This is a genomic window from Chitinophaga solisilvae (genome assembly GCF_009928525.1).
Classification (GTDB): domain Bacteria; phylum Bacteroidota; class Bacteroidia; order Chitinophagales; family Chitinophagaceae; genus Chitinophaga; species Chitinophaga solisilvae.
In genome coordinates this window covers 403700-519042 of record NZ_JAABOK010000002.1, presented here as the reverse complement: position 1 = coordinate 519042, position 115343 = coordinate 403700, and the positions used below count along the sequence as shown (strand labels likewise).

General features: G+C 48.8%; 90 protein-coding genes and 1 tRNA gene (2 of these 91 running past the window's edge). 37 read left to right on the top strand and 54 right to left on the bottom strand.

All coding sequences use genetic code 11. The features are described 5' to 3' along the window. Positions 1-3666: the 5' portion of a hypothetical protein gene (locus GWG06_RS04880; RefSeq protein WP_160711686.1), read on the bottom strand. The gene continues 138 nt to the left of window position 1, outside the view; the window shows 3666 of its 3804 coding nt (coding positions 1-3666); the start codon lies at positions 3664-3666; its stop codon lies off the left edge, out of view. Between the two features lie 686 nt (positions 3667-4352). Between GWG06_RS04880 and GWG06_RS04875 the strand changes: the two genes are divergently transcribed. After that, positions 4353-4435: transfer RNA gene (locus GWG06_RS04875), tRNA-Tyr, on the top strand. Positions 4436-4951: 516 nt separating this feature from the next. Here the strand turns inward: GWG06_RS04875 and GWG06_RS04870 are convergent. Beyond that, positions 4952-5998 carry a Fic family protein gene (locus tag GWG06_RS04870; RefSeq protein WP_160711684.1) on the bottom strand — a complete coding sequence of 349 codons (1047 nt, stop codon included), beginning with the start codon at positions 5996-5998 and terminating at the stop codon, positions 4952-4954. A gap of 216 nt (positions 5999-6214) precedes the next feature. Here GWG06_RS04870 and GWG06_RS04865 point away from each other — a divergent pair, with 216 nt between their 5' ends. Together GWG06_RS04865 and GWG06_RS04860 are read left to right on the top strand one after the other, a co-directional pair. Next, the gene (locus GWG06_RS04865) at positions 6215-8944 is read left to right on the top strand and encodes a T9SS type A sorting domain-containing protein (RefSeq protein ID WP_160711682.1); all 2730 of its coding nucleotides are present in this window, start codon (positions 6215-6217) and stop codon (positions 8942-8944) included. A gap of 487 nt (positions 8945-9431) precedes the next feature. After that, positions 9432-10703, top strand: coding sequence for an EndoS/ChiA family endoglycosidase (locus GWG06_RS04860; protein WP_160711680.1), 1272 nt, complete (start codon positions 9432-9434; stop codon positions 10701-10703). 71 nt (positions 10704-10774) lie between these two features. On the opposite strand, the gene GWG06_RS04855 is transcribed toward GWG06_RS04860, so the two are convergent. The 3 genes from GWG06_RS04855 to GWG06_RS04845 all read right to left on the bottom strand — a co-directional run bounded on the left by GWG06_RS04855 (position 10775) and on the right by GWG06_RS04845 (position 11559). Beyond that, the gene (locus GWG06_RS04855; RefSeq protein WP_127034123.1) at positions 10775-10957 is read right to left on the bottom strand and encodes a class I lanthipeptide; all 183 of its coding nucleotides are present in this window, start codon (positions 10955-10957) and stop codon (positions 10775-10777) included. Positions 10958-11165: 208 nt separating this feature from the next. Beyond that, positions 11166-11336 carry a class I lanthipeptide gene (locus tag GWG06_RS04850; protein ID WP_158631300.1) on the bottom strand — a complete coding sequence of 57 codons (171 nt, stop codon included), beginning with the start codon at positions 11334-11336 and terminating at the stop codon, positions 11166-11168. 4 nt (positions 11337-11340) lie between these two features. Further along, the gene (locus tag GWG06_RS04845) at positions 11341-11559 is read right to left on the bottom strand and encodes a class I lanthipeptide (protein ID WP_160711678.1); all 219 of its coding nucleotides are present in this window, start codon (positions 11557-11559) and stop codon (positions 11341-11343) included. Positions 11560-12127: 568 nt separating this feature from the next. On the opposite strand from GWG06_RS04845, the gene GWG06_RS30670 reads away from it, so the two are divergent. Then, complete coding sequence (locus GWG06_RS30670; RefSeq protein ID WP_262888672.1) at positions 12128-12250, top strand: hypothetical protein; 123 nt, start codon at positions 12128-12130, stop codon at positions 12248-12250. 3 nt (positions 12251-12253) lie between these two features. Here the strand turns inward: GWG06_RS30670 and GWG06_RS04840 are convergent, their stop codons facing one another. Both GWG06_RS04840 and GWG06_RS04835 read right to left on the bottom strand, forming a co-directional pair. Beyond that, positions 12254-12934 carry a LytR/AlgR family response regulator transcription factor gene (locus GWG06_RS04840; RefSeq protein WP_160711676.1) on the bottom strand — a complete coding sequence of 227 codons (681 nt, stop codon included), beginning with the start codon at positions 12932-12934 and terminating at the stop codon, positions 12254-12256. Next, positions 12927-13964 (bottom strand): sensor histidine kinase, encoded by a 1038-nt coding sequence (locus tag GWG06_RS04835; protein ID WP_160711674.1) that lies wholly within the window; start codon positions 13962-13964, stop codon positions 12927-12929. Before GWG06_RS04835 ends, GWG06_RS04840 begins: the two co-directional genes overlap by 8 nt. 197 nt (positions 13965-14161) lie before the next feature. On the opposite strand from GWG06_RS04835, the gene GWG06_RS04830 reads away from it, so the two are divergent. Continuing rightward, positions 14162-14824, top strand: a complete 663-nt coding sequence (locus tag GWG06_RS04830) for a DUF4395 domain-containing protein (RefSeq protein WP_160711672.1) — start codon at positions 14162-14164, stop codon at positions 14822-14824. A 2-nt stretch (positions 14825-14826) separates the two neighbouring features. After that, positions 14827-16326: an aminotransferase class V-fold PLP-dependent enzyme gene (locus tag GWG06_RS04825; protein ID WP_160711670.1), complete on the top strand. Its 1500-nt coding sequence runs from the start codon at positions 14827-14829 to the stop codon at positions 16324-16326. 53 nt (positions 16327-16379) lie between these two features. On the opposite strand, the gene GWG06_RS04820 is transcribed toward GWG06_RS04825, so the two are convergent. Continuing rightward, on the bottom strand, positions 16380-17141 hold the full coding sequence (locus GWG06_RS04820; RefSeq protein ID WP_160711668.1) for a hypothetical protein: 762 nt from the start codon (positions 17139-17141) through the stop codon (positions 16380-16382). Positions 17142-17424: 283 nt separating this feature from the next. Continuing rightward, the gene (locus tag GWG06_RS04815) at positions 17425-17715 is read right to left on the bottom strand and encodes a hypothetical protein (RefSeq protein ID WP_160711666.1); all 291 of its coding nucleotides are present in this window, start codon (positions 17713-17715) and stop codon (positions 17425-17427) included. Between the two features lie 82 nt (positions 17716-17797). Here GWG06_RS04815 and GWG06_RS04810 point away from each other — a divergent pair, with 82 nt between their 5' ends. Further along, entirely contained in the window at positions 17798-18700 is a 903-nt protein-coding gene (locus GWG06_RS04810; protein WP_160711664.1) for an archaemetzincin, read from the top strand. Between the two features lie 118 nt (positions 18701-18818). Here GWG06_RS04810 and GWG06_RS04805 read toward each other — a convergent pair whose 3' ends face one another. After that, positions 18819-18974 (bottom strand): hypothetical protein, encoded by a 156-nt coding sequence (locus tag GWG06_RS04805; protein ID WP_160711662.1) that lies wholly within the window; start codon positions 18972-18974, stop codon positions 18819-18821. Positions 18975-19222: 248 nt separating this feature from the next. Between GWG06_RS04805 and GWG06_RS04800 the strand changes: the two genes are divergently transcribed. From GWG06_RS04800 to GWG06_RS04790, 3 genes are read left to right on the top strand one after another with little or no spacing between them, the layout of a single operon-like run. Further along, positions 19223-19756, top strand: a complete 534-nt coding sequence (locus GWG06_RS04800) for a carboxymuconolactone decarboxylase family protein (protein WP_160711660.1) — start codon at positions 19223-19225, stop codon at positions 19754-19756. Between the two features lie 7 nt (positions 19757-19763). Continuing rightward, positions 19764-20570: an SDR family oxidoreductase gene (locus tag GWG06_RS04795; protein ID WP_160711658.1), complete on the top strand. Its 807-nt coding sequence runs from the start codon at positions 19764-19766 to the stop codon at positions 20568-20570. Position 20571: 1 nt separating this feature from the next. Continuing rightward, on the top strand, positions 20572-21759 hold the full coding sequence (locus GWG06_RS04790; RefSeq protein ID WP_160711656.1) for a dicarboxylate/amino acid:cation symporter: 1188 nt from the start codon (positions 20572-20574) through the stop codon (positions 21757-21759). Between the two features lie 73 nt (positions 21760-21832). Here GWG06_RS04790 and GWG06_RS04785 read toward each other — a convergent pair whose 3' ends face one another. Both GWG06_RS04785 and GWG06_RS04780 read right to left on the bottom strand, forming a co-directional pair. Further along, entirely contained in the window at positions 21833-23182 is a 1350-nt protein-coding gene (locus GWG06_RS04785; RefSeq protein WP_160711654.1) for a DNA/RNA non-specific endonuclease, read from the bottom strand. Between the two features lie 41 nt (positions 23183-23223). After that, on the bottom strand, positions 23224-23610 hold the full coding sequence (locus GWG06_RS04780) for a nuclease A inhibitor family protein (protein ID WP_158631651.1): 387 nt from the start codon (positions 23608-23610) through the stop codon (positions 23224-23226). 187 nt (positions 23611-23797) lie between these two features. Between GWG06_RS04780 and GWG06_RS04775 the strand changes: the two genes are divergently transcribed. The 4 genes from GWG06_RS04775 (at position 23798) to GWG06_RS04760 (ending at position 25980) form a co-directional block, all read left to right on the top strand. After that, positions 23798-24175 (top strand): winged helix-turn-helix transcriptional regulator, encoded by a 378-nt coding sequence (locus tag GWG06_RS04775; RefSeq protein ID WP_160711652.1) that lies wholly within the window; start codon positions 23798-23800, stop codon positions 24173-24175. Positions 24176-24239: 64 nt separating this feature from the next. Next, positions 24240-24875 carry a DUF2306 domain-containing protein gene (locus tag GWG06_RS04770; RefSeq protein ID WP_127043893.1) on the top strand — a complete coding sequence of 212 codons (636 nt, stop codon included), beginning with the start codon at positions 24240-24242 and terminating at the stop codon, positions 24873-24875. 41 nt (positions 24876-24916) lie between these two features. Then, entirely contained in the window at positions 24917-25384 is a 468-nt protein-coding gene (locus tag GWG06_RS04765; RefSeq protein ID WP_160711650.1) for a hypothetical protein, read from the top strand. Between the two features lie 206 nt (positions 25385-25590). Beyond that, entirely contained in the window at positions 25591-25980 is a 390-nt protein-coding gene (locus GWG06_RS04760; protein ID WP_160711648.1) for a hypothetical protein, read from the top strand. 117 nt (positions 25981-26097) lie between these two features. Here the strand turns inward: GWG06_RS04760 and GWG06_RS04755 are convergent, their stop codons facing one another. After that, a complete protein-coding gene (locus GWG06_RS04755; RefSeq protein ID WP_160711646.1) occupies positions 26098-26706 on the bottom strand; it encodes a TetR/AcrR family transcriptional regulator in 609 nt (202 codons plus the stop codon). Between the two features lie 94 nt (positions 26707-26800). Between GWG06_RS04755 and GWG06_RS04750 the strand changes: the two genes are divergently transcribed. Then, entirely contained in the window at positions 26801-27007 is a 207-nt protein-coding gene (locus tag GWG06_RS04750; protein WP_127043897.1) for a hypothetical protein, read from the top strand. Continuing rightward, on the top strand, positions 27007-27384 hold the full coding sequence (locus GWG06_RS04745; protein ID WP_160711644.1) for a hypothetical protein: 378 nt from the start codon (positions 27007-27009) through the stop codon (positions 27382-27384). The genes GWG06_RS04750 and GWG06_RS04745 overlap by 1 nt, the downstream gene beginning before the upstream one ends. Here the strand turns inward: GWG06_RS04745 and GWG06_RS04740 are convergent. After that, on the bottom strand, positions 27374-28144 hold the full coding sequence (locus GWG06_RS04740) for a leucine-rich repeat domain-containing protein (protein ID WP_160711642.1): 771 nt from the start codon (positions 28142-28144) through the stop codon (positions 27374-27376). The two genes, GWG06_RS04745 and GWG06_RS04740, sit on opposite strands and share 11 nt — an antisense overlap. Before the next feature lie 5 nt (positions 28145-28149). Beyond that, positions 28150-28764: a hypothetical protein gene (locus GWG06_RS04735; protein ID WP_127043900.1), complete on the bottom strand. Its 615-nt coding sequence runs from the start codon at positions 28762-28764 to the stop codon at positions 28150-28152. Between the two features lie 383 nt (positions 28765-29147). Between GWG06_RS04735 and GWG06_RS04730 the strand changes: the two genes are divergently transcribed. Together GWG06_RS04730 and GWG06_RS04725 are read left to right on the top strand one after the other, a co-directional pair. Continuing rightward, complete coding sequence (locus GWG06_RS04730) at positions 29148-29573, top strand: SRPBCC family protein (RefSeq protein WP_127040837.1); 426 nt, start codon at positions 29148-29150, stop codon at positions 29571-29573. Between the two features lie 132 nt (positions 29574-29705). Continuing rightward, entirely contained in the window at positions 29706-32099 is a 2394-nt protein-coding gene (locus GWG06_RS04725) for an ABC transporter permease (RefSeq protein WP_160711640.1), read from the top strand. Between the two features lie 215 nt (positions 32100-32314). On the opposite strand, the gene GWG06_RS04720 is transcribed toward GWG06_RS04725, so the two are convergent. Then, positions 32315-34774, bottom strand: coding sequence for a pre-peptidase C-terminal domain-containing protein (locus GWG06_RS04720; protein WP_160711638.1), 2460 nt, complete (start codon positions 34772-34774; stop codon positions 32315-32317). Positions 34775-35122: 348 nt separating this feature from the next. Here GWG06_RS04720 and GWG06_RS04715 point away from each other — a divergent pair, with 348 nt between their 5' ends. Then, positions 35123-36352 (top strand): alpha/beta fold hydrolase, encoded by a 1230-nt coding sequence (locus tag GWG06_RS04715; protein WP_160711636.1) that lies wholly within the window; start codon positions 35123-35125, stop codon positions 36350-36352. Here the strand turns inward: GWG06_RS04715 and GWG06_RS04710 are convergent. Next, on the bottom strand, positions 36349-36624 hold the full coding sequence (locus tag GWG06_RS04710) for a hypothetical protein (protein WP_160711634.1): 276 nt from the start codon (positions 36622-36624) through the stop codon (positions 36349-36351). The two genes, GWG06_RS04715 and GWG06_RS04710, sit on opposite strands and share 4 nt — an antisense overlap. Positions 36625-36771: 147 nt before the next feature. On the opposite strand from GWG06_RS04710, the gene GWG06_RS04705 reads away from it, so the two are divergent. Continuing rightward, entirely contained in the window at positions 36772-36969 is a 198-nt protein-coding gene (locus GWG06_RS04705) for a KTSC domain-containing protein (protein ID WP_160711632.1), read from the top strand. Positions 36970-37089: 120 nt separating this feature from the next. On the opposite strand, the gene GWG06_RS04700 is transcribed toward GWG06_RS04705, so the two are convergent. The 8 genes from GWG06_RS04700 to GWG06_RS04665 all read right to left on the bottom strand — a co-directional run bounded on the left by GWG06_RS04700 (position 37090) and on the right by GWG06_RS04665 (position 51383). Continuing rightward, positions 37090-38649, bottom strand: coding sequence for a SusD/RagB family nutrient-binding outer membrane lipoprotein (locus GWG06_RS04700; protein ID WP_160711630.1), 1560 nt, complete (start codon positions 38647-38649; stop codon positions 37090-37092). Between the two features lie 29 nt (positions 38650-38678). Beyond that, the gene (locus GWG06_RS04695) at positions 38679-42038 is read right to left on the bottom strand and encodes a SusC/RagA family TonB-linked outer membrane protein (protein WP_127040858.1); all 3360 of its coding nucleotides are present in this window, start codon (positions 42036-42038) and stop codon (positions 38679-38681) included. 32 nt (positions 42039-42070) lie between these two features. After that, positions 42071-43030 carry a FecR family protein gene (locus GWG06_RS04690; RefSeq protein ID WP_160711628.1) on the bottom strand — a complete coding sequence of 320 codons (960 nt, stop codon included), beginning with the start codon at positions 43028-43030 and terminating at the stop codon, positions 42071-42073. A gap of 69 nt (positions 43031-43099) precedes the next feature. After that, the gene (locus GWG06_RS04685; RefSeq protein ID WP_160711626.1) at positions 43100-43693 is read right to left on the bottom strand and encodes an RNA polymerase sigma-70 factor; all 594 of its coding nucleotides are present in this window, start codon (positions 43691-43693) and stop codon (positions 43100-43102) included. Positions 43694-43890: 197 nt separating this feature from the next. Beyond that, entirely contained in the window at positions 43891-45714 is a 1824-nt protein-coding gene (locus GWG06_RS04680; RefSeq protein WP_160711624.1) for a SusD/RagB family nutrient-binding outer membrane lipoprotein, read from the bottom strand. A 21-nt stretch (positions 45715-45735) separates the two neighbouring features. After that, positions 45736-49425 carry a SusC/RagA family TonB-linked outer membrane protein gene (locus GWG06_RS04675; protein ID WP_160711622.1) on the bottom strand — a complete coding sequence of 1230 codons (3690 nt, stop codon included), beginning with the start codon at positions 49423-49425 and terminating at the stop codon, positions 45736-45738. 112 nt (positions 49426-49537) lie between these two features. Continuing rightward, positions 49538-50731, bottom strand: coding sequence for a FecR family protein (locus GWG06_RS04670; RefSeq protein ID WP_160711620.1), 1194 nt, complete (start codon positions 50729-50731; stop codon positions 49538-49540). An 88-nt stretch (positions 50732-50819) separates the two neighbouring features. Beyond that, positions 50820-51383 (bottom strand): RNA polymerase sigma-70 factor, encoded by a 564-nt coding sequence (locus tag GWG06_RS04665; RefSeq protein WP_202182944.1) that lies wholly within the window; start codon positions 51381-51383, stop codon positions 50820-50822. Between the two features lie 357 nt (positions 51384-51740). Between GWG06_RS04665 and GWG06_RS04660 the strand changes: the two genes are divergently transcribed. Next, complete coding sequence (locus GWG06_RS04660; protein ID WP_160711618.1) at positions 51741-53063, top strand: DUF2252 domain-containing protein; 1323 nt, start codon at positions 51741-51743, stop codon at positions 53061-53063. A gap of 194 nt (positions 53064-53257) precedes the next feature. Here the strand turns inward: GWG06_RS04660 and GWG06_RS04655 are convergent, their stop codons facing one another. Then, positions 53258-54505 carry a DEAD/DEAH box helicase gene (locus GWG06_RS04655; RefSeq protein ID WP_127044491.1) on the bottom strand — a complete coding sequence of 416 codons (1248 nt, stop codon included), beginning with the start codon at positions 54503-54505 and terminating at the stop codon, positions 53258-53260. A 351-nt stretch (positions 54506-54856) separates the two neighbouring features. After that, on the bottom strand, positions 54857-55252 hold the full coding sequence (locus GWG06_RS04650; RefSeq protein ID WP_160711616.1) for a c-type cytochrome: 396 nt from the start codon (positions 55250-55252) through the stop codon (positions 54857-54859). A gap of 308 nt (positions 55253-55560) precedes the next feature. On the opposite strand from GWG06_RS04650, the gene GWG06_RS04645 reads away from it, so the two are divergent. Next, the gene (locus GWG06_RS04645) at positions 55561-56406 is read left to right on the top strand and encodes a methylated-DNA--[protein]-cysteine S-methyltransferase (protein WP_160711614.1); all 846 of its coding nucleotides are present in this window, start codon (positions 55561-55563) and stop codon (positions 56404-56406) included. Between the two features lie 169 nt (positions 56407-56575). On the opposite strand, the gene GWG06_RS04640 is transcribed toward GWG06_RS04645, so the two are convergent. Both GWG06_RS04640 and GWG06_RS04635 read right to left on the bottom strand, forming a co-directional pair. Beyond that, positions 56576-58027 (bottom strand): RagB/SusD family nutrient uptake outer membrane protein, encoded by a 1452-nt coding sequence (locus GWG06_RS04640; protein WP_160711612.1) that lies wholly within the window; start codon positions 58025-58027, stop codon positions 56576-56578. Between the two features lie 11 nt (positions 58028-58038). Then, positions 58039-61146 (bottom strand): SusC/RagA family TonB-linked outer membrane protein, encoded by a 3108-nt coding sequence (locus GWG06_RS04635; RefSeq protein ID WP_160711610.1) that lies wholly within the window; start codon positions 61144-61146, stop codon positions 58039-58041. A 314-nt stretch (positions 61147-61460) separates the two neighbouring features. Here GWG06_RS04635 and GWG06_RS04630 point away from each other — a divergent pair, with 314 nt between their 5' ends. From GWG06_RS04630 to GWG06_RS04615, 4 genes are all read left to right on the top strand, one after another. Then, a complete protein-coding gene (locus GWG06_RS04630; RefSeq protein WP_160711608.1) occupies positions 61461-61868 on the top strand; it encodes an SRPBCC domain-containing protein in 408 nt (135 codons plus the stop codon). A gap of 308 nt (positions 61869-62176) precedes the next feature. Beyond that, positions 62177-66106: a Pls/PosA family non-ribosomal peptide synthetase gene (locus GWG06_RS04625; RefSeq protein ID WP_160711607.1), complete on the top strand. Its 3930-nt coding sequence runs from the start codon at positions 62177-62179 to the stop codon at positions 66104-66106. Positions 66107-66112: 6 nt separating this feature from the next. Continuing rightward, a complete protein-coding gene (locus GWG06_RS04620; RefSeq protein ID WP_160711606.1) occupies positions 66113-66655 on the top strand; it encodes a GNAT family N-acetyltransferase in 543 nt (180 codons plus the stop codon). Then, a complete protein-coding gene (locus GWG06_RS04615) occupies positions 66652-68166 on the top strand; it encodes a DUF255 domain-containing protein (protein ID WP_160711605.1) in 1515 nt (504 codons plus the stop codon). Before GWG06_RS04620 ends, GWG06_RS04615 begins: the two co-directional genes overlap by 4 nt. A 149-nt stretch (positions 68167-68315) precedes the next feature. Here GWG06_RS04615 and GWG06_RS04610 read toward each other — a convergent pair whose 3' ends face one another. The 6 genes from GWG06_RS04610 to GWG06_RS04585 form a co-directional block, all read right to left on the bottom strand. Then, complete coding sequence (locus GWG06_RS04610; RefSeq protein ID WP_160711604.1) at positions 68316-69509, bottom strand: glycoside hydrolase family 88 protein; 1194 nt, start codon at positions 69507-69509, stop codon at positions 68316-68318. A gap of 21 nt (positions 69510-69530) precedes the next feature. Then, positions 69531-70580 (bottom strand): LacI family DNA-binding transcriptional regulator, encoded by a 1050-nt coding sequence (locus tag GWG06_RS04605; RefSeq protein WP_160711603.1) that lies wholly within the window; start codon positions 70578-70580, stop codon positions 69531-69533. A gap of 29 nt (positions 70581-70609) precedes the next feature. Next, complete coding sequence (locus GWG06_RS04600) at positions 70610-71371, bottom strand: SDR family oxidoreductase (protein WP_127040962.1); 762 nt, start codon at positions 71369-71371, stop codon at positions 70610-70612. A 6-nt stretch (positions 71372-71377) separates the two neighbouring features. Further along, entirely contained in the window at positions 71378-73573 is a 2196-nt protein-coding gene (locus GWG06_RS04595; protein ID WP_160711602.1) for a glycoside hydrolase family 88 protein, read from the bottom strand. Between the two features lie 20 nt (positions 73574-73593). Next, the gene (gene kduI / locus GWG06_RS04590) at positions 73594-74436 is read right to left on the bottom strand and encodes a 5-dehydro-4-deoxy-D-glucuronate isomerase (protein ID WP_160711601.1); all 843 of its coding nucleotides are present in this window, start codon (positions 74434-74436) and stop codon (positions 73594-73596) included. A 103-nt stretch (positions 74437-74539) separates the two neighbouring features. Beyond that, positions 74540-75808, bottom strand: a complete 1269-nt coding sequence (locus GWG06_RS04585; protein WP_202182943.1) for a DUF2264 domain-containing protein — start codon at positions 75806-75808, stop codon at positions 74540-74542. Positions 75809-76234: 426 nt separating this feature from the next. Between GWG06_RS04585 and GWG06_RS04580 the strand changes: the two genes are divergently transcribed. Further along, on the top strand, positions 76235-77881 hold the full coding sequence (locus GWG06_RS04580; RefSeq protein WP_160711600.1) for a UxaA family hydrolase: 1647 nt from the start codon (positions 76235-76237) through the stop codon (positions 77879-77881). Positions 77882-78025: 144 nt separating this feature from the next. On the opposite strand, the gene GWG06_RS04575 is transcribed toward GWG06_RS04580, so the two are convergent. Genes GWG06_RS04575 through GWG06_RS04555 form a run of 5 tightly spaced genes read right to left on the bottom strand, consistent with a single transcriptional unit; the run spans position 78026 to position 83915 of the window. Beyond that, positions 78026-79315 carry an MFS transporter gene (locus tag GWG06_RS04575; protein ID WP_160711598.1) on the bottom strand — a complete coding sequence of 430 codons (1290 nt, stop codon included), beginning with the start codon at positions 79313-79315 and terminating at the stop codon, positions 78026-78028. Between the two features lie 37 nt (positions 79316-79352). Further along, positions 79353-80015 carry a bifunctional 4-hydroxy-2-oxoglutarate aldolase/2-dehydro-3-deoxy-phosphogluconate aldolase gene (eda, locus tag GWG06_RS04570; protein WP_127035193.1) on the bottom strand — a complete coding sequence of 221 codons (663 nt, stop codon included), beginning with the start codon at positions 80013-80015 and terminating at the stop codon, positions 79353-79355. Between the two features lie 2 nt (positions 80016-80017). After that, complete coding sequence (locus GWG06_RS04565; protein ID WP_127035191.1) at positions 80018-81016, bottom strand: sugar kinase; 999 nt, start codon at positions 81014-81016, stop codon at positions 80018-80020. Beyond that, positions 81017-82411 (bottom strand): glucuronate isomerase, encoded by a 1395-nt coding sequence (gene uxaC / locus GWG06_RS04560; RefSeq protein ID WP_160711596.1) that lies wholly within the window; start codon positions 82409-82411, stop codon positions 81017-81019. A 10-nt stretch (positions 82412-82421) separates the two neighbouring features. After that, positions 82422-83915, bottom strand: coding sequence for a tagaturonate reductase (locus GWG06_RS04555; protein WP_160711594.1), 1494 nt, complete (start codon positions 83913-83915; stop codon positions 82422-82424). A 205-nt stretch (positions 83916-84120) separates the two neighbouring features. On the opposite strand from GWG06_RS04555, the gene mnmA reads away from it, so the two are divergent. Continuing rightward, entirely contained in the window at positions 84121-85227 is a 1107-nt protein-coding gene (gene mnmA / locus GWG06_RS04550) for a tRNA 2-thiouridine(34) synthase MnmA (RefSeq protein ID WP_127035185.1), read from the top strand. 77 nt (positions 85228-85304) lie between these two features. Beyond that, positions 85305-85847 carry a GNAT family N-acetyltransferase gene (locus GWG06_RS04545; protein WP_160711593.1) on the top strand — a complete coding sequence of 181 codons (543 nt, stop codon included), beginning with the start codon at positions 85305-85307 and terminating at the stop codon, positions 85845-85847. Positions 85848-85905: 58 nt separating this feature from the next. Here GWG06_RS04545 and GWG06_RS04540 read toward each other — a convergent pair whose 3' ends face one another. The 3 genes from GWG06_RS04540 to GWG06_RS04530 form a co-directional block, all read right to left on the bottom strand. Continuing rightward, complete coding sequence (locus GWG06_RS04540) at positions 85906-87063, bottom strand: RsmB/NOP family class I SAM-dependent RNA methyltransferase (protein ID WP_160711592.1); 1158 nt, start codon at positions 87061-87063, stop codon at positions 85906-85908. Between the two features lie 104 nt (positions 87064-87167). After that, a complete protein-coding gene (odhB, locus tag GWG06_RS04535) occupies positions 87168-88736 on the bottom strand; it encodes a 2-oxoglutarate dehydrogenase complex dihydrolipoyllysine-residue succinyltransferase (protein ID WP_127035178.1) in 1569 nt (522 codons plus the stop codon). 87 nt (positions 88737-88823) lie between these two features. Continuing rightward, entirely contained in the window at positions 88824-91580 is a 2757-nt protein-coding gene (locus tag GWG06_RS04530) for a 2-oxoglutarate dehydrogenase E1 component (protein WP_127035177.1), read from the bottom strand. A gap of 251 nt (positions 91581-91831) precedes the next feature. On the opposite strand from GWG06_RS04530, the gene rpsT reads away from it, so the two are divergent. The 4 genes from rpsT to GWG06_RS04510 all read left to right on the top strand — a co-directional run bounded on the left by rpsT (position 91832) and on the right by GWG06_RS04510 (position 98744). Next, positions 91832-92086: a 30S ribosomal protein S20 gene (gene rpsT, locus GWG06_RS04525; protein ID WP_127035175.1), complete on the top strand. Its 255-nt coding sequence runs from the start codon at positions 91832-91834 to the stop codon at positions 92084-92086. A gap of 90 nt (positions 92087-92176) precedes the next feature. Beyond that, on the top strand, positions 92177-93904 hold the full coding sequence (locus tag GWG06_RS04520; protein ID WP_160711591.1) for a M14 family metallopeptidase: 1728 nt from the start codon (positions 92177-92179) through the stop codon (positions 93902-93904). 248 nt (positions 93905-94152) lie between these two features. Then, positions 94153-98328 (top strand): RHS repeat-associated core domain-containing protein, encoded by a 4176-nt coding sequence (locus GWG06_RS04515; RefSeq protein ID WP_160711590.1) that lies wholly within the window; start codon positions 94153-94155, stop codon positions 98326-98328. 20 nt (positions 98329-98348) lie between these two features. Then, a complete protein-coding gene (locus GWG06_RS04510) occupies positions 98349-98744 on the top strand; it encodes a DUF4240 domain-containing protein (RefSeq protein ID WP_127035169.1) in 396 nt (131 codons plus the stop codon). A 128-nt stretch (positions 98745-98872) separates the two neighbouring features. On the opposite strand, the gene GWG06_RS04505 is transcribed toward GWG06_RS04510, so the two are convergent. From GWG06_RS04505 to GWG06_RS04460, 10 genes are all read right to left on the bottom strand, one after another. Next, a complete protein-coding gene (locus GWG06_RS04505) occupies positions 98873-99889 on the bottom strand; it encodes a beta-ketoacyl synthase chain length factor (RefSeq protein ID WP_160711589.1) in 1017 nt (338 codons plus the stop codon). Positions 99890-99905: 16 nt separating this feature from the next. Beyond that, positions 99906-101120, bottom strand: coding sequence for a beta-ketoacyl-[acyl-carrier-protein] synthase family protein (locus GWG06_RS04500; protein WP_160711588.1), 1215 nt, complete (start codon positions 101118-101120; stop codon positions 99906-99908). A 12-nt stretch (positions 101121-101132) separates the two neighbouring features. Continuing rightward, entirely contained in the window at positions 101133-101390 is a 258-nt protein-coding gene (locus GWG06_RS04495; RefSeq protein WP_127035163.1) for a phosphopantetheine-binding protein, read from the bottom strand. Positions 101391-101485: 95 nt separating this feature from the next. Continuing rightward, entirely contained in the window at positions 101486-102781 is a 1296-nt protein-coding gene (locus tag GWG06_RS04490; RefSeq protein WP_160711587.1) for an ABC transporter permease, read from the bottom strand. 18 nt (positions 102782-102799) lie between these two features. Then, positions 102800-103546 (bottom strand): ABC transporter ATP-binding protein, encoded by a 747-nt coding sequence (locus tag GWG06_RS04485; RefSeq protein ID WP_235938143.1) that lies wholly within the window; start codon positions 103544-103546, stop codon positions 102800-102802. 1 nt (position 103547) lies between these two features. Further along, positions 103548-104552, bottom strand: a complete 1005-nt coding sequence (gene darH / locus GWG06_RS04480) for a BtrH-related acyltransferase DarH (RefSeq protein ID WP_127035159.1) — start codon at positions 104550-104552, stop codon at positions 103548-103550. 109 nt (positions 104553-104661) lie between these two features. After that, the gene (gene DarG, locus GWG06_RS04475) at positions 104662-105060 is read right to left on the bottom strand and encodes a flexirubin biosynthesis protein DarG (protein ID WP_127035157.1); all 399 of its coding nucleotides are present in this window, start codon (positions 105058-105060) and stop codon (positions 104662-104664) included. Positions 105061-105085: 25 nt separating this feature from the next. Continuing rightward, entirely contained in the window at positions 105086-106222 is a 1137-nt protein-coding gene (gene darB, locus GWG06_RS04470) for a dialkylresorcinol biosynthesis protein DarB (RefSeq protein ID WP_127035155.1), read from the bottom strand. A 203-nt stretch (positions 106223-106425) separates the two neighbouring features. Then, positions 106426-107346, bottom strand: a complete 921-nt coding sequence (locus GWG06_RS04465; protein WP_127035153.1) for a dialkylrecorsinol condensing enzyme — start codon at positions 107344-107346, stop codon at positions 106426-106428. 280 nt (positions 107347-107626) lie between these two features. Then, a complete protein-coding gene (locus GWG06_RS04460) occupies positions 107627-108361 on the bottom strand; it encodes a head GIN domain-containing protein (protein ID WP_127035151.1) in 735 nt (244 codons plus the stop codon). Positions 108362-108425: 64 nt separating this feature from the next. Here GWG06_RS04460 and guaA point away from each other — a divergent pair, with 64 nt between their 5' ends. The 4 genes from guaA (at position 108426) to GWG06_RS04440 (ending at position 114260) form a co-directional block, all read left to right on the top strand. Further along, positions 108426-109994, top strand: a complete 1569-nt coding sequence (guaA, locus tag GWG06_RS04455; RefSeq protein WP_262888670.1) for a glutamine-hydrolyzing GMP synthase — start codon at positions 108426-108428, stop codon at positions 109992-109994. 167 nt (positions 109995-110161) lie between these two features. Further along, a complete protein-coding gene (locus GWG06_RS04450) occupies positions 110162-111457 on the top strand; it encodes an ABC transporter substrate-binding protein (RefSeq protein WP_160711586.1) in 1296 nt (431 codons plus the stop codon). Between the two features lie 180 nt (positions 111458-111637). Next, entirely contained in the window at positions 111638-112645 is a 1008-nt protein-coding gene (locus GWG06_RS04445; protein ID WP_160711585.1) for a ligase-associated DNA damage response exonuclease, read from the top strand. 4 nt (positions 112646-112649) lie between these two features. Beyond that, positions 112650-114260 (top strand): ATP-dependent DNA ligase, encoded by a 1611-nt coding sequence (locus tag GWG06_RS04440; RefSeq protein ID WP_160711584.1) that lies wholly within the window; start codon positions 112650-112652, stop codon positions 114258-114260. Here GWG06_RS04440 and GWG06_RS04435 read toward each other — a convergent pair. Then, a protein-coding gene (locus tag GWG06_RS04435; RefSeq protein WP_160711583.1) for an MFS transporter crosses the window boundary here: on the bottom strand, positions 114239-115343 show its 3' portion. The gene runs 287 nt beyond the window's last position; 1105 of the gene's 1392 nt are visible here — the last part of the coding sequence; the start codon falls outside the window, past its right edge; the stop codon is at positions 114239-114241. The genes GWG06_RS04440 and GWG06_RS04435 overlap by 22 nt on opposite strands.

Below are 115343 nucleotides of genomic sequence, written 5' to 3'. Positions count from 1 at the left end.
ACATTCACTGGTTACACCTATCATTGGAGAATAACTAAATGTCCTGATCTGGGCATCTTCCGGATATAATCTCACTTCATCAACAAAACCATTTCCAGCTACAGAAATTTCAGATACTCCACTCACTTTATGTTCAAAATAGGTCCATCCATTTTTACTGCGTACTTTTACCGCGAGTCCCTGCGTTCCGCTAATGCCATAAGGCTGCGTATTCTTAGTCCAGTAAGAAACTACGTACTTTGACGCAGCTGACAAACCGCTTTTGACCATCCCTCCTGATCCAAGATTGTAACATTTATCTCCGGTAGGAGCGGTATTATCATTTACAACGGTTCCAGAAAAAAACCAGTAGCCTCCACCATCCGCCTCAAAAGAAGTATAGGCAATCTGATCACTCGGAGCATTGGTTACAATTGCCACAGGCAGAGTATTATTATAGTCAAATATGTATGACTTTATAATTCCATCTTTACCTAATGTTTGCACCTGATTTCCTTTATCATATTTGACCACCATTTCTTCCTGATATCTGCTATCCTTTGTAATACTATTTCCATTAATGGCTGTTTCTGTAAACGTAGCAGATAGAGATGACAGGTTAAGCATCATTAGTTTTTCAGGCACAACATTCCATGTGGGGTTCAAAGCAAATCCATACTTATTAAAAGCCGATTTTAATATTTTCCCATTTTTATACGTAGTAACCTCCAGTGCTGCATTCTTATACTGTTGCTGCATCTTCAGAATAGGTTTAAGATATACATCTGCATTATTGATACTGTTCTGCAGACAACTACCAAACGCATTACCCGGATCTGTAAAATTTGTTCTACGGCAATTAACGTATCCTACACGCGATTGTGAAAGGCATTTTTGATATTTCAAATATGCATTGGTTCTGCAAAGCGATGTTCCACAAGCACCTAGTTCTGCTACATAGGTATTCTGGCAACTATTATTTGCTGTCGCATAGGCAGACTTACAATCGGCAATAGCATCACATGACGTTCTGAAATCAAAAGCATACTTACTTTTCAGAATGAACTCGTCCCCCGTAGAATTAAGTGTTTTTGAACTGGTTATTTCATGATGTGATGTACTTAGATAATCATTCGTAGTAGTGCTCGACATAGAAATGCCATTTGTCCGATCCGAATTATTTTCTGTAATAATTGTTTGAATCTTTTTTGCCGTGGATAGAGAATAGTTTGTGCCTAAAATAATATTCCCAAATGATGTTTTGTAATAAGCAGCAATAAACGCATAAGTATTTACTACTGGAGTAGAAAATGTGTAGTTATATATCCGTTCATTCAACAACTTTCCATCTTCTCTGAAATGCAGTTCATTTGCCAGCTCACCACGAATATATACATAAGGGAGTGGCGCAGGAGGGAAATTAGGTGCCTGGGCATCGCAACTTGCAGTACTCACTTCCAGGTTTGCCACATTATCGGTAACATATCCATAAGGCAGACCAGTATTATAACGATAAACACTGTATCCATTGCCGGGCTGCCTGATAGTTACCTCACTATATCCTATGTGATACCCTTGAGTAGATGCCATAGGCCTTATGCTACTCGGAGATTTGTAATATGGAAAAACAGTACAGGTAATACAACCCTGTGGGCTACAGCTTTGCTCATATCCTGTGGCTGGATTCCAATACCCAAGATCTCTGATTAGATCATTGCGTAATGTTTGTACATATGTAGGACGCCCGAACAAAATCCCAGAAGAATTATTTCCGGCCTTATAAGTATAGGAAGTAACTTTATCATTTCCCGTGACATGATCATGTGCAGTGATCTTTTTTATGCGCAGCCCTCCTATTATGGTATCTACAACATAGGAACTTGGTACACTTTGCATAACAGAACCGGAAGCACCAACTCCAGTTGTTCCATAGGTTTCTTTTGACAACGTCAGTTGATACGTTCCGCCATAACAGTATACTACTTTCTCTCTTGTACCGTCAGAAGGATTGGTTGAAGAAGCCGTCATTGCTGCCACAGTGATATTATTAGTAATATCCTGTACTGTAAAGCTGGCATTAGATCCACCTGAACTGGTAGACACGGTTATTGTATAAGTACCTGGTTTTAAAGTGATCGTTCGTGTTATAGTTCTTGGATTACTCCCATCATATCCGATATTAAGTGTTGCCAGGTTCGTCCAGATATCTCTGGAATATGAAACATTTGTTCTATGGGCTTCAAATTCGAAATCTGTTGATCCTCCTGTAGGGTATACAATTTTTCTCAGGGCTCCACCTCTCATATCTGGCCAGGTCGCGTCTCTGTTTGCACCAGGTATATTTGTTCCATCTACCTTAATTGCTGGAATCAGGCTTTGATTGTTCCGGCCATTGCTATATCCCCAATGGTCAAAACTAAATGATAGTCTGCGGGGTACTCTCTCTGTATAATAATCAAACTTATAAGGTGGTAAAACAATAGCTGCATTACAGGACTTCTCCTGAATACTGTCAAGTTTTAACTTCTTTCGGTCTGTTTCAATATTCATCGTTCCATCTGGAAGAGTACCGATATTGTCTTCAAAATAATTATAAAAGAATTGCCATTTTTTGCAGAAATTTTTATCATTGGTTATATTGATTGCTCCCAATGTTGTGGCACTTGTATTCATATCATCCGTAAAATCATGCATAGTTCCCCCTAAATCTGCTCTGACAGCTCCGGGTATAAAGTCTATATGACCATTGGGAAATGCAATCTTATCAAGTCTCACTCCATTCTGAAACATTTTTACAAGACTATACTCCTTCTTTGTAGTCTGGTCCTGGCTTGAAATAGGGAATAAAGACCATGTAAAATAGCTATATGTTTCCTGTTGATAGGTTAAATTAATAGCAAACATGCCATCTTCTGATTCTATCTTATTCAAATACCAACTCGAAATAGTAGAACTTGCATTATATCCGTTACCCATATTCATCGGAGCCGTAGTTTCTACCGGATCTACATCATTTGCAGCAGCTGTCGCACCAAAATAATACCTCGTACCATCAGGTGTTGTAATAATAAAGCTGGATATGCTCCCAGAACCTGAGTAGCTATACTCAATTTTCAGGTCCTGTTCTGGTATCAATACGGGAAGACGATCATCAGAAAAGTAAAATTTTCCAGAGTAACCGTTAAAATTATAGAAGAATAAATCAGGTTCGCCATCTTTTTGTCCTGATGCAAAAGCTTGCCAATCTTGCATATCCCCGGAATACAGATAACTGTGATATCCATAATCACTGAAGTATCCATACTGGCTGCCCGCGCTGCTGGTATTTCTTTCATCTGGAGCCCCCATTACAGTCCTGGAAATAACACCTCCTGCGTTAAGCGCCCAGCCTGCCCCTACCCATCCGGCAGGATCGAGGACTTTTAATCCCGAAGAGTGATAGCTAAGGCTAACAGGAAGTTTAAGAGGCCCTGATTCAATTTCATAAATAGGTATATTTATCTGTGGGTTACCAGTATGATTGTTTACCGGAATATCGCCGAACTTACCTAGAGATGCTGCTGTAGGAGACGCAATGGTAACATCTCCGAAAAGACTCCGTTGAGCCTTCGCCGATAAAATATTCAACAACAATAAAACAAGCAACAAGCATTTGTTGCCTGTTGATGAAAATTTATAATGATCCATAAAAGGTTAATATAAATTGGGAAAATAAATGTTCTCACCTGGGATAGCCATCATGATAGGTATAAGACATCACAATAACAATGGTAAAAATTTTCTGGAATAAGTTGAAGTTGCATTTCTCGAAGATTCATACAGGTATAACAAAAGGGATTACGCGCTTTCATAAATATTAATTATTATTAACCTATGTCGGCAAATCGCTAACATCTTTCAATATCATCTCACAATAATAGTAATTTTCTTACTATTAAGATAACTATAGAAAGATTTGAGGACTGCTCTCACTTCCCATAATTAATTGGATTCAAATAAAAGTGCTAGTCACGTCAAAATAGGTAGAATTCTGGATGCTCGTGGCAAGTGCGGGCATCTTCCCGAGGCTGCTCAAATGCCTGACGATCTAAAAATACCTCTTAAAGAGAGGGTACACTACCACTATTTTTTATTGTAGAAGGTATAATGAATCTCAAAGTAGTTGATACTTATCCAAAAAATGCTTTCTTGCCAGACAAAGGATGAAAACCCTCTTCGCAGCCCAATACCTAACCTTTAAAAGTCAGGTTATAATCGTTGATTCTCAATAAGTCTTCAATAAAAAAGTTCGAAACTTGTCCCCTGTAGTCCGCAAAAGACTAAAGGAATAGACCGATGTCTATTCCTTTTTTTTACAACATTTGAAATAGTGAGGGCAGGTTCCAGAGCGGCCAAACGGGGCGGACTGTAAATCCGCTGTCTTTCGACTTCATAGGTTCGAATCCTATCCTGCCCACTTCTTTACGGTTACCCCTATACGTGGCTGATGCCTGCAACTAATTGTTCCCCGCCTTCGCTGATTAATACAGTATTAAACTATCATCAATTGAATTTCCTTTATCATCTTCATAAATGATATACTTTCCGATTATTTTATCTGAAGAATAAAGTATTAAACATATTTCCAGGGTATATCCAGGCGAAAACGGAATTTACTTTTTCGGTTCGAAGATTTGACTTTACTTTTTTCCTACCGTAATCATTGCGGCTATTGATGTGTTCAACACCTTCCGAAGCATGTTTCTCATAGTCCAGATGTTTATCCATCTCTGCTTTGAGCATCTCCTAGATATCCATACGGTACATTTCATGGAAAAGATCGGAGAGCTCTTTACTGGATTTGATTTTACCGTTCTTTAAACGGTTGGCCACATCCGAGAATCTTCTACAGGTAAATGAGTATCGTGAGCATAAGAGGGTGGCTCTCACTGCCTGTACTTAATTGGATTCAAATAGAAGTGGCTCACTCACTTTACCTAGAATACCAAGAGCCACGTCCAGCACCATGTTGTTGTAAATGCTTAGTAGAAACGAGACTTTCCAGGTGTTTTTTTATAGTATTCCTATTGGCTTTTGTTAAAACAACTATTTCACTGATTGTTATACGGCCTCTGGATTTTACCAGTTCAAGTATCTTTATAGATAATTCTGGTAACTGTCCTAAAAGAAGCTTTTCCCGTTCAAGTTTAATTTCCAACCGGGCTTTCTGTTGCTGAAGGGCGTGTAAAAAAAATAATATCCAGGGCATCCAGTCTGGATTTTCAGCTTTTAATGTGCCTTGTGTTCTTCTTAATGCAAGGTAATACCCTTCTTTACTCTGCTCAATAACGGCTTCCAGAGAGCTATATGGCACGTATGCATACCCTGCCCGTAATAGAAGAACTGTTGTTAGAATGCGCGATAATCGCCCATTACCATCCTGGAATGGATGGATAGCAAGAAAAACTACGATAAAAATACATATAATTAAAAGCGGATGAAGCTCCTTCGTTTCAATAGCATTAACTGTCCAGCTAACAAGTTCCTGCATGCGTAATTGTGTATCAAAAGGGCTGGCGGTCTCGAATACAATACCCAGGCTTTTACCATCCTGATCAAAAGCTTCAACGTGATTCGATGATTTTTTGTAATTCCCCCGATGCCAATTGTCTTTGGAACCATGCTTTAATAATTCCCGGTGAAGTTGCTGAATGTAGCCTTCAGTGAGCGGGATATATGTGTAATTCTCAAAAATAAGGTTCATTACATCTGCATATCCCGCGACTTCTTCTTCATCACGAGATGTAAATTGCTTTATAGCTAAGTTCCCAAGGAATTTTTCTACTTGTTGATCGGTTAATTTCGCTCCTTCAATACGAGTTGATGACCCTATGCTTTCAATTGTAGCAACCCGCTTTAATGAAGTGAGATGCTCTGGTGCTAGTTGCCCTAAGGCGCGCCATGCACCTTTAAATTCGTCAATTTCTGAAATCAGGGAGAGCACCTCGGCGGTGATATTTATGGTTGTAGTCTTTATCATATATACCCACAAAATTACCCAATTATACCCAATTCATAAAAATGCAGAAAATCTGATTTAATTACTGTACTTTATAATGATTCCACGGGCACCTTGTTAACGGCAACAGGCAGGCATTCCTGTCTGACAGATATTTTGATAACCCGCCGGCGTGACAGATCGCGACCTTTTAATCCTTCATGCAGATACTTATTCTATGATTAAATTTTAATTACCATGATCCACAAATTCCCCGTTATGCGTGTACTGCTGCCTTTCCTGCTATGGCTGCTGACAACCGCCACAGCTACCGCCCAGATAAACTGGCCTGCCGGTCAGCTACTGCCTTCATTTCCGGCTACGGCCAGCCAGCTGGATTTATTTTACAACAACGGCGCCTCTCTGCCCGCGCAGCAATCCTGGCAATGGGAAGCGGAAGGGCCTTCCCTCAGTCATAAAACAGGCCGCCTGGAAACAGACGGATGGCTATGCCAGGTGGGCATCGATGCCGCCAATCAGCATATGATTTACGGCCCTTATGATAACAGCGTTACAGCCGGATTCAACATCGCTGAATTCAGGATGAAAATTGATAATAACACTGCCAATAACGATGCTGTAGCAGATATAGATGTCCGGGACGCCACTACCGGCGCAACCCTGGCAGCTAAAACAATTACCCGCCAGGAATTCCCGATAGCGTCGGACTACACCAGCTTCAAACTACCCTTCACGATGCCGGCCGATAATCACAACATCGAACTGCGTGTATTCTGGAAGGGAGCCGCTTACATCAAGGTGGACCGGGTAGGCGTTCAACAGGACAATGCCACCGCCGAAACCTATTTATTCAGTTCCCTGAAAGGTATTGTCAACAGTACCCGGCCGCGGCTCTTCTCCTATGAAGGTGATGCCTTTGCAGAAGGCCCCTATACCTGGATGCAGTCTTTAGGTTTAACCTGGACGGAACATACAGACAGATGGGCCCTCATCACGAAATACCGCAGCGAAGTATCCGGTCTGATCGTGTATGACCCCGCCTGTACCGCCACTGTTAACCTCGCAACGATGCTCGCAAAAAACAGGAAAGCACTGATTGCCTCCCCGTCTTTAGTAGCGCGGCTAACGGCCGCTCCCTACAACCTGCCGGTATTGCTGGATCTGCGCGGGCAATATACCAGTAATCTGCAGGTATACCAGGCGTTGTATAATACCTGGTGGCCTGCGCTGGATCACCGCCTGTTAATAGGGTTAAGTCCGGAAGCGCATCAGGGCTCCCTGCGCGAATATGCGACCGCCCTGGGTGCTGCAGTAATATGGCTGGATCCCAGGGTAACAGGTGAAAGTGAACTGCTGAACCGGTTCCTGTCTTCCATGCCGGCCGGGGCTACCTATATGGGCTGGTGGCCGGAAGAAGCCTCCGGCATCACCAGAGCGTCCGGCTATGGAATAGCCACCGTTGCCAGCGATTATGCCACCAATTTAACTGTGCATAGCGGTATGCCCAGAGCCATACACATAAAGCCTGTTCCTCCCAGGCCGCTCCTGAAAAATAAAATTTATGTCGCGTTTATACTAAGCGATGGCGACAACCTCCAGTTTGTGGAACACCTGATGCGCAAGCTGTGGAATAATCCTGACCGCGGGTCAGTGCCAATCGGATGGACCTTATCTCCCGCGATGGTGGACGCTATGCCGGGAGCATTGAACTTTTATCATCAGTCGGCCACCAGTAATGACAACCTCATTTCAGGGCCTTCCGGATACGGTTATGTATATCCGAATTATTTCCCCGATCAGCAGACCTTAAATCAATTTGTTGCCAGAACGGAAGCGTATAACAAAAAGGCAGGATTTAAAATTATCACCATCTGGAACACCATTACCGGCGGCATCAACCAGAACGTCGGGGAGAGTTTTGCCACCTATGCTCCGTCATTACTGGGTCTTACAGCGCAGAATACAGGCGGTCCGCTGAGTATATATCATCAGCAACTGCCGGGGATGCCGCTATCCTGCAACTATTGCACCGGCGAACAGGCCATGAAAGATGCCATCGCCACCGCTTCCGCAGGCTGGAACGGCGCCTCGCCGAGGTTTATCATCATACAGGCGCAACCCTGGCAGGATGTGAAGCCAACCAATTTCAGGAACGTAATGAATTCGCTCGATACCAATCATATCGTGGTACGCCCCGACCACCTGTTTCAGCTGCTGCGTGAAAAAAACGGCCTTCCGCCAGTCAGTACCGGCGACAGCCTGGGAACAGACATAACAGATCAGGGCGGCGTATTACACGCGCAATATGAAACCGGTTCGCCAGCCGGTGAGGAATATACCAACCTGACCGATAACAATCGTAATACCAAATACCTGACATTTAACGCTGCCGCCTGGATACAATACCAGGCATCCTCCGGCCGGACAGTGAAAAGCTATACGATCACTTCCGCCAATGATGCCCCGGAGCGGGATCCCATGACCTGGACACTGGAAGGCACTGCAGACGGCATCAACTGGCATACGCTTGACAGCCGCTCCGGGGAAGATTTCCCCTATCGTTTTCAGACAAGAACCTTCCACATCAGCAACAATACAGCATATACCCATTACCGGTTCAACTTGTCCAACAACAGCGGAACAATCCTGCAGCTGGCAGAAATTGAATTGTTTGGAAAGCCGTCAGCCCCAGGCATGCAGCGTGTACCCGTCAGCGTTATAAACAACAGGCAGCAGCAGACAGCACAGCAGAAAGGTATTTCACTGTACCCCAATCCGGTTGAGAGCAGGCTTTATGTACGCGGATTAAATAGTAGTGCGCAGCTTGAAGTGTATAACAACAACGGGCAGCGTATGAAGTTAACATCAGGAACATTTGTGGATGTAGGAGAGCTGGCGCCGGGTACTTATTTTCTGAATGTCAGGACAGGAGGGATGAGTAAGACTTATCAATTTATTAAGAACTAACATTTTCCGGCAGCTGGAGAAAGGGGTGGATCATGGAAGATATGATCCGCCCCTTTTTAGTTGTTGCATGTATTGGAGCCGGATGTAATACCTGATTGTTGACGGGTTCTTTTTTTCATTGAACAAACTTTTGAATACGCTTTTAACCAAATTTTCATTTATTAAGAATTTAACGTATCTTAATACCATCTGTCGATTCCACTGAAAGAGAGCTGTTACCTTAAAATGATTCCATGAATAATGAAAAAGCCATTGACCCAACGCACAATGCATCACCACTAACAGCTCAGCAACAACCATAAGATTTACTGAAGCCCAGGTAAACCAGGATTGTGAACAAACCGCCGGATGCCTAAGTAAATCGTTTAAGCAAAGGAGTCATCGATAGTATATCCGTTATGCTGCACGCCATGATGCGATGCGGAACTACCTCCCTGTTCCCATGATTTTTCTGCTGGCATTATTGTTCACCATAAAATTCATTACAATGAAAAAATGCGTATCATTCAGATTAATCCCGGCATTGATTATACTGTTATCAGTTATCAGCTGCTCCAAAGAATTAAAACAGGCGGATGTATTACCCCTCCATGAAACTGCTGCCACCACCACTGAATCGCTGGACAGCCTCCTCGCCTACAAAAGCCGTCCCCATGAAATCTATGCCGCCTTTTACCGGCTGGAAGGCCCCTGCTACGGCCCGGCGCCATTCAACACCAACTTTTCCCAGGTACCGGACAGCCTGGACATTCTCATCCTCTTCTGCTTCTCTCCGACCTCACCTGTGGCCGCCCAGGTACCCGCATGGATTAACGCGCTGCATACCAAAGGCACTAAAGTAATCCTTACAGGTGGTCTGGACCTCGCTCCGGGAGCCACACACGATTCGGCCGGTTACGCTATCACCGCCAAACGCATCATGGACAGTGTCGTGAATAAATATGGTTTCGATGGTTACGATATCGACATAGAAAGTAATCCTTCCGGCCAGACACTCACCGATATGGCAGGTGTATATAAAGCGCTCTCCAGCTACCTGGGACCTAAATCAGGCACCGGAAAACTGCTGACTTTCGATACCAACCAGAGCGGTAGCAACAGCCTTTTTCAGAAGGTATATACCATGGTCGACTATGTATGGCTGCAGGCCTACGGACGCGGCGCCAGCACCTTACAATCTACCTGGAATTCCTTCTCTCCCTACATCTCCTCCTCCCGGTTTGTACCCGGATTCTCCTTCTATGAAGAAAGAGGATACCCTTCAAACGTATGGTATGATGTGACCTATCCGGTGAACGGTACCGGACGCGCTTATGACTACGCCCGATGGGAACCCTCCGGCGGTAAAAAAGGCGGCGTGTTCAGCTATGCCATAGACAGAGACGCACCACTCACATCTTCTACTGATAATAACGCCTACGCACCTACGTATATCGTCAGCAAACAGCTGATACAGATCATGAACCCCGCAGGTGGCGGCAGCGGTACCACCGGTGTGGTATTTTACCAGGATGCCGGCTACGGAGGCACTGCCTCCCAGCCCATTGCAAAAGGCAATTATACCTTATCGCAACTACAGGCCAGAGGTGTAGTGAACGACTGGGCCTCCTCCGTGAAAATCCCCGCCGGATGGAAAATCATTATGTACGCGGATGATAATTTCTCCGGCACCTCCTGGACACTCACCGCTGACAACAGCTGGTTCGGCGCTTTATCTCCCAACGCAAATGATAAAATGAGCTCCGTGAAAATCCAGTAACGGCCACTCCTCCGGCAACATAAAAAAACCCCGCCTTATTAAGCGGGGTTCCATTTCATTTATGACGTGAATTACACTGTAATAATCGGGCACATAATGCATATGTCCGGAGAAATATACGATTCGCAGGTTTCCAGCCTTGTAGGCGGAATAGCAGCGCCTCCTTTCAGGAAGGCACGTTGTTGTGGTGTAAGGTCTGCAATGACCAGTTTCTGCATCACCAGCTTTTGTAGGGTTACTTTCTTTTTTTTCATGGTATATATTTAAGTGAATACGTCGGGGGAGCAGGCAATCCGGGGAATACGTGCAAACAGATACAGGCATCAGGCATTTACTTAATACAGATTGGAACAGCATACTGCATGAAACTACAGGCAGATGAATTATCTGCCTGTAGTTTAAACTACCGTTACAAATGTGGCATATTCCTATGCAGCAACATTGCAGTGAACGTGCTACCTATCAGTCAGGGCATTTCAGGCAGCGCGTTGGCGCTACATAAGTTTCACAGGTTTCAAACCTTGTAGTGGTAGCAATACCGCCTATTACCTGCGATTGCTCCAGCTTATTCAGGTCTGCAACTATGAACTTATGCATGACCAGTTTTTTCTTCAGAGACAGTTTCTTCTTCATACGTTTACTTTTCTATAGTGAAATTAGTGGTACAATTAAGCTGCCGGGTATCGGTCGGATCAAAGCAGCAAAGACAGTTATTGGGATTAGGAAGGGTATGCGCCGTCAGATATCTTGTCTGCGGAGCGCCCCCGTTAACGTGATACTGCTGCGCATCCGTCAGGCTGGCAACAATCTCCTTCTGCAGGATCATCTTTTTGTTGAGAATGATTTTCTTTTTCATACGTTGGGTTTTATGTTGGAAAATCCGGGCAGACAGGTATCTGCCCGGCATTACAGGTTAAACGCGCAGCTTCTTCAAAAGAATAGTCAGGTGCTATGAGGGTTGCATAATTATTTTCAGACTACCGGGTTTATACATGCAACTGAAGTTAACAGGGGGCAATAAGTTTACCCGATAAAGTTCATCAATGGCAGGAAAATCTTTACTAACGGTAGGGCAACTGCTGTATTATAGCGGTAACTACAAAAGCAGCAATGCGAAAATACCGCTCTAAGTAGTACTACGTAATTATAAAATTCAGTACCACAATTATTTGGCGGGAATAAAATTCTGCTTAGTTTTGTTTCACAATCAACAGTCAGTACCCCGGCATTCCAGTCAACGAAACAGCAAGGAAGATTTTAAAGCATTACAACGCCTTACAGATGCCTACAAGCAGCTACTGAGCAGTATTGCAGCCTGGTAAGAAGTTAATCTGCTGGTAAGCCCCATACCGGAGAAAGTTATCTTCTTCCGGTTCTGGAGCGAGAAGCAGTATGTAAAAGCCAATGAAGATATTTTTACCATTGTGCCAGACAGCCAGGATAGTGTAGTAGGGAAAGCCGAAATCATTACAGAGAACAGAAGTATCTTCAACCGTATCTTTGAAAAAGTAATGAACAGGATCAACCGCAGACAGGCAGGCGTGTAATATTTACAATTCGTCAATCACATCCTTATACCCTCTTCCGATGGGAATGGATATACCTTTTATCTCCACCGCCTCCGCGGTATAGGCATCAATCTGGTTCACGGACACGATGAAAGAGCGGTGTATACGCTTGAAAATATGTTGCGGCAGCAGTTCTTCTATTTCGTTGGTACTCATTTTAGACAGATACTCACCTTTGGTGGTAACAATCCGGATATATTCACGCTGACTTTCGATATACAGCATATCCGAAAAAAGTATCTTCACCTTCCGTTTCTGCACATTCACAAAAATAAAATCCCTGATCTCTCCGGCGGCGCTCCTGCGATGGTCCGCATATACTTTGTTCACTGCCGTCAGGAATCTTTCCAGCTCAAAGGGTTTCAGCAGGTAGTCGGTAACATTCAGGCTGTAACCTTCTACCGCATACTGATGATAGGCCGTGGTAACAATCACTGATGGCGGATTGGCCAGCGTTTTGAGAAATGCCATCCCCTTCAGCCGTGGCAGATGTATATCCAGGAAGATCAGATCCGTTTCATTGGATAACAGGAATTCAGATGCCAGGATTGCATCTTTAAACACCTGCTGCAGCTCCAGGAACGGTACCGATGCAATGTAATCCTTCAGCACCTTTGCTGCCAGCGGTTCATCTTCTATGACAATACATTTTATTTTAGACATGACTGGCAAGATTTATTCTTAATGAAGCGATGAAGATAAAATCTCCCGGCTGCACCTCCAGACTGTAATCCGTGTATAACAGCTGCAGCTGCCGGCGCAGATTGGACAGCCCTATATTTTCCTTCACGGCATTACCGGCGGCCGGTTCCCCGGTTGAATTCTTTACGGTAAAAAGCAGTATCCTGTTCTTCACCTCCAGGCGGATATCTACAAAGGGCTGGTCCCTGGTTTCCGATACGCCATGCTTGAAAGCATTTTCCACCAACGGAATCAGCAACAGCGGCGGCAGGCCCTGTTTCCTGTCTTCCAGGTCATGATTGAAATTAATACGCAGTGTATCGTCGTAACGCAGCTTCTCCAATGCAATATAGTCGTCGATAATTTTCAGGTCCTGCTCAATAGCGGTATACGGTGAACTGGTTTCGTACAGCATATAACGCAGAATTTTAGACAGGCGTAGAATAGATTCCGGCGCCAGGTCCGACTTATCCCGTGCCAGGGAATAAATATTATTGAGGGTATTGAATAAGAAATGCGGATTGGTCTGCGATTTAAGATAGTTCAACTCTGCCTGCTGACTTTCGATGCGCAGCTGCTGTGCCGATTGCTTCAACTTTATATAGTTGACAATATGCCTGATAACGCCAAAGATCACTACAGACGAGATACTATAGCCGGTCAGCGCACCTATTTTATCCGGTATGGTAGCCGTATGATTCAGCACTGTAAAAATATGCAGCGTTACGCCCAGCTCTCTCCAGCAATAAAAGCCCAGGGAATAAATAAATATGTACAGAAGCAGCACCAGGAAAGAACGGAAGAACCGCTTCCAGCTCAGCGCAGGTAAGCTATGCTCAAACAGCCGGTAGTTGGCGGCTGACAGATAACACACCAGCCAGGCTTCATTAACCGCTCTGGCAGGAAATCCACCCTTGCCTTCTACCACGGCTCCCAGCACATTCAACAGGAAAAATACGGGCACCAGCCACAGGTATAGCTTATACTTTTTTATGCCGGATAATCGCTTCATAAGGATGTTTGGTGAGGTAAATGTCGATAAAATATTTTTCATTTTCAGCGTCATAGCGGTGATTGACGCGATTCTGCCGTTTGTTTACCGGAATCCGTTGTTCGTTGACCCGGCAGTCCGGCAATGAAGCAGCTGTTCTAATCTTGCATTGTCGACAAACCCGAAACCAGATATTTACAACCAATATTCATCAAATCATGAACAAGCTGATACAATTCGGAGAAACCGTAGCAGGATATGAGATCCCGGTCCTCAATGAAAGAGAAATCAGGGCCGCCGCCGGCATCCTGTTTCTGGCCACCTATACCTCCCTGCTCTTTATCCTGTTCAACGGCAATTTTATCCCTGTAAAATATGTGCTCACCTTCTTCCTGCTCGATCTGCTGATACGTGTATGCATCAACCCACGCTTTTCGCCTGCACTGATAGCCGGCAGGCTGATAGTCCGCAACCAGCAGCCGGAATACGTAGGCGCTCCGCAGAAACGCTTTGCCTGGAGCATCGGTATTATCTTATCCGCCACCATGTTCTATTTCTTTATCATTGTGAATGCCTACAGCATTATTACCGGCCTGATATGCCTGGTATGTCTGCTGTTCCTCTTCTTTGAAGCCGCCTTTGGTATCTGCCTGGGTTGCCTGGCTTACCCTTTATTCAACCGCAAAAAGGTACAGCACTGCCCCGGAGAGGTATGCGATACCGCATCCAGGCAGGCCATACAGCGGGTATCCGTTGCGCAGTTAGTCATACTGCTGGCATTTGCTGCGCTGATGTTCCTTGCTTCCCGCGTATTGCATCAGCACTACAGCCAAAGCCCGCATGATCTGTTCAGACCTTCCGTTACCGTAAAACCCAGATAGTCATGTTACCATCAGCCATACGTACGGAGAGCGGACTGGAAAATTACTTCTCCTTCTACAGGCAGCACATTATTGGTCAGCAGCAGCATTTTGAATCGCCCTTTGGTATCAGGCGTATCATTTATGCCGACTGGACAGCGAGCGGCAGGGCTTATCAGCCGATAGAAGATTATCTGCAGCAGGAAATACTGCCGTTCACCGGCAATACCCATACCGCCACCACCGTTACCGGCAGCCTGATGTCTGCCGCCTACGACGAAGCTAAAGCCATTATCAAAAAACATGTGCACGCGCAGGACGACGACATATTACTTTTCTGCGGCAGCGGTATGACCGCTGCTGTCAACAAGCTGCAACGCCTGCTGGGACTACGCAGACAGAACATCGGCAGCATTGACAAAAAACGGCAGCCGGTTGTTTTTGTAACGCACATGGAACACCACAGCAATCATATCAGCTGGCTGGAAACCAATGCCACCGTAGAAATAATAGGTAGCGATGAAAACGGGAATACCGACCTGGCGCACCTGCAGTTTTTACTGGAACAGTACAAACACCGGGAATACAAGATAGCTGCCGTTACCGCCTGCTCCAACGTTACCGGCATCTGCACCCCTTATCATGAAATTGCAACACTCATGCATGCCTGTAACGGCGTATGTTTCGTTGACTTTGCCTGTGCAGCGCCATATACCACTATTAATATGCACCCGGCAGAAGAAGAGGCCCGGCTGGATGCCATTTATTTTTCAGGACATAAATTCCTCGGCGGCCCGGGAACACCCGGCGTGCTGATCTTCAACAAACAGCTTTATCATAACAAGGTGCCGGATCAACCGGGCGGCGGAACAGTCGTGTACACCAACCCCTGGGGCATGCATGTTTACACGGAAGATATTGCACAGCGGGAAGACGGTGGTACGCCGCCATTTATCCAGGGCATCAAGGCAGCCATGTGCATCCGGCTGAAAGAAGAGATGGGTATTGCCCGGATGCAGAAGCGGGAAGAAGAATTGCTGGCGCTTATTTTTCCGGGATTGTCGGCCATCAAACGGGTACATATACTGGAAGCTGCTGTGACAAAGCGGTTGGGCGTCATTTCCTTCATTGTGGAGGGAGTGCATTACAACCTGGTAGTCAGGTTACTCAACGACAGGTTTGGTATCCAGGCAAGAGGAGGCTGTTCCTGTGCGGGCACCTATGGTCATCTGCTACTGCAAGTTGAACAGCCGGCGTCTTATGCGATACTGAACAGCATTCTTGCCGGTGACCTCGCCTGCAAGCCGGGATGGATAAGGTTATCCGTACATCCTACCATGACATCTGCTGAAATTAATTTTATACTGGATGCCATTGACATGACCGTAGCAAACATAGCAATGTGGGCAAAAGATTACGCTTACGATTCCCGTTCCAATGAATACTATTTTACGGGAGAAATCAACCGGGAACTCCACAGGATAGGAGACTGGTTCGATGCGGCACGGTGGACAGCAGGATAAATCCGCAGCAGTTCCAACCGGTGAAGTCCACCATTCCGGAGGGTTTCACCGGTTTATTCATCATGTGATTTATAGCGGGGTTTAACAGTTGTGGCTACGGTCTGCCAGGCAGTGCTGTTATCTGCTACTTCCACCCTGCCGCGTTCATTCACGGGTTTCACGCGGAGTGCGTTGATGATAAAGCTGCTGCCGGCTTCTGCTTCCGCGCCGAAATACACTTTTCCGTCTCCGAAAATATTGCTGGTATCTTCCAGTGATCCTGCAAAAATATTATTCACATACCATTCAATTTTATTCCCTGTTTTTTTTACTGCCAGCTGCGCTTTTTCTACGTGCCCGATGTCCGCGGAGGCTTTAGCCGTAGCGGTAGTTCCGTCGTGCACAATCAGTTGCAGTAGCTGCTGCCGGATACCTATCGCTACAGCCTTCCCTGTCTGCTGCCATCCGTCGCACATATCAGGCAGCTTACCAAAAAAATAGACCAATGCGCTCTTCTCCGATTGTGGTGTGATGGTGGCCACCAGCAGGAAATCGCCCTGTACTTTCAGGTATGGCCCCCGAAGATTATAAGGCAGTTCCTCCTGCTCATCTTCTTCCGGTGCGTTAATCTGCACCCCTTCCGGCTTCACTGCCACCCCCGAAAACCGTTGCCAGCGGCCGCCCTTAATAATATCAATAAATGGAATCCTATCCTCTGCATCCTCACGATAGGCATCCCATAAAATCTTCCTGTTACATCCGAAAGAAACCGCCAGCAGCAACATCCCTGTCAGCAACAGCGATTTCAGGTTTACAATAGAAAACATGCTCAACATACACAGTACAGATTAAATCGCATATAGGTAGATACAAGCTCCATCCGGCGCTCCTACCTTTACAACGAAGAAATCCCCACACCCCTTCCCCCCGGTATATAGTATTAACAGATCCTTAACTGTATTTAAGATTTGGTTATTTAATTATTTGAGATTTGATTGGAGATTTACGGATTTTGGAATTTTGGGATTTTGAGATTTGAAAATGCAGCGAAGGTTTACGCAAATATCTTCGCTGCATTTTCAAATCTCAAAATCCCAAAATTCCAAAATCCGTAAATTCTCAAGCATGCAACTCCTCCGGATCAGGAGAACTATGAAAACGTATGAGGCCAATCATTTTCTGTTCTTCCGGCAATATAACAGCTCTTGCAGACCAGGGGAGATATAGGGGATCCTTTTCCATCTGCCGCAGGTTAAAACGCAGGCTGCTGCTACTTTCCAGCAGATCGTCCGGTATTGTTGCGCCCAGCAGCCGTTCTGCTTCCGCAAAATCACCTGCTATACAGGAAGTCACTACGGCCTTACTCATCAGTCGCAATACCAGCCGGGAGGTTACAATATCATCGGGCATAGAATTTTTTTTATAAATATCTGTTATCTCCCGTAAATACTTACTTTTAAAACAAGACTGATTTTTGCCTATGCCTTCCACTATGCCACTGCCAACTATAATTACAGGTTTTCTGCTGCTTATCCTGATTCCCGGTATTTTCTCCGCCTGCAACAACCGGGAAAAAGATACGTTCATCCGTTCGCAGTCAGCATATTTTAAAGCGGCCGTGAAGCAGGATGTACCACTGGGTCCCCCGCAGGAAGGAGAATGGCTGTTTACACATCAGGAAAAAGGGCAGACATTTGAAGCATATAAAGCGGCTCATCCGGTAAAACCTACCGCGGCACAGGCAGTCATATACCTGCTGCCGGTAGGCGAATTCACTCCGCTGCAGCTGGAGATACTACAGGCGGTAACAGCATACAACACCAGCTTCTTTCAGCTCAGCACCATATTACTGCCATCACTGCCTGATACAGGTGTGCCCGCATCTGCCATGCGGCAGCAGACAGACGGCAACATACAACTGCTGGCTCCTTATCTGCTCGACAGCCTGCTGCGGGGAAAGTTGCCTGACGATGGCATCGCACTGCTGGCTATCAGCGCCAAAGACCTCTATCCCAAAAATAACTGGAACTATGTATTCGGACTCGCATCCTATGTGAACAGGGTAGGAATATCTTCTATCTACAGACTGCAAAACAAACAGCTGGATACCTCCAGCTATCAGCTATGCCTGAGCAGATTAATGAAAATTACCACGCACGAAATCGGGCATATGTTTACGCTTCACCACTGTATTTCTGCGAGATGCGTGATGAACGGCACCAACAGCCTCGCAGAAACTGACCGTACCCCCATCCGCCTGTGCACAACATGCCAGAAGAAACTATGCTGGAACTTTCAGTTCGACAGCAAAAAACGATTGGAACAACTTATTCACTTCTGCCGTCAACACAACCTGGAAGCAGAACGCATGTTGCTACAGGCCGACACCCAATAAAGGCATTTAATTATTTTTTTATTTTATTATTTGAGATTTAAAATGCAGCGGATACTAACGCGAAAATCTCCGCTGCATTTTAAATCTCAAATAATAAAATAAAAAAATAACTAAATGACTAACAGATCGCTGTCGGAGGGCACCCGCAATACGTGTGATCCAGCAGTGTACATGGAGTGGAAGTACCGGTTACTTTAACTTTCTGTCCGGGCTGACTGAGTGTAGCCACTTTAATCAGGGACAAATGCATCTTTTTTGATGTTACTTTTTTCATATGTGGAGTTTTAGGTTATCAGAACAATATTATCATTATCGCGGTTAGTAAGAGAAGTAAGGCTGCGGCCCCGAACATGTATCTAAAATAACATTTACCACTGCCATATGCCTGCAGTAATACCATACTTAACTATGATATAATTGCGGAAGATATAATCGCCGTCTGCCGCAGATATTAAAAGTCTACTAAATTTGTAGATTATTAATTTTCCCGTATATTAGCTGATCACCATTTGAAAAAATCCCATGGCCCTGATTAGCCCCCTGCCCGAAACCCAGGCTCCTGCTGCCGTACAGGCTGCCTTTGACAAACACAGAACGCAATACAATGCGCGTATTACCAATATGAAGGCCACGCTTGCCCACTCGTTGCCGGCCTTTGAAATATATATGGAATGGTACCGCCTGTATGAAGCTATCACAGCGATCCTGGGCGAGCGGCTCGCCTACCTGTATGCCTACAGTATTTCCAGGGGCAGCGGCTGCCCGCTCTGTACTACTTTTTTCCGCAAAATAATTATTGACAACGGCGAACAACCGGAGAACATCCGCTTTACGGAAGAAGAAGAACTGCTGATGGAATTCGGCAGCACCATGGCCCTGCATCAGGGAAAAACAGACCATACCCTGTTCAGCAGGATACGCAGCCGGTATACCGTTCCGCAGATGGTGGAACTCATTGCCTTCGCCGGGCAGATGATTGCTACCAATGTATTTGCCAACGCTACCGAAACAGATATAGACGAATACCTCCAACCCTATCTTCCGTTTAAAAAATAAATACCTTATGGCCAACGACCTTACCGGTAAAACTGCTTTCATCACCGGCGCTGCCCACGGGCAAGGAAAAGCCACCGCGCTTGCCCTGGCGGCAGAAGGTGTACACATTGCCGCCTTCGACATTGCCCGTGCGCTGACCTATCCCGGCTATACGCTGGGCAATGAAGATGAACTGCAGCAACTGCAGCATTCCTGTGAAGCGCTGGGTGTGAAATGCCTCACCTTCACCGGCGACGTACGCGACGATGCCGCCATCAGCCGCGCTGTGAACGAGGTGCACAGCGCCTGGGGACGTATCGACATCCTCTTCAACAATGCCGGCATCTGCGCATATGGCATCACCCATGAAATGCCGGAAGAAGAATGGGACGCCATGATTGATATTAACCTCAAGGGCGCATGGATGGTAGGCCGCCGCATTATTCCGCTGATGATAGCACAACAGTCTGGCGTTATCATCAATAACTCTTCCATCGCCGGATTACGGGGTATGAACCGCCTCAGTCATTATGCCGCTTCCAAGTGGGGACTCACCGGGCTCACCAAATCCTGGGCTATTGAACTGGCGCCCTATAATATCCGCGCTATCTCCATTCACCCTACCGGTGTCAACACCCCGATGAACGACGGCCTGGCGGCGCTGGAAGGCGCTACGCCGCAGGAAATTGCGGAACGCTCTGCCGGCAACCTCATTGACGTGCCCTGGGTGGAAACATCCGATGTAGCCAACGCCGTGGTGTTCCTCGTTTCCGATAAGGCACGCTATGTTACAGGTTCTTCTTTTGTACTGGATGCCGGCCTCTTAACCCGTTGATATGAAAAACTACGCCGGTATATTGTACCTGCTCTGCGGCATTGCAGCAGGAAGCCTGCTGGGGCTGTTCTTTCCGGCCTATGTGCCGTATGTAAAACCGCTGGGTGATATCTTCCTTAACCTGTTGTTTACGGCCGTTGTGCCGCTGGTATTTTTTGCCATCGCTTCGGTCATCGCTCACCTCAGTATCTCCAGGGAAACCGGAAAGCTGATCGGTATCATGAGTCTTGTATTTACTGGCTCTGTGCTGCTGGCAACCGTTTTCACGCTGCTGGCCTGTTACCTCTTCCCCGTAAACCTGACAGTAACGGCCACGGCTATACTGCCTGCCTCCGCTGCTCCGGATGCCGGCGATCAGCTGGTACAGCTGCTGACAGTCAGCGATTTTTATGCGCTGCTCTCACGCAAAAGTATGCTGGCGCTTATGATATTCGCAGGCCTTACCGGCGCTGCGGCCAGGCGGTCAGGCGCTGCAGGAGAGGCATTCCGGGCCTTCCTGCTGGCAGGCAATGCCGTCATGAAAAATGTGATCTATTACATCATGCTGCTGGGACCGGTCGGGCTGGGAGCATATTTTGCCTTCCAGATTACAGCTACCGGCATGCAGGTAATCGGCGTATATGCGCAACTGTTAGTAAATGCCCACTGGATTTCTCTGGCATACTATTTCCTTGGCTTCAGCGCCTATGCATTCCTGGCAGGAGGTATCCCTGCCGTAAAAAGCTACTGGCGGTATAATATCACGCCATCGGTAACAGCGCTGGCCACCTGCAGCAGCATTGCCACCATACCCGCTAACCTGGAAGCTGCGGAAAGGATGCGCGTTCCGCAACGTACAGGCGATGTAGTTATACCGCTGGGAGCAGCGCTGCATAAGGAAGGATCTGCCATTGCCGCTGTTATCAAGGTAGTGGTGGCGCTGGCAATGGTACATCAGACCATCAATGGCTGGCACGATGTGCTGCTTGCAGTCTTCATTGCATTGCTGGTCAGCGTTATTGAAGGCGGCATCCCCAACGGCGGATACATTGGGCAGCTGCTGATCGTTTCTGCCTATCACCTGCCGGCAGAGGTACTGCCTGTTATCATCATCATCGGTACGCTGCTGGACCCTGCAGCCACCTTGCTCAATGCTACCGGCGATACCGCCGCGGCGCTGCTGATTGCCCGGCTCACCCGTTCCCCCTGACATCTTTCACTGCTACCCCATTCAAAAAAAAGCCCCGGATGATATCCGGGGCTTTCAGCTGTGGTGAACGTCCTTACTGATTATCAATTCTTGTCTCCAGGCTATCCTGCAATGACGGCCGTAAGGCGGAAAGCAGGTTGTAACCCGTCGCTGATTCTATACTTCTAACAGTAGTCCTGTATTGGGTCCAGTCGGAATCAATATCGTTGGTATTCGGTGTGTTGACTGCTATCACGCGGGTATTGCCGCTGATCCTGCTGAGGTCATTGCTGCCGGCAGGGATAACCACTATTACTTTCCAGACGTTGGAAGGTACGGTAACATTACCGTTGTTGATGGTATTGGTTACACCGCCCTGGGAGCCGCTACCACCCTGCCCGTAAGAGCCGGCGATGACATATACTTCATTGCCGCTGTTAACAAGGCTGCGGGTATAGTTTTCCAGGTTGGCCCAGGTCCGCTGGTTGTTATTCGGCGCCTGCGGAATCATATTGGTCATGAGAAAAGTGGCGGAATTCGCTTCTGTGGTGGAGGTTCTGTCAGCAGAAGGACAGTTATGGCCGCGGTCAAATCCTGATCCGCTGTAGCTGCTGTTCTGTACCTGATACCATCCGGAGGGCAGGGTATTATCTGCGCGGAAATCGTTGGTACGGGAAATGCTGCCCAGGTCGCTGGATTGAATATGCCAGCTCACCCAGTTGGGCGTACCACGGCTACGGCTGTACGATAATGTGAAATACGTTTTCACCATCAGGTAATTATTTTCTGCGGAAACATTGGCAGCGGCATTGCTGGGATTACCCAGCAGCATGTTGTCGTTATCGCCGGGGTTACCGGGGTTGGTGGTGCCGCCATCGGCGGTGATGCTTACATCATCGATGTTGATTCTGGAAGAACCGCCGGAAGTTTTTCTGATGGAGATGCGCAGGGTGGCGCTGGCGGGGAAGGTGAAAACAGCGCTCTGGAGCGAACCGGAAGTAGTAATGGTATTACCTTGCTGCTGCCAGGTAGCGCCATTGTCTGCCGATGTCCACAGCTGCCAGCTGCTGTTACTGTCGCTGCCATAGGTGCCGTGCTGCACGGTTACGGTGATGGTGCCGGTGGCATTCAGGCTGAAGTTGGTGGTAATACTACCGGTGTTGCGGATACGCACTGATTTGGCGCCGTTCTTCAGATCTGCTGCCAGCGTACCGATCAGCGCTTCGTCCAGTGTCCAGCTACCGCTGGATAAGGTAACTGTACCGGCAGCGTAGGCGGCTTTAGTGCCTGATTCAAAATTTTCCGAGAGCAGTGTGGTCAGCTCTGTTTGCGGACGCGCGACAGGATTGGGTGCTGCAGGATTGATGGGCGCTTCTTTTTTACAGGAAGCGAATAGCAGTCCACCCAGGCATATAACAAGGAGATGCCTGATGAAAGGTTTCATGTTGCAGGATTTAAGGGTTACGGGAATATCGGTCTGATTATCTAAGATTCTATCGCTGTGGTAGTAAGGGCTATGCAGGTGCCGTCTTCCAGATGGCCGGTGATATAAACGGGAATGCTGGTACCTGTTTCCACACGGGTTATACGAACATCGGCCAGGTTACTTTTCAGCCATTGCTGCAGCGCCTGGAAACGTTGTGCGTTTTCCACAATGACACGATCGCCGGGGTCTGCGGCGGTGATAATATTACGGAAAAACGTTTCTTCGGGAACATCTTTCAGCAGATCTGCGGATACACTGTTCAGGGCGGCGATGCGTGCTGTCAGTTCGCCTGCGGGTACTACGCCCCAGTCTTCAACTGTAAGCGGATATTCGGATTCACTGAAATACAAAACACCTTTTGTTTTTTCAGTTAGCTGTGCTAACAAACTATCTTTTTGCATATACTGAAGATAGAAATTCTATCCGGTAACTTTTTACGGGCAGATGATTGGTAACAATAGATTAATAATACAAAAAACGGATGCGCTCCGTTCGCAGCAGGGGTAGCCATAGCCAGGATACGGCGCCGCAACATTTTTATTATTATATTTACAGGCTGAAAAATCTGTAGCTATGCAATACGAAAGGAAAACACCTCAGGATCTGGATTGTGGCATCACCGTTTTTATGAAAGTGCTGGGCGCCAAGTGGAAGCCCTGTATTATGGATCTTATCCACCGGGGATACAAACGCCCCAGTGAAATTCACCGTCAGCTGACTACCGCCACGCCGCGCGTAGTGGACATGCAGCTGAGTGAACTGGAACAGTACGGTCTGGTGACCAAAACAATACATCCGGGATTCCCGTTGCGGGCAGATTATACCCTGACAGAAATGGGGCTGAGCATATTGCCTGTCATCAATGCCATGGACAGATGGGGCATTACCTATGCGGGCAAGGTGAAAAACGTGGCCCAGCCCATACCGAATAATTTTTCGGTGACCGAATAATTTTACGGTTATTGACTTCGGGCATATACATACGGACTTTTGTGTCCTGATAATTAGTATGTATATGTTTAAGACGCTACTTGCCGGCAAAAAGCTGGAATTACCCGACTATCTGAAGATATTATTATGGATAGGCATTGTATTTATCACCTGGACATTCATGCATGGTGCTGATCATTACCTGAAGATGACCAAGGAAGTGCTGGGAAAATATTACAATGTCCGGTTTTTCCTGATCCATCATATTACCGCCGGCGGAGGCGCCCTGATACTGGGGCCGCTGCAATTCTGGGACCGTATCCGCAACATGGGCTGGAAGCTGCACCGTATTATCGGCTACCTGTACCTGCTGGCCATCCTGAGCAGCAGCATCTGCGCCGTAGTACTGGCATCTACCAGCGCCTACGCCGTTAACTGGGCCTACGCCTTTTCCCTGCAGGTATGGGCAACCATATGGATCACCGCTACTTTCATTGCCTGGTGGGCTGCAGTAAAAGGTAAATTCAAACTGCACAAGGAATGGATGGTCAGAAGCTACCTGATAACACTCGCCTTTGTGGTTTCCGGCCTTCTGCTCAAAACCCCGATGGTACAAAGCCTGGGTAACTTTGCAGATATCTCCCCCACCTTCTTCTGGCTGGGATGGTCCATTCCGCTTTACCTCTATGAAGTCGTTCTCTCTGTAAAAAGGCGTGCCTGATCACGCCTTTTTTTTCCGCGCTGTTCTGCTTAATTTTGGCTATGAACCTGTCCGAAAAAACCAAACAACAAGTACAGCAGCTGCTGCAACAGCGCCAGAAACTGATGGCCATCAAACTCGTGTACGATGAAGGTGGTTGCGACCTGCAGGAAGCCAAGGAATATGTAGACAACCTGGAGGCTGCTGCATCGCGCCCCCCGAACAAACATGATGATCCTGACAGCATCATTCTCAGCTATCTCGCTGCCGGCAAAAAAATAGAAGCTGTAAAATATTATAAAGATATCAGCGGCCAGTCACTTGCAGAAAGCCTGTCCTATGTAGATGCCCTGGCTAAAGGGATCAAGGCCGGCGCCCACACCATGTCCCATAACACACAGATAGACCGTATCGTCCGGGAACAGCAATTCTCCCGCCGGTCCGGCAAACCACGCACGGCCACCCTCATCAGCATCATTATCGTTCTGCTGATAGCCGCCCTCTTTGTATACGCTTTCTTTCTCCATTAATTCTCCAACTTATCTGCTCTGTAAAAAATACGGGCAGATATCATACTTTAGCTATATTAGATATTTACGGATTTCCTGATTTCCTGATTTCCTGATTTTGGAATTTAACGAATGCAGCAAAGATCTATACGGACTTTCGCCACATTCATTAAATTTCAAAATCAGGAAATCCGTAAATCATCATTAAGTATCTAAACTCCACATTTATGAAAAAAGTATCCCTGTTCCTGGCGGCCATCGTTATGGCATGCAGTACCCTTCCATTACAAGCCAACAGTCATGCATCCACCTCTTTCGGCACACGGTCCGTGTCCCGCATTAACCTGACAGGCCCTTCTTCTGTGAAACTCGGAGGCGTGGGTTATGTCTTCAGCATCAAAATACTCCCTGATCCCTTTCCGGCAGATGCCCGCTGGGTCATATACAAAGACGGCGTTCTTGTCAACACCATCAATGCCAACGGCTCAGGCACCATCTCCCTCGACGGCAGCGACTTCGGCAGCACCGGCGGTTTCAGCGTAGAACTCATCAGTACAGAAAGCGGAATGGGATATGTGATAGGGGCTAAATCTGTGATGGTGAAGATTTCATTCTAATTACGAATTACGAATTGCGAATTACGAATGAATAGCGAAGACCTAAGCGGATAAAGAATTTATTTATCCGCTTAGGTCTTCGCTATTCATTCGCAATTCGCAATTCGTAATTCGTAATTAAATACTCATTTGCTCCTGTGCTGCTTCCGTCAGATACGGATAGAACATCATGGCAAAAATTTTACTGTAGTGCCGGATGGCTTTGCTGCCTCTCAGGCGGAGGGTGAGTTCGTTGTTGGACAACCAAAAGTCTCCTGCAATAAATATCTGTGTAATGAGGGCCTGTAAAACGCTTTGTGGCAGGTCAGTACGGAGGATACCGTTCCTTTGCAGCTGTTCAAAGATAAACAGGAATTCCTTTTCCCGGCGTTGGGTAAGTTTATAGTAGTCTTTTCTGATGGAGGGTATACGGAGGCATATCTCTACAAAGTGTAAAAATATAAAGCGGTATTTATAGGCCAGTTCCAGTGAACGGATGGTGAATTTCCCCAGAGCGTCCAGCTCGAAAGTATCTCTTTTTTCCATATCGGAAACGAGCCCGTCGAAAGAGGCTGCCAGCTGATCGTAGAGGGTGGTAATGATTTCGTCGGTATGTTTGAAATGATAGTGCAGGTTGCCTGCGCTGATACCCATTTTTGCCGCAATGTGCCTGCTGGTCACAGTATGGACGCCCTGGCTGTTATACAGTTCCAGCGCAGTTTTGAGAATCTGTAGTTTGGTACTCATGGCTCAAAATTAGGGTAATCAACCGGAAGAATAAAAATTAATTTAGTACAAATGTTCTAATTTATTTAGTACATTTGTTCTAAATTAGGATATTATGAATCATGAACCATATGATCCTGCCAAAGCGGAAGAAGAAGACAAGGAACCGATACTGAAACGGTTAAGAGAAAGCATTTTCCCCATACAGCCGACCGACAGCCTGCCGGTGCGGATGCTGAAAAACAGCGGGTTCTACCTGTTTGCCATCATGTTCGGACTGGTATCGCTGGCACTGGTCAGCGCCATTATGTTTGTATTGTAATGAGAAAGCTATTTGATCCTTTTTTTACGGGGTATTGCCTGTTATGGGTGATCATTCATGTGTGCCGGCGCCTGCATTATCCGGTACCGCTGCTGAACGGCCACCTGACCGACTTCACCGCCATACCCGCCATTGCCCACCTCGCCGTGACCATCACCCGTATATACATAGTAAAGGATAACCATTACAGTTATCCTTTGCGCTATTTAATATTTATGGCAGCCTATATTTCAGTGGTGTTCGAGTGGGTAATCCCCCGCTTCTCTTCCCGGTATACCGGCGACGTATGGGATGTAGCTGCCTACTTCGCAGGCAGCCTGTTCTACTTCTTTGTACATGCACGCAGCGGTAAACAGCCGGCCGGTGTTACCAGGTAAATTTAGCCAGACTTACCGTTCCGGACATGTTCAGGTTTGTCAGGCGGTGCGGAGGAGAACAATCCAATTCCCTCAGCTTTCTCAATCCTTTTATCTTCAGCTCTTGCAGAAACTCGTTATTATAAATCCATACCCATTCCAGGTTCTTGCAGCTGGTTAAATCCACCTTAGACAGGTAGTTGTAGGTAATTTGCAGTCTTTTCAGCGCCAGGTTATTGACACAGCTGAACTCAGTGATTACATTATTCTGCACCTCAATCACTTCCAGCCGCGGATAATTGTTCAACTCCAGCTTACGCAGCGCATTATGATCCATCTTCACCTCCACCAGGTTCTTACAGGTGGAAAGATCAACGTTAGTCAGCTTATTATAGGACAGGTATATATTTTCCAGGTTGGTCATGCCACGCAGATTCGCGTTGATCAGCTTATTGTTGAAGGCATAGATCGCACGCACGGTTTTCATACCCGCCATATCCAGCACTTTCAGGTCGTTATCATAACACCCGAACTCTTCCAGGTTAACAAAGCTCTTGATACCTGCCAGCGAAGTGATGGAGGCCTTATCAACATACAACTTGGTTACCACTTTCGCCTCAGACAGCTGCACTTCTCCGTCTCCGTTGGTATCCACCCCCTGTGCCAGCACGGCCTGTTTAAAATTATCGTCCTCGAACTTAACATTCTGCGCACCGGCATCCATCCGGAATACGATGACCAGCATAAACGCTGCGCAGGTGGTATATAATATCTTCTTCATAATTGTTAATCTAAATTACTGATAATAGCTTCTACCACTTCTCCGTCCTTTTGCACTTCTACAAAACCGCCCACCACCATATCTTCCTTATACCGGTATATAAAATTGCCGTATACCGGTTCGGAGCCGATAACGCCGGTATAGAAATTAATAGACCATTGCTTGCCCGTTTCCAGCCTCACCCGCTTCTTTTTCTCATACGGAATCCAGGTCATGATATAATACTTACCGGGCTTCAGATTTTTGAATTCAAATGTGCCGATATTATCCAGGAATTTCCCCTGAATTCGATAGCTGAAAGCGGCATTCTCCATAGAAGCCTCTTTTTTACCCCCTTCCGGATACTTCTTTCTCAGTGCAAAAAACTCATCATAATAAGCATTGGAGGGGAATAACAGGATACTGCTTCCGGCTTCGGCCATACTCAGCTTTCCTTTCTTTGTCACCACCGCCGATCCGCGGACAACAGACGTACCGGGGTCCATCTGTTTGTCAGTCGCAGCTTCATCAAAGGTGGCCTTCGGATAAATGTATTCCGGTTTTTTCTGGGCAAAAGCATCTCCTGCAGCGGCTATCAGACTGCCGCCAAGGAATACTGCCAGTAACAATTTCTTACGCATACAATGATATTTTGGATAAGTAAGAGGATAACAACAACATGCCTCGTACAGGTTTCCGGTGTCAAATAAACGCATAAATACTCAGACCGGCAATACCGGTTTCCCGGTAGTTTTACTTATGAATGACGAGTTATTTTTTTATTTAGTTATTTGAGATTTTGACACTAATACTGGTCTCCGTCTGCGCCTGTAAGTACAAAAGCAGACCAGAATTAGTGTCAAAATCTCAAATAAAAAAATAATAAAATAACCCGTCATTCGTCGTAATTCACCCACACATTGCCGTTATTACACCCGTTACATTCCGGAATGCTGACGTAAGTTTGCATTATCAACATCGGAATAACATAAACACAAACACAAACTATTTAAAACGTATAATCATGACAACCGCAAATCAGACAACCATCACCGTAGCAGCTATCGTTAATGCACCTGTAGAAAAAGTTTGGCAGTACTGGACATTACCTGAACATATCACACAATGGTGCCAGGCATCTCCTGACTGGCATGCCCCACACGCGGAGAGCGACCTGCGCCCCGGTGGAAAATTTGTAACCACCATGGCGGCAAAAGACGGCAGCGTGAGCTTCGACTTCCAGGGCACCTACACAGAAGTACAGGCGCCGAATGTACTGGCCTATAACATCGTTGATGGCAGACGCGTACACATCACCTTCGAAAGCAAAGGCGATACTACCGAAATCACCGAAACATTTGATCCGGAAGGTACCAACCCCCTGGAAATGCAACGCGGCGGATGGCAGGCTATCCTTGACAACTTCAAGCAATACGCAGAATCCCTCTGATGTCCGCTTCCGGACAAATTGTGTCCGCATACGAACAGGAATACAATGGTATAATGCCATGTCTGCCGCGCCCCATCAGGTGCGGCAGACATGGCAGTTTTTTTGCACAGGGGTCCTCCAAACGGGAATGATATGCTTTCAACCAACACTAAAACCGCCTGGAGGGCACTGAAAAAGAACAGGTTCTATACCATCATCAATGTGATGGGCCTGGCCATTGCCACCGCCGCGTTCCTGCTTATCATCAACTATGTACGGTTCGAATACAGCTACGAAAATTTTTACCGCAATGCAGATAATATCTACCGTATTACGCTGGACCGATACAAAGGCGCGGAATATGTAGTCACCGATTGCGAAACACATCCACCTCTCGGACCACTGCTCAAAAAAGACATTCCCGACGTGGTGGACTACGTACGCATCCAGCAGATCGATGATGCCGCCGAAATAAAATACCGGCAAAAGGTTTTTGTTACCAGCCGCATGTATGCATCCGACCCTTCTATCTTCACCATCTTCAACTACGATTTTAAAGAAGGCTCACCGGCAAATGCGCTCAACGAACCTTTCCAGGCAGTGCTGACAGCTTCCACCGCCCAAAAAATGTTCGGCGATAAACCCGCCAAAGGAGAAGTCATTCAGTTCATGGATAAATCCTATACCATTACCGGCGTTATCCAGGACCTGCCACCCAATACCCACCTGAAGATAAATATGCTCATCTCGCTGTCGACCCTGCCTCAACTGGGTTTCCAGCTTAACAGCTGGAACGGTAACAACAACTACACCTACGTACAGCTCCGCCCTCATACCAGCCTCACCGCATTTGACAGTAAGATGCGCACCCTTACCAAAGGCTTTATCCGCGATAATATCTACAGAACAGAACCCGTAAAGGATATTCATCTCTTCTCCCATAAAACCTTTGAACCTGAAATAAACGGGAATATTAAAACCGTTCGCTTCCTGCTGATAACAGCGTTTATGATTCTGCTGGTAGGCTCGGTAAATTATATCAACCTTACTACCGCACGTACCACGGAAAGAACGAAGGAAGTAGGTATGCGCAAAGCCCTGGGGGCTTCCCGCGGCAGCCTGGTCAGGCAGTTCATGATGGAAACCCTGCTGATTAACCTTTTTGCCATGGCGATAGCGCTGCTGCTGGTAAAACTGGCGCTGCCCTTTTACCTGGTGCTGGCAGACAGGGTGGCGGTTAACAGCTTCTTTACCTCACCCGTCTTCTGGCTGATCTGTCTGGCGCTGTTTGTACTGAATTCACTGCTCTCCGGTATTTATCCTGCAATGGTATTATCTGCCGTTAAACCGGTGAGTATTACGGTGAAAAGCTTTACCGCCTCCATTGGCAGCGCCCTGTTCCGTAAAACGCTGGTGGTAGGACAGTTTACAGCGGCCCTGGTGATACTTTCGGCCTCCTTCATTGTATACAGGCAGCTGGCCTTTCTAAGAAGCCAGGATCTGGGGCTGAACCCTGCCGAGCTGCTGGTGATAAAAGCAACATCCGGCGAAGATGACGCCGTACTGGAAAAAGAACAACCTGCCTTCCGGCAGGCATTGCAGCAGTTGCCGGCTATACAGCAGGCCTCCATTTCACAGTCACTGCCGGGCGTGCCGCTGAACCAGCTCAGTACCACCACGGGCATCAGCCGCTACGGCGCTACTGACGGCAAAGGATATAACTTCTACATGTATGGCATCGATTCCCGCCTGCTGGATATTACGGGTATTAAACTTGTAGCGGGACATAATTTCCGGGATGGATTTCCCAATAAAGACGAGGTCATCATCAGCCGCGAAGCCTCCCGCCTGCTGGGTTTCCGGACGCCGGAAACAGCCGTGGGACAACGCATTTCATTGACGCTTTCCGATAGCGCCAAATTCTCTACCATCGTTGGTGTAACGGAAGACTATCACCAGCTGTCCATGAAAGAATCCCTCCTGCCCATGCTGCACTGGTATCAGCAGATAGGCAAATACTATGTGCTGAAAGTCAGCACCGCTGAAATGCCTGCAACCATTGCACAAATCAAAAGCCTGTGGGAGCAGCATTTTCCGGGTCATACCTTCGAATACCAGTTCATGGATCAGCTATTTGACCAGCAATATAAAGCGGATGACCAGTTCGGGAAAGTGGTGAAAATATTTTCTGCCTTAACCCTCTTTATCACCTGCCTGGGTATACTGGGGCTCACAGCCTATAACATCACCCGGCGCACCAAGGAAATAGGTATCCGCAAAGTACTGGGCGCATCGGTAGGCAGTATCGTAGGGTTACTCTCCAAAGACTTTGTGAAGCTGGCGATGCTGGCGATGATCATTGCTACGCCGCTCTCCTGGTATATCATGCAGCAGTGGCTGCAGAACTTCGCTTACCATATGCATATCCGGTGGTGGATGTTTGCCTGGTCGGGCCTCCTCACCGCAGGCATTGCCTTCGTCACCGCCTGCCTGCAATCTGTCAGGGCTGCGCTGATGGACCCGGTGAAATCACTCAAAACGGAATAATTTTTTTATTTGGTTATTTGAGATTTTATATAAATCAGTAAGCCCCCTGGAATATTTTGGGATTTTCAAATTTTGAGATTTAAAAAAAAATGCAGCGGAGATATGAAAGTCTTCGCTGCATTTTTTAAAATCTCAAAATTTGAAAATCCCAAAATATTCCAGGGGGCTTACTGATTTATATAAAATCTCAAATAATTAAATAAGAAAATGAATGCTTATTGTTTTTGCATAATGAATTTCTTCGTGTGTCCTCTGCCGGCGGCGATAATATAAATACCGTCTTTCAGGGCAGCAGGCATTACTACTTCCAGTCTGTTATAACCGGCAACGATGCGGTGTTGCTGGTTGTATACGATCTTACCGCTCATATCTGTTACGGTGATAACCTGTAACCTGTTTTCGTGGCTGTTGATTTCCACGAATACGCGGTCTTTCACCGGTACGGGATAGATGCGGAAGTCTTTACCTGATTTACCTTCTTCTATATCCTGCTTATCTGATTTGGCAGCCGGAGATGCTACTTTCGGCGTGCTGCTGATGTTGGCAGTAAGCTGATAGCATTGTGAGGCACTGAAGGCGCCGCTGTAACCGTATACCTGTACGGAGTAAGTGCCGGGAGCGCCGTTGTTGTAAACAATTCTTTCGCTGGTAGTGCTGCCATTCTGAGAGATACCTATCTGTGTACCTGCGGGGTTGTAGAGTTTCACGTCATAATCGCCGGGCAGGTTGGCCAGCAGTATTTCAATATGCGGCTGTGCTGCGGTGGTGGTAAATTTATAATAGTCAACATCCGTAGAGGTGGCGATGAGTGCGCGTATATTCGTTCCCGTAGCAATGGCAGCTGCGGTGGCCAGGGTGTTGTTAGGCTCCAGAATGTCGGTGCAGGCTACTATTATCGGCGTGACGGTAGTGATAAGGCGGTAGCAGGTAGAATCGTATACAGCGCCGTTTTTACCATATACCTGCACATAATAGGTAGCAGCAGGGCCATTATAGGAAATGGAATCTGCCTGTGTACCTGTTTTCTGGGAGATGGCCAGCTGGGCACCGGTGGATGACAGCAGGCGTACATCGAAGTTAGCGCCGAGGTTATCCAGTACGATAGTGATTTTGCTGGTATCTGCTATCACAATTTTGAAATAGTCGCTGTCGCTGGCAGTGTTGATATTACCACGTACATCTACACCGGAAGAAATGGTAGCGGCGGTAGCGAGGGTGTTGTTAGGTTCATACGGATCTGTACACTTCTGCGGACCGGTAGTGTCATTGCAGGGGTAGTTGGAACCGTTGAGAGACAGTACGCCGGTATTATCCGGATCCAGCCAGGGTTTCAGCTGATGCAGCGCATCGCTGCCCATGGATGTCCAGCTGCGGTCCATTTTACCGTAGTAGTCAAATTTGTTGGCAGCGGTAGCATTACAGCTGGATGGGCCTCCGGAGAGCTGACCTACGATCTGGCCGTTGTTGTTGAACAGCGGGGAGCCGGAAGATCCGCCTTCTGTTACGCTCCAGTTAGTGGTGGTCTGCACCCAGATGGCTTTCCAGTGGGTATACGGCGCAGACCCGCCACCGCCGTAGTTGGTAGCTGTCAGCGGAGCGCTGTAGGCAGAGATTTTCTTGATGTCACCGGCAGGATGGTGAATGCACACACCGCTGGGACTGGCTGCTGCGTTGGCATTCCAGCCTGCATAATACACATTGTAGGAAGAGGGAACTGACTGGTTGAATTCCAGCAGCTGGAAGTCGGAACCATCTACGCTACCGGCATCGCCTGACCGGGCGCGTTGTACGCAACCGGTGATGGTATTGCTTACCGGTTCGCCGCTGGGGTTAGTACAACCCGGCGCTTCATAGTTGAAATAGAAAATCCACTGGTTGAAATCTGCTGCAGAAGCATTAGAACCACAGTGGTTGGCTGTCAGGAAGTAAGGCTTGCAGTTTTTGCGGGCATTGTTCACCAGCGAGCCTGTACACAGGTAGCTGCTGCTGCCGTTCTTGAAGATAATTTTTGCCACTGCACGTTTCTGGTTCTGCCAGTTAGCGCCTTCAGGGCAGTTTACGTTTACGTTACAGCTGCCGGAAGCACCAACGGTTTTGTCCATCGATGATTTGGACTCCGGAATTTTGTTGCTGTAGATGTTGTTCACCCCGGTGATGGTAAACCGTCCCTGGCCTTTCACAGCTTTGGGTTCGTAGTATTCCAGCACGGTGGTGCTGCCTTTCAGGATTTCAGTAGCGAACAATCCTGTTTCGGCGTTGTTGGCATCGGAATAGCTGCCGATTACCTGAGAATGATCTCCGTTGTACACGTACAGCCTGGAGCCTGCGGGCAGGCGGAAGTTGTCGTAATACAGGGAGGTCGCCAGTGCGCCATCCACCTGGATGTTCAGCCGCCAGATACGGTCGCCGTTACGCAGGGTGGTCCAGGTACCGGAATTGGACAGGGAATAGGACGCAGGCACGATCATGCCTATACGAAGCGGAAGCCCTTGTTTCAGGTTGGCCTCATCTTCTTCCCGCAGCTTGGCGATAGGCAGCGCGCCGACTTTTTTGGTGTCTACCTCTTCAGGCAGGGCAGCCGCAAAGGAGTAGGGTCTTCCTCCATTGCTGATCTGGGCTTTCAGGGAAAGGCTGAGAAACAGGATTCCCAGCAAAGTGAATAGTGTTTTTTGCATAATTCAGATTTTGGGTTTACATATAGTTGGGTTTAAAAAAACAAACGTGCATACCACTGTCAATGAAGACAGTGCTTTAACAAGAGACAGTACAATCGGATCACATATTCGCTTAACGATACCAGTAAGAGGGTGCATCAATACTTATGCGGGGGGAGGCTCGGCTGCAACAGATTTGATTATAACGGTTTTCACATAAGAAATGATTCCACCTGATTAAAAGTAGCATATGTTACTGCAGTCCCTTTACAAGGGAGTTTCGTCACATTTTTCTTCCGGTCTGTCACAATTTGTTTTCCGCCCTGCCACGGCCGGCTATCTTCGGGCAACAAAAAAAACAACCCTGTGATGAAAAAAATTTTTGCGCTCTTATTATCATGCTGCGGATATTTATCCGCCAGCAGTCAGGATAGCTTGTCTGCATTCAAATCCTATTTCGGTAATTATCAAAGCAGCAACGGCAGACTGTTTTCTGTAGGCCGCACTGACAACAACCTGTTCCTGATGGACTATGGCCAGTCTGCCTGCAGGTATTTATCTCCCGCAGGTAAACAGACTTTTACCGTTGGTAAAACAGGTGATAAAATTATGCTGCAGGATGATCATACCCTGCTCTTTATCAGCGGACAAAGGAAAGATACCGCATGGAAAGTGAAGCCTGCAGATACAGAAGACATGCTGGTGAAAGCCGACGGCGCCACCCTGGGAGGTACGCTCTGGAAGCCCCGCGGAAAAAACACCTTTCCGGTCATCATCCTCGTACACGGCGCCGGCTATGAAACCCGCCACAACATGCGCTACCTGCCCTACCTCTTCAATGCCTGGGGCTACGGCGTATTCACCTACGACAAAAGAGGCTGCGGCGTATCCACCGGCAGCTACCAGCCATGGGATGCAGGTATCCGCGTGCTGGCCGGCGATGTGGAACACATCTATCATCATCTGGAAACCAGGAAGGAAATATCCGCCATCAGCATGATGGGCATCAGCAACGGCGCCTGGGTTGTCAGCGATGCCGCCTCCAGACTGCCGCATACCGCATTCATCATCCCGGTTGTCGGCGGATTTGTACCTGTCTACAAACAGGAACTCTATCGCATACACGAAGCTGGTAAAAAAGCAGCCCTGACGCCACAAGACGTAGCAGAAATGGACAGTGTGATGGCAGCTATCTACAACGATCAATTCTTTCAGCAGCCACCGGCTGTCGCTATTCCTAAACTGCAGCAGCTGATGAGCTTCAGCGCCTCCAGGCCCTGGTTCTCCTCCATGCCGCTGAAGGATTTTCAACAGGTGCCCACCGAAACACTGTTTACAATGGGTAAGGCCGCCTGGGAAAATGAATTATCCTACAAACCGGAAAAATATCCTGCCTGCGAAATTTATGCTCTCCTGGGTGAAGCAGATAAAATATCGCCTGCCAGTCAGATTGCCGGCGTTGTCAACACCCTGCCAAAGGCATCCGCTACCGTGATTCCCCGCGCTACGCATTTTATGGTGGAAGAAGGTACAGACATTATCCCGGAACTATATCTCAAAACCCTGAAGAAAATATTGAAAGAAAAGAGACCTCTTTAATCGCGCCAGCAGTGCAGGCAATACCTGCACTGCTGCGCCTGAGGTGTACGGGCCAGCCGGCCGCATTGCGGACAGTTGTTAAAATAAACCTGCTCCGGAAATTCCCGCACGAGCCTTTCGGCAGTCCGCATACGGAAAATGGCGGGTCCGTCTTTCAGCAACTCCTGCACCTCCGGCTGGTTGCTAAGTACCTGCTTCTCCGCAGCTACTTCCATTAATGTCAGGAAATGATGATAATGCCTGAAAATATAATCGATCTCTTCCTGTTTCATTTTATTATCTGAGATGTAATCATTTGAAATACTGTTTCTGCAGGTCCTTTAATTTACCCGGACACCACGAATGCCTTCAAATCTCAAATAAAAAAATAACAAAATAACCACATACACAAGGGGTACGATAATTGAGGCTGTTCCACCATGCCTTCGTCTGTGATCCGAAAATATGATTATGATCCGGAGAATGCCGTGTTGCGGATTCTGTTCGTTTCGGGAGCCATTTATGACTACCTGGATGTACCGGAATCAGTGTATAAGTCAATGAAGCAGACGATATCCAAAGGAGTATTTTTCAATCAGGAAATAAAGGATAAATATACTTTCAGGAAGATAAAATAAAGGCCGTGCAACATCAAGCTGCACGGCCTTTATATGTAAATGGGTTAAGTAATTGTCACTAGAAAGAAAAAGCAAAAAGGTACATACTTAAAGTTAAGTCAAATACAGTAGAATGCCATATTAATCTTTCAACAACCACATGATTCCGTTCACGTCGTCGCTGGCGCCATACTGTCTCTTGATAGCTTCCACCAGGTTCTCGTTGTTATAGCTCAGTTCATCTCCGGGATACATCCATCTTACAGGAAATTTAGTACCGGGAACATTGAGATTGGATCCGGAATTCAGCACGAAGGCAGGATAACCTGTACGGCGCTGCTCATACCAGGCTACATATTTGCTGCCCTGCAGGAAACCTGCCAGGTATTTCTGCAGGATAATCTGTGACAGCTGATTTTCTGTACTGCCAGTCAGTGTATTGGCCGTTACATAAGACTGTATGTAAGCGTCGTCGATTTTCATGTTGTGATGGTAATCAGCTGCATCAGGCGTAAAGGCAGCGGTGAATTTCATGGCGCTGGTAATACCTGCGGCGAAATACGTTTGTGCCGGCGCCGTATTTATCCAGCCGCGGAGGGCAGCCTCTGCCAGGATGAATTGCAGTTCCTGATAACTGAAAACGCTCACCGGTTCGGCATTCACGAGATTTACGTACCGGTTGTTGATATCTGCATAATCCTTATCCACACGTATCGTCTGCAGGTCAGGGAAAGGCAGGGAAGGTTCTGCCCCGACGTATGCCTCCCAGTCGGAAGGCAGCTTGCCGGCGGCCAGCCGTACCGGCGATGGTTTCGCATAATAAAACAGGCGGCGGTCCTGCAAGGTCTTGAGCGGATTAATGAGCGTGGTGCTCAGCATGGTATAGTTCGACTTCACAAAAGAGTTGCCGGAACCTGCCGGCACATCGGACCACGGATAGTTTTGTCCGGCAATATTGTTATAGGTAACAGCAAAGTTATCACTATAGTCACGCATCAGCGGCCGGTTGGCAACAATATTCCGGAAACGTTCCACCACTTTCAGATCGGCATCGGAAGTCTTGCGGTACAGGTTCATCAGTACATGCAGTTCAAAACTGTTCACCAGTCTGCGCCAGTTATCTACTTTCCCGTTATATATCGGATCGCCGCCGAAGTCGGCGCCTTTGGCCAGGAAGGCATCTGCCTGATCCAGCTCCTGCAGGATACCCAGGAATACCTGTTTCTGCGTATCATATTTCGGCTGTACAATATTTTCCGTTTCACCTTTGATAGAGGCGGAATACGGGATATCGCCCACCTGCATGGTAGTCATAAAAAACTGCCATGCCCGGATGAAGGAACCCAGCCCGGTATACGCGTTACGCTGTCCTTCGTCTGTCGCGAAATTAATCATGGGCTGCACATTGCGCAGCAGCGACAAACGGGAATAGGTACCCCTTTCCAGCCTGTTGTATTGCAGATATTCCTGCCCTTCGCCCCAGGTGAGGTATTTACCCAGCAGGAACGGCTGCATAAAGGATTTGGTGCTGCTGATTTCTGATCTGGTTACCCCCAGGATCATGTTGGTGGCCAGGTTAGCGGAGCTGACAGTGGCGGGTTTATTCGGATTGGTATTGATGCTGTCAAATTTGGAACAGCCGCCTGCCAGTATCATGGCGGATGTCAGCATCAGTATATTTTTACAGGAGATCGTTTTCATGTTGTTTACTTTCTTGTGAGATGATCGCATTAGAAGCCTACCCTGATGTTTAAACCTACCATCCGCTGTGAAGGAGAATTCAGGTTTTCATTGTCTACATCCGGATCAGAGTATTTGAAATTGGTGAAGAGGAAGAGGTTCTGTGCTGTCAGCGATACAGAGGCGTTTTTGATACCTGATTTCGCCAGCATGGCAGCCGGGAAACGATAGCCCAGCGATACTTCCCTCACTTTCACAAATGTTTTATTCTGCACGCCACGGTCACCGCCACGGAATGATTGCGCATACGCCTGATAGGAAATGCCTTTGTCGTTCGGCGCATACTGACGTGTATCTGATATGATGTTTCCGAAATTATCGAACGCCACTTCGCCACTGATAACTTTCACACCATTACCTACATAATTCTTTTTACCGTTCACTACTTCATCATAACGGAACTCATTGTCTGATTCCGGGTTGGTACCGCTGTCCCACATCTTGTCATAGATGTAGTTGTACATTACGCCTCCTACACGGCCGTCGATATTGATACCGGCGGTGAAGTTGCCGAAGATGAAAGTGTTGATGAAGCCGAAGCTGAATTTAGGATCGGTATAGCCGAACACCTGTTCATAATTACTCAGTACCGGCATACCATTGTTGTGAATGATGTTGCCGGAGCCGTCTCTCAGCCAGTAGTTATCAGTATATATATCATTCCTTGCTCCCGGTTGTACCCAGGGTTTTTTAGGAGAATAAACCGGATCCAGGTCTTTGTAATACACGTGCTGGGTAGACCAGTTGACAGCAGATATCCACTCAAAGCCTTTCTGTTTGATGATGCTGCCGCTCAGGGATACTTCCACCCCTTTACGTACAGTTGTTTCACCGGTGTTGATATAGGTGGAGTCGAAGCCGGAAGCGCTGGAGATAGCCACTCTCTTCTGCTGGTTATAGTAATATTTGTTGAAGTAGGCCACATCCACACTCAGGCGCTTTTTGAAGAGATAGGCTGCTGTTCCCACCTCCCAGGTGCGCATAGAGCTGGGTAATATGTCCGGTGAGCCGAGCATGGTTCTGGGATAGCTGGCGGAGTTGAGCGTGTTCCAGGCAGAAGCGGTGGTATTATACAGGCGGTTAAGGGTATAAACGCCGGCCGGAGTTTTAAAGGTAGCCCAGGAGCCGCGCAGTTTCCACATGTCAACAAATGCGGGCATCTTCATAAATTCAGACATCACCACGCTGGTACCTACGGAAGGGTAGAAATAATCGCGCTGTTTTTTAGACTGTGCGGAGTTCCAGTCATTACGTCCTGTAACATCCAGGAACACGGCATTCTTCCAGCCGATGGCAGCGCGGCCGTACAGGCTGTTTACCTGCCTGCTGGAATATCCGGGCTGAACAATGGCGGGGTCAACAGAAGCATAGATGGAATAAAAAGTAGGAGAGGTTAAACCGTTCTTGGTGGAAGCATAAAGAGATTCGTCCACATAATAGTAAAGAGTGGCGCCGGCCATCGCATCAAAGGACCAGTCGCGCACCTTTTTGTTGTAGCTGAGCATCACATCGTTGTTGGTGCTCCAGCCGAAGGCATCGCTGATGCTGTACAGTCCTCTGGCGTTCCAGCCACCGCGGGTAGAGTAGATATTGGCAGTAGGGTTGCGTTTTGTTTCCTTGTTATTGTAAACATCATAACCCAGGCGGATAAGGAGGCTCAGGTCGGAAGTGAATTTATAGTTGGCGGTGAGGCTGGCATTCACGGTACTTTCCTGGATGCCGTTCAGTTTTTCATAGGCAATCAGGTAAGGATTGTCGTACCAGTTGGTATACATCCAGTTCTGCGTCTGGTTAGGTGTTTTCCAGTAGTCGCGGTACTGCCGGATATCATATTCCGGGCCTGTCCACATGGTCAGCTGGTAAATGTAGCCCTGGTTGCCGTAACCGGTTCCCCATATCTGCGGCGCTGTTCTTCTGCTCACGCCCATATGTCCTTCCAGGGTAAATTTATCGCTGGCTTTCAGTTCTCCTCCCAGGGTGAAGTTAAACATGTTCAGTTTCGTATTCGGAAACTGCCCCTTGTTGAAAATATGATTCAGGGAAGCACGGAAGCTGCCGTACTTACCGCTTTGCGATACGTTGATGTTGTTGTTGGTGATGAGCCCCATCTGCATAAAATTCTTCAGGTTGTTCTTACCTACGGAATTCAGCGGGCGGTTGTTTTCAAACTGTTTGGTTTCAGGATTCCAGTCTCTGGCAGTGTTGCCGGCATCCAGTTTAGGTCCCCATACATAATCGTTGTCTATCTTTCCGTTCTGGCCACGGGCGTAGGAAGACTGTACCTTTGGCAGTGACAGGAATCCGCTCTGCACCATGGTGTTGCTGTTGATGTTAACAGCCAGTCCTTCACCGCTGCCTTTCTTGGTTGTGATGAGGATAACGCCGCCGGAAGCGCGGGAGCCGTACAGGGCAGAGGCGGTGGGTCCTTTGAGTACATCGATGCTTTCAATATCATCGGAAGGTACGTCGCGCAGGGTCATGTTACCATAGGGTACTCCGTCTATTACCAGCAGGGCGCCTTCACCTCTCAGCTCAATAGTAGGTTTGGCGTTGAACTCGGTAGAGTTCTTAATTACCAGACCAGCCACCTGCCCGGTGAGGGAGGTAGCCATATCCACGCCTTTAACGGTTTGCACCGCGCTGCCCTTCACACGTTGAACGGCATAGCCGAGTGCTTTCTCCGCACGTTTCACACCGAGAGCGGTCACCACCACCTGATCCAGGGCGGTAGACAATTCGCGCATCACCACCTGGAAAAACTGTTGTCCGCTGATGGTGTATTCTACCGGGCCATAACCAATGAGAGAGAAGATGAGCACATCTCCGTCGTTGACATTTTCCATGGAGAAGTTCCCGTCCTTATCGCTGACAGCCGCCCTGGAGGCTCCTTTCAGACGAACGGTCACACCGGGCAAAACGTGCCCGGCGCTGTCTTTCACCGTACCTTTCACGCCTTGTTGTACTACAGGTAACGGGGATACAGCTGCAATTTTCATTTCACTGCCGGTAGCATTTTCTGATTTCACTACGAAGAACTTCTCTCCGATTTTCTTGCAGACAAGCCCCAGCGGGGAGATGTAGTGATTCATAACCGTTTCAATATTGCCGGCTTTGAACGTAGTGGAATTTTTCAGGGTGATGGTTTTACCTTCCAGGAGGTGCGTGTTGTAGTTAAAACGTACATCAAACTTCCCTTCCAGTTCACTGATCAGCGAGATCAGCGGCATAGCCTGTGTTCCGCCATCGCGGGCGGATACGGCGGCATGCGCCAGGGTAAACGGCAGTTGCATACAGGCATACAATGCCATTATCATTATCAGCCTGCAGCTGATTGATCTAATTTTTTTCATAGTAAAGTGTAGTTGTTATCCTAAAAGGAGCACTATTGTTTGTTCACTTGAATTACTTTGTCCTTTACATTAAATCTGACCGGGAATGTTTCTTCTAGCGTGCCTAATGCCTGTTGCAGGTTGCAGGAAGACAGGTATCCGGTGAAGGTATAATCTGCCAGTCGGGAATCTTTGAATACGACGTCAAATTCATAGTATTCCTGTAACCGGCGCATTACCTCCTTCAGCGGTTGTCCCCTGAAAGCTACCAGGTTGTATTTCCATGAAGTATAAAACAGCGTGTCTGCCTGCCGGGTCGTCAGCTGCCGCGATGTTTTGCTGAAGCCGGCCATTTCGCCGGGACGCAGCACAACCGCGCTGGCGGCAGCGGCAACTTTTACACTGCCGGTATTCAGTACTACCGTAGCCGTTTCTCCGGCGGTGCTTACATTGAACGCAGTACCCAGCACCTGTACCTCCAGCATGTCTGCTGCATGTACGGTGAACGCTTTGGTGGCCGGCTGTACAGAGAAGAAGGCTTCGCCTTCCAGCCATACTTCACGCGCCGGCTGATGCATAAAGCGGCGGCTGACGCCCATCCGGGAATTCCTGTTCAGACGCACGGTGGTGCCGTCTTCCAGGCTGATGGTCTGTACCTCGCGGGTGTTGTTCACATAATAACGGCGCTGCATATGCTGCTGCCACCACCACAGGGATGCTCCTATACCGATGACGGGAATCAGTACGGCAGCGGCACGCCACCAGGCTATTCTTCGTACAGGCCTTGCCGTTACTTCCGGCTGACGGGATACGATACGCTGAAAAATGTTGTCAGCAGCTGTTTCCGGCATTGAAACAGACAGGCCGGCCGGGGATATGTCTTCCGGCAATGGCAGCCACTCCGCTTCGGGGTGCTGTTCCAGCCAGTTCAATATCTCCTGACGCTCTTCCGGATTGCTGCTTCCTGCTGCAAACCGTATCAGCAATGCCTTTATCCTGTTTTGTTCCTCCATGCCAGACAGTTGGTGTAATAGTAATACGATTGTGAAAAGAGAAAAGACGACGCGAAGTAAAAATTTTTTTTAGTCCGTGATGACAGTAGTAAAAATGGCGAGTAAAACAGCCAGGTCGGCGTTCTCAGACAGGTAATGCCGGACATAGCGGGAAGCCTTTACCAGCTGATCTCTGACGGTATTGACAGAAATACCCAGGCGGTCCGCAATCTCCTGATTGGAACATCCGTCCACCTTGCTCATCCGGTAAATAAGCTGCCGCTGGGATGGAAGCCGGGAAACGGCATTCATCCTTATTTCTTCCAGTTGCTTGGTATACAATACATGGCAGGCATCTCCCACTGTATTTTCTTCATAAGCCTGCAGGAAATACGCACGGAATTTTTCATCGTGCACCGCCTTCTTCAGGTAGTCAAAAATATAGTTTCTGGCGCTGCGGTACAGGTACGCTTTCAGTGACAGTGACGGATCAAGTGACTCATGCCTGATCCAGATTTTCATGAACACCTCCTGGACAGCGTCCAGTGCAACTTCCGTGGAACCGCATAATTTCAGCGCATACGCGTAAATCTGGTTCCTGTATCTATTATATAATATCCGGAAGGCCGGCTCATCTTTTTCAATAATCTTTTTGCACAGCGCTTCATCTGTTGCATTCAACATGGCAACAATTTTAGTGACACAGTGGAGCAAAATAGAAATAATTATTTAAGTCAGGCATAGCAAGCTAAAAAAATCACATAAAAATCATACTGGCAACCATGATATATGTATAACATTTTCCTTATAAAAAAAGGCCGCTCCAAAAATAGAGCGGCCTTTTTTCACATCAACATGATGTTTATTCAGCTTTGGCTTGTTTACTTCATATCCCACCAGATACGGCCCCTGGTATCCAGCCTGTCAACGCCGTAGTCCGCATCCTTTGCCTGCATAGCTTTCACCGCATTGCCGATGTTGCCCAGCATTTCGGTAGCTGAAACAGGTATTACCGCCCTGCGGGGTATCAGCAGGTTCTGCGAACCGGTGTACAATGATTCCAGGTATGCAATACCGGAACCATCGCCGATTTTATTGACGCCGCCGGGAACATACGTCGAAAACTGCGGATAGCCGGTACGCTTCCACATAGCCCACGCCTCTTCCGGCTGGGTAAGGAAGTTCACCCATGCCTGGGAATACACGCTTTCCAGTCCTTTGTAAGGATAGCGGGTCAGGAAATCGCCCAGCTGCGCATCAGCGGCACGCGGTGTTCCCTGCTCTATACCTTTCTGTTTGTAATCATTAAAGGAAGCAGTCACCCCCTCATCATACCACTGCGCTGCAGATTTACCCAGGCTGTTGCCGCCTTTGGCTGCAATTTCCGCCATCATAAAGCAGGTTTCTGCATAGCTCAGCAGGGAAGTACGCATTTTGATGGTGTTACCATCCACAATTTTCTCATCATCATGCATTACGTTGGCATCTACATCCCTGAAGCCACCATTTTTAACAAACAGGCGACCCTGTATCAGCGAGATGAAATTCAGCGTGGCGGTAGCAGTACCGCTACCGGAAGTATAGGTGAACGAATGCGTTTTGGCCTGTCCCCACCAGTCGTAAGCCGAGCCGGAAGATGCCGAGAACACGTGCTTACCCATAAAACGGGATGTATTCCTGGAAGGCTCATTCAGCTCTGTTTTGGAAGCAGGTATACCAAAATCCCTCACACTCGTATAGGGCTTATAGTTAGTGCCCCAGTCGTTCTCCCTTACCATCAGCGGCAGACGCGGATCGCGGGTGGATTTCAGGAATTCAACAAAAGGAAACGCTGATACATATACGTTCTGGATAGCATTGATATCATTCACATCATTATTCCAGTCCTGCAGGTTGTTATATCCGAAAGATTCCGCATTGGAGGAAATAATCTGACTGCCGTAGTTACCGGCAATGTCTGTCAGCACACCCGCCAGATGCGCGGCATTTCTCTTCTCATAACGCTGCGCTATTTTAATACGCAGGGTGTTGGCAAATTTAATCCAGGAATCTGTTTTACCACCGTAGAAGAAATCCTGTTTGGAGATATCCTTCTGATCTTTGCTCTTCGCTTTCAGCACATCTGCTGATGCTTTCAGCTCCTGATCGAACTGCAGATACAGGGTCCAGTTGAAATCAAAATCAGGAACGGCATACTCCGTTGGCCTGAACGCCTGTGAATAAGGCAGCGCACCGTACATATCAGCTACTCTCCACGCATCGTATACCCGCATAATAGTACAGATGGCCTTCAGATCTGTATACGCATTTCTCAGCAGCGGACTTTCTGTATTGTTGATCTTGTCTATAATTTTGCTCATATCCCGTCCTACACCGTTGAAGTGGTCGGAGTAAAGCGTACCGTCGCTACCTGGATCAGGGAAATTCACTTTTCCGGGATCGCAGTAAGGCGCTTCCATAGCATCCTTATCAGCATTATCGCCAACGATATACTGCATATAACGCAGTGAAGTGCTGTATTTATTCAGCAGCTGTGTTCTGCCGGGCAGCGTATAGCTTTTGGTGGCATCCGTGAACAGGAATTCCGGGCGGGTATCGTATAATAAGTTAGGATCGGTATTGGTGTCCTGCATTTTCTTCATGCAGGATTGCGTCAGGGCAGCTACAGCCAGTAACCCAAGCGCTATTTTATGGAACTGTTTCATGTTGCTCAATGGTTGTAACGGTTAGAGACTAATGTTTAAGGTAACGGCATAGTTACGGGAGAATGGCACTGCGCCGTTAATGATCGGTTTGAACGGATCATTGCTTTGCAGGGATTCAGGATTCTGCCCGCCGGTCAGGCCGTTATACAGGTACGCAATGTTACGTGCGGTAAAGCGCAGTCCGGCGCTTTTCAGCCTGATCGTATTCAGCCACTGTTGCGGTATCTGGTAACCCAGCGATACTTCGCGCAGCATCAGCCAGGATAATTTTGTCACGGAGCCATTGTCCAGGTTAGTGCTGAAACCGTAGGTATTGATATAATAGGAACCTGCTTTCCAGGGTTCTACCAACCCTTTGTCATACGCCTGGCGGAAAGTCATACCACCAATGTTTTCACCGGTTTTCGGGCTTTTCTCGCCTGCTGCAAAAACGGCATCAGGAACAGCGCCGTCGTATACTTTCTGACCGGTATAGGAATCAATACGCTCTACACCACCATGCTCAGCATCCCGATACTGCAGTGTATTGGCCAGCGCACCACGGAACATGCCGTAGTTGTACGCGCCGGAATAGGCCAGACCACCAAAGCGGCCGTCCAGCTGGGCAAACAGGGTGAACTGCTTCCAGCGGATATTGGCATTGAATCCACCGATCCAATCCGGCTCAATACGTCCGATATTGGTTCTCGGATTTTTCTCATTATATCTCACCTGTGACCAGGTATATTCCTGGAAGTCATACTTTCTGTCAGGGCTCGCATTGGTAGCACGCGCACCTACCTTGATAATGGGCAGTCCGGTAGCAGGATCGTATTCCCTGTAGCTTCTGTCTGTGGTCAGGATACCCAGCGGGCCGCCAGGGTAAGCATATACGCTTGCGCCTTCATAGTTACCCATCATCTCGTATTCCATCATACCGTCGTTCAGGGATTTCAGCGTACCCCTGTTACGGGTGAAGTTCACACCGAGATCCACCTTGAGATCTTTTTTACGTACAGGCGTTACGTTTAACTGTACCTCAATACCTTCATTCTGAATGTTACCGGCATTGATACGTTTGAAACCATAGCCTGTTTCGTATGAATTCCTGATTTTGAGAATCTGGTTGGTACTGTTGGTTCTGTACCAGGCCAGGTCCAGGTTGATGAAGTCATCCAGGAAAGACAGGTTGGTACCTAACTCATAGGAACGCTGCAGTTCCGGCTTGTAATCGTAGTTAGGCAGAATATCCTTGTCTTTCTCATAGGAAGTGTTGACAGAATTGCCGTTGATATCGCGGACAGTAGTCAGCAGGTAACCGATGTTGGTATAATATGGTTCTGTACCGTTACCTACCCAGGCGGCGGATGCTCTCAGCTTACCGAAAGTAAACCAGCGGGGTATCTGTTCGCGCCAGGTGTCGGTAAAGGACCAGGAGAGATTTACAGAAGGATAGAATACGGAATAGTTGTTAGCGCCGCCTTTTACAATCAGCGGATAAGTCAGGGAAGATACCCAGTCATTACGGCCGGTGATTTCCAGGTTCAGGTAATCCTTGTAGCTCAGGTTCACGATGGCGCCGGCGCCGATTACGCGGTTGTTCTGCGGCGTAATTTTATAGGCTCTGTTATCTCTGATATCTTCCAGTGAGTTGGATAAGGTAAATACATCCGGAACAATCAGGCCGCCGCGTGTGGAGGCGCTGTATTCTTCCTGTCTGCCGTTACCATAGTATTCGTTAATCAGCCTGACATCCAGTTCCATATCCTTATTCAGTTTACGTGCGCCGTGCAGCATAAACAGGTAGTTGTAGGAAGAACTGTAGTTGCCGCCTACACCGTAGGAACCGCCTGCGCCAAATGCGCCGCCACCGCCTTCCTTGTTTTCATAGAAAGTGCGCCAGTCGTTCATATTGGCTTTGGCGCTTGCATCCAGCCAGTCGTTGATCTGGGCTTTCAGTAACACGGTTGCCAGCAGGGATCTTTCAGAGCGTTTCTTATTGGTTTTATCGAAGCGGTTAAATGCCTGTTGCACTACATCATCATAAAGGCTGTAACCGGTTTTCCGCATAGAGCCGTCGCTGTTGCGGTAATCGGATTTCCAGTCGCCCAGGTCAGTATTTCTGGGAACAGCATAATAGGTCAGGAAGCCCAGATTGGTACCGGAAGGCCACTCCCAGCGGCCCTGGTTATAGGCATTCAGCGCGTCTGTCATGGCATAGCTTATACCTGCTTCTACGGAGAAGATATTGTTGATCTTACCGGTAGTACGGAAATCGAAGTTGTTACGGTTTACTTCGTTGTTGGGCAGTGTACCTCTGTTCTGCAGATTGGAATAGGAGAAGCGATAGGTTACACGCTCATTGCCACCGCTTAGGGAGATGTTGTTATTGATATATTTTCCGTTCTGGAAGAATGTTTTCCAGTTATCCGGCTGTGCGCTGTAAGGCACCATTTTACCCGCATTATAGATTGCGGGATGCAGGCTGCCGTCCATCTTCGGACCATAGCTGTAGGAGGTATTTACCTGTGTACCATCCGGTTTGAAATTACCTTCACGGTAATAGGGAGTACCGCTACCGTACAGGTTCTGCAGAGGTAAGCCGTTATCATATATCACCTGTGTCTGGTAGGTGGAACTAACGGAAACGCCTATACCACTTCCTGCTTTTCCTTTTTTGGTGGTGATAACAATAGCGCCGTTACCGCCGCGGGAACCATACAGGGAGGTAGCCGCAGCGCCTTTCAGCACGGTGATGGATTCGTAATCATCCGGGTTCAGGTTTTTCAGCTGGGAGCCGTTGTCCAGTTCATCCGGTGTAACGCGGTTGTTTTCTATAACCATACCATCAATAACGAAGATGGGAGACGCATTTTTGGTGAGAGATTTGGCGCCGCGTATCAGGATGCTGGGAGATGCCTGTGCACCTGCCGCTCCGGAGAGGTTGATGTTTACACCGGCTACTTTACCCTGCAGGGCAGCGATAGGCGAAACGTTGTTGGCGCTCTGTACTTCGTCCACATTTACTTTGGTGATGGCATAGCCCAGCTTGCGGTCCTTCTTGGTGATACCGAGCGCGGTAACTACCACATTGCCCAGCTCATTGCTGGCCAGCTGCATCACAATGCTGAGGGTGGTGGATTGTCCTACCACTACTTCTTTCTGCTGATAACCGATAAAAGAGAATATAAGCACATCACCGGGTTCTGCCTGCAGGCTGAATTCGCCGGTTCCGGTGCTGGTGGTACCTTTGGTTGTGCCTTTGATACGGATGGAAACGCCTGCCAGCGGCACCTGCGATTCATCCCGGATAATACCTTTGATAACAGCAGGCGGCGGGGTGTTGGCTGCCACCACTCTGTCTGCTGCTGTTTCCCGTTGTTTGACCACAATGGTATTACCAACGATGGAATAAGTCAGCGGTTGATTTTTGAAACAGATGTCCAGCGCTTTTTCCAGGGTGGCATCCTGTACATTAATGGTTACTGCTGCTGCCTGGCGCATCCAGGACTCATCAAAAAAGAAGGCATAGCCGGTTTGCTGCTTGATTGCCCGGAAAACCTTTCCCAGCCTGGCATTTTTCTCCGCCAGCGTGACCCGCTGGGAATAGCCCTTGGCACTTATCTGCATGCAGCAGACGGTTAGGAGGATGGCTGTTAACTTCATAAACAGGAATGTTTTTGGAAGTACCCGATGGCTGAAATACCAGGCGGTACGTAGAATTTTTTCCATACTTTAGTAGTGGTTTTGGTTGAGTAAATAGCAATCTGTCCCAACAATTGTTATAATTAGTATTCACCGGAACTGCCGGCCGCGCTGACTCTCACCTCAGAGCGGCTTTTTATTACGGTAATACGACGATTCTCTTTTCTTCTATCCTGAAATGAATTTTGCTTTCTTCCAGTATCTTCAGTACTTCTGATACTTTGGTATTACGGGATATTTCACCGCCAAACCGGCGATCAGGTACAGGTCCTTCATATTTGATGTCTACATCGTACCAACGGGAAATCTGGCGCATCACTGCGGGCAGGTCCGTCTGATCAAATGAGAAATAGCCGTTTTTCCAGGCTGTTACTGCTTCTGTATCTACATTTTTATAAATGGTCAGCTTGTCTGACGGGTCCAGCTGTGCACGTTCTCCGGGCTTCAGCAGCTGGCGGCTGTTACCTTTTGCAATCAGTACGCTGCCTTCCAGCAGGGTGGTGTTTACGCTGTTTTCGTCCGTATAGGCGTTGACGTTAAAGTGTGTGCCCAGTACCTGAATATCCATGTTGCTGACATGTACGGTAAAAGGCACTTTGCGGCCTTTATGGCTGACGGCGGCCACTTCAAAATAGGCTTCGCCGGTAACTTCCACCCGCCTTTCCTCATGAGAGAAGGCAGCCGGGAAACGTACGGATGATGCGGCATTGAGCCATACCCTGGTACCATCGGCCAGCACCAGCTGAAACTGTTTGCTTCTGGGCGTGGTAATGGTGTTGAATAGCCGGGTGGCATCTTCGCCGGAAGCGTTACTGTAGGTGATACGCCCCTGGCGGTTAATAACTTTGGTTGATCCCTGAACAGCCAGCACCCCGTTGCCGGCACTGTCCAGCTGTATCTGTTCTCCATTGGCCAGTATCAGCACGCCGCCATTGGTACCGGGCAGACGGTCATAATTCCTGTTTATGCTTATGGGCGCCGGTACTTCCGGTGATTTTTTTAAAAAGATAAAATAACTGCCGATACCCAGCAGCAGCGCCAGGCCCGCCGCGGCAGCCAGACGGGCAGCCGGCCGGAAATACCGGCGACGCGGCAGCTCCGGCGTGGCAGCTATCATGGCAGCAAACTTTTCATCCCAGTTACGGTCAGCTGTTTCTTCTCCGGCAGCTATGGCAGCAGCATTCCAACGGGCCTGCAGCACTGCGGTGAGCGCCTCCATATCTTCCTCCCTTTCTGCCTTTTCCAACAGCAGCGCCAGCTCCTCCCGGCTGATCCGGTTGGCCAGATACTGTGCTACCAGGTACTCCCACGAATTGGTATCTCTGTTGTCCATAAGTTTATTTGCGTGGAGAAATCACTGCCAGCTATCCAGTAAGACGGATAAAAAAAGAGAGATAACTAATCGCCGGCAAAATTTTTTTTCAAATATTTCCGATCAGCAGGAAAACGATGGCCAGGTCTATCTCCCGGGCCAGATGATTTCTGATAAACCGCTGCGCCAGTACAATATGGTTGTTGACCGTAGCCCTGGAAATATTCAGCTGCCGGGCTATCTGATCGTGCGTAAGCTCCTGCTCCCTGGAAAGGGTATACACCTTTTTGCTCTGCGGCGGCAACAGCGCCACTGCGTGTCTTACTTTAGCTTCGTACTCCCGTGCCATCATGACCGCATCCGGGCGGTCCGCGGCGGCCGCCTGTATCTCTTCCAGCAACAGGCCGGACAACTGCTGATCTCTGGCCGCAGCCCGCAGAAAATCGATGGATTTGTTGTGCGCTACCCGGAACAGGAAAGCGTCAAAATGCTGAATACGGGTAATCAGCTCCCTGCCGGTCCATATTTTCATAAATACGTCCAGCACCAGCTCTTCGGCGACCTGCTCTGATTTGATGAAACGGCTGATATAGTAGAACAACCGTCCGCGATACTGCTCAAATAAGGCTTTAAAGGCCTTTTCGCTGCCTGCAGCCACCTCCTGCAGGTTCACTTGTTCTTGAATTGTTGGTTGCTGCACTGTTGTAAAGAATAACAGGTATATGATATAATTCTTTCTGCCTATCCTCAGATAGTATAAAATCTCGTGCAAATTATCTTTCCATCCTTATGGCACTGGTGTGTACATGACTTCTTCTTCAGTTGACTGTTTGGCTGATATATGGTAAAACGTTTTAGTTGTTACATGTCAAACGTAGAATAAAAAAATTAATCCTCCAAATCGGGAATTATGAATTATCAATGATGAAAGATGAGTTATAACCGAAGATTTATGCGGATCTTTACTTACACGTCCGCTTATATCTCCGCTTATAACTCATCTTTCATCATTGATAATTCATAATTCCCAATGGATATTACCGGTAAACACCTCAGAACCCAGATCCCCCGCTCCTCCCAGGGTATCCTGCAGCTTTCGCCCAAACGGCCGTCGGTGGTAAATGCCATCAAAGCCTCCAACCACGACCGCCTTAAACACCTGATACCCATCCGGCACGCCCGTATGAGCGCCTCCCCCTTCGCCTTTTACCGCGGTACTGCCGGCATTATGGCGCAGGACCTCGCCTGCCAGCCCCATACTGAAATTAAAGTGCAGGCCATCGGCGACTGCCACCTGATGAACTTCGGCGGATTTGCCACCCCGGAACGCACACTTATCTTCGATGCCAACGACTTCGATGAAACCCTTCCCGCCTCCTGGGAATGGGATGTAAAAAGACTGGCAACCAGCTTCGTACTCGCCGGCCGCAACAACCAGCTCCGCGAAGCCGACGCCCGCGAACTGGCCGTTAAAGTAAGTACCTACTACCGTCAAAGTATATACGAATACTCACAGATGAATACCCTTGACCTCTGGTACATGAAATTTGAGGCACACCGCCTCCTGGACAACACCACCAGCGAAAAGCTGAAAAATGTACTCCGCAACGCTATCAACAAAGCAGAAAAAGCCACCCAGCAGCAGGTATTCTATAAAATCACCCAAAGCGTGCTCGGCTCCTTCGAAATCGCCGATCAGCATCCGCTCATCTACCATCCGGTGGACCTGGAAAAAGAAAAAAACGCGATCCTCTCCTTTATGAAAGATTATGAACGCACCCTGCAGGCAGACAGGCGCGTACTCCTGGGCAAATTCAGGGTGGTAGATATCGCCCTTAAAGTAGTAGGCGTAGGCAGCGTGGGCACCCGCTGCTATGTGGTATTGCTGATGAATGAAAAAGATGAACCGCTGTTCCTCCAGGCCAAAGAAGCCAGGAACAGCGTACTGGAAGGGTATACCGCCAAAAGCAGCTACAAACATCAGGGAGAACGCATCGTACAGGGGCAGCGCCTCGTGCAGGCAGCCAGCGATATCTTCCTCGGCTGGAGCACCGGCTATGAAGGCCGCCACTTCTACCTCCGCCAGCTGCGCGACCGCAAAATAGCCCCCGACATAGATACCTTCGATAAAGATATCCTCATGGCCTACGCCGGCCTCTGCGGCCGTATGCTGGCCCGCGCACACGCCAAAACCGGCAACAGCAACACCATCAGCAACTATATGGGTAAAAGCGACGCCATCGACGAAGCCATCGGCAAATTCGCCGTTACCTACGCCAACCAGACTGAAAAAGATTACGCTGAATTCACTAAAGCTATTAAGTCAGGGAGGCTTAAGGTAACGAAGGAATGAGGAATGGAGGTTAATTACGAATTACGAATTGCGAATTACGAATGAAGAGCGAAGATCTGAGCAGATAAGTAAATGCTTTATCCGCTCAGATCTTCGCTCTTTATTCGCAATTCGTAATTCGCAATTCGTAATTCTTTATCCCCTCAGATCTTCGCTCTTTATTCGTAATTCGCAATTCGTAATTCGTAATTAACTTAAAAATCTACCTTAAACTTCTTCTCACTGCTCTTCTTCCGGTTTTTGAACTTTGGTTTTCTTGGCGGAAGTTTCGGCGCGTCCGGAGTAGCATTATGGGCATCTATCAGGGCGGCTTCTTCAAACGGGTGGCTTACTGCCGGTATCTGTTGCTTGGTGAGTTTGTTGATGCTGTTCAGGAAGGGGCGTTCTTCTGCCGCGCAGAAGGAAAGTGCGTATCCTGTAGCGCCTGCCCTGCCGGTACGGCCTATACGGTGTACGTAGGTTTCTGAAACGTTGGGCAGGTCGAAGTTGATCACGTGTTCCAGCGCATCCACATCAATACCTCTGGCGGCGATGTCAGTGGCTACCAGCACGCGCAGGCGTCCATTTTTGAAGTTACTGAGGGTAAGCTGACGGGAAGCCTGGGATTTGTCGCCATGCAGCGCGTCCGCGTTGATGTTCCGTTTTCTCAGGTTTTTGGCAATCCTGTCTGCTCCGTGTTTCGTTTGAGTGAACACAATGGTGCGTTCAATACGTTTATCTTTCAGGAGCAGGTCCAGTAATGACTGTTTATCCTTCTTCTTGACAAAATATACGCTCTGTTCTACCCTTTCGGCGGTAGTAGACACCGGAGTGATTTCTACCTTTTCCGGTTTATAGAGCAGGGAATTGGCCAGTTTGGAGATATTGGGCGGCATGGTAGCAGAAAAGAAGAGGGTCTGGCGCTGTTGCGGCAGCTCCCGGATCACTTTCTTGATATCATTGATAAAGCCCATATCCAGCATACGGTCAGCTTCGTCCAGTACAAATATTTCCAGGTGGCTGAGGTATACGTAGCCCTGGTTCATGAGGTCCAGCAGGCGGCCAGGCGTGGCGATCAGGATGTCTGTACCGTTACGCAGCGCGATGGTCTGCCGGTGTTGCGGTACCCCGCCGAAGATCACATCATGCTTCAGACCGGTATACTTGCCATAGGCGGCAAAGCTCTCATCGATCTGCATGGCCAGTTCGCGGGTAGGCGTCAGGATCAGCGTCCGGATATGCTTATATCCCTCGCTGGCAGACCTGGTCTTATACAATTGCTGTAAAATCGGGATAGCGAAGGCGGCCGTTTTACCAGTGCCTGTCTGGGCGCATCCCAGCAGGTCTTTACCTTCCAGCACAATGGGTATAGACTGTACTTGTATCGGTGTAGGCGTAGTATAACCTTCGTTCTTAATTGCTTTTAAAATGGGCTCAATAAGCCCTAATTGCTCGAATAACATATTGTTATATCTGTTCAGTAATTAAATATGAGCGCTTCTTCATCGACAGCGCTTCAGCATTGAGGTGAGCAGTAAAGAAAAGATTTTCCGGGCAGGAGAGATGAATATTTCAGTGCTTTATGCTTTTATCTCAACATATAACCGTAAAGATACGACTTTTTGGCAACCCGGTGACAGTTAATTACGAATGATGAATGGCGGGTTATTTTTTTATTTAGTTATTTGAGATTTTGCGCCTGATCGTGATGCTCCCTGGGCTTACAGGTTCCAGAGAAAATCATGATCAGGCACAAAATCTCAAATAACTAAATAAAAAAATAACCCGCCATTCGTAATTCATAATTAACAAGCCTATTTGGCTTCTTCCGGCTTTGTCTTCGGCTCCTCATTACCATGATGGCAGGAATAGCACGTAACAGCCATTACTTCCCGGCCTTTGAAGAATTTCCTGTTAATGCGGCTGGTCATCTTCATCATAGCGCGGGCTACATCTTTGTGCTGGTTATCATCACTGGCGAAATCCAACTTTTTAGGATCGTCTTTCTGGGGAGCATGGCAAAAGTTACATTTTACGCCCAGCGCAGTGTTAAAGCTCCGCATAGTGCCTATCAACTCATCATGACTGATATTTTTAGGCAGGACTTTCAGGTTTTTTGGTTTCTCCGGCTCCTGCGGCAGGGCAAGTGAACAAAGTGTGACTGCCGTTAACAGCGCACCGGCTGCCACGAGTGTTTTTTTCATTTTCATGACCATGGGTTTAGTAAATGTGTAATGCTTCCTTCCTTTAATCTACAAAAAAATTGATATGTATGTGGGTTTTTCTTCCCTGTGGGAAAAGAATTACGAATTACGAATGGCGGGTTATTTTTTTATTTAGTTATTTGAGATTTTGTGCCTGATGGTGATGCTCCCTGGGCTTACAGGTTCCAGGGAAAATCATGATCAGGCACAAAATCTCAAATAACTAAATAAAAAAATAACCCGTAATTCTTTTCGCAATAATCGGGTTTCCTCCCCCCTCTCCTTCCCGTAATTTTGTCTTAAATTCATTAGTCATGAACAATTATGATAAAATTGCAACGGCAATAGCGTATATCAATGATAATTTCAGGGAACAGCCTGATCTGGCAGAGATGGCGGCATCAGTGCATATGAGCCCGTTTCATTTTCAGCGGGTGTTCAGTGAGTGGGCGGGTGTTACGCCCAAGAAGTTCCTGCAGTATCTTACATTGCATCATGCAAAAAGTGTATTGAAACAGGAGAAGGCCACCGTGTACGATGCGGCTTTTGAAACCGGATTATCCGGTACCGGCCGGCTGCACGACCTTTTCATCAACATAGAGAGTATGACGCCGGGAGAATATAAAAACGGCGGAAAATCCCTGCATATCAATTACAGCTTTGCAGAAAGCCCGTTCGGGAATATGCTGGTAGCCTCTACCAGTAAGGGGATTTGCTTCATGGCTTTTGCAGATAACCACGAAGAAGCCCTGCAGCAACTGATGGGCGCCTTTCCGAACGCGCAGTTCACCCAGATGGTGGATCTCATCCAGCAGAATGCCCTGTACATTTTCACACGGGAGCAGCACCGGCTGTCAGAGATAAAGCTGCACCTCAAAGGCAGCGCCTTCCAGCTGAAAGTGTGGGAAGCATTACTCAAGATCCCGATGGGACAACTCACTACTTACGGTCAGCTGGCGCACGCAGTAGAAAGCCCCGGCGCTTCCAGGGCCGTAGGTACCGCAGTCGGGCAAAATCCCATCGCCTTCCTCATTCCCTGCCACCGCGTGATTAAATCCACCGGAGAACTGGGGCACTATCACTGGGGCGATAACCGCAAATCAGCCATGATAGGCTGGGAAGCCGCTAAAACAGACCCGCAGCACGGATGCCGGGAGTAATACTCACAACTGTTAAAAAGACAAAGGCAGCGAAGACTCGCTGCCTTTTTTAACTTCTTAAATGAGGGCTGCCCACTCGTGAAGGACAGCCCCATATTTGCTTATGAAAGAGGACTAGCACTGGAAAGCGCTGGCCAATATATACAAGGATGAAAAGTTAAGTGAACAACTACAGGTTATCCACACATAATTTATTGTAGACCAGTTCATCAGCTGAAATGGGCCAGATGTATTTGTTGGAAGCAGCAGGTACAGTTGCTATACCGCCGGCTTTGGCAGGGAAAGGAATACCCAGGCGGGTGATCTCCATGCCTCGCATACCTTCTCCGATGAATTCAATATGTTTTTCTTTGGCAATAGCTGCCAGCAGTGCAGGACCGTCAGCAAAGCTACCCGTTGTATAGGTAACGGTAGCGTCTGAACGATTTCTTACTGCATTCAGCAGCGCTACTGCCTGCGCGTCTACACCGGAGATCCGTGCTTTTGCTTCTGCAAGGTTCAGCAATATCTCTGCATAGCGGATAACAGGCACCCAGTCTGTATATGGACTGCCGGTAGAAAATTTATTCCAGAAATACAGCTTGGTACCATCTGCTTTCCGGATAAACTTACGGCGGGCATCTGTATCCACTTTCCAGGAAGCATCACTGTAAATACCGATACCGGTAGTATCCATCATGAATTCTGCATTGAAATACTGCCCCAGCTGGGTCTGTGTTTCAGGAAAATCGCCCGGATTGGAGGTGAACGGGAAAGAGAAAATAGATTCTTTCGTTACGCTCTTGGCATCTACAGCAAACACTTTGGTAACATCAGCATTCAGCTGATACCCCTGGGGAGATACAAATGGCGCAGCGGCGGAAACTATTTTATTGGCTTCTTCTATCACCTTCGGATAATTCCCCATATACAGATATACCCTTGTTTTCAGTGCAACAGCTGCAGAAGCGGTAGCATGCGTAATGCTGGCCGGCGCGCCGGCTACTGCGGCAGGCAGTGCTGCCTCTGCCTCATTCAGATCTTTCAGTATCTGTGCATATGTTTCAGCTACTGTGCTGCGGGCTCTGTTATAATCGCCCAGGGAAGTATGCCCTTCGGTATAGATCACCAGTCCCAGCTTTTTACCGTTATCATCCCAGTAAGGACGGGCATATAACTGCAACAGGTAAAAATAGCTGAGTGCCCGGATGAACTTTGCTTCTGCAATGAATTTTTTACCGTTGGCTTCTCCTACTACCTGGCTGCCCTTGGCGGTCATACCATCGATGAACACGTTGGCATTGTTGATGGCGCGGTATCCGCGGGACCATGTTTCCAGCACTTCCTGGGAAGTACCGTTGGAGGTCATTCTCCAGGCCAGGTTCAGGGTTACGCTGTTGGAGGTGATGTTGGTAAAATCCTCTCCGCGCACATCATTTGCCACCAGCATTTTTCCACCAAGGAAAGCACCGCCTTTGGCTATTGAATACACCCCGTTCAGCAGGTTGCCCACACGTTCAGGGTTATCAAAAATTTTAAAATCAGGAATATGGGTAGCAGGTGCAGGTGTCAGTTTATCTTTCTGGCAACTGCCTGTCATCAATGCCGCTAACGCTAATATATATACGCTGTATTTTTTCATCTTCAGTCAGTTTAGAAATTAATGTTAAGACCTAACGTATAGGAACGGCCATTTGCCAGGGTGTTACGATCAATACCTTGTCCTGATACGTTGTTACCATTACCGGATACTTCCGGATCCGGGCCGGGGTATTTGGTGATGACAGCCAGGTTGGAAGCCTTTGCATATATTTTAGCGCCACCGCTCAGATGAATACTGTTGGTAAATCTGGCAGGCAGGGTGTAGGTCAGCCCCACATTTCTAAGTTTGATAAAGTCGCCTTTGAATACATTGGAAGTAAGTACATAGGAAGTACCGTTGGAAACGTTATCACCGAATACTACTTTAGGAATATCGGTAACGTCGCCTGGTTTCTGCCACCTTCTCAGTACGTCTGTGGTATTGTTCCAGAAACGCTGATCCAGCATACCGGCGCGGCTGCCGTAGTAGATGGAGAATCCTGCCTGATAGGTCAGCAGTATATTCAGCTCAAAGGATTTATAACGGAAAGTGTTATCCCATCCGCCCAGTATTTTGGGGTTGGTATTTTTATACGGCTGCGCGTCGTTGATGCTTACACGTGGGGCCGGTTTACCATCTGCATAAAAATAGTTGGCCGTGGTCGCGTCGTAGTAAACAGTTTCGCCCTTACCGTTCACCAGCATCCTGCGGCCTGTCTGCGGATCAACACCTGCATCTTTTACCGCAAAGATCATACTGGTGGGGTATCCTACCTGGTTAACGCTGGTCAGCTCCAGATTGCCGGTTTTAAATGGTATCTGTGTGCTGGGCCCCAGGTCTGTCACTTCATTCTTGTTGTAAGCAATGTTGAATGCAGTATTCCAGGTGAAATCCTTTTTATTGATGGCAGCTACGTTAACAGAGAACTCAACGCCCCTGTTGTACATTCTGCCAATGTTGTAGGGAATGGTGGTAGGAACGCCGGCAGACGGAGGCGTGGTGATCTGCATGATCAATCCATCGATGTTATTGTAGTAGTAGGAGAACTCACCGGAAATTCTGTTGTTCAGCATTCCGAAGGAGAATCCGATATCTGTTCTTTTACTTTCTTCCCATCCCAGTTGCGGGTTACCGGCCTGATCGTAATACAGGGAACCGCCGCCGCCGTATAAGCTGGGCGTATACAGGGAGATAGCGTCGAACTCACCCAGACCGGCAGAGCTACCTACTTTACCGTAGCTTCCTCTCAGCTTAAAGCTGCTGAAAATTTTGCCCAGTCCGCCATCTGCCCAGAAGCTCTCTTTAGCAATTTCCCATCCGGCAGCAAAGCTGTAGAAAACGCCTTTCTTCTTGTCAGGGCCAAATGCAGAGTACTGGTCCTGTCTGAGGTTGGCAGTCAGGAAATATTTATCGTTGAAGTTATAGTTCAGACGGGAGAGCGCTGACAGCAGGTAGCTTTCGCGGCGCAGCATGGCGTTGCTGAGGTTCAGGCTCCATCCGCCCTGAATGGTGTTGAAGTATTTATCTGTCTGGCCGTTACGCTCAATACCGTAGCGCTGACGGGTATCGTATTGCTGTTCGCTACCCAGCAACAGGCTGAGGTTATGTTTGCCGAAGGATTTGTCGAACTGCGCGGTGTTGGTCCATACCCATCTTTTATTCTGCTGGGTGATACCAAAGGCTACGCCATTTTTCGTTTGTGCGTCACCGTGAATATTGTTCTGATAGATGTCGTTATCCAGCAGTGCATAGTCAACGCCATACTGTGTGCGCAGGGTTACCCATTCCCATGGTCTGACCTGCAGGTACAGGTTACCCTGTGTATGGTTGTTGGTGGTGAGGGAGTGATCCAGGTCCAGCAATACCTGCGGGTTATACAGGCCGGTACGCAGCGGGCTGCCATAGTTTGCAATATACTGCGAGCCGATGTTGTAGCTGCCGTCAGGATTGAAGGGAGAAACAATGGGCGAAGTCACGAAAGCCAGGCGGGCCAGACCACCGGAAGCAAATGCCTCACCTTCGAGTGAACCGGAGGCGCTGGAAATAGAGCTGGCTTCATTGGAGTAAGCCAGTTTTGCACCTACGGTAACGGCCTTGCCTATACGCTGATCTATGTTAAAGAGGATATTCTTACGGCCGAAATCATTTTTTCTCAGGATACCATCCTGTTTGGTGTAGCCGCCGGAGAAATAGTAGGAAGTACTTTCCGTACCACCGGAGATGGAGATGGTATGGCTGTGCGATAAAGCGCGCTGACGGTATACTACATCGCGCCAGTCGGTGTCAATGGTATCGCCGTTGGCGTCTACATTAAGTTTATAACGGTTTACGTTATCGCCGGAGTTGGCGAGCGCCTCGTTCTTCATCGTCACAAACTCACGTGCATTCAGCAGCTTAGGAAGGCGCATGGGGGTGGTCAGACCTACCCAGCCATCGTAGGAGATACGCATTCTGCCTGCCTTACCTCTTTTGGTGGTTACCAGTACCACGCCATTAGAGGCGCGGCTGCCATAGATAGCTGTGGCAGAAGCATCTTTCAGGACTTCAATAGATTCAATATCGGAAGGGTTGATACTACCCAGCGGATTCAGCGGAGCAGCGGTAGAGCCTACGTCGCCGGTGAAGGTAGGCACCCCGTCGATTACAATCAGCGGATAGCTGCTGGCCAGGGAGTTGGCGCCCCTGATACGGAATACCGGCGGGTTGTTTAACACGCCGTTGGGAATGGTGATCTGTACACCGGCAGCACGGCCACCCAGGCCGGCTTCAAAGCTCTGTACCGGCAATTGCGCTACGGAAGCTCCTTTTACAGTGGCGATCACACCGGTTACATCTTTTCTTTTCTGCGTACCATAACCTACTACCACCACTTCGGAGATAGCTTTGGTATCTGCTTTCAGGATAATACTGCCTATGTTGCTGCCGGATACAGGCAGCAGCTGTGTTTCATAGCCCACAAAAGAAATTTTCAATGCTTTCGCATCCTGTGGTATATTCAGGGAAAACCCGCCTTTCGTATCCGTTACAGTACCTGTTCTGCTGCCAGGAATAGAAACCGAAACGCCAGGTAAGGCATTCCCCGCTTCATCTGTAATTTTCCCGGTAACGTGACGATTTTGCGCCAGCAAGGAAGATGCTATCAATAGCATGCTGGCTACCACGAGTAGTAGTTTCCTCATTTAGATTCAGATTTTGGTTTTAATAAAAAATAAAAAAAAACTGTCAGATTTTGGTCATCGCGCCTATAAGTATAGTCATCAAGCAAAATATTAAAGGCTACAGATTTTGGTTGTCTCTCAGTTACTGATCCTCATCAATGTTGGCACTACTGCGCTGTTTCACTAAAGTTAATAAAAAACTTTTCCGGATGCATACAAATATGTTGTTTTTTTTTCACAAAATTCCAAATTTTTTTTGTGAGAAAAGAATATTCATATCAACCACCTAGATATCAGCCATGGACAAGAATATTTTTTATCTTGCCTGTAAAAAAATGAAAACCAGTGACAAAGCAGTTGGCCATACTTCTTCCCAGGGTTGGGAGATAGGGGTAAGACGCACTTTCCCCCTTACTGCTGACCAGGCATGGGAAATCATTTTTACGCAACCCGTACTCGGCGTATGGCTGGATAACAATGCAGCCCTCAGCTTCCGCAAAGACGATACCTACACCGCCGGCAACGGGGTAACCATTACCGTTACCAGCATTACCGATATAAAAGTAATCCGGATGAAATGGCAGGAAAAAAATCAGCCCGCCCCTTCCACCCTCCAGATAAGAGTGATCCCGGCCGGACAAAAAACCACCATCAGCTTTCATCACGAACGCCTCGCAGACAACAACGACCGCATAGCCAAACAACAGTTCTGGAGCCACGTATTAGATCAGATAGGGAAATAGTTTTCGTATAGTCTGCGGCGTTATTGAGGTTTCAATTACGAATTACGAATTGCGAATTACGAATGTAGAAGCGAAGATTAAAACGGAGATTAAAAGAGATAACTATGAAGTATCTCTTTTAATCTCCGTTTTAATCTTCGCTTCTACATTCGTAATTCATAATTCGTAATTCGTAATTATTTTCAAAGAAAATGTTAAATTGTAGTACCCTGAAACTCCCTATTTTTAAGGGAATTATAAGTTCGTCCTATCTCTGTACCCTGTAACTTTGATACTCCAAAGCACCACGAACAATACGGTAGCAATATATGAACGGATACAGTATAGTTATAGGCCCCCGACAACAGGAACTCCTGCAGCAGGAAACCCTGGCAGATATATTCAGATATACCGCCCGACAACATGCACAGCACACTGCCCTTGTTTTTCAACATCAGTCGTTCACGTACGCCACACTGGACCACTGGAGCGATGCAGTAGCCGCTATGTTGCAGGCACGCGGGATTGGCCCGGGCAGCGTGGTAGGCATATGGTGGCCCCGCGGGCCGGAACTGCATGCCGCCATTATAGGTATCGTGAAATCCGGCGCCGCCTATGTACCGCTCGATCGTGAAATGCCGGCAGAACGGGTGGAAGGCGTTCTTACCGAAGTGAAAGCCGCCGCATGCTTCAGCGAAACACCCCTGCAGATTCCGGCAGCCATCCTTACCGTACCGCCACTGCCGGATGCGAAGGAACAGTTCACACTGACCACCGCACCAGCTCCTGAAAATACAGCTTATGTACTCTATACCTCCGGCAGTACCGGTAAACCCAAAGGCATACCTATCAGCCACCGGCAGATATGTCACCTGGTCAGGGCCGAACAAACCGTACTGCATATAAATGCACAGGACAAAGTATATCAGGGCTTCTCCGTTTCATTTGATATGTGGTGTGAAGAAACCTGGGTCAGCTACTTCGCCGGCGCTACCCTCTGGGTGGCAGATGCTACTACCGCCAAAGCCATCGATGAACTGGGGCAAACCCTCCGCAACGAAAAAATTACCATCCTCCATGCCGTTCCCAGCCTGCTGGCGGTGATGGAAGACGATATACCTTCCCTCCGCCTTATCAACGCCGGAGGAGAAGCCTGTACCCCGCAGGTACTGGCCCGCTGGGGCGCACCACCCAGGATCTTCTATAACAGCTACGGACCTACGGAAACAACGGTCAGCGCCACCTTTGCCCGCCTGCAACCCGGCAATGACATCACCATCGGACATCCGCTGCCAAACTATAACATGGCGGTTGTAGACGAACAACTCAACATACTCCCGCTGGGAGAACGCGGAGAACTCGTCATTACCGGTCCCGGCGTAGGCAATGGATACATAGACCGCCCGGAGCTGTCGCGCGAGAAATTTGTGCCCAAACCAGCCTTGCTGGAAGCACTCCCCGGAGATATCATATACCGCACCGGCGACGCCGCTGTGATACTGCCGGATGGCAGCATCGATTTCCAGGGCCGTCTCGACGATCAGATCAAACTACGCGGTTACCGTATTGAACTGGGAGAAATTGAAAACCGGCTCAACGCCCTGCCCGGCATCATTGCCGCAGCAGTAGCCGTAAAAAAAGACAGCAATGAACAGGATCAGCTGGTAGGATATGTAGTGCAGGCAGCACAGCAGCCGTTTGATGAAACCATCCTGCGCGGGGAACTTGCCAGGGTGTTACCACCTTATATGGTACCAGGTATCATCATACCCCTGGGAGATATGCCCCGCCTGCCCAGCGGAAAGATCAACCGCAAGGCGCTGCCATTGCCGCCGTCCTTTGCACAGGCAGCCACCCAGGAAGCCATAGATGTTCATGCCCCGCTGCAGGACAGGGTTCTGGCTATCCTCGCAAAAATTTTCCCGGACAAGCCGGTCAACCTGCAACAGGATTTTTTCACTGACCTGGGTGGTCATTCATTGCTGGCCGCAGCCTTTGTTTCCCGCCTCCGCCGCGAAGCCGGCATACCGCAGGCTTCCCTGAAAGATATCTATATACACCGTCCCCTGCTGGCGCTGACGGAAGCCTGGAGCACTGCCCCGCAAAGCACCGCAGCACAGCACAGCTTCCGCCAGGTACCCTGGTGGCGGCACCTCGCCTGCTGGATCGCGCAAACCATCGCTTTACTGGTCATCTTCGGCCTGTTTGCCATGCAGATATTCTTCCCTTACCTGGGATATTATTATGTGGAACAGGCTACCAGTCACCTCGGCTACGCTATCATCACCGCGCTGGCAATGTTCTGCCTGCTGCCGCCTGTTTTCTCTGTACTTATCATCAGCCTCAAATGGCTCGTCATCGGTAAAATGAAAGCCGGTGATTACCCGCTCTGGGGCTCCTATTATTTCAGGTGGTGGCTGGTGAAAACCTCGCAGCGGCTCATGCCCGCCCAGTTCCTGAACGGCACACCACTATATCCGCTTTACCTCCGCGCCCTCGGCGTGAAAATAGCTTCCGATGCCCAGCTGGGCGCTGTCACCATCGGTGCGGAAGACCTGGTTACCATCGGCAGCGATGTTAGCATCAGCTCCCAGGCCGTTATCAACAATGCCTTTGTGGAAGACGGCCTGCTGAAACTACGTACCGTACACCTCGGCGATCATGCCTACATAGGCAGCAGTGCCATTGTTGCGGGCGACACTGTCATGGAAGCCTGGAGCGAACTCCAGGACCTCAGCTACCTCCCGCCGAAACAGACAATCGCCTCCGGGGAAGTATGGCAGGGCAGCCCCGCACAACTGAAAATAAAAAAGGATATCCTTGAATTACCGCACCCACTGCCGGTTTCAAAGGCTACCCGCAGGAAATATAATTTCATTTTCTCCCTGTCGCTGCTCGTCTTTCCCTTTACCATCCTGCTGCCGTTGCTGCCAACCATCATCATTCTCAACAGACTGGATAATGCTGCGCCGGATTATAACTTCAACTATATGGTCATCACCCCACTGCTGGCCCTGAGCTATATTCTGCTGTTTACCTTCCAGACCATCGCGCTCACACGCCTGCTGCAATGGAAGCTGAAACCCGGCACCTATCCCATCTACAGCCTGTTTTATGTGCGCAAATGGTTTGCAGATCAGCTCATGTCACTCACGCTAATTGTTATACATCCCATCTTTGCCACCGTATATATTTCCGCACTCTTCCGCGCACTGGGCGCACGTATCGGGAAGAATACGGAAGTATCTACCGCCAGCAGCGTTACCCATCCCCTGCTGGAAATCGGCGATGGCGCATTCATCGCGGATGCTGTTACGCTGGGAGAATCTGATGTGCGCGCACAACAGCTCACACTGGAAAAAACGGTGATTCATAACAACAGCTTCGTGGGCAACAGCGCACTGATTCCACAGGGTTATATATTGCCGGGAGATATGCTGATAGGCGTACTCTCCACACCACCTTCAAAGGAACAGCTGGCGGCAGACAAAGCCCGCGACTGGTTCGGCTCACCGGCTATTGCGCTGCCACGCCGCCAGGAAAGCCGCTTCTTTCCGCCGGAACTTACTACCCATCCATCGCCGCAAAGGAAGCTGGCCAGAGGTATTGCGGAATTCATCCGCATACTGATCCCGGAAACAATGGTTATCTGCTGCAGCATCCTGTTTATCGCATACGCACATGACCTGGTGACCGATAAACCACTCTGGTCCATCATACTGCAGTTTCCGCTGTACTATCTTTTCTTCCTGGGACTACCCGCCTTCTTCTTTACCGTCCTGATGAAATGGATACTGACAGGCAGTTACAAACCGGTACAAAGTCCAATGTGGACATCCAGGGTATGGCGCAGCGAAGGCACCACCTCTACCTACGAAGCACTGTCCGTTCCCTTCCTGCTGGATTTCCTCAGAGGTACCCCCTGGCTGCCGGTATTACTGCGGCTGCTCGGCGTAAAAACAGGCCGCCGTGTATGGCTCAATACAACCGACATTACAGAATTTGATATGGTGGCCATAGGAGATGATACCGCCCTGAATGAAGACAGCGGCCCGCAAACGCATCTCTTCGAAGACCGTGTCATGAAAATAGGCCCCATAAAAATCGGTAACCGTAGCAGCATCGGCGCAAGAACCATCATCCTGTACGACAGTGAAATCGGCGATGAGGTGAACCTCTCTCCCCTCTCACTTGTAATGAAAGGAGAAAAACTACAGTCCGGTACCAGCTGGACGGGTAGCCCTGTTAAACCGGAATAATGCCATATGATTACCATAACGCCCATCCATATACGCGAACACTATACACTCATGTCCGGCATGATGAAAGGCCTGCATGAATCGGAGCTGGACTACTTTCATCAGACCGCCCGATGGGAACACATCGCAGGTGATTATATGCAACATGTCATCAGTATGCAGGAAAGTAATAACGGCTCCTGTCTGCTGGCCTCCTGGAATGGCGAGCCCGCCGGATTCATCTTCGGCTACACGGAAGAACCCGACGAAAGCCGTATTGAAGCCTATACCGGCGACACCCTCTATGTGTCCGACGGCTACGTAGCGCCGGAGTTCCGCCGCCTTGGCATTTACCGGGCACTGAATGCGGAACTGGAAAAAATCTATATAGCACAGGGCATCCGCCGTATGGTAAGATATACGCTGAGCAACAATTACCGCATGCAACAGTTTCTTTCTTCACAGCAATATGAGCCGGTGAGAATAGTGTATGAAAAATGGCTCACTGCAGATGCAAAGGATCATGTAAAACTGTTCCCCGAAGGCTGGCGGCCCAATATCTCCCAATGAACCGTTTCCGGCGGAACTACGTATATGAAAACATGTTTCACCGGATTCTCCTGCATATCACCATATGGCTGAGCATAACACTGTCAGCGCAGACACAGGGCATCCCATGGATGCGATTTGGCCCGGAAGCCTTTGCCCTCGCTCAACAGCAGCACCAGCCCGTACTACTCGATCTCGGCGCCAGCTGGTGCCACTGGTGCCATGTCATGGACGATTCTACCTATACGCATCCGGATATAATTGCCTTCCTCAGCACCAATTATATCTGCATCCGCGAAAACCAGGATAAGCGCCCCGATCTTTTTGCCCGGTATAAAGATTACGGATGGCCCGCCACTATTATATTTCATGAAGACGGAAGAGAACTGGTAAAAGAAGCAGGATACTTTAATCCGGCTGCTTTCCTGGCACTGTTGCAAAAAACGTATACGGGTTACCGTTATACACCTCCGGAAAAGAAGCGTCAGATAACCACCCCGGTAAAAGGCGGATGGTCACCCCGCACTGCCGCCTACGTACGCGATAACTTCTTTCGCTACCTCGATACGATCAACGGTGGTTATGACATGCAGCAACGTTTCCTTGAATATGATGGCATTGCCTATGCCCTGCTGCACTATAAAACCAATGCTATCCTCCGCAAGTGGCTGCCGCTCACCATCCACAACTCCTATCTTATCAACGACAGCAGCTGGGGCGGCGTATATCAGTACTCCACACATGGCGACTGGCAACATCCGCACTTCGAAAAAATAGGGACCATACAGGCACGCTACCTTAAAATATATGCAGCCTACTACCAGGAAACCCACGACACTACTGCTTTACATCATGCAAAAAAAATCATCTCCTACCTCAACACCTTCCTGAAAAGCCCAACCGGATTATATTACAATTCACAGGACGCCGATCTTCATCCCGGAGAACCTGCCGGAGAATATTTCGCACTATCTTCTGCACATCGCTACCAACAAGGCATTCCGCTTATTGACAGCTCCTGTTACGCCAAAGAAAACGCACAACTTGCAGATGCTTTCTTCACTATCTTTGAGGCTACCGGAGACAATCATTATCTGCAAACTGCCACCACCATACTGAATCAGCTGATACGTTACTATAAACAACCGGATGGCGGCTATCTGCATGATACCGTTTTCACCGGCGCCATAGCCCTCGCAGACCAGCTCTATACCTGCCAGGCACTGCTTCACGGCTACAGGCTTACCCGCCACCATTCCTGGCAACAGGAAATGGTGAGCAGCGCCCATTACATCTTGCAACATTTTACTGGAAAAAACAATGCACTATACAGCTTCACCGGCAACCGGCTGATACCTCCGGAATATCTGCTCAGCGAAAACATCGATGCCTGCCATCTCTTAAACAGGCTATCGGAAGAAACAGGCAACAAACAATACAAACAGGCAGCAGCAGGCATTTTCCGCTACCTTACATCCGGGGCAGTACTTTCGGGGATTATAGCAGAACCGGGAATAATTATGGGGGAATAATTACGAATTGCGAATTACGAATTACGAATGAGGAGCGAAGATTTAAGCGGATATAGTAAATTTGACAACGATAAAATATTCTTTATCCGCTTGAATCTTCGCTCCTCATTCGTAATTCGCAATTCGTAATTCGTAATTCTTTAGCAACGCTATTTGCTCCACATTTTATACCGTAACAGTGCCTCCACAAAATAGTAATCCGCGTATGTCAGTGGCACGTCTACTTCGGAGTTGTGCGGCAGGGATCCTACGCTGTGCAGGAGGATGAAGTGGTTGTTTTCCCCTTCTTTGGCGAGGTAGGCGGGGCTGCAGAGGCTGGAGAGCATTTTCTCGGCGGCAGTCCAGTAACGTTGTGCTTCTGTTTTGCTGGTGAAGCGGCTCAGTTCCAGGAGGGCGGAGGCAGCTACAGCGCCGGCGGATACGTCGCGGAGGGCGTTTGGAATATCTGGTGCATTGTAATCCCAGTAGGGGATCAGGTCTGCAGGCATAGCCGGATTGTTCAGGATGTAGTCGGCGATGTGACGGGCCTGGTTGAGGTAGGCTTTATCTTTTGTTTCGCGGTACATCATGGTATAGCCATAGAGGCCCCATGCCTGACCTCTGGACCAGGCAGAGCTGTCGGCATATCCCTGGTGTGTTTTCTTCTGCAGTACAGCGCCGTTGGCCGGATCGTAGTCGATAACGTGATAGGAGCTGTAATCTTTGCGGAAATGATTTTTGATGGTCGTGTTGGCGTGTGTGCGGGCGATCTGTTCAAATTTTTTATCGCCGCTGGCGCGGGTGGCCCAGGTGAGCAGTTCCAGGTTCATCATGTTATCGATGATAACAGGAAATTTCCAGGTGCCGTGATCCCATGATTTGATGCATCCGATGGTAGCGTTGAAACGGGTAGATAAAGACTGTGCGCTGGTGAGCAGGATAGCCTTATACGCAGTGTCTCCGGTGATACGCAGTGCGTTGCCGAACGGACAGTACATCATGAATCCGAGGTCGTGGGTACGGGTGTTGTATTGTTCCTTTTTCACCAGTTCCATCCGTTTGAGGGCTTCCGCCTTGAAGGCCGGATCTTTCGTATACTCGTAGAGGTACCAGGTAGTGCCGGGGTAGAATCCGGATGTCCACCAGGTGGTGTTGGAGGTCATGAGACTACCGTCTTTGTTGGTGGAGCGTGGCAGTACAGCGTCAGGTACATGCGTCATCATGCCTTTATATTGACGGGCCGCCAGCTGCAGGGCTTCATCTGCCTTGCGTAGCAGCTCCCTGTTGGCTTTTCCCGCCTGTGCATACGTTTGCATACATATGGCGGGCAGTAACAGCATGGTAAAGAACAGGTTCTTTTTCATAATAAGTTGTTATAGGTTGAATTATTTCTTCTTTCCGGCGGGAACAGCGCTTGCAGTGGATTCCCGCGCGATCAGCTGAATAGGTATTATTTCCTGTGAATAACGTGGCGTAGTGGTTTGTTTGCTGGTGATCAGTTCAATCAGCGCAGCCACCACACGTTCGCCCATCATGGCAGGATACTGATCTACGCTGGTAACAGGTGGTGTTACAATTTCCGTGCGCGGGTCATTGGAATAGCCGACAATTTTCAGGTCTTCCGGCACGCGCAGGCCTATCTGCCGGCAATACTGCATAATAGTGATAGCAGTGGTATCGTTGGAGGCAAAGATGCCGTCCGGGTAGGGACGCTGTGCGAATATTTTCTCACAGGTAGCCCAGGCATTGTCGCGGGTCAGCTCATGATAAAAGACGCGAGATTTTTTGAAAGGCAGCTTGTTTTGCTGCAGTGCGCTTTTATATCCTGCAACACGCTCCAGGTAAAGATTACAGCTGAGCGGCCCGGAGATATGCACGATATCCCGGCAGCCTTTTTCGATCAGGTGAGACGTAGCGGTATGTCCTCCCAGGTAATCATCTCCCTTTATCACCTTCACATTATAATCTTTCGGTACGCGGTCAAAAAACACCAGCGGAATATGATTATCCTTGAAGACATCAAAATGGGAGAAGTCCGTGGTATACAGGGTGGTAGATACCACCAATCCGTCTACCCTGGCGGAATACAGCGTATTCACCAGCGCCACTTCCTGTTCATAGGAATCGTTGGACTGACAGATGATCAGGTTGTAGCCGTGTTCCTGTAATTTGTTCTGAATGATGGTGCTGATAGCAGCCGGAAAAAACATGGAGATACGCGGTACAATCAATCCGATGGTTTTGCTTTTGTTATTGCGTAAACCGGCAGCCAGCGCATTGGGCCGGTAGCCCAGCTTACGGGCCATCTTCTTCACCTTTTCCTTCGTACGTGCGCTGATGTTAGGATTGTCGTTCAGTGCGCGTGATACAGTAGATACCGATAATTTCAGTTCTTCTGCAATATCAACGATTGTTTTTTCTGTACGTTTGCTCATGTATTAGCAATTAGCTGTAAATATTCACTTTATCGACCCATCCAGCCGCCATCTACCGTAAGGATAGTGCCGTGCACGTAATCAGCTGCAGCGGAAGCCAGGAATATCACCGGACCTGCAAAGTCTTCCGGTTCACCCCAACGGCCGGCCGGAATTCTCTCAAGTATGGAACTGCTTCGTTTTTCATCTGCACGCAGGGCAGTAGTATTATCCGTGGCAATATAACCCGGCGCTATGGCATTCACGTTCACTCCCCTGGACGCCCACTCGTTGGCAAAAGCCTTTACCAGCGAGCCTACAGCTCCTTTGCTGGCGGCATATCCCGGTACGTTGATACCTCCCTGGAAGGTCAGTAATGATGCTGTAAATATAACCTTTCCCGCGCCTCTTTCAAGCATTCCCTTTCCGATTTCACGGGTCAGGATGAATTGCGCATTCAGATTGATGTTGATAACTTCGTCCCAATACCCGTCCGGATGCTCTGCTGCCGGCTTACGTAAAATGGTGCCGGCATTGTTCACCAGGATATCTATCACCGGCGTATCCTGCTCCACCTGACGGATGAAGGCATACAGCGATTCCCTGTCTGCAAAGTTGCACTGATACGCTTTAAAACGGCGTCCCAGGGCGGTAACCTCCTTTTCCACCTCGCTGCCGCTCAGCTCCAGGGAAGCAGATACCCCGATGATATCTGCCCCTGCAGATGCCAGCGCCACTGCCATCGCTTTTCCGATTCCCCGCTTACAACCTGTTACCAGTGCGGTTTTTCCTTTCAGTTGAAATAAGTCCATAAAAAATTATTGTATGGTTACAGTAAGTGGTTGCCTGATTTTTTGTGCAAAGGATTCCAGGTATTTAAACCATGCCTCCGCATCTGCAATACGTCCGCCTTTACTCCAGGCGGCTCCGGCGTAGTAAACATATGGCTGCTGACTGCCGGCTGTACCAGGGCTCAGCAAATGTATGGCATCTGTTTTCATGCCAGGTGTTTCGTTGGGAAATACGCAACCGGTTCCGATGGTGCCGTCTTCGCCATGTACCGGCTCCCAGTAGCCCATCACACCATTTTTCTCATCCAGCAATACGGCTCCTGGCTCTTTACGCCTTACGATACCGGTTACCACTGGTATGCTGCTGCCTTTAAAGCTGTACTGCATCTGCATTCTGTTCAGCTGAGAACCGGCATCCAGGGAGATGGTCTTGGTAACGGTAACGGGTATATTACCAGCCTGCCAGGTGTCATAGGTTAATGCAAACGTTGTACGCAGCGGACCATTATCCAGACGCTTCCAGCTACGGTAGTTCTTCGGATAATAAATGGAATCCTTTCCGAAAGGCGCGGTATCGCCTGCGCCCAGGGTCATGCCTACGCTGTAGAAATCAAGCCCCTGCCCGTTATCGTGATGATAATTATCTGTCTTGTACCAGTTATCTATCACCATGTCTGTGGTACGCTTCGCCCATACGTCAATACCGGTGGCCATTTCCTTCGGGAATTTCTCCAGTGCGCCGCCGTACATACGGAACGCGATGCGGTCATTCTCCCAGGCATAATCATCTTTCCGCTCAGGTACATAACGGCCGTAAGCCTTTGCTGGTATTGCTGCCGGCGTACCTTCCGCAATAGTCAGGTGCAGAGCGGAAACTGCCGGTACGCTTACCTGCAGTAATATTTTCACCGGCGTTTTACCACCTTCATAAATCAGCTGATAGGGTATTTCCTGTCCGCGTAACAGGTCGTTGATGCGGAAAGACTTCTTCCTGCCGGCTTTGGCGCTGAACTGCGTATAGGGGATTTCTACGATCTCGTCTTCCCTGCCGGTACCGGAATAGTTGGTGATAACAATATCCGGCACTGCCTGCCTGCGGAGGTCATATTTAATCAGTTCCGAACCGGCTAACAGAAACGCACCTACGCCGTATACTTCTGTATCATCGGCGGTGGCCTTTCCCGGTGCGGCGGCAATTACCTGCACAAATCCCAGTTTACCGTTTGGCTGAATACAGCCTGTGAGCGCCTCCCATCCTTTGGTGATGACCGGCATAAACTGCTGCTCCGGTATTAATCCGTTGTTTACGCCCCACGTTAACGCATATACGTAAAATCCGGTACCACTTGTTTCTTTGGCAGGATAGCTTTCAGGGTCAAGCAGGCTTGCATGCCAGGTACCATCTGCTGTCTGCAGCCGGGCAATGCGGTAAGCCATCTTCCTGTAAAGATCCTGCAACCGGGCTTTCTCCGGATGTCCGTCCGGCATAACGCTTAACAACCGTACCAGTCCGCCCATTACCCAGCCGTTTCCGCGGCTCCAGAATACTTTGGCGCCGTTCTTTTCTTTCTGCTCAAAGTAGCGTGCATCGCGGAAATAGAGACTGTCTGCCTTATCGAATAAAAAGTCAGTGGTTTTCCACCAGAGCTTTATAGCTGTTTCGAGGTAGCGGGGATCTTTTGTGGCAGCTGATAAATATCCGAGCGCGGGAGGTCCCATGAACAGGGCATCACACCAGGCCCATTCCCGGTGGTGAATACCGTTTACCCAGTCCAGCGGCTCTGTATGCGGGGCCGCGGCGATACTGTCTGCCAGCCGGCGGAATTTATCCACCATCACAGGATTTTTGTAATAGCTGTACAGCTGTGCATACAGCTGCCCTATACAATAATCATCCGCAAAGAAGCGGTCCGGTCCTGTATTCCAGCTGTTATCTTCTCCTACCTGGATAAGGCGTTGCACATAAAAGGGATTTGAAGTAACCTGACTGAGGGCAAACATACCGGCGTACATAGCGCCGTTTGTCCAGTCCGTCTGCGGGTTAGCCCAGCCCTTGTGCTGAATATTCCGCCACTGCCAGGAAGCGACCTTCTCCATTTCTGTACGCACGGAAGCGGCGGTAAAAGCGGCAGCAGGGTTGTCATGGCCGGCCATCGCCGGGGCTGCTGCATGCAGTAGCGCTGCGCTGAGCATCCCTCCTGCAATAATTTTTTTCATCTTCATGATAGCTGCTGTTATCGTGATTAACGTAAATCAGTGATCTTGCAATGGTCCATATCGCCGTAGTCAAGGTTTTCACCGGCCATTCCCCAGATAAAGGTATAGTTGCAGGTGCCGGCGCCGGAGTGAACAGACCAGGGCGGGGAAATCACCGCCTGCTCGTTCTGCATCCAGATATGACGCGTCTCCTGCGGTTGGCCCATAAAGTGGCATACAGACTGCCCCTCCGGTACTTCAAAATAGAAATATACTTCCATCCGCCGGTCATGCGTATGCGCCGGCATGGTATTCCAGACACTGCCAGGTTTCAGTTCTGTCATACCCATCTGCAACTGGCAGGTGGGCAGTACGGAGTTCACGAGCAGCTTGTTGATGGTGCGGTGATTGGAGGTTTCCAGGGCGCCCAGCGTCACTACTTCTGCTTCACTGCGGGCTACCTTGCGGGTAGGATAACTATGATGTGCCGGAGTGGAGTTGAGATAGAATTTAGCCGGCTGCGACGCGTCCTTACTGCGGAATACCACACGCTCCCTGCCTTTTCCGATATACAGGGCTTCCTTGAAAGCCAGTTCAAATGTTTCGCCATCTACTTCCACAATGCCATCGTTTCCGACATTGATGATACCCAGCTCGCGTCTTTCCAGGAAATATGCGGCTTTCAGGAGATCAATCGTTTCCAGTACCACAGCTGTTTTTACAGGCATCGCACCGCCTGTCAGATAACGGTCGTAATGCGTATGTACCCATGATATCCTATCTGCCTCAAATACTTTCTCTATCAGAAACGCCTGTCTCAGCTGTACGGTATCCATCTGTTTAACTTCTGCCGGACTGCCCGCGTATCTTGACTCATACGATGTCGTCATATAATAATCATTTTTGTAAGGGTGAAATGCTGTTATTTATTTTACGGGAGAAGACCTGTGCAGATGCCACCTGTATTTTTCTGCACGGGTACGCTGCTCCTGATTAATAGTTTACGTGATAATCCTTCTTAACCGGTTTGCCCGACCATACTTTCTGCGAGGTCCATTCTGCTGCGGGGTCTGACCAGAAAGGGTCTTCTGAGGGCAGGCCCAGCGCCAGGAATCCATTGGTACAGATGTACAGGCTTCCGGTAGAGGTGTATACATCGGCCACTTCCGGCTGGTGTCCGCAAATACCCAGCTGCAGCCAGCCCTGTTTATCGAAGGTGCCTTCCATTTCAAATATTCTCTTCATGACTGCTGTCATGGCGCAACGCACCTGCGCAGGATTGATGCCTTCAGGCAGGCGGTGTTCCAGTGCCAGCTGTACCAGCGGCTGGAAAGCAGCGGTGCGGTAGGTCATGGAGCGGCCAATAGCCGGATAGGTGCCATCCGGTGCAATCATACGTTCCTGCAGGAAAGCGTAGCGCTGCATACGTTTTACAGCCTGCTCATAATCTGCTTTAGGCGCCTGTTGCTTATCTGTCAGCACTTTCAGCATATCCGTGAGCATCGGGTGTATGACATAGCCATTATAATAATCAAAGGAGAACTCTGCACCGTCTGAATAGAAACCGTCGCCGGCATACCACTCCTGCATCTTTTTGGTAGCGACCATGGTGCGCAGTGGTTCCCACTCTTCTCCGACGGACAGGAGGAATGCTTCCACCATACCGGCAAAAAGCAGCCAGTTATTATAGGCCGGCCGTATTTTCCTCAGCGCTTTCAGTTCTTTTACCACATTGGCTTTGGTGGTATTGTCCAGTGGGTGCCAGAGTGCCTGTGGCGCGCGCATGAATGCCTGGCACAGATAGGCGGCATCTACCAATGGCTGTGACTCTACACGGAAATTGAGATAATCTGCCGAGGAGGGGTTCACTCCGTTTACGATCCCTTCCAGCACCTGTGCTCTCAGCTGCTTCCGCAATTTTCCTTCTGTAGTGGCATCGTCGGGCAGTGCCAGCCAGGGGGCCATGCCGGAAATACACCGGCCGAAGGCTTCCAGGTAGGTTACTTTCTCCGCTGCCAGCCCGTATCCGGGGCCTTTTTCCAGGGGCATGTTTTTCCGGAGGGTGCCTTTGCTCATATTGGTCACAACGGGCGCTGCGATGCGCTGCAGCAGGCTGACCTGATATTGCCTGTCTGCCGTTACAGGTGCGGCTGTATTGTTCACTGTGGTACCGGTGATGTCTGAAGCAAACATTTTTCCCGGTAACAGGGCGCCCGCCAATCCTGCCATAGGCGCCATCCTGATAAAATTCCTGCGTTTCAAATTGCTAACTTTTTGCGTATGTGAAACTGATCACTTCACGTGGCTAAAGCATCAGATAACACTCAAATTAATGCAAACGTTTGCAATTTGCAAACGTTTTGGTAAAAAAAGATGCTATCAGCAGCTGCAATAAGGTTTTTGCTGCATGTATGCTTCATGGCGCCAGCCTGTCAGACTCCCCTTTCGTGTTTACCTGACAATTATTTCCAGTTGCTTTTCCTGAAAAATACATCAGGTCCTGCATAAAAAATACCAGTAAAATCATCTCTTTATCATCTGCTGATAATTGCATATCAACAATTGCCGATTCATTCGTAACTTGCTACCATCAAACATTACAGCGGTTTTGGCAAATAGGCAAAATCTTATCAAGGATTAATATTTTAGTATTACCAGCCGGTAACGTTATTTACTACTTTAGCTTTTATGAACACTTACTTACAAATTCATCCTGATGATAATGTGCTGGTGGCCCTTCAAGATATACCTGCAGGTACGCACATTTCATTTAACGGTCAGGATATCCGGCTTCAGCAAAATATCTCTGCGAAACATAAATTCCTGATCAACGATATTAACAGCGACGCGCCCATCACCATGTATGGCGTACTGGTAGGCAAATCTGTCCGCCCGCTGCAAAAAGGAGAAACCATCACTGTTGAAAACATTGTACACGACGCCAACGCTTTTCATGAAAAAGATGCCAGCGCACAATGGCAGGCCCCGGATGTGAGCAAATGGGAAAACACCACTTTTATGGGTTATCAGCGGGAAGACGGACAGGTAGGCACGCGTAACTACTGGCTTGTTATTCCGCTCGTTTTCTGCGAAAACAGGAATGTAGGCGTTATCAAAACCGCCTTTGAAAAAGGACTGGGATTTGCGCCGGCAGAGGTTTATAATGAACAGGTACTGGATCTCGTTTCCCTTTATAAAAGTGGTAACCTGGAAGCTGTACGCAACTACGAAGCCGGTCAAATAACGGCAACGGATAAACGCAGTACGGTTTTCCCGAATATCGACGGTATCAAATTCCTGACACACGAAGGCGGCTGCGGCGGCACCCGGCAGGATTCTGACGCGCTCTGCGCACTGCTGGCGGGCTACATACACCACCCTAACGTGGCCGGCGCTACCATCCTCAGCCTCGGATGCCAGCACGCACAGGTATCCATCCTGCAGGAATCACTGAAAAAATTAAATCCGGGCTTTAACAAACCGGTACTCGTATACGAACAGCAGAAGAGCGCTTCTGAATTTGCCATGCTCTCCGCCGCCATCAAAGACACTTTCCTGGCACTGGTGGAAGCCAACAAACAGGCACGTACCCCCAGCCCGCTTTCCAAACTGGTAATCGGACTGGAATGCGGCGGCTCCGATGGCTTCTCCGGCATCTCTGCCAACCCGGCCGTTGGGCATACTTCCGATCTGCTGGTAGCGCTGGGAGGCACCTCTATCCTGTCAGAATTCCCGGAACTCTGCGGCGTGGAACAGGAACTCATCAACCGTTGCGAAACCACTGAAACAGCCGAAAAATTCATCCGCATCATGCGCGCGTATGAAAACCAGGCACAGTCCGTCGGTTCAGGCTTCTACATGAATCCTTCCCCCGGTAATATCAAGGACGGCCTCATCACCGACGCCATCAAATCTGCCGGCGCAGCCAAGAAAGGCGGTACCTCCCCCGTTACCGATGTGCTGGATTACACGGAATATGTAACCAAACCCGGTCTTAACCTGCTCTGCACACCCGGCAACGATGTGGAATCCACCTCTGCTGAAGTAGGCTCCGGCGCCAACATCGTACTCTTTACTACCGGCCTGGGTACCCCTACCGGCAATCCCATCGCCCCTGTAGTAAAACTGGCCACCAACACCCGGCTCGCCACCCGCATGTCCGATATCATCGACATCGACACCGGCACCATCATCAGCGGGCAGCATTCCATCGCTGAAATGGGCGAACAAATCCTCGAATACGTCATCAAAGCCGCCAGCGGCGAAATCCATACCAAGGCTGAAACCCTTAACCAGGATGATTTTATTCCATGGAAAAGGGGTGTGTCGTTGTAGGAATTACGAATTACGAATTGCGAATTACGAATGTCACCCGAAGATAAAAGCGAAGACCTCAGCAGATACTTAATAGTATTTTGCTGAGGTCTTCGCTTTTATCTTCGGGTGACATTCGTAATTCGCAATTCGTAATTCGTAATTCTAATCAAGCTTCACCTGTTCCATTTTCGGCGCAAACAAATGCATGACCAGCCAGGCCAGCAGGTAAGCTACGCCACACATAACGAAGAGGATGTTGTAGCCGGTGCCGATGTTGCCGATTACCTTGTAATGCTGCAGCATGGAGCCGATAACGATAGGGAATAAGGTACCGCCGATAGAGCCTGCCATGCCGCCGATGCCGACAACAGAGCTTACGGCGCGTTTGGGGAACATGTCAGAGGCGGTGGTGAAGATAGTGGCAGACCACGCCTGATGGGCCGCTGTAGCCAGGCTTATCAGGGCAATGGCGATCCACAGGTTGCTGGTATATTGTATGAGTACGATGGGCGCTACACAGAGCGCAAATATCAGCATGGATATTTTACGCGCCCTGAATATAGGCCAGCCGCTTTTGATGAGATGGGAAGAAAGCCAGCCGCCACCGATACTGCCGAAGCTGGTGACAGAATAGATGATGATGATAGGCAGGCCCAGATTAGCTTTCAGGTCTACGTGGTAAATAGATTCCAGGTAGCCCGGAAGCCAGAACAGGAAGAACCACCATACGGGGTCTGTCAGCAGCTTGCCGAATACAAAGGCCCACGTCTGCCGGATGCCAAGCAGCCTGGCCCATTTCACCGGTTGTGGTTTTTCTGCTTCTACTTCCTGGTCAGAATGTATGTGGTCAAATTCAGCTTTACTTACCTTTTTATGACGGGCCGGTATTTCATAATAAATCCACCACAGCAGCAGCCATATGAAGCCGATAGCGCCGGTCCAGAAGAAAGCATGCCGCCAGCCATGGTTACGGGCCAGCCAGTATACCATCACCGGACCTACTACTGCAGCTATATTGGCGCCGCTGTTAAAGATGCCGGTTGCCAGCGCTCTCTCCTTTTTAGGAAACCATTCGGCCGTAGCCTTGATGGCAGCCGGGAAGTTACCTGCTTCACTGAGCCCCAGTACGGACCGGACAACGCCGAATCCCAGCGTGGTGCGTACCAGCGCATGCCCCATGGCAGAAAGACTCCACACAATAATGGATATGCTGTAACCCACTTTGGAGCCGACTTTATCCACCAGGCCGCCGAAAAACAGCAGCCCTATAGAATAGGCCGCAGAAAAGAGCATTACCAGATTGCTGTAATCCTGTTCCGTCCAGTTAAATTCACGGGAAAGATCTCCTTTCAGTAAACCAAGCACCTGCCTGTCTATGTAGTTAATCGTGGTAGCTACAAATAAAAGCGCGCACACACGCCAGCGATAATTACCTAAAGTTGTGGAATTCATTTACGGCTTGATTTGGAATTTATAAGTTGGCTTTAAATTACGGCTTCCCTCCGAGAAATGCAAACGTTTGCATTATTTTCTCTCTCAGCGAAGACCAGTCGCGGCTATCGATGAGAGATTTGTTCAACAGATTGCTGCCCATACCAACACACACCACGCCGGCTTCGAACCAGGCATCCATACTTACCCGGGTAGGCTCCACACCGCCGGTAGGCATAAACTTCAGCTGCGGGAACAGCGGCTTGATGGCCTTTACAAAGCCAGGGCCCAGCACATTGCCGGGAAACAGCTTCACCAGCTGCGCACCGTTTTTCTCTGCTACGGAAATTTCAGTTGGCGTCATGCAACCTGGGATCCACAGGATTTGCTGCGATTTGCAGTAAGCGCCGGTTTCAGGATCTGTTACAGGCGCTACAATGAAATCCGCCCCCAGGGCTGTATACGCAGCAGCGTCAGTAGCATTCTTGATAGTGCCGATACCCAGGTATAAGTCCGGCATGGAAGCCTTTTTCTTTTCCAGCAGCCGGGCAAAATTCTGCTGCGCAGCGGCGCCCCTGCTGGTGAATTCAAATACCCGCAACCCACCGTCGTAGCAGGCCTGCAGCACTTCGCAGCAAACGTCTGCATCATCGTGATAAAATACCGGGATAATTCCGCTCTGTTCAAAAGCCGCTATAATAGTAGCTGGTTGTGGCGCCATACTCAGATCAGTTTTAATATGTCCTCCGCAGAGGTAGTGTTGAAATCTCCTTTTACAAAAAATTTGGAATAAGCGGCTGCCGCGGCAAAAGCAATGATATCTGCCTCATTTTTTCCCTGCAGCTGCGCATGTATCAGCCCGGCCATAAAACAATCGCCGCTGCCAACCCTGTCTACTACCTCCCGGGTATCATACTCCTTCGATACACTCACCTGTCCGTTATGATAATAGAAAGCATAATACTGGTTATGCGTGGCGGCTTTACTGAAACGGAAAGTGAATGCTACCCGCTTACAGCGTTTATACGTTTCCGTTATTTCACGGGCTACTTTCTCTGCTTCTTCCAGGTAAACGGCCTTTGTATCCGCTTCCAGCGCAGTGGTGTTCAGTGAAGTATCCAGCATGGTATGTGCAGCCCAGATATTTCCCATCACCACGTCGCAGTATTGTACCAGCTCCGGCATAATCTCAAAAGGTTTTTTGCCGTACTGCCATAATTTACTTCTGAAATTAAGATCGGTGGAAATCGTCATTCCCTTACGGGTAGCGGCTTCCAGCACTTCTTTACAGATAACTGCCGCCTGCGGATTCAGTGCCGGCGAGATGGCGCTCCAGTGGAACCAGGTAGCATCGCCCAGCAGCGCATCCCAGTCTGTAGTTCCCGGTTCTATGCTGCTGAAAGAAGAGTACTTGCGGTCATACACCACCTCTGCGTGTTTCAGGTCGCTGCCCTGCGCCAGGTAATAGATCCCGATGCGGTCGCCGCCCCATAACATGCGGTCGGTATGAATACCCCGCTGACTCAGCTGTTGCAGTACATCCCTGGACAGGCCGTTATCCGGCACTTTGCTGATATAGGCCACGGGCGTACCCCATTGCGCCAGCGCGGCGGCTACGTTGGCTTCTGCGCCGCCTACATACACTGCGGCGGTATGCTGCGCCAGTTCGGGCGAAAGACGCAGTAGTATCTCCCCGAACGTAATAACTTTTACGGATTTCATCTAAAAATCAAAATATGCTTTAGCGTTGTAGTAACAAATATCCTGTACCATCTTCCCCAGCCAGGGGATATCATTGGGCAGCTCCCCGTTTTCTACATCATTGCCAATGAGATTGCACAAAATACGACGAAAATATTCATGTCGGGGAAAAGATAAGAAACTCCTGGAATCGGTGAGCATCCCTACAAAACGGCTCAGCAGCCCCATATTGCTGAGGGTGTTCAGCTGCTTTTCCATGCCGTCTTTCTGATCCAGGAACCACCAGCCGGAACCAAACTGGATCTTACCGGGCACGGAGCCGTCCTGGAAATTCCCCGCCATCGTGGCAAATACTTCGTTGTAAGCAGGATTAAGATTATAGATGACTGTTTTGGCCAGTTTATCCTTTTTATCAAGTTCATTGAAGAACGCGCTCATGGCTGCCGCATTATTCCAGTCGCCAATGGAATCCACGCCGGCATCAGCGCCCAGACGCTGTAACAGACGGGAGTTGTTATTACGGATAGCGCCGGCATGAAACTGCTGCGCCCAGCCTCTTTCATGGTTCCATTCGCACACTGCCAGCAGTACAGCAGTTTTGAACTGCTCATTTTCAAACGGCGTAACCGCACCGTTACTGCGCACATGACGGAATATGGTGTCCAGCTCCCTGTCTGAAGCCGGCTGAAAATAAAAGGTATTGATACCATGGTCACTCAGCCTGCCGCCCATTTCATGGAACCAGGTATGACGCTGCTGCAGCGCCTCCAGCAGGTCGCGGAAATTTTCGATGCTCCGGTTGGTGACTGCCGACAGCTTATCCACAAAAGCGTTGAACATGGCCGGATTTTCTACTGCCATGGCCTTATCCGGCCGGAAGGTGGGTAATACCCGCACGCCAAACGGACGATTGGCGATCGCCTGATGATGTTCAAGTGAATCCGTCGGATCATCTGTGGTACACAGCGTTTCTACGTTGAAATGGTGCAGCAGCGCCTGGGTTGTCAGCTGCGGCAGCTGCGCATTACACGCCTGGTAGATCTTCTCTGCGGAAGATTCATTCAGCAGTGCTGTGATACCGAAGGGATTGCGCAGTTCCATGTGCGACCAGTGATAGAGCGGGTTGCGCATGGTGTAGGGGGCAGTAGCCGCCCAGTGACGGAATTTCGTATAGTCGTCGGCATTACCGGTGATAAACTCTTCAGCCACCCCGTTGGCCCGCATGGCCCGCCATTTATAATGATCTCCTTTCAGCCAGATAGCTGTCAGGCTCTCAAAGGCTTTGTTCTGCGCTATTTCGTCCGGCGGCAGATGATTGTGGTAATCTATCACCGGCATAGACTGCGCGTAGTCAAAATATAATCGTTTAGCCGTTTCCGTTTGTAATAAAAAATCTTCTGTCAGAAATCCCTTCATATGCTGTTGATTAATTTTTTTGTTGAGGAAGATGAACATACTGCTGTACACCATGCTGCAGCAGTCCTTCCAGGTGGGCTGTTACCGCAGCGGCAAAACCCGGAATGGTTGCCAGGTCGCTTTCCCACAGACGCTCATCGGCACATACCTGCTTCACCAGCTTCGCGGCAGTGGTAAACTGCTCCCAGTAGCCGGCAAAGATGGCGGCATTATCATCCGTGATGGCGTATTCTTCGGTGCCGCGAAGCCCGAAATATTTCCCGTTTTCTTCCCGCGCCGGCCGGAGGAACAGCAGCATGGCGGCAAAGCCCAGGCACATATACTCCGGCAGCGTTTTGAACCGCTCAAAATAACGGGTCAGCGTACGCACATTACGGGCATTCATCTTGGAACTTTCCTGGAACGTGATGCTAATCAGCTTATGCGCGATAAACGGATTGGCAAAACGATCCAGCACGTCCTGCGCAAAGGACGCAGCCTGCGGACAGGATGCTGCTATCGTAGGTAATATTTCATGCAGAATCACTTCCCGGAAGAAATGACGCATATAGTCATCCTGCATGCATTCGTATACGGTGTTGAGGCCCGACAGGAAAGCCAGCGGCACGGCGGCCGTGTGGCTCCCGTTCAGAATACGCAATTTCTGTTCCCGGAAAGGCGTAATGCTGGGTGCAATCAACATGCGGTCATCGGCAGCATAAAAGCTCAGTACCGCCCTGGTATGCGCATCTCCTTCTATGGCCCATAACAGGAACGGCTCTACGTCAATCCACAGCTTATCGGTATAACCCGCCTGCTGTTCCAGTTCCGTCAGGTTCCGGGGCTTCCCCGGTACAATACGGTCTACCAGCGAATTACAGAACTGGTTATCATTTTCAATCCATTGCATAAATGCGGCCGGCATGTCATTATATACCGCCAGCTTTAAAACGATTTCTTTCAGCAAACGCCCATTATCTACCACCAGTTCGGTAGGTACAATGACAAAGCCTGTGCTGGCACGGCCGCCGAAGAAATCATACCGCTCCTTCAGCACCGCCAGCAACTTTCCGGGAAAGGAAGCCGGGGCTGTTTCCCCTATTTTCTCCGCTACATATTGAATACCCACTTCCGTGGTATTGGATATGATGGTTTGCAACGCCGGCTGATGAACTGCCCTGAGCACTTCCCGCCACTCTGCATTCGATTGCAAAACCCGGCTAACAGAAGCGTTTATTACTACCTGATCCATCAGCTCTCCCTGGGTAATACCTGTAATATGGGTGGTATACAAATTGTCCTGCGCAGTAAATTCAGCAGTATCGCCGTCAGTCGATTTCACCACCACAATACGCCCTTCAAAAACGCCTTGCTTATTGGCTTTATCCACCAGGTAATCTACCAGACCGCGCAACAACACGCCGGTACCAAACTGCAGGATTTTCTCCGGAAACCGGAAGATTTTTTCATCAACGCCGGAATCAGGCTGATTTAATATAAATTCTTTATTTAATATCTGGAGCATCACTACTAATTTATGCTAATTAGGTACTTAATCCAATAAATATATAATCCCGGATTAACATTTTGTAGTATGTGGACAAATAATCGCTAAAAGTGGCTAAAATGATATTATACATAATTTCTATCCGCGCATTGTCACAATTGATACCTCACTTCAGCAGGTTGCCCGGAATTTCAGTAAATTTGCATCCTTAAACTTTTTTTAAATGAGCAAGCATGGTAAAGTGCTGGTAGCTATGAGTGGTGGTATTGACAGTACCGTTACAGCGCTGATGCTGCATGAACAGGGATACGAAGTGGTGGGTATCACCATGAAAACCTGGGATTATGCCGGAGCGGGGTCCAGTAAAAAGGAAACCGGCTGCTGTAATCTTGATTCATTCAACGATGCCCGCGCTGCAGCGGTGCATCACGGGTTCCCGCATTTTGTGCTGGACATCCGCGATGAATTCGGGGACTTTGTCATCAATAATTTTGTGGACGAATACATTGCCGGCCGCACGCCTAATCCGTGTGTGCTGTGCAATACACATATCAAATGGCGCGCACTGATGAAACGTGCAGACGCTATGGACTGTGAATTTATCGCCACCGGCCACTACGGACAGATACGCAGGCACGACAACGGAAGAATGGTCATCAGCAAAGGCGTTGACGAAACAAAAGATCAGAGCTACGTGCTGTGGGGCATCCAGCAGGATGTGCTCGCCCGCACCCTGCTCCCTCTCGGACAATACCGTAAAACCGCCATCAGGCAGATGGCTTTCGACTTCGGCTACCCCGAACTCGCTAAAAAGGCAGAAAGCTATGAAATATGCTTCGTGCCGGACAACGACTACCGCGGTTTCCTGAAAAGGAAAGTGGAAGGCCTGGAAGAAAGAGTGAACGGCGGTAACTTCGTACTGGCCGACGGTACTATCGTAGGACAGCACAAAGGCTACCCCTTCTACACCATCGGGCAACGCAAAGGACTGGATATTGCCCTCGGACGCCCGGTATTTGTTACCGAAATCATTCCCGAAACAAATACTATTGTGCTGGGTAATGAAGAGGAACTGAAGAAAAGCGAAATGGTAGTCAGCGGCCTCAATATGGGTAAATACGAGACTATCACCGACGGCATGGAAGCTGTCACCAAAATCCGCTATAAAGATCCCGGCGCGCTGAGCAACCTGCGCAACGAAAACGGACAGATCAAAGTGGATTTCTACGAGCAGGTAAAAGGTATCGCACCCGGCCAGTCAGCCGTTTTCTATGAAGGCGACGACGTCATCGGTGGTGGTATCATACAGCGCGCTCCCATCATGCTTTAATGCGATTTCATATATAGTACAAAAGGGCCGGGGAACATTTCCCGGCCTTTTTTGTATATTTAAAACAATCATCTGCCATGAATCAACTTCCGGATAAATTCCCTGATATAGCCACTTCCCGGCTCGCCCTCACAGCACTGAAACCAGCGCATGCCGGCAGACTGTTCCAGCTATTCACTGACAAACAGGTTATCCGGTATTATAATGTTTTACCACTGAAAGAAGAAAAGGACGCAGAGAAAGTAATTCATTATCTCCGCCAGCGCTTCATGGACAAACTGGGTATCCGCTGGGCCATCACACTCAAAGGCACCGATGAATTCATCGGCACCATCGGCTTCAACAATTTCCCGCAACCCCACCGGGGCGTTATCGTATATGCCATTGAACATCAGCACTGGGGCAAAGGCTTTATGACTGAAGCCATTCAGGCCCTGGTCAGATACGGCTTCCACGACCTGGAACTGATCCGTATTGAAGCAGAAGTACTGCCCGGCAATAGTGCCTCTGAAAGAGTACTCGCCAAAAACGGATTTAAACAGGAGGGCATGCTGCACAAATGGCTGGAATGGGGCGGCGATTTCTTTGATGTGAATATGTGGGCGCTGGTGAAAGCATAACACCATCTTCCCTGTGCAGCGCTTGCTGCACGCGCCCGTTCAGATTCTTCATTGCTGATTACGAAAACCTTACCGCAAACATCGTATCAGCGCCTTTATCGTATCCGGCAATAATGCCGCCTTCCTGACGGCGCAACCGGCTGTTAGCCTCTATAAATGCCACCACTTCTTCGTTCTCCTGCTTAAATACGGAACAGGTGATATAAATCAGTGAGCCACCGGGTTTCAGGAATGGTATAACGTTATGGGCTATACGTTTTTGTAACTGCTGGTATTTCAGTATTTCGTCGTGTTTAAAAAAGGTGAGACTTTCCGGTGTGCGGCCCCAGGTGCCGGAGCCACTGCAGGGTGCATCGAGGATGATACCGTCAAACTGCTGGCGGCCGATAGTACCGGCTGCATCAGGAGACGTCAGGTCCGCCACGCGCGCCTCGTAATTCTTAATTCCTGCGGCCTTAAAGCGCTGCTGCAGGTTTTCGAGGATAGACCTCCGCACATCGCTCACCAGCAGCTTTACATCGGGCTGCTGATCTTTCAGCAATATGGATTTTCCACCACTGGCAGCACAGCAGTCCCACCATGTTTCCTGCCTGGCAGGATGGAAGAAGGCGCCGGTCTGCTGGCTGGAGGCATCCTGCACTTCATACCAGCTTTTCTCCGGTACCAGCTCCTCTATTTTTGTACCGTTAGGCAGCGCTATGGTAGACTTGTTCTCAAATACCTCATACGTGATGTTCTTCTGTTGCAGCAGCTGCAAAACCTTGTCCAGTTTGTTATTACGGACACGGATAAACAACCGGGGCTGCCGGAGGAACGCATAGGAGAATGCACCTGCATTCACTTCTTCCGATAAATCAGCTGTAAAAGGAAAGATACCCTCCGGAGACAGTGGCTGTTCAAGTATCACCGCTTTTTCTGCGGCAGGCAGTTCCATCCTGGTATTCCAGTCGGGCTGCAGCGCCTGCAACAGATCGTTGGGCTGTGTTTCACAGAGAAAAGTGCCGGCGAGTATACGCGTTTGCAGCGGCAGGTTTTTTCCCCATGTTCCCAGCCGGTAGTAATGGTATACCAGCTGTGAAATCCAGCGGCGGTCGCGGCTTCCCATATAGGGATGCTCTTTGAAAAATGTTTTCAGAAAATGATGTAAAGGCAGGCTGCCCTTGTAGGCGCCGATAATTTTTTCTGCAGATGATACGTAATTTTCCCAGCGGGTCATGCGCAAAGATAATTAATTACGCTGCAGCAGGCGTTTGCAGCAGCCATAAAAAAAGGCAGCAGGAAATAATTCCTGCTGCCTTCAATATGATATATACGTTGCTGTTAGAGTTTCAGCAATGCTTTCAGCGGATCTTTACCGAACAGCAGCTGCTCAGGATTTTCCAGCATTTCCTTCACTCTTACGAGGAAGCTCACTGATTCGCGGCCGTCGATGATACGGTGATCGTAGCTCAGTGCCACGTACATCATCGGACGGATCACGACCTGGCCATCAATAGCCATCGGGCGTTCCTGGATTTTGTGCATACCCAGGATAGCGGATTGCGGGATATTGATGATCGGCGTGCTCATCAGGGAACCAAATACGCCACCGTTGGTGATGGTGAAGGTACCGCCGGTCATTTCAGGCACGGTTAATTTGTTGTCGCGTGCTTTGGTAGCCAGCTCCACCACTGCTTTTTCGATACCGGCCATATCCAGGCTTTCCGCATTTCGGATAACCGGTACTACCAGTCCTTTCGGAGCAGATACCGCGATAGAGATATCGCAGTAGTCGTGATATACCAGCTCTTCTCCGTCGATGTAGGCGTTTACAGAAGGGAACTCCTGTAAAGCGAAGCAGCATGCTTTGGTGAAGAAGCTCATAAAGCCGAGGTTAACCTCATGCTGTTTTTTGAATACTTCCTTGTATTTGGCACGCAGCGCCATGATGTTGGTCATATCCACCTCGTTGAAGGTGGTCAGCATAGCGGTGGTGTTTTTAGCTTCCACGAGGCGGCGGGAAACGGTTTTACGCAGGTTGCTCATTTTCTCCCTGCGTTCGCCGCGGCTGAACATTTCCTGACCGATGGCTACGCCCGGATTCTGCAGGGCAGCATATACATCGTCTTTCATGATTTTGCCATGAGCGCCTGAACCTTTGATAGTAGAAGCATCCACGTGCTTGTCAGCGATAACTGCTGCAGCCACCGGGGTGGTTTTAATATCATTGGGAATAGCGGTAACGGGCGCCTGCTGTGCCTGCGGAGCGGCGGCCTTTGCGGGCTGTGCTGCCGGAGCAGCTGCCGGTGCGGCTTTACCTGCTGGTCTTGGTGCGCTGGTATCTATTTTACAGGCTACGTCGCCTATTTTTAAAGTATCGCCTTCTTTCGCTACCTGGATCAGTACGCCGGCTTCTTCTGCATTGAGTTCGAAGGTAGCCTTCTCTGATTCCAGTTCGCAGATCACTTCATCGCGTTCTACGTAGTCGCCATCTTTCTTCGTCCATTTCACCAGTGTTACTTCGCTGATAGATTCACCGACAGTAGGCACTTTCATTTCGATGGTTCCTTTGTTAACAGCAGGTGCTGCCGGAGCGGCTGGTGCAGCTTCGGTGGCAGGTGTTGCAGGAGCGGCTGCCGGAGCTGCGGGAGCCGGAGCGCCTGCAGGCGGAGCTGCTGCGGTGTCAATGGTGCAGGCAACATCGCCTATTTTCAGGGTAGCGCCTTCCGCTGCAGCGATCTTCAGGATACCTGCTTTCTCTGCATTCAGCTCGAAGGTTGCTTTCTCTGACTCCATTTCACATAACACCTCGTCCTGTTGTACATAATCTCCGTCTTTCTTCAACCACTTTGCAATTGTTACCTCGCTAATAGATTCTCCTACCGTAGGGACTTTGATTTCGATAACCATATTTTATCAGTTGATGGCGATGATAATTTTCAGTTATTGGTTAACGTTGAAAACTACCAATCTGTTTATTGTTTGCTGTTTTTTTTGTTAGATGTTAAAAGCGGTATCAATGATCTGCTGTTGTTCACGGGCATGCACTTTGGCATAACCGGTGGCAGTGGATGCACTCGGATTACGGCTGATAACACCATAGTTGAGCTGCTTCAGGTTCATCTGCAGGTAAGCTGCAGCGCCCATATTCAGCGGTTCTTCCTGTACCCAGAAGAAGGTAGCCCCTTTATATTTCTGTGCGATGGCTTCCAGCTGTTTAACAGGCAGCGGGTACAGCTGTTCCAGACGTACGATGGCTACATCCTTACGTTCTTCCTTTATCTGTTTGTCGCTCAGGTCGAAATACATTTTACCGGTACACAGTAATACTTTCTTCACGACAGACGCATCCTCAATAAACGGATCGTCCAGTACTTCCTTAAATCCGCCGGTAGTGAATTCTTCCGTTTTGGAATAAGCGCCCGTATGACGCAGATTGGCTTTCGGAGAGAAGTTGATCAGCGGTTTACGGAACTGCCAGGTGAGCTGGCGGCGCAGCGCGTGGAAGAAGTTGGCAGCAGTGGTAATGTTGGTTATCACCATGTTTTCTTCTGCACACTGCTGCAGGAAACGTTCCGGACGTGCGTTGGAGTGGTCCGGTCCGCCACCTTCATAACCATGTGGCAGCAGCATAACCAGCCCGTTCTGCGTTGTCCATTTCTGTTCAGCGCTGCTGATATACTGATCAATTACTGTTTGCGCACCGTTCACGAAGTCGCCGTATTGCGCCTCCCACAGCACAAGGCTGTTAGGGTTAGCCATGGCATAGCCATATTCAAAGCCCAGTACGCCGTATTCGCTCAGCAGGGAGTTATAGATTCTGAATTTACCTTGTTTATCTGCCAGGTGAGCCAGGCGGTTGTAGGTATCGTTGGTGTTTTCATCAAACAATACCGCATGACGGTGGGAGAAAGTACCGCGTTTTACGTCTTCTCCGCTCATTCTTACGTCTTTTCCTTCAATCAGCAGGCTGGCATAGGCGAGCAGTTCGCCGGTAGCCCAGTCTACCTTTCCTTCTTCCTGATACAGTTTGATTTTATCCTGCAGCAGTTTGCTCACTTTGCGCAGCGGCACGAATGTTTCCGGCCATTTCATCAGCGCATCGAAGAGGCTTTTGAATTCATCTTCCCGGATAGCAGTTACCGGAGAAGATTCAAAGTCCTGCGGGGTAGCCTTGCGGAGAGCCTGCCACCACTCTTCCGGTTTCTGGTTGGCATAAGGCAGCGGATGTTGTTTCACTTCATCCAGGCGTGCCTGCAGGTCATCCCAGAATCCTTTTTCCATTTCTTTGGCCAGGGCCTGCGCATCGGGTTCACCGTTATTCAGCAGGTACTGGGTGTATACTTCACGCGGATTGGCATGTTTGTCAATCAGCGCATACAGACTAGGCTGCGTGAACTTAGGCTCATCACCTTCGTTATGTCCGTGTTTACGGTAGCACACCATGTCGATGTAAATATCTTCATTGAATTCCTGACGGTAACGGGCAGCCAGCTGGGATACTTTCACCACTGCTTCTGCATCATCGCCATTCACGTGGAATACCGGCGCCTGTACGATGGAAGCTACGCTGGTGCAGTAGTCGGAGGAGCGGGCATCATCAAAGTCGGTCGTGAAACCGATCTGGTTATTGATGACAAAGTGAATGGTACCACCGGTGTAGTAGCCTTTCAGTTTACTCATCTGGGCCACTTCATATACGATACCCTGGCCAGCTACCGCCGCATCCCCGTGAATGAGGATAGGCAGTATCTTGTCGTAGTCGCTGTCGTAGATAACATCTGCTTTACTGCGGGAGAAGCCTATAACGATAGGATCTACCACTTCCAGGTGGGAAGGGTTAGGCATCAGCTGCAGGTTAACTGCTTTTCCGCCGGTAGTGGTTACCTGGGAACGGAAGCCGAGGTGATACTTCACGTCGCCGCTTCCCATGGTCATATCCGGAACGGCCAGGCCTTCAAATTCATTGAAGATCTGTTCGTAGGTTTTTCCGAGGATGTTAGCCAGTACGTTAAGACGGCCGCGGTGTGCCATACCGATAACGGATTCCTGTACGCCGTATTCAGCAGCCACATTCAGCATGGCATCCAGCGCCGGAATGGTGGATTCACCGCCTTCCAGGCCGAAACGCTTCTGTCCTATATATTTGGTATGGAGGAATTTTTCGAAGATAACGCCCTGATTCAGTTTCTGCAGAATGCGGCGGCGTTGTTCCAGCGACAGGGGAGTGGTCATTACCGTTTCAAACTCCTTTTCCAGCCATTTAGCCTTGTCGCGGTCGTTGATGTAGGTATATTGAATACCCACGGAACCTGCATAGATTTTTTTCAGATAGGCCTCAATATTTTCGAGGGTGGCTTTTCCGAGTCCGATGGCAGTACCCGCGTAGAATTCTGTTTTGAGATCAGCATCGCTCAATCCGTAGCTTGCGAGGTCCAGGTTGGCCCTTCTGTCTTTTCTTTCACGGATGGGGTTTGTTTTAGCAATCAGGTGTCCTTTCTTGCGATAGGCCTGTATGAGGCGATATACGCCCAGTTCTTTTGCCATCTGATCACCACTCACCGGTAATGCGCTGCCGGTGGCTGCAGGAGCCGCACCTGCTGCTTTGCCATTGAGGTTGGATACCGCGAAATCAAATCCTTCAAAAAATTTCACCCAATCTGGGTCTACGGAATTGGGATCTTTGAGGAAATCCTGGTATAACGATTCAATGTAAGCAGGATGCGAGTTGGTGACGAATGAGAAGTCCTTCATTTACAACGAGTTTTGCTGATCTTCAGTTCAATTCTTTTCTGTTGATATCCCGATATATAATATACGGGATTGCAAATATCGCTCGTTTTTTGATACATAGAGCGGAAAAAATGAGAAAATATCATGTCTTTAAGACCGATTTAACTACCCCTCAATGGATTATATTTGTACCCGGCCGGAAAAACTACTTTTAGTTTGTTTTGTAAATGGATTATCCTTACCTTTGCCGTCCGAAACTTGAAATTTGAAAAATGGCAAACCATAAAGCAACGAAAAAAGACGTACGTCAAAGCAGAAAGCGTAATGAGCGTAACCGTTACTACGGTAAAACTACCCGTAATGCCATCCGTGACCTGAGAGCTATTACTGAGAAAGCGGCAGCGGAGAAAGAATTATCAGAAGTGGCATCTATGATCGACAAGCTGGCTAAACGTAACGTTATCCACAAAAACAAAGCAGCTAACCTGAAAAGCAAACTGGCTAAGAAAATCTCTACTTTAGCCTAGTTTCCTTTCGGTAACAAATATTTACAGCTCTTCCTCACAAAGGAAGGGCTTTTTGTTTTTCTACTCGTTTTTATATAGATAATTCTTCTTATGAGAAAGTTATTGAGTATCATAGCCTGTTTGCTGACACTCTCCACCTATGCACAGGACTTTACCACCCGTTTTGAAAAAAGTAACGGCAAGGAAACTGCCACCTACCAGGAAGTTATCAGCTACTACCGCCAGCTCACCCGCCGGTACCCGCAGATAAAAATGACCGAAACAGGCGCCACCGACGCCGGATTTCCCCTCCACCTCGTTGTTTACTCCCCCGATAAAGACTTTAATTTCAGCAGCCTCCGCAAGAAAAATAAACGTATCATCCTCATTAACAACGGTATACATCCCGGCGAACCCGATGGAATTGACGCTTCTATGATGCTGCTCAGAGACATTGCCCAGGGCAAAGCCTCCCTGCCAGATAATATCATCCTCGCCGTTATCCCCGTCTATAATATCGGAGGCGCCCTCAACCGCTCCTCCAATTACCGCGTTGATCAGAATGGCCCCGATGCCTTCGGCTCCCGCGGAAACGGTCAGAACCTGGACCTGAACCGCGATTTCATCAAAACCGATTCCAGAAATGCCCGCTCCTTCCAGCAAATCTATCACCTCACCGATCCGGACGTTTTTATCGACAACCACGTCAGCAACGGCGCAGACTACCAGCATATCATCACCCTCCTGAGCACCCAGTACAGTAAACTGGGCGGTCCTATGGGCGACTTTCTCCATAATACCTTCGAACCCGGGCTTTATTCCCTCATGAAAGCCAAAGGTTACGACCTCGTACCCTACGTCAATCACTTCGATGAAACACCAGACAGCGGCTGGGTAGAATTTTCCGACCTACCCCGCTACTCCTCCGGATATACCACCCTCTTCCATACTTTCGGCTTCGTCCCCGAAACACATATGCTGAAACCTTACCCGCAACGGGTAAAAGCTACCTACGCCCTTATGGAATCCTTCATCCGGTTCACCAGCGAACATAGCGAAACCATCAGGCAGCTGCGGGAACAAACCAAACAGGCTTCCCTTACCCAGCAACGCTTTCCGCTCTCCTGGGAAACAGATATGAGCAAATACAGCCTCATCACCTTCAAAGGCTTCGCCAGCGGACATAAACCCAGCGATGTTTCCGGCCTGCCCCGACTGTACTACGACCGCAGCAGACCATACGAAAAACAGGTGAAATTTTTCAACTACGCAGCACCCGATAAATATGCGGATAAACCCTCCGCCTATATCATCCCACAGGGATGGTGGGCCGTTATTGACCAGCTGAAAAACAACCAGGTGAAAATGCAACGCCTGCCCAAGGATACCACCATCTACGTGGAAACCTATCACATCGTTGACTACCAGACCTCCCCGCGGCCGTTCGAAAAACATTACCTGCACACCCATATTAAAGTAACCACCACCAAAGATAGTATCCGTTTCCGTCAGGGCGACTATTACATCCCCATGAATCAGACCGCTAACCGCTATCTCATGGAAACCCTGGAACCTGTCGCCGGCGACTCCTTCTTCGCCTGGAATTTCTTCGACGCCATACTCGGACAAAAAGAAGGCTACTCCGCTTACGTATTTGAAGACACCGGAGCCGCATTCCTGAAAGAACATCCCGAAATAGCCACCCAACTGCAGCAAAAAAAATCCGCCGACAGCAGCTTCGCCAACAACGCTGCCGCCCAGCTGAATTTCGTATACAAACATTCTCCGTATGCAGAACCAGGATATATGAGGTATCCGGTTTTCAGAATAATGAAATAGAAGTAATTACGAATTACGAATTGCGAATTACGAATGCAGAAGCGAAGATTAAATCGAAGATTTAAGAAGATAACTATTAAACATCTCCTTAAATCTTCATTTTAATCTTCGCTTCTGCATTCGTAATTCGCAATTCGTAATTCGCAATTATTTTCCTTTCGGTTCTTCACAGAAAAGTACTAAATTCAATATAGTCCTTACCCCTATCTCCTTTGCCAATTTAGCATTGACCCTCTAAAGCTGCGTGTATGCTGATAGCCAATAAACATTTAACTCCGGTAATCGGGCTGGATATTCATTTCGTCATATTATTCGGTTTCCCTGTTCCCCTGCCACACCCTTACATCGGATTTGTGATTGATCCTATGGATTACATTCCATTCATTGGCGCTACGACCAAAGTAAATCACGTGCCCCGAGGCAAAAGCGATACCAGCGGGTTAATCATCATTTTATTTCATATTCCCATGGGAGGGCCTTTTTTACTGGCTCCCATGATAGGCCATGACTCTGTTAACTTCTTCGGCAGTAAACGGGTAAAAGTAGAGAATAACCTCATGAGCCCATCCGGACATATGCTCATGACCTGTAACGATATTGGTATTCCTTTATCGCTGCAACCCGGTAAAAAATTCAAACCAATTCCGAGCCTTTACCTGCCAACTTCCTATTCCATTCCATTGTCGTTCGGAAAACCCGTACTTGTAGGCGGCCCCTATGTACCGGATTGGGCGGGAGTTGTACTGAATCTTATCATGTCTTTTGGATTTGGCGCGTTGATGAAAGGGCTGGGAAAACTGGGCAAAAAGGCGCTGACTAAATTCAATCATGCACTAAAGGCTAAATTAGGCAGTAATAAGCTGAGTAAATTGCTTTGTAAAAAAGGTTTCGAACCCGTTGATCTGATACAGGGAATTGTCATTAATGAAGCAACTGATTTTGAACTTGCCGGTCCGGTTCCGCTCAGATGGATACGCACCTGGAACAGTGACAGCCCTCACAAAGGGATACTGGGGCATGGCGTTCATTTCAGCTATGATCTGCGCGTACAGGAATTCATGCAACAGCAGGCAGTAGTTGTATTACTGGGAGATGGCCGCAGCGCTGTATTTGACTATTTAGCCAGTCCCGGCAGCCAGGATTACAACCGCCACGAAAAGCTCACGCTCAGCCGTACAGAAGATAATGACTACCTCCTTTTTAATCACAGTGAAAGACTCTTTTACCGCTTCCGGCTATTACATCCGCAGGATACGCAATACCGCCTGTATGCCATCCATAACGAGGCAGGCTTCTGTATCAGCTTTCATTATAATAACGGAGGAAACCTTGTTCAGATAACAGACAGCGCCAACCGGCAACTGGAAATAAAAAACGATGAAGCCGGGCATATTATCGCTGTAACGGCTTATCACAACGGCGCCAGCCGCACCATGATAAGCTATGCATATAGTGAGGACGGCGATCTGACAGGCATTACGGACGCCATCGGCCAATCTACCCATATTCAGTACAGCCGGCACCTGATGACCACCAAAACTGACAGGAACGGCCATTCCTTTCACTGGGAATATGATCGCCGGGGACGTTGTATCCATACCCGGGGAGATGGCGGTATCCTGGAAGGATGGATTGAATATCATCCGGAAGACGGATATAATCTGGTAACCAATGCTGCTGGGAATACTACTACCTATTACTATACACCTGACTTTGTAGTCACCCGCATTAAAGATCCCCTGGGCAATTCACAGCTTTTTGAATATACGGATGACCTGGAAATATATCGTGAAATTGATGAGGAAGCTAACGTTACCGGATATACGTACGACGACCGCGGCAACTGTACTTCCATCACACAGCCGGATGGCACTACCGCTACCTTTCTGTATGATAAGGAAGACAGGCTTATACTAAGCACCGATCCGGAAGGTAACTCCCGGACATACATTTATTATAACGAAGGCAGGCATACGGGTATGTTACACACACTCACCGTTGCAGACACCGGCATTACTTTCTTCAGATATGATTCCCGCAATCTGCTTGTTAAAATTGTAAGCGAACAGGAAAAGGAAATTTCATTTGAATACGACAAGGATTACAACCTGTCTGCTATCCAACTCCCTGACGGAGGCCGTTCTGTTTCACAGTATGATACCTGGGGCCAATGCATTCACACCATTAATCCCCTGCAGCAGGAATATTTTTTCCGCTATGATTCGCTGGGGCGCATCATAGGCGTACAGCTTCCTGACGGCGATCATATTAAACTGCAGTATAACGCTTACGAAGAAGTGCTGGAAGCAAGCGACAGGCACGGCCGCGTGCGTTTTGAATATACGCCGCTGGGCAGCCTCAGATCACGGGAACAGAACGGCGCCAAAGTACATTTCATTTATAACAGGGATGAACAGCTGACTGGTCTGATTAATGAACATGGAGAGAAATACAGTTTTCTTCGCAACGGCCGCGGAGATATTATCCAGGAAAATGGTTTTGATGGTATTACACGTCATTACGAACGGGATGCAACCGGTAAACTTATTAAAATACAACGCCCCGGAAAACGTTGGACGGAATTTGAATACGACGCCAACGGCCGCCTGACAAGGGCCGAACATAACGATGGCAGTTGGGAAACTTACAGCTATAACCGTAGCGGTCAGCTGATAGAAGCTGTCAACGAATTTAGTCACCTTAAATTCCAGCGGGATAAGCTGGGCCATATCCTCCGTGAATGGCAGAACGGCTGCACTGTTAACAGCGAATATGACCAGAGCGGCCGGCGAAAAAAACTGTATAGTAACCTGGGCGCGGATATTCATATTGAACGAAACGATACCGGCGATGTAACAAGTATGCAGGCTTTTACAACTGCTGAACCAGACCCCTGGTCCATGCATATTCAACGTAACCTCGCCGGACTTGAAATTGAACGGGTATTACCGGGCGGCATCAGCAGCAGCTGGACCTACAACCAGGCCGGGCTGGCTGAAAGCCACCAGGTGCAAAGCGGAGAACGGATTACACGGCTCAGGCAATACCATTGGGATGTAAGCGAGCAACTCAAACAGATCATCAATAAAATTCATCACGGCGCGGTGCAATTCGGATACGATGATTTCAATAATCTCGCCTGGGCACAATATGAAGATGGAAAATATGATTACCGGCTTCCCGACAAATCAGGCAACCTGTATCAGACACCTACCCGGCAGGACCGCAAATATGGCGCGGGGGGTACTTTACAGGAAACATCAACGGCAAGGTTCGTTTATGATGACGAAGGAAACCTGCAGCAGAAAATTTCAAACGCGGCGCCTGCCGGTCTGGCTGTATGGACATATGAATGGTACAGCAACGGTATGCTGAAAAAAGTGCATCGCCCTGATGGCAAATCAGCGGAATACTGGTATGATCCGCTGGGACGCCGCATAAAAAAACAGTTCAATGGCCAGGTTACCCGCTTTGTATGGGATGGTAATGTGCTGTTGCATGAATGGCATTACCCCGTTGCAGAACAACCTGTTACCATTGTTGATGAACTGGGAGAAATACGGTTAAGCCATCCTGAACCTGTTCCGTCTGAAACCCTGACTACATGGGTATTTGAAGAGGAGACCTTTATTCCCGCTGCCAAACTTATCAACGGACAAAAATTTTCCGTTATCCACGATCATCTGGGCACGCCCTGTGAAGCATATGACGAAGCCGGAAATAAGGTATGGTCATGCGAATTGGATATCTACGGGAAGATACGTAAGTTAGCCGGTGAACGCTCCCTCATACCATTCAGGTATCAGGGACAATATGAAGACACGGAAACGGGATTATACTACAACCGTTACCGCTATTACAGTCCGGATGAAGGCATTTACATCAGTCAGGACCCTGCAGGCTTAAAGGGCGGGCTGCAACTATACGGATATGTAAAAAATACCAACACCTGGATTGATGTATTCGGATTAAATGGTCTGGACGGATTGATTACATCCGAGAATTTCAAATCATTTAACCTGTTTGAAAAATGGCGGCCTGTCAGCCTGAACGGAAATCAGGAAGGTGTTGTATACGTGCTGAAAGATGCCGACACCGGAGAGTTACTGAAAGTAGGGAAAACAGAAGCCAGCACCATAACAGAGAGATTCAGAAAATATCAGACTGCTGGCAAGAAAACCGGCAGGAACCTGGTAGTGGATGCATTAACCATTGATAAAAGTAACAGCCATACTATTCAGGCTGTTGAGAAACAGGTGCGTAACTATTTCCTTGAACAGGGACATCCGTTACCATGGGATAATACCGATAACCGCCTTGGCAGGGATGGTCCCGGAGTGCCGTTTACCAGGTTAAGCCGGAAACACCGGGATGAGTATAAGTGGGATAAAAAGGGAAATCTCGTTCCAAAATGTAACAGTTAACAACATATAAAACAACCGTCATGGATAATGCATCAATCAAGCTGCCACCGGAATACAGCCACCTTACAGACTGGTTCTGGGATATTATCAGCAAAGCGCACGAAGATAAAGCCGCTCTCCGTGAAATTCTGCTGCCTATGGACAGGGATGATATCCTCCGATTTCAGGAACAATTCATAGATGCTGCCGTTGAGCTGCAGGACGAACCCTTTACGGATTATATGGAATCATCTGAAGATGGTATCGAAGATATTTCTCACTGGATTGTGAGCAAAGGGAAGGCGTATTATGCAGATATCATTAATCATCCGGAAAAGGTCCCCCATTCCGTTTTCGGAAATACCAAAACCATCCTCAATGGCGTCGCAGACGACGTTTTTGAAGAAAAGTACGGCGAGTCCACCGGCATTTATTAATTTGATTATTTGAGATTTGATTATTTAAAATGCAGCGGAGATTTCCGGACAGAAGAAAATATTATCTTCCCGGAAATCTCCGCTGCATTTTAAATAACCAAATCTCAAATAACCAAATAATAAAATATTTACGTTTTTTCGAGCACGATTACGGAGTGTTGTTCTCCGTAGAAGTGGTTGTATAATAATATGCGGTTAATCTGTGCAGGCAATTTTGTTCCGGAAGGGAACCATTGTGTTGGGATTTGCTGTGAGCGGAGCAGGTGTGCGGCCATCCATAAGCCGAATGCACCGGCAGTATCGTATTCACCGCAGAGATGTTTGAAGGGCAGTTGTGGAATACCTGTCAGTACTGTGTCTGCGGCCTGGTAATAATGTTCATGATTGCTGTCTCCGTTGCGCCCGTTGATGACCAGGTCCACGCCTTCGCGGTATTGCTGCAATATCGCTGTCAGCTTTGCTGCAGTGGGTTTATACAACATCCGGAAGCTGGTGATGGCGGCATAGCTTTTTGGAGTAGGCGTTGCCGTTAGTGCAAAGAATGTTGCGCCTTCGCCGGCAACGGAGCCCGGGGAAGAATGGCTGTACAGCGCGCTGCTGTCTGTGGGCGTTGTCTTCCAGAAGCCTATACGGCTTTTAATGTAAAAATGTTCTGCGGTCATCTCTTCAAAAGCGCCGGTCAGCGTATTCGCCGCCCCTTCTGCCAGCAGCATGATACTGTCCAGCAGCGCGTTCTCAAAGGAAAAACCACGATGTACAAAAGTATTGTTATAATCCGTGCATTTCAGCTGCAGGGCAATCAGACCGTTGACTGAATTGTAGGTAGACTGGATAAAGGGAGTTGGATTCAGGGCTGTTTCCTTGTACTGTTCTATTTCCCTGATAAACTTCTCTGTATCCTGCAGGCTGCCTTTGCCGGTGCCCGTAACAATAGGGCCAGGTGTTCCGAGGCCGCTGTCCTGCATACATTTCAGGGCGGTTGTCAGGCCCATTTTCAGTACCCGTGTCATACGGCGCAGGCTGTTGCCGGGAATGAACGGCTTGTAATCAGGTTCTATACAGGAAAGCAGGTTACTGTCTGTATGCACCAGCGGCGCAGAAAACATCTCCCCGTCAAAAGTATGTTGCGGGGAAATGGCCGCCATTCCTTGTATGTAACACTTAACCTTCATATTTGCTGATCACCAGGGAGGCGTTGTTTCCTCCGAAGCCGAATGAGTTTGAAATAACATTATTTACAGAAAAGTTTTCCATCAGGGTTGTCACCGGTGTGATGTTCAGCTCTTCCATTTTTTCTGAGAAATTGAGATTCGGGAATATCAATCCGTTGCGGATAGCGAGTACGGAATAGATAGCCTCGATAGCGCCTGCTGCCGCCAGGGTGTGTCCGGTGAAGGGTTTGGTGGAACTGAACAACGGTACGTTTTCGCCGAAGAGGCGTTCCAGTGCTTTGCCTTCAGAAACATCATTATTCAGGGTAGCAGTGCCGTGCACGTTGATGTAATCCACTTCTTCCAGGGTTCTCCCACTCATGGCCAGCGCGGCCTTCATGGCTTCGTAGGCCCCGTCTCCGTCCGGGGAAGGAGAGGTAGGGTGAAATGCTTCATTGGTATTACAGTATCCGCTGAGCTCTGCGAGTATCCGGCTGTTATTGGCGCGTGCAAATGATTCGCTTTCCAATACCAGGTAGGCTGCGCCTTCGCCGAGATTCAGGCCGGTGCGCTGTTGGTCAAAAGGCCGGCAGAACTGTTTGTCCACATTCTTCAGGGAGTTGAAACCGTTGAGGGTGAAGCGGGTGAGCGCTTCCGTGCCGCCGCATACCACGCGCTGCAGCATGCCCTGCTTAATCATGCGTGCGCCGTACATCAGCGCGTTGGCTGAAGAAGAGCAGGCGGTGCTGATAGTGGCAATATACTCGTTGAATCCTACGGTGTCGGCTATACGTTGTGTACAATCGGCGCAGTCCAGGGTATCTATATATTTTAAGAAAGTGCCTGTCTTCTCCGGATTGATAATATCGAAATATACTTTCTCGGTATCGCACATGCCGCCAACGGTGCTGGCGTTGACAAATCCTGTGGGCACGGACTGCACGTCCGTAATCCCGGCCTGCTGCAAAGCCTCCCGGAGGGCGGTAAGGCCCAGCAGGGTGGTACGTGTAAATCCTTCCTGCTGTGGAATATCTGCCAGTACAAACAGGGCATCGTTGGCATGCTTTACCTCTGCTACGGGTAGCACATCTTTATAGATGGTGCTGATATAGGAGGTATAGCCCAATCCGCTGCGCTGCAATTGCAACTGTTTCAGGTTTCCGGCCACATTATCACCTATGGCGGTGATCATTCCCATCCCTGTTATAAACACTCTTTCCGCCATATAGCTCTTTACCTATGCAGGCTGTTTGGATTGTATAAACTCAGCCATTGATTGAACAGACTGCAGGATTTTACGTCCTTCGCGGGGATCTTCCACTTTGATATGGTATTGTCTTTCGAGCAGTACCATCAGTTCCAGCGAATCGATACTATCCAGGCCCAGTCCTTCTCCGAACAGCGGCGCATTGTCATCAATGTCTTCCGGTTTAGTATCCTGCAGATTCAGTGCTTCAATGATCTGCTCTTTCAATTTCTTTTTTAATTCTTCCATAATTGTGTTGTAGGTTTATCGCCTGCTGCCAGCAACAGACGAATGCCCTTGCGGGGAGTAAAAATACAGTTTTACTATTGTTTTGAAAATATTTATCAGTTCATTCTTCTTTTTTCAACCCGGCCGGCTATCGCGAGCATGGCCAGTCCGGTGAGTACCAGTCTGCCGACATCCTTCCATACGAAGCTGATATTTCCGTTGCGCAGGTAAATATCGTTGATGGCGTCGAGTCCCCAGCTGAGCGGCGACAGGTGCCCTACTGCCTGCATCACGGGCGGCATGATCTCCAGCGGAATCCATATGCCGCCGATAGCGGAGAGGATAACGATGGAGATAGCGCCGAAATTCAGCGCCTGGTTAGGCGTTTTGAACAGGGTACCGATGAGGATACCATAGGCGGTAGCTGCCAGTCCGATACCGGCGGCCACCAGCAGGGTAGCTCCCTGGTCATGCCCCATCACCAGCCGCGGCAGATCCAGCAGCGGCAGGATATAAATACCCACCAGCATCATCAGGTAAAACTGCAGCATACAGATGCCGACAAAAAACAGCATCTTTCCGGCGAGGATAGCCAGATAGGATCCGGGTATCAGTTTCATCCGGAGCAGGCTGCCATCCTCCCTTTCGCGGATCATATTACCGGCAATGGGAATAACGATGAAGAACATGGCAAAAATGCTCCAGGCCGGTACGTTGTGCTGTACGGAGTTGGAAACCACATCCAGCTGTTTGCTGCTGCCGGTGGCATGTTCTTTCAGCCCCACGGCCTGCAGCCTGATCGGCAGCGTATCATTGGCGGCGGCGATGGTGGTATCTCGGCTGCGCAGCTGCATTTTGATCCTGTCCAGCAGCATATCTGTTTCCACCTGCGTGAGAAAGTTGTCAAGCGCCTGATGAATAGCGCCTTTGAAGGCTTTCTTGGCGGCGGGGTCAAAGTAAATGATAACGTCCGGGGAAATATTCTGCTGCTTAACAGGCAGACTAACGGTCATGCCCATACGTTTTGTAATGTCATTTACAATACGGTTGGCATTGCTCACGATAGCTGCTGTAGCGCCGCCGGGGATGATGATACTGATTTTGTACTTCCCGGTATTCACCAGCTCCTTCGCCTGTGCTTCCGTCACGGGGCGGCCTTCCAGTGAGTCAATGATATTGAATTGCCCGCCACTGGCCAGTCCTTCCCTGATATATCTTCCGAGCCGTCCGTGATCATTATCTACCGTAAGTATATCAAATTTTACTTCCTGGTAGTCTTTAAACGGCGCATCCTGAATTAACGCCATCACGGTAATGAGTACCACGGGCATTATAAACAGGAGTATCAGCCCCGTTTTATCACGTAACAGCAGCTGCCACTCTTTTCTTATGGTAGCCAATAATCTGAGCATAGCTTTTTTCACTTTTAATTAATCCCTCAATGCGTGACCGGTGTAATGCAGAAACACATCTTCCAGGCTGCGGCATTGCGGCAGTTGCGCAATCAGCTCCAGGGGCTTTCCCTGCACAATCAGGCTGCCTTCATCCATAATGGCTACTTCTTCACAGATGGATTGTGCTTCTTCCAGCAGATGGGAAGTATACAGGATGCTGGCGCCCTGCCGGTTGTATTCCGTCAGGAATTGCAGGATCATGCTGCGCGACTGAACATCCACACCAGCGGTAGGTTCGTCCAGTATTACCAGCCGGGGATCATGCAGGATGGCGGCAATTATATTTGCCCTTCTTTTCATCCCGCCTGAATATTTATGAATTTCCTTATGTGCACTTTTCTCCAGCCCGAACACTTCCAGGTAATGCATGATCTTTGAGAGCAATGACGGCCCTTTCAGTCCATACAGGTTACCGAAGTAAGTGAGGTTTTCCACAGCTGTTAATTGCGGATACAGCGCTATCTGCTGCGGCACTATTCCTATAATACGTTTGATGGCTTCGCGGTGAGCGGCGTCCTGATGCAGGCCATGGATGGTAACATCGCCTTTGTCTGCACTGACCAGACCGCACAGAATAGAGATGGTAGTAGTTTTTCCTGCACCGTTAGGCCCCAGCAGCCCCACAATTTTCCCTTCAGGGAAGGCAAACGACAATCCTTTCAGCGTTGGCGCTGCTGCTCCCCGGTAGGTTTTACACAATTCTTTTACAGCTATGCTGGTCATACTAAAATTTTACCTGCGCCAGTCTGCGGAAAAATGCTTCTTCTGCGGCAGCGCATTGCAGCAACATCTCACTCAGTTCCTTATATGATACATTGTCGGCAGCCCTGCTTTTGCAGACGCGGCCTGCTGAAAAGGCGAAGTTACGCCACAGATCTCCGGTTTGCGTCAGCTCCGCGGCCAGTTTACTCAGTTCGTCCTTCTTCAGCAGGGTGGCAGCTTCCTGGAGGAAGGCCGCATATACGAAGCGGAAGCCGGCGCCACCGGTACCGATTTCTTCCTGCATACGAATGACGTTGCCGAGATACAAAGCGGATTTACGCTCTCCGACTTTAGCGGGATAATCTTTCACGCGGTTGGCCAGGTAGCGGATACCTTTTACGCCAAACATCGGGAAGGGTATTTTCAGCATATAATGGCAGGCCTGCTGTATTCCTTCTTTGACAGGCTTTTCGAAAGAGGCTACATCGGGCACATGCACCGGGTAATACATTTTTCCTTTGGGGGCCGGAAACCCTTTGGCAAAGCGGGCCTGCGCCAGGCTCTCCGGATCTATTTCGGTAACGGTATCCATTACCGGATCACTCACCAGGTATTGTCCGTTTTGTTTTCCATAGACTACCAGGTTGTGCGCATTGAAATGGAAGCGGTAGGACGGCGGAAAATAAGGCAGGTAATAAACGCTGGAGAGCAATCCTACAGGGGTTCCTGTGGCAATTACAGTATCCAGTGCCGCCATTCCTTTTTCGGGAGAAGAAAATTTCGCTGTCTCCATTTTTACCCCAAGCCTGCTGCACACGCGCTGGAAGATAGCTCCCGGCCAGATACGGTAGGTAGTGCCGGGAACGCCATTTACTTTCACAAAGGGAAGATGCGCAAAAAAGATCCCGGCGCCGATACCGAAAGCCATCGGCTCGCTGATACGTAAGCCGTAATGCCCCAGCAGGTTAGAGATAACGCCACTTTCACAATGTGCAGTCTGCGTATGATGGAAGGGATGATTGTTCATAAAATTTGTTGATGTGCCTGCAAAGACGCAAAGCAGCAAAGCAGCAAGGATACATTTATCCTGTTATGGTTGCTGCTTTGCTGCTTTGCTGCTTTGCGTTTATGCGTGATTATTTTACCTGCAGTAAATCCTGCTTACTGATTTTAAAAGCATCTGCGTAACGTTGCAGCATTTTATCGCTGAGGCGTCTGAACACAGCGGGCTTCATATGCCGCTTTACCTGCCACTGGAATTTGCCAACATAGCTGGCCAGCAGGGCCAGGTCCATGATATTTTTTTCCATATAAAAGGCTACAGGGCTGATTTCTCCGGCCAGTACGCGTTTGCGTGCCTGTTCCACCCTGTCGTTTACTTCTTCCCAGGCCTGTGTCAGTGCAATATTTTCCGGTTCCCACCCGGCACTCTGCACCTGCACATAATTGCCGGAATTATCCACCGCGTACATAATCTGCTTGAATGTACCTTCATGCAGGTTATCTCCGTCCTGTGGTACTTCCTCTTTTTTCATGTCTGCAGTTTTTAGAAGTGAATATCTATACCACTGTTATCTGTGCGTAAGCATAAGAGAAGCGGGCGCTTTCCGGCACCATCATAATCACTTTCTGTCCTTTCTTAAAGCGTCCGGTGTTCATGAGTTCTTCCAGCATCAGGTAAGGAGAAGCGGTGCCAACGTTTCCTACATTGGCCAAGTTGGTGAACCACCTTTCCAGCGGAATAGGTACGCCGAGACGCGTAATTTCCTCATCTATCTTCAATCTGAAAAATTCTGATGACAGGTGTGGCAGGAAGAAATCAATTTCATCGAGGTTGATGTCATGACGTTCCACCAGTTCTTTCCACATTTGTGCTCCGGAAGGAACTATATTTTTTCCCAGCAGGCGGGTATCCTGTTTGAAAGAGAAAACGCTGTGCTGTGCCCATTCTTCGGGTGTCATATCAATCCAGCCTTTGGTGCTGCCGTCGGTATTTTTGATGGCGCCGGCATACATGCAGGTTTCCAGGTCGTTGGCATAAGACAGGATCTCTACCCAGTCTACACGCAGTGACAGCCCCTCTTCGTTGGGCTTGTCCTGGAACAGGGCCGCGCTGGCGCCGTCGGACAACATCCAGCGGAGGAAATCCTTTTCAAAGGCGATGATCGGATTTTCATCCAGACTCTTCAGGTTTTCTGCTTCCGGCTGAAACTTCTGCGCCAGCATCCAGGCAGAGAATTTTTCAGAACCGGTGCTTACAGCGTTGGAAGTATTACCACAACGGATAGACATCCACGCATATTTAAAGGCCTGCATACCTGCTGCACATGCGCCGGTAGCGGCAATGAGTTCAACGGGCTGGCATTTCAGCAGGCCGTGTACCATAGCAGCATGGTTGGGCAGCAGCTGATCCGGCGATGTGGTACCACATGCCAGTAACTGTAATTTGCTGATAGGAAATTTATCATCAAATAATTCCGCTACGGCTGTTGCCGTCATCTCTGCATTGGAATGCGTGGAATTACCTTCCTTATCCAGGGAATAGTAACGCGTTTTGATTTTGTTGTTGCCCAAAATCTTCAGTCTCGCGCGGGAAGCTTTTCCATCAACCATTCCGAGGATGCTCTCCATATCATCATTTTCAACAGGCTTATTCGGTAAAAATTTAGATAGCCTGGTAATATAAACTTCCTTCATTTGAAAATAATTCGTCTTTTTAAGGCTGCCATACCTGGGTCATAACTGCTTGTAGTCAGCCATGCCGCGGTGATAAACATGTTTAAATTATACGGTTTATATGGGCGTAAATATATAATTCTAATCGGAATTACAATTATCACGCCATGGGGCGCCGGCATAGTATCTTCCCGCAGACCCCTTAAAGATGCGGAAAAGGCATGTTAACGCAAGCCAATACCCTTGTAATATTCCACTTCGCGCTCCAGCTCACTCCTCTTCAGGTTTAACCTGATAAGGGATGATATTAATGTAATAGGTGTCAGCACAAATATGCCTACCAACAGCAGTCCTCTGTACATACTTACTCTTCCCTGACGGGAAGCCGCGCCAGGTCCGCCTTTGGCGCTGATGAACTTTGCCCAGAACCGGAAAGCCTTGATACCGTTGTTTTCCAGCAGTACCAGGTTAGGCAGCAGCTCTACTGAATTCAGTGAAAGCAGCTGCGGATGCAGGTCGTCCCATTTTTTTGCAGACAGCGCACTGCCTATCGGGGTCGCAAAACGGCCGGATGTCAGGATTTCATTCTCCTGAACGCCCGCCTGCGGCAGAAAGCGTGTTGCCTCTTTCTTTCCTTTGAATGCCCAGCGAAGGATGGTAATCAGGGAAACCAGGTTCGGTGATTTATCTACCAGTACAATATTACCTACCAGTTGTGCACCCGCTTTATGCAGATAGCCCTTCACTTTCTCCTGTGCGTTGAGCCACATGTTGCGGCTTCCCAGCAGGGTGATAACGGGCTTACCTTTCAGCAGCCTGGCTGCTGCCTCACTTTGCAGGAAGGCGGCTGTGGGCTGTGAAGGAGATAAAAACCAGGGCTGATAAGCCAGCAGTACCAGATCGAAATGCGTATTCACATCCACTTTCAATGGTTCAATCCCGCGTGGTGTTCCCTGCACTGTTTCCGGCATGGTATCATAAAATTCCTGCTTTCCCCATGGAAAAGGGAATGGTCTTACCGGAACCAGCTGCTCATAAGTTACATCCACATGGCCATTCAGCGGCGCCAACACATGATCTATGATCCTTTTTAATTGTCCTGTTTGTGTATAATACACAACCAGCACCTTCGGTCTTTCGTTCATAAAAGGAATAGGAGTTCAACAATTCAAACTGTAAACTTACAAAAAAGCACGATTATTTATATCATTTAATGATAATTTGACAGATCACAGGGAGAGAAAGGGGGTATTTACCGGGAGTCAGGTTACTTGTGCCCCAGCCAGATACTGCCTCAACCGGCTTTGTTGCATTGTGGCAGTATCTGGACAAAAGGACTTTGATCTTTTTCAAAACCAATCTATTAACAGCAAAAGTGTGCTTTATATGATATTGAAAATGTTAAAAATTTGTAAATATTGCTGGCTATATTTTACGCACTGAGCCAGAACCCGCTACAGAGCTGGATACCTGCGGAGTGCCCTTATATTTTATATCACCGGAACCGGCAATTTTTGCCTCCAGTTTTACACTGGCGTGTACGCTAGCGCTACCGCTGCCGGCTATAGTCACTTTTGCGTCCTCGGATAAGAGGCCTTCTCCTTCAAAATCACCGCTACCGGCTATAGAAACGCTCACATTCTTCGTTTCGCCATCCAGGAACATATCTCCGGAGCCGGCTATGGAAGCCTTTACAGCAGGAGCATTCACGCTGCCTTTCAAATTACCGGAACCGGATAATTTAATGGCCATATCTTCTCTGGAATTGAATTTATCCATCAGCTTTACATCGCCGGAACCTGCCAGCGCCACCTCGCTCACTTCAGGTGTTGTCAGGTAGATGTTTACCCCCTTATGCGTGTTGATACTGGTATTTCTCTTGAAACGTACTTTCAGCTTACCGTCTTCTTCCACAAATTCCACCAGCGGCGCAACATTGTCCTCCGCCTCAATCAAAGCCGCCTTTGCAGGACCCTGTGACAGATACAGGTTCATACTGCCTTCCACTTTGATACGGGTGAAGGAAGGGATATTTCTTTCTTCTTTAATTACATTACCACTGCCTTTAATACGATTTTGGCCGGTTACATTACAGGACTGGAGAAGCGCCAGCACAGCGACTACTACCAGGGTGCGGCACAGGAATGATTTTAGTTGCATAAAATATAGATTATGGCAGAAAGATACGACGAGATTTCTGATTTTATATTTTCAAAACCGAATTTTGACGGCAAGCCTTTATCTTTGCACCACCATGACAGAAAAGATACTTATCCTCGATTTCGGTTCCCAATACACACAGCTGATTGCACGCAGCATCCGTGAACTGAATGTTTATTGCGAAATTAAACCTTGTCTTCAGCCCATTCAGTGGGACGATACCATCAAGGGTGTTATTTTATCGGGCAGCCCGTTCTCTGTAAACGAAGAGAATGCGCCTTCCATCGACATCGCAGCCATTGCCGCAAAAGTGCCTGTACTGGGCATCTGCTACGGCGCACAGCTGATGGCCAAAAACTTTGGCGGCGAAGTTGCCAAGAGCAATATCCGCGAATACGGCCGCGCCTTTATGGAACACAATGACAGAGAGGAAAAATTATTATACGACATCTCCGCGAAAAGCCAGGTATGGATGAGCCACTCCGATACCATCAAACGCATTCCGGAAAGCTTTAATATTATTGCTACCACGGAAAATATCCCGGTAGCCGCTTTCAAAAGCACCACCATCGCTGCTAATCCTATCTTCGGTTTACAGTTCCACCCGGAAGTGACACACTCCCTGGAAGGTAAACAGATCATCCGCAACTTCCTGGTACACATCTGTAACTGCCAGCAGGACTGGACACCGGCTGCATTTGTACAGGAAACAGTAGAAAAAATCAAGGCACAGGTAGGCGACAAACGCGTGGTAATGGCCCTCAGCGGCGGCGTGGACTCCACCGTTGCAGCAGAGCTGATCCACAAAGCCATCGGCAAAAACCTCTTCTGCATCTTCGTAGATAACGGCCTGTTACGTAAAGACGAGTTCACAACCGTTCTCGAATCCTACAAACACATGGGCCTCAATGTGAAAGGTGTAAACGCCAAAGACATGTTCTACGGCCAGCTGGAAGGCGTTTCTGACCCTGAACAAAAACGTAAGATCATCGGCCGCCTGTTTATAGAAGTATTCCAGCAGGAAGCTACCCAGTTAACAGATATATCTTTCCTCGGACAAGGCACCATTTATCCGGATGTGATTGAATCCGTTTCTGTAAACGGCCCTTCTGTTACCATCAAATCGCATCACAATGTGGGCGGTCTGCCGGAAAAAATGAATATGCAGCTCGTTGAACCGCTGCGCTTCCTCTTTAAAGATGAAGTACGCCGCGTAGGCCGTGAAATAGGCATCAGCGAGATTTTCCTCGGACGTCATCCTTTCCCCGGACCAGGACTGGCTATCCGTATCCTCGGCGCCATCACCCCGGAAAAAGTAGCCATGCTCCAGGATGCAGACGCTATCTATACCGAAGGATTACGCGAATCAGGACTCTACGATAAAGTATGGCAGGCCGGTACCATCCTCCTGCCCGTACAGAGCGTAGGCGTAATGGGCGATGAACGTACCTACGAGTTTACCGTGGCACTCCGCGCCGTAACCTCCACCGATGGTATGACCGCCGACTGGGCCCATCTGCCTTACGAATTCCTCGCTAAAATGTCTAATGACATCATTAACAGGGTAAAAGGCATTAACCGCGTGGTATATGATATCAGTTCCAAGCCACCGGCAACGATAGAATGGGAATAAAGTAATTACGAATTACGAATTGCGAATTACGAATGTAAAAGCGAAGAGCTAAACGAAGATTATCAGGGATATTTATTAAACATCACCTTTAATCTACGTTTAGCTCTTCGCTTTTACATTCGTAATTCGCAATTCGTAATTCGTAATTACTTAGTAAATTAGCATCCATGAATCACGTAAAACTAGTACTAGCCGGATTAACTTTATCTGTATTGATGACTGCCTGTTCTTCCTCCCGGAAGTCTGCTGGGCGTGTTGACGGACCACCGCCCAAACTAACGCCGGCGCCGGAAAAGAAAACAGAAACAAAGAAGGAAGCAGCCAAAAATGCACCTTTCAATGTACCGGCTTTCGCCAAAGAAGTAAAAAAATCCAACTACAATGTGGCCATCTTCGCACCATTGTACCTCGATTCAGTATTTGCCAACTCCAACGATATTCCCGGCCGCACCATGCCCCGCTATGTGTTACCCGGACTTGAATTTTATGAAGGCGCACAACTGGCGCTCGACAGCCTGCAGCAACTGGGCTATAACCTGAAGGTGACCGTATATGACAGCAAAGGAAAACAAAGCGTTCAAACGCTCATCAACAACCGGTCCCTGGATGCCACCGACCTCATCATCGGCGCTGTCAGCAACCCGGAACTGAAAGAGCTGAGCGATTTTGCCAAAAATAAACAGATCAACCTGGTATCCGCTACATTCCCCAATGACGCAGGTATCACCGACAATCCTTTCCTGTTCATCTCCAACAGTACCCTCAAAACACACTGCGAAGCCCTGCACCAATATGTTCAGGATGCCTTCGCCAGCAAAAACATTGTGCTCTTCCGCAGGAATACTACCTTCGAAAGCCGCATGGCTGCTGACTTTAAAGCCTCCTACGATAAAATGGAGAGCAGCAAAAAATCAAGGATAAGGGAAGTCATCTGGAATGACGCCACCACACCGGAAGAGATTTCTAAATATCTCCTCGCCGACCGCCCCAACGTTATCATCGTGACGGCACTCGACGAAACCGGCGCCAAAAGCCTGTTACGTAAACTCAGCGTTTCTTCCGCCACCTATCCGCTGCAGATTTTCGGTATGCCTACCTGGGATGTATTTAAGCTGAAAGACCCTGAATTCAAGGGTTTACAGGTATACTACTCCTCTCCTTACTATAATGATAAAACAGATGTCTACAGCAGATATGTAAACGATTACTTCCGCAGAACCTACAGGGCCCGCCCGTCAGACATGGCCTACAAAGGCTTTGAACTGACCTGGTACTTCACGCGCCTGCTGCAGGCCAACGGTGTTTACTTCAACAGCAATGTAGCCAATGCACCTAAAGTAATGACACACTTTAACTTTCAGCCGGTATACATAAAAGATAATGAAGTCCCCGCCTATTTTGAAAACAAAAACATTTTCATCATACAAAAAGGAGATAGCGCGGATGTGAAGATGAACCAGTGAGTTTTTCAAATTACGAATTGCGAATTACGAATTACGAATGAGGAGCGAAGATATAAGCGGATAAGAATTTATTTCCGCTTAAATCTTCGCTCCTCATTCGTAATTCGTAATTCGCAATTCGTAATTATATACGAAAAAGGCCGTAGCAAACAGCTACGGCCTTTTTCGTATATTCATAACATGAACGTGCTTCAGTTTACTGATAAAGGCATCTGGTGCCCTGCCGGAGATTTTTACATAGATCCGTGGAAACCCGTACAGCGTGCAGTTATCACCCATGCGCATTCAGATCATGCCCGATGGGGAAGTGCGCATTATCTCTGTCAAAAGGAGACGGTACCATTGTTGCAATTGCGGCTGGGAGCGGACATAAGCGTACAGGGGATGGATTACGGGGAAATGCTCAGCATCAACGGCGTCAGGGTTTCCTTGCATCCTGCAGGACATATCATCGGTTCCGCACAGGTACGTGTAGAACAAAACGGCGAGGTGTGGGTCGCCAGTGGTGATTACAAGCTGGAGCAGGATGGCATATCCGCTCCTTTTGAACCGGTACGATGTCACACCTTCATTACTGAGTCTACCTTCGGACTGCCTGTTTACCGATGGCAGCCACAGCAGCAGATTATCACAGACATCAACCGATGGATATACGAAAATCAGCAGGCCGGCAAAGCCAGCGTGCTGCTGGCTTACAGCCTGGGAAAGGCGCAACGCCTGCTTCACTCGCTGCAGGATACCGTTCCGCATTTTCTGGCGCATGGCGCCATCGCCAATGTAAACGAGCTGCTGCGTAACAACGGTTATCCGTTACCGTTAGTAGAGAGAATTACGCCGGAAACACCTAAATCAGCCTTTAAAAATGCAGTTGTCATGGCCCCTCCTTCCGCCGATGATACGGTATGGATGCGCAGGTTCCAGCCTTACTCGCTGGGCGTCTGCAGCGGCTGGATGCAGGTGCGCGGCAACATGCGCCGCCGCAATGCAGACGCAGGCTTCGCACTGTCGGACCATGCCGACTGGAAAGGGCTGCTCTCCGCCGTTGATGCCACCGGAGCAGAACAGGTATACGCCACACATGGCTTCAGCAGCGTATTTGCGCGCTATCTCCAGGAAAAAGGAATCGCGGCAAAAGAAGTCACCACCGCCTACGGAGAAGAAGAAATAATTACTAACACTGAATCGTGAAGCCGTGCAACAATTTTCACAACTGGTAAAATTGCTGGGCAACAGCACTAAAACCAACGAAAAGCTGGAGGCTTTGAGTCAATACTTTGCCACCGCGCCGGCAAAGGATAAAACCTGGGTGCTGGCGCTGTTCTCCGGCCGCAGGCCTAAACGCACCGTTAACAGCACGCAGCTGAAAACATGGTGCCTGCAAGCCACCGGCCTGCAGGAATGGCTGTTTGATGAATGCTATCATACCGTTGGCGACCTTGCAGAAACCATTTCCCTGCTGCTGCCACCCCTTACCCAACCGATGGCAGCTCCGCTGCATTACTGGCTGGAACAGCTGCAGCAGCTGGAACAGGCTACAGAAGCCATCAAACAGCAGTTCATCCTCAACGCCTGGGATCAGCTGGACGACGGAGAACGGTTTGTTTTCAACAAACTGATTACCGGTGGATTTCGTATAGGCGTGTCTCAGAAAATGATGGTGAACGCACTCTCCAGAACTTACCAGATTCCACCAGCTACCCTGTCGCACATGATCAGCGGTAACTGGAACCCCGGCGCCGTCACCATTGAAGAGCTGCTGCACCAGAGCACTACCGGCGCCGACGCTTCCCGCCCCTACCCCTTCTTCCTCGCCTATGCCCTGGAAGACACACCCGCCGCACTGGGAGACATTGCCGGCTGGCAGGCAGAATGGAAATGGGATGGGATACGTGGACAGATCATCAAACGGGAAGACCAGCTGTTTGTATGGTCGCGCGGGGAAGAACTGATTACCGACAAGTTTCCGGAGTTCGCACCACTGCTCACTTCCCTGCCCAATGGCACTGTGATTGACGGAGAGATACTCACTTTCGCTAACGGTGCACCTCTTCCCTTTCAGACACTGCAGACCCGCATAGGCCGTAAAAATATTACCCGCAAGCAGCTGCAGGAAGCGCCGGTAGCCTTTCTCAGCTATGATCTCCTGGAATGGGAAGGAACAGATATACGCGAGCAACCGCTGGCAGAACGCCGGCAGCTGCTGGAAACCCTCGTCGCTGCGCAACAGCAGCCAGCATTGCTGCTATCTCCCGTTATTACCTGTCACACCTGGGAAGAGCTGACAGCCCTGCGTTTGCAGGCGCGCGAAAAAATGAGTGAAGGCATTATGCTGAAGAAACGCAGCGCAGTCTACCAGGTAGGCCGTAAGCGCGGCGACTGGTGGAAGTGGAAAATTGATCCCTATACTATTGATGCGGTCATGATCTATGCACAAAAGGGACACGGCCGGCGCTCCAACCTGTACACTGATTATACCTTTGCGGTGAAAGACGGAGATGCGCTGGTGCCCTTTACCAAAGCCTATTCCGGCCTGACCGACAAAGAAATTGCTGAACTGGATAACTGGATCAAACGTCATTCCCTGGAGAAATTCGGCCCCGTGCGCACCGTACAGGCATCACAGGTTTTTGAGATCGCCTTTGAAGGCATTGCCGCTTCCAACCGGCATAAGTCAGGCGTGGCACTGCGGTTCCCCCGTATCAGCCGCTGGCGGAAAGATAAGCCGGTAGCTGAAATCAATACCATCGAAGACCTGAAGGCATTACTACAGTTAAGTCAGCATCAGGATGGCAGCTCTGCATAAGCCGGCATAGCGGCCCGATGAGGACGGCGCAAAAAACGGTATAGCTGAAAAACAGCAGCCATAGCCACAATAGCCAGCACCGTCAGCCCTGCGCCATAACTGTTCCAATGATAGGTAGCTGCCAGCTGCATCATCAGCCCTGTCAGTGAAAGCCCCAGTCCTCCTCCCAGCGCATTGGCAGTGCCATTCACCCCTGAAGCAAGACCATGCTGTGTTTCCGGCACATGCTGAATAGCCAGGATTGTTACACAGGGGAAGGTGACAGCCATACCCAGCGCATTAATACTTAACACCGCGCAGAAAATAAAAATCAGCGGCCACGGCGTAAAATAACTCAGTACAAAAAACAAAATACCCGCCAGCATACAGCTGTTTCCGATAATACCAGTACGGGTTACCCCCCAGCGATGAAATAATTTAGGTAACACAAATTTGGATACTATGCCCGAAAGAATACTAAACGGAAATAATGCCAGCCCGGCCTGCCAGGAGCTGAAATGCAGCTCCTGCTGCAGATACAGCGTAAGCAGGAAAATATAGGGAAGAAAAACGCTGCCCAGTAACAAAGCGCCCACATTCCCGGTAATTACGCCCTGTACCCGGAAAAGGCGGAAGTCTACTAACGGTGACGCATGTACGCGTTCCCTTCTCACAAAATAAATCCCTGTTACGCTGAATATAAAAAGTAATCCTGTAAACAATGCAGGATGTTTCCCCACGTTCCCCAGGTCATGAATCAGCCATGCTGCCAGCAGCATCAGCGTAGTGATCAGTATGCCGCTCAGCAGGTTGTTACGTTGCGGATGCACTGCTTTTATATCTGCCGGAATATAGTACCATGCCAGCAGCAACACCATACCTATGACCGGCACGTTGATGAAGAATACCCACTGCCAGCCCCAGAGCGCGCTGATAAGTCCGCCGATAGCCAGTCCCGTGGCAAAGCCGATACCCGCCATCGCACCGAAAATGCCAAATGCCCGGTTCTTCTCAGCAGGGTCTGTAAAAGTATGACTGATAATAGCCATGGCTGCAGGAATAGCCAGTGCCACCCCTGCTCCCTGCAAGGCCCTGCAGGTTAGC

What these genes read in the sequence shown, in the direction of transcription:
- GWG06_RS04600 (WP_127040962.1), bottom strand. Translation starts at nt 71,371, where the DNA reads ATGGACTTATTTCAACTGAAAGGAAAAACCGCACTGGTAACAGGTTGT.
- GWG06_RS04770 (WP_127043893.1), top strand. Translation starts at nt 24,240, where the DNA reads ATGTTTAAGACGCTACTTGCCGGCAAAAAGCTGGAATTACCCGACTAT.
- GWG06_RS04835 (WP_160711674.1), bottom strand. Translation starts at nt 13,964, where the DNA reads ATGAAGCGATTATCCGGCATAAAAAAGTATAAGCTATACCTGTGGCTG.
- GWG06_RS04620 (WP_160711606.1), top strand. Translation starts at nt 66,113, where the DNA reads ATGATTACCATAACGCCCATCCATATACGCGAACACTATACACTCATG.
- GWG06_RS04745 (WP_160711644.1), top strand. Translation starts at nt 27,007, where the DNA reads ATGAGAAAGCTATTTGATCCTTTTTTTACGGGGTATTGCCTGTTATGG.
- darB (WP_127035155.1), bottom strand. Translation starts at nt 106,222, where the DNA reads ATGAAGGAAGTTTATATTACCAGGCTATCTAAATTTTTACCGAATAAG.
- GWG06_RS04465 (WP_127035153.1), bottom strand. Translation starts at nt 107,346, where the DNA reads ATGAACGAAAGACCGAAGGTGCTGGTTGTGTATTATACACAAACAGGA.
- GWG06_RS04820 (WP_160711668.1), bottom strand. Translation starts at nt 17,141, where the DNA reads ATGTTGAGCATGTTTTCTATTGTAAACCTGAAATCGCTGTTGCTGACA.
- GWG06_RS04565 (WP_127035191.1), bottom strand. Translation starts at nt 81,016, where the DNA reads ATGAAATCCGTAAAAGTTATTACGTTCGGGGAGATACTACTGCGTCTT.
- GWG06_RS04660 (WP_160711618.1), top strand. Translation starts at nt 51,741, where the DNA reads ATGGATATTACCGGTAAACACCTCAGAACCCAGATCCCCCGCTCCTCC.
- GWG06_RS04690 (WP_160711628.1), bottom strand. Translation starts at nt 43,030, where the DNA reads ATGGAGGAACAAAACAGGATAAAGGCATTGCTGATACGGTTTGCAGCA.
- GWG06_RS04490 (WP_160711587.1), bottom strand. Translation starts at nt 102,781, where the DNA reads ATGCTCAGATTATTGGCTACCATAAGAAAAGAGTGGCAGCTGCTGTTA.
- GWG06_RS04815 (WP_160711666.1), bottom strand. Translation starts at nt 17,715, where the DNA reads ATGCCCGATGATATTGTAACCTCCCGGCTGGTATTGCGACTGATGAGT.
- GWG06_RS04790 (WP_160711656.1), top strand. Translation starts at nt 20,572, where the DNA reads ATGAAAAACTACGCCGGTATATTGTACCTGCTCTGCGGCATTGCAGCA.
- GWG06_RS04635 (WP_160711610.1), bottom strand. Translation starts at nt 61,146, where the DNA reads ATGAGGAAACTACTACTCGTGGTAGCCAGCATGCTATTGATAGCATCT.
- GWG06_RS04610 (WP_160711604.1), bottom strand. Translation starts at nt 69,509, where the DNA reads ATGAAAAAGAACCTGTTCTTTACCATGCTGTTACTGCCCGCCATATGT.
- GWG06_RS04795 (WP_160711658.1), top strand. Translation starts at nt 19,764, where the DNA reads ATGGCCAACGACCTTACCGGTAAAACTGCTTTCATCACCGGCGCTGCC.
- darH (WP_127035159.1), bottom strand. Translation starts at nt 104,552, where the DNA reads ATGAACAATCATCCCTTCCATCATACGCAGACTGCACATTGTGAAAGT.
- GWG06_RS04760 (WP_160711648.1), top strand. Translation starts at nt 25,591, where the DNA reads ATGAAAAAAGTATCCCTGTTCCTGGCGGCCATCGTTATGGCATGCAGT.
- GWG06_RS04605 (WP_160711603.1), bottom strand. Translation starts at nt 70,580, where the DNA reads ATGAGCAAACGTACAGAAAAAACAATCGTTGATATTGCAGAAGAACTG.
- GWG06_RS04530 (WP_127035177.1), bottom strand. Translation starts at nt 91,580, where the DNA reads ATGAAGGACTTCTCATTCGTCACCAACTCGCATCCTGCTTACATTGAA.
- GWG06_RS04840 (WP_160711676.1), bottom strand. Translation starts at nt 12,934, where the DNA reads ATGTCTAAAATAAAATGTATTGTCATAGAAGATGAACCGCTGGCAGCA.
- GWG06_RS04450 (WP_160711586.1), top strand. Translation starts at nt 110,162, where the DNA reads ATGAATCACGTAAAACTAGTACTAGCCGGATTAACTTTATCTGTATTG.
- GWG06_RS04845 (WP_160711678.1), bottom strand. Translation starts at nt 11,559, where the DNA reads ATGAAAAAGAAAATCATTCTCAACAAAAAGATGATCCTGCAGAAGGAG.
- GWG06_RS04850 (WP_158631300.1), bottom strand. Translation starts at nt 11,336, where the DNA reads ATGAAGAAGAAACTGTCTCTGAAGAAAAAACTGGTCATGCATAAGTTC.
- GWG06_RS04870 (WP_160711684.1), bottom strand. Translation starts at nt 5,998, where the DNA reads ATGATAAAGACTACAACCATAAATATCACCGCCGAGGTGCTCTCCCTG.
- GWG06_RS04810 (WP_160711664.1), top strand. Translation starts at nt 17,798, where the DNA reads ATGCCACTGCCAACTATAATTACAGGTTTTCTGCTGCTTATCCTGATT.
- GWG06_RS04700 (WP_160711630.1), bottom strand. Translation starts at nt 38,649, where the DNA reads ATGAAAACGATCTCCTGTAAAAATATACTGATGCTGACATCCGCCATG.
- GWG06_RS04495 (WP_127035163.1), bottom strand. Translation starts at nt 101,390, where the DNA reads ATGGAAGAATTAAAAAAGAAATTGAAAGAGCAGATCATTGAAGCACTG.
- GWG06_RS04680 (WP_160711624.1), bottom strand. Translation starts at nt 45,714, where the DNA reads ATGAAACAGTTCCATAAAATAGCGCTTGGGTTACTGGCTGTAGCTGCC.
- GWG06_RS04655 (WP_127044491.1), bottom strand. Translation starts at nt 54,505, where the DNA reads ATGTTATTCGAGCAATTAGGGCTTATTGAGCCCATTTTAAAAGCAATT.
- uxaC (WP_160711596.1), bottom strand. Translation starts at nt 82,411, where the DNA reads ATGAAGGGATTTCTGACAGAAGATTTTTTATTACAAACGGAAACGGCT.
- GWG06_RS04860 (WP_160711680.1), top strand. Translation starts at nt 9,432, where the DNA reads ATGAAAAAATGCGTATCATTCAGATTAATCCCGGCATTGATTATACTG.
- kduI (WP_160711601.1), bottom strand. Translation starts at nt 74,436, where the DNA reads ATGACGACATCGTATGAGTCAAGATACGCGGGCAGTCCGGCAGAAGTT.
- GWG06_RS04725 (WP_160711640.1), top strand. Translation starts at nt 29,706, where the DNA reads ATGCTTTCAACCAACACTAAAACCGCCTGGAGGGCACTGAAAAAGAAC.
- GWG06_RS04785 (WP_160711654.1), bottom strand. Translation starts at nt 23,182, where the DNA reads ATGAAACCTTTCATCAGGCATCTCCTTGTTATATGCCTGGGTGGACTG.
- GWG06_RS04800 (WP_160711660.1), top strand. Translation starts at nt 19,223, where the DNA reads ATGGCCCTGATTAGCCCCCTGCCCGAAACCCAGGCTCCTGCTGCCGTA.
- odhB (WP_127035178.1), bottom strand. Translation starts at nt 88,736, where the DNA reads ATGGTTATCGAAATCAAAGTCCCTACGGTAGGAGAATCTATTAGCGAG.
- GWG06_RS04750 (WP_127043897.1), top strand. Translation starts at nt 26,801, where the DNA reads ATGAATCATGAACCATATGATCCTGCCAAAGCGGAAGAAGAAGACAAG.
- GWG06_RS04705 (WP_160711632.1), top strand. Translation starts at nt 36,772, where the DNA reads ATGCCTTCGTCTGTGATCCGAAAATATGATTATGATCCGGAGAATGCC.
- GWG06_RS04830 (WP_160711672.1), top strand. Translation starts at nt 14,162, where the DNA reads ATGAACAAGCTGATACAATTCGGAGAAACCGTAGCAGGATATGAGATC.
- GWG06_RS04625 (WP_160711607.1), top strand. Translation starts at nt 62,177, where the DNA reads ATGAACGGATACAGTATAGTTATAGGCCCCCGACAACAGGAACTCCTG.
- GWG06_RS04580 (WP_160711600.1), top strand. Translation starts at nt 76,235, where the DNA reads ATGAACACTTACTTACAAATTCATCCTGATGATAATGTGCTGGTGGCC.
- GWG06_RS04720 (WP_160711638.1), bottom strand. Translation starts at nt 34,774, where the DNA reads ATGCAAAAAACACTATTCACTTTGCTGGGAATCCTGTTTCTCAGCCTT.
- GWG06_RS04575 (WP_160711598.1), bottom strand. Translation starts at nt 79,315, where the DNA reads ATGAATTCCACAACTTTAGGTAATTATCGCTGGCGTGTGTGCGCGCTT.
- GWG06_RS04755 (WP_160711646.1), bottom strand. Translation starts at nt 26,706, where the DNA reads ATGAGTACCAAACTACAGATTCTCAAAACTGCGCTGGAACTGTATAAC.
- GWG06_RS04650 (WP_160711616.1), bottom strand. Translation starts at nt 55,252, where the DNA reads ATGAAAATGAAAAAAACACTCGTGGCAGCCGGTGCGCTGTTAACGGCA.
- GWG06_RS04805 (WP_160711662.1), bottom strand. Translation starts at nt 18,974, where the DNA reads ATGAAAAAAGTAACATCAAAAAAGATGCATTTGTCCCTGATTAAAGTG.
- GWG06_RS04520 (WP_160711591.1), top strand. Translation starts at nt 92,177, where the DNA reads ATGAGAAAGTTATTGAGTATCATAGCCTGTTTGCTGACACTCTCCACC.
- GWG06_RS04645 (WP_160711614.1), top strand. Translation starts at nt 55,561, where the DNA reads ATGAACAATTATGATAAAATTGCAACGGCAATAGCGTATATCAATGAT.
- DarG (WP_127035157.1), bottom strand. Translation starts at nt 105,060, where the DNA reads ATGAAAAAAGAGGAAGTACCACAGGACGGAGATAACCTGCATGAAGGT.
- eda (WP_127035193.1), bottom strand. Translation starts at nt 80,015, where the DNA reads ATGGCGCCACAACCAGCTACTATTATAGCGGCTTTTGAACAGAGCGGA.
- GWG06_RS04670 (WP_160711620.1), bottom strand. Translation starts at nt 50,731, where the DNA reads ATGGACAACAGAGATACCAATTCGTGGGAGTACCTGGTAGCACAGTAT.
- GWG06_RS04630 (WP_160711608.1), top strand. Translation starts at nt 61,461, where the DNA reads ATGAAAACCAGTGACAAAGCAGTTGGCCATACTTCTTCCCAGGGTTGG.
- GWG06_RS04735 (WP_127043900.1), bottom strand. Translation starts at nt 28,764, where the DNA reads ATGCGTAAGAAATTGTTACTGGCAGTATTCCTTGGCGGCAGTCTGATA.
- GWG06_RS04485 (WP_235938143.1), bottom strand. Translation starts at nt 103,546, where the DNA reads ATGACCAGCATAGCTGTAAAAGAATTGTGTAAAACCTACCGGGGAGCA.
- GWG06_RS04710 (WP_160711634.1), bottom strand. Translation starts at nt 36,624, where the DNA reads ATGAAACAGGAAGAGATCGATTATATTTTCAGGCATTATCATCATTTC.
- GWG06_RS04775 (WP_160711652.1), top strand. Translation starts at nt 23,798, where the DNA reads ATGCAATACGAAAGGAAAACACCTCAGGATCTGGATTGTGGCATCACC.
- GWG06_RS04545 (WP_160711593.1), top strand. Translation starts at nt 85,305, where the DNA reads ATGAATCAACTTCCGGATAAATTCCCTGATATAGCCACTTCCCGGCTC.
- rpsT (WP_127035175.1), top strand. Translation starts at nt 91,832, where the DNA reads ATGGCAAACCATAAAGCAACGAAAAAAGACGTACGTCAAAGCAGAAAG.
- GWG06_RS04500 (WP_160711588.1), bottom strand. Translation starts at nt 101,120, where the DNA reads ATGGCGGAAAGAGTGTTTATAACAGGGATGGGAATGATCACCGCCATA.
- GWG06_RS04505 (WP_160711589.1), bottom strand. Translation starts at nt 99,889, where the DNA reads ATGGCGGCCATTTCCCCGCAACATACTTTTGACGGGGAGATGTTTTCT.
- GWG06_RS04595 (WP_160711602.1), bottom strand. Translation starts at nt 73,573, where the DNA reads ATGAAGATGAAAAAAATTATTGCAGGAGGGATGCTCAGCGCAGCGCTA.
- GWG06_RS04445 (WP_160711585.1), top strand. Translation starts at nt 111,638, where the DNA reads ATGAACGTGCTTCAGTTTACTGATAAAGGCATCTGGTGCCCTGCCGGA.
- GWG06_RS04555 (WP_160711594.1), bottom strand. Translation starts at nt 83,915, where the DNA reads ATGCTCCAGATATTAAATAAAGAATTTATATTAAATCAGCCTGATTCC.
- GWG06_RS04825 (WP_160711670.1), top strand. Translation starts at nt 14,827, where the DNA reads ATGTTACCATCAGCCATACGTACGGAGAGCGGACTGGAAAATTACTTC.
- GWG06_RS04675 (WP_160711622.1), bottom strand. Translation starts at nt 49,425, where the DNA reads ATGGAAAAAATTCTACGTACCGCCTGGTATTTCAGCCATCGGGTACTT.
- GWG06_RS04865 (WP_160711682.1), top strand. Translation starts at nt 6,215, where the DNA reads ATGATCCACAAATTCCCCGTTATGCGTGTACTGCTGCCTTTCCTGCTA.
- GWG06_RS04730 (WP_127040837.1), top strand. Translation starts at nt 29,148, where the DNA reads ATGACAACCGCAAATCAGACAACCATCACCGTAGCAGCTATCGTTAAT.
- GWG06_RS04715 (WP_160711636.1), top strand. Translation starts at nt 35,123, where the DNA reads ATGAAAAAAATTTTTGCGCTCTTATTATCATGCTGCGGATATTTATCC.
- GWG06_RS04540 (WP_160711592.1), bottom strand. Translation starts at nt 87,063, where the DNA reads ATGACCCGCTGGGAAAATTACGTATCATCTGCAGAAAAAATTATCGGC.
- GWG06_RS04615 (WP_160711605.1), top strand. Translation starts at nt 66,652, where the DNA reads ATGAACCGTTTCCGGCGGAACTACGTATATGAAAACATGTTTCACCGG.
- GWG06_RS04855 (WP_127034123.1), bottom strand. Translation starts at nt 10,957, where the DNA reads ATGAAAAAAAAGAAAGTAACCCTACAAAAGCTGGTGATGCAGAAACTG.
- GWG06_RS04510 (WP_127035169.1), top strand. Translation starts at nt 98,349, where the DNA reads ATGGATAATGCATCAATCAAGCTGCCACCGGAATACAGCCACCTTACA.
- GWG06_RS04765 (WP_160711650.1), top strand. Translation starts at nt 24,917, where the DNA reads ATGAACCTGTCCGAAAAAACCAAACAACAAGTACAGCAGCTGCTGCAA.
- GWG06_RS04685 (WP_160711626.1), bottom strand. Translation starts at nt 43,693, where the DNA reads ATGTTGAATGCAACAGATGAAGCGCTGTGCAAAAAGATTATTGAAAAA.
- GWG06_RS04740 (WP_160711642.1), bottom strand. Translation starts at nt 28,144, where the DNA reads ATGAAGAAGATATTATATACCACCTGCGCAGCGTTTATGCTGGTCATC.
- GWG06_RS04515 (WP_160711590.1), top strand. Translation starts at nt 94,153, where the DNA reads ATGCTGATAGCCAATAAACATTTAACTCCGGTAATCGGGCTGGATATT.
- GWG06_RS04460 (WP_127035151.1), bottom strand. Translation starts at nt 108,361, where the DNA reads ATGCAACTAAAATCATTCCTGTGCCGCACCCTGGTAGTAGTCGCTGTG.
- GWG06_RS04640 (WP_160711612.1), bottom strand. Translation starts at nt 58,027, where the DNA reads ATGAAAAAATACAGCGTATATATATTAGCGTTAGCGGCATTGATGACA.
- GWG06_RS04695 (WP_127040858.1), bottom strand. Translation starts at nt 42,038, where the DNA reads ATGAAAAAAATTAGATCAATCAGCTGCAGGCTGATAATGATAATGGCA.
- mnmA (WP_127035185.1), top strand. Translation starts at nt 84,121, where the DNA reads ATGAGCAAGCATGGTAAAGTGCTGGTAGCTATGAGTGGTGGTATTGAC.